Below are 103,738 nucleotides of genomic sequence, written 5' to 3'. Positions count from 1 at the left end.
CGCCCGCCGGCGCGGGATCCGGGTCGCCCGCGGCGGCCGTCTCAGCCTCGTGCGCGTCGGCGAAGGCGCGGTGCTTCGCCTCCTCCGCGATGATGGCGGCGCGATCGCGGTAGCCCTTCGACGTGACGCGGTCGAGCTCGACCTGCTTCGCGATCGCCTCGGCCTTCTCGTAGAGCGACGGATCGCCCCAGCTGGTCAGCACCTTCACGATGACCGGCAGCAGCTCGATCATGAAGAACAGCGCGGCGATCAGCCAGTGTGCGAAGCCCAGCACGGGCTCCTTCGCGGAGAGCCGGTCGAGCGCGGAGATCTGGCTGAGCAGGCCCACCGCGCCGGCATTCGTACCGGCCACGGATGCGGCCCGCGCGTTGTACGCGTCGAGCGCGGTCTTGTACGCCTGCTCGGCCGCGGGGATCTGGTCCTTCGCCTGCTGGCGGTTCTGGGTCTCCGAGGCCGAGGTCGCCGACTTCGACGAGCTGTCCGCCGACTCCAGGTCGGTGTTGGCCTGACGCAGCTGCGCGGCGAGCGCGTCATAGGTCTGCTGCGCCTGGTCGAGCTGCGACTTCGCGGCGGTCGAGCTCGCGCCGTCGCCCTGCACGCCGGTGCAACCGGGCACCGTGCCGGCCCCCTGACCGGTCAGTTCGCACTGGTACAGCGCGCGGGCCTGGTCGATGACCTTCTGCTGGTCCGCCATCTGACCGGTGATCTTTGTGACGGTGTCCTGGGCGGCCTTCTGCGACGCGGAGTCGCTCGAGGTGCCCTTCACGATGCCCGTCGAGGCCTGATTCTGCAGGTCGGCGAGCCGGGCGGAGGCGGCGTCGAGGGCCTTCTTCTCGGGCCCGCTGGTCACGGCCTTCTGATCGGACTGCGCCTGCACCAGGTTGGTCGCGGTGACCTCGCGCGCGATGTCGTTGTGGAACGCCTGCAGCACGATCGGCTCGGCCACGACGAACCCGATGATCGCCGCCATCAGCACGCGCGGGATGGCGAGCCCGAGCAGCCGCCAGACGTTGCGCGTGGACCGCATCGTCGAGGTGAGGAAGCGGTCGAGGTTGAAGATCAGCAGCGCCCAGACGATCGCGAGCGGCACGGCCAGCCAGACCAGCACCTGAACGCCCGTGGTGAGGGCGAACAGCATCGACAGCGCGGAGACCAGCGCCGTCCCGGCCAGCACGAAGAACATCTGCACGAAGCGCGGCTGCTCGCTGGGCACACGATCGAGGATCGCGCCGTCGGCGCCGCCGAGGATCGCGAGGCGACGCCAGAACCAGCCCTGCGGACGCGGCGCGCGGGGTGGCTTGGGCTGCCTCGGAGGCTTGGCGACGATCGGCGCGGGGGCCGCGACGACGGGCTCCATGACGAGAGCCGGTTCGGGCTCCACGACCGGCGCCTCGGCAGCGGGGAACAAGTCCTCGATCCGGGGCGCGGGCGCGGGCTCGGGCAGCGACTCAGGCGCGGCAGGACGAGGAGGGACGACGGGATCGATCGGGGCGGTCACGGCCTCTGCGGCGGCGGGATCGGATCCGGTCGGCGTGTAGTCGCGCACGAAGATGAACGGGTCCTCCGCGGTCGGGTCGGACGGGTTCGCGGGGTCGGGCTGTCCATCGACGTCGAAGGCGATCCGGCCCTGGGAATCCATGCGGCCGGGGCGGTGGGCGGAATAGGACATCCCTCAACCGTACGAAAACCCGCCTGGAAGAGCGGTGGACGAACCCTGGGCGCGGGCCGGGCGGATCCGAGGTGCAGCCTATGCGCCGGCGGATCCGCCGCGGTCAGACGGAGGACGCGGGCAGCATCCGGTCGATCGCGCTCGCGTACCCTGCGAGCGCGACCTCGACCGGGAAATGCCCGGCGGCGCAGAGCGTACCGAGGCCGTGCACGAGACCCCAGAGGCCCACGGCGTCCTCGGGCCGGTCCATCCCGGCGCCGAGCGCGGCCTCCCCCAGCGCCTCTTCGAGCCCGTCGATGAGCGGCGCCATGGTCGCGGTCGGCGAGCCCGGCACGCACACGGTCGGATCGTAGATCGCGTCGAAGGCATTGGGGTGCTCGACCGCGAAACGGATGTACGCGCCGCCGCCGTCGTGCAGCGCCGCCCGAGGGTCGGGGCTCGCAGCGATCGCCTCCCGTACGAGCGCGAGCAGGTCCGCCATGCTGCGCTCGGCGATCGCCTTGAGCAGGCCGTTCCGATCGGCGAAATGGTGGTAGGGCGCGTTGTGGCTCACGTTCGCCGCGCGCGCGACTTCGCGCAGGCTGATCTCCTGCGCGGGCTTCTCCTCGAGCAGCTGCATCGCGGCGGTCTCGAGTGCGTGCGCGAGGTCGCCGTGGTGGTACCCGGATCGTGAACTTGACACGAGCAACATTCTCTCCTATCTTGACACTGTCCAGCTAGTTGACAGTGTCAAGATAGGAGTTCGCATGTCCGCCGCCCTCGTCATCGACGGCCACCCCGACGCCCGTTCCCTCACCGCCGCGCTCGCCCGGAGCTATGCCGAGGCGCACGGCGATGCGCGCGTGCTCGCACTGCGCGACCTCGACTTCGACCCGATCCTGCGCTTCGGCTACCGCGAGCGCATGACGCTCGAGCCCGATCTCGTCGATGCGCGGGAGGCGCTGCACGCCGCGCGGACGATCGTCGTCGCGACTCCGCTCTGGTGGGGATCCGTTCCCGCGCTGCTCAAGGGCTTCTTCGACAGGAGCCTGCTCCCGCAGCAGGAGTACCGATATCGCCCGTCCGGCCTGCCCGAGGGCCTGCTGAGCGCACCGCACGGCCGACTGTTGCTGCTGGCGGACACGCCCTGGTTCTTCACGCCGTTCACCGGCCTGCCGGGGCAGACCCATGTCGCCCGCGGAACCATGCGCTTCTGCGGCATCCGGAATGTCCGGACCACGCGGATGCTCGGCGTGAAGGACGCATCCCCCGCACGCATCGAGGCGTGGCTCGAACGCGCGGCACGACTCGGCACGGCCGACGGCGCGCGCGATGCGAAGGACCGGACCGCGACGCACCCCGCCCCCATCCCCGCCGGCGTCTGATCAGTGCGAGGGATCCGGTCCGCCGGCGATGACCGCTCGAACCGCGTCATCCCTGTCCGCGCCCTCCGGGGTGCGAACAGAGACGATTCCGGCGTGCGAACAGGGACGATTCCGGAGCGCGGCGGGCTCACACCCCGAGGTGCGCGGCGAGCTCGCGATCGAAAGCCTCGGCCTCGTCGAGATGCGGCGCGTGTCCGGCCTCGGGCAGGACGACCTCGCGGTACTCCCCGCCGTTCGCGGCGTAGCGCACGAGCACGGCCCGCGTCTGGGTGACCATCGGCTGCACGGGCGCGATCTCCTCGCCGGGCCAGCCCGGGATCACGCCCAGCGCGCCGAGCTGGTTCAGGTCGAAGAACGAGGCGTCCGAGACGATGGCGTCCTTCTCCCCGCGGATCCAGAGGATCCGCGGCTTCGCGACGAGATCGACGATGCCGGACAGGTCGAGGTGCTGCGGCGCCATCGTGTTGAGCACGCCACGCGTGCCCGCGGCGAAGCCGGGCCAGTTCTCGGATCCGACGGCATCGCCCGGGTAGTTGTCGAGCCCGGTCTTCGTGGTGAGCATCGAGGCGACCCAGAGGTCCTCGTGCGCGGTCTGGGTCTCGGGGTGTGCGACGTACGCAGTGCGGTAGACGGTGCGCGGCGAGGTCTGCGCCTCATCCGTGGTGTCGCCTGACTCCAGCCGCGCCACGAAGTCGGGGTTCGCGCCACCGCCGCCCGTGCCGGCGCCGTCGGCGTCGTTGCGCGCGCCGTCGGGGCCGTGCGTGCCGCCGAAGCCGTACGGCGACACCGGCGACTCCAGAGTGAGCGAGAGCACGCGCTCCGGCGCGTCCAGGGCGACCTGCAGCACCACCCCGCCGCCCATGCTCCAGCCGACGAGGTGCACGGCGTCGAGATCGAGGGCGTCGAGCACCGCACGCACGTCGTCGGCGAAGTCGCGCAGGCCCCGGGTCGCATCGACCGGCCTGGTCTCGCTGTCGCCGAAACCGCGCAGATCGATCGCGAGTGCGCGCACGTCGGCCGGGAGGGCGAGCATCGTCGGCTGGTAGAACAGCGCGGATGACACGTTCCCGTGCACGAGCACCGCCGTGGCGGTGGGCGATGCCGGATCCGCGGCAGGGCGCTCGAGCACGTTCGCGGTGTAGCGCGGGGTCTCGACGCGGCGAGCGGTGATGCCGTCGAACAGGGCGGAGGACATGGTTGCTCCTTCGGGAGAGCGGGCGGTCAGGGGCGGGCGTCCACCTCGGCGGCGACGCGAGCGGCGCCCCGGTCGGCGAACAGGATCGTGTAGTGGTTCACATCGGGGACCTCGACGACCCTCAGCTGCGGCACGAGCGCGCCGAACTGCTCGAGCGCCCCCGGCGGGTAGAGCGGATCCTCGTCGAGCAAGCCGCGCGGCGCGCGCAGCACGGTCACCGACATGCGCAGTCCGCGCAGTGCGTCGAGGTACCAGTCCGGTCCATACAGCTCGCCGCCGTCCTGCAGCATCGCTGCGGCCGCCGTCGAGGAGCGCAGATGCGGGGCGGATCCGTCCAGGTCGTGCCGCGCGTAGGTCTCGACTGCCGCCGACCAGTCCCGTGCGAAGGCCGGATGGGCGCGCCAGAAGGCGAGATAGGCGTCGTCGTCCGGGAACTCCATGGACAGCCGCTGAGCGGCGGGCCCCAGGAGCGCGGCGATGTCGAGGTCGTCGGCGCTCACGCCGTCCGGCAGCGCGAGGGGGAATCCGCCGTCGACGAGCACGAGGCGGGCGACGAGGTCCGGGCGGGCCGCGGCGAGCGCCACCGCGACGAACGCGCCCATCGAGTGCCCGATGATCGTCCGCGCCCCGCCGCCGTCCGCATCCAGCACGGCAGCGAGGTCCTCCGCGTGCCGGCGCAGACCGTACGGCCCGGGCAGCGTGTTGCTGCGCGCTCGCCCGCGCAGGTCGGGAGCGAGGACGCGCCGAGCCGGCAGGAGAGCGGCGACGGTGTCCCACGATCGGCCGTTGGCGGTGATGCCGTGGATCGCCAGGATCGCGGCGGTGTCGGATGCGGGGCCGAAGGACGTGACCGCGAGGGCCGGATCCGCCCCCTGTGCGACGCGGGCGCTCATCGCGCGCTCCATCCGCCGTCCATCGTGTACGAAGCCCCGGTGACCGATCCCGCGGTCGGGCCGCACAGCCACCGGGCCAGATCCGCCACCTCGTCGGGCTCGAGCAGGCGCTTGATCGCCGACTCGACGAGCATGACCTTCTCGATCACGTCCGACTCGGGGATCCCGTGCGTGCGGGCCTGATCCGCGATCTGCTGCTGGACGAGCGGCGTGTTCACGTAGCCGGGGTTGATGCAGTTGCTCGTGACGCCGTGCGGCCCACCCTCGAGCGCGGTGACCTTGGAGAGCCCCTCGAGCGCGTGCTTGGCGGTCACATAGGCCGACTTGTACTCGCTCGCGCGCAGTCCGTGCACGGAGCTGATGTTCACGATCCGCCCCCATCCGCGCGCGTACATGCCGGGGAGCACCGCACGGATGAGCAGGAACGGCGCCGTCACCATGATGTCCAGCATCCGACGGAACATCAGCGGATCGAACTCGACGATGGGCGCGACGGTCTGCAGGCCCGCATTGTTCACGAGGATGTCGGCGTCGAAGACCCGCGCCGACAGTGCGTCGAGGTCGCCGAGATCGACCGCCAGCGCTTCGCCGCCGACCTCTACGGCGACGGCGGCGGCCGCCTCGGCGGCCCGGTCGAGCACCAGCACGTGCGCGCCGTCCCGCGCGAGGGCCCGGGCGCATGCGGCGCCGATGCCGCTCCCGGCACCGGTGACGAGCGCCGTGCGCCCCCGGAGGTCGGTGTCTGGAACCGGGGATCGCTGCGCTGCCATGCCTGCACGGTAGTTCACCGCCGCGCACGGCGGAAGAGGGTACGGCTATGCAAAACTGCACAGATGGACGCGCACTTCCCCGCACCGCCGCTCAGCGCGGACGACCTCCTCGTGCTACTGGCCGTGGCGCGCAGCGGCCGGTTCACCGCCGCCGGGCAGCAGCTCGGGCTGAACCACACCACGGTCGCGCGCCGCATCGCCGCCCTCGAGGCGCAGCTGGGCGGGCGGGTTCTCTCCCGCGAGGGGGCGGGCTGGGAGTTGACCCCGCTGGGTTCGCGCGCCCTGGCCGCGGCCGAGGGCGTGGAGCGGGCGCTCAGCCGCCTGGACGGCGGCGACGCCACGCGGATCGGCGGCCTGATCCGGCTCTCGGCCACGGACGGCTTCAGCGGCTTCGTCGCCGCTCCCGCGATGGCCGCCCTGCGCCGGGTCCACCCCGACGTGCGGCTGGAGCTCATCACCGGCACCCGGCAGGCCTCGCATCAGCGCACCGGCGCCGATCTGGAGGTCGTCGTGGGTCGGCCGCAGGTGCGGCGGGCCCGAGCGATCCACCTGGCCGACTACGCCCTCGGCCTGTACGCGAGCCGCGACTGGCTGCGCACCCACCCCGCACCGCAGGATCCGGCCGACCTCGCCGGACAGCCGCTCGTCTACTTCATCGAGTCGATGCTGCACGTCGACTCCCTCGACGATGCGCGCCGGGCCGTGCCGGGCATGCTCGACGCGGTCGCGAGCACGAACGTGTACGTGCACGTCGACGCCACCCGCGGAGGCGCCGGCTACGGGCTCCTCCCCGCGTTCCTCGCCGACCAGCACGAGGATCTGGTGCGGGTGCTGCCGGAGGAGATCGACGAACGGCTGCCGTACTGGCTGATCGCCCGCCCCGAGGCGTTGAACCAGCCCGCGATCGCCGCGTTCCTGGAGGCGCTGCAGGCCCGGCTCGCCGAGGTGCGCCCGCGACTGCTCGGCGAGTAGCGGTCGCCCCGGATCCGCATGCTCGGCGGCCACACGGGATCCCGCCGATGGGGCGTGCGGCTGAGGCCGCGCGGTGGCACGCTGTGAGCATGAAGACCCTGCTGCTGGCACGCCATGCGAAATCCGACTGGGACATGGCGGGCCTGCGCGATCACGATCGACCGCTGAACGCGCGCGGCCGCCGTGACGCCCCTGCGATGGCACGACGGCTGCGCGACGAGGGGGTGGACCTGCAGCGCATCGTGTCGAGCTCCGCGACCCGCGCGCACAGCACGGCCGACGCGTACGCGGCGGCGTTCGGGCTCGCGGTGATCGAGGATCCGACCCTGTACGCGGCGTCCGCCCGCAGGATCCTGGCGGTCGCGGCGATGCTTCCCGATGATGTCGGCGGCGCGATGCTGGTGGGGCACAACCCCGGGATGGCGGATGCGGTGGAGGAACTCACCGGATCCGTCGTCGAGTTCCCGACCTGCGCGGTCGCCGAGTGCTCGGTCGACGTCGGATCCTGGTCCGAGTTGATCGAAGGATCCGGACGACTGCTCCGGCTGCGCACCCCGCGCGACTGATCCCCGCGCGACTGATCCCGGCACGACAAGGACGGGTCGCGACAACGGACGAGGCACGACGGGCAGGACCGCACCTCGGTCGCCGAGACCCCCACGTACCGCCCACACCCCCATGTACGAACGCCGCTGCACGGGGGTCTGGACGGTCTGCGGGGGTTTCGACGGAGAGAGAAGGCCGCGCGCGAGGGCCGCGGCGGGCGCCGGCGACGTCAGGCCATCGCGGCGGCGGCGGCCTCGTCCTCGGTCGTCGCGACGAGCTGACCGCAGGCTCCGTCGATCTCCTTGCCGCGGGTGTCGCGGAGGGTCGTCGGGATGCCGGCGTCGTTGAGGCGGCGGACGAACTCGTCCTGCACGTCCTTCTCCGAGGCGGTCCAGATGGATCCGGGAGTCGGGTTCAGCGGGATGGGGTTCACGTGCACCCAGCCGCGACCACGGGCGTTGAGCTTCTCCGCGAGCAGGTCGGCGCGCCAGGCATGATCGTTCATGTCCTTGATCAGCGCGTACTCGATCGACACGCGGCGACCGGTCTTCGCGTAATAGTCGTACGCGGCGTCGAGAGCCTCATCGACCTTCCAGCGCGAGTTGACCGGGATCAGTTCGTCGCGCAGCTTGTCGTCCGGCGCGTGCAGTGAGAGCGCGAACGTGACCGGGATGTGCTCGTCGGCGAGCTTCTTGATCGCGGGGACCAGGCCGACCGTCGACACCGTGATGCCGCGCGCGCTCATCCCGAGGCCCTCCGGCTGCGGAGCGACCATGACGCGCACCGCATCCATCACGCGCTTGTAGTTGGCGAGCGGCTCGCCCATCCCCATGAAGACGATGTTCGACACCCGCTCCATGGAGTGGTCGTCGGCCTTCTTGCCGCCGAGGCCGCCCTCGGCGATGAGGCGGTTGGCGCGTACGATCTGCTCGACGATCTCGGCGGTGGACATGTTGCGCGTGAGCCCCGCCTGACCGGTGGCGCAGAACGGGCAGTTCATGCCGCAGCCGGCCTGGCTCGACACGCACAGCGTGATGCGGCCCGGGTAGCGCATGAGCACCGACTCCACGAGCGCACCGTCGTGCAGGCGCCAGAGGAACTTGATCGTGTCGCCGCGGTCGGTCTCGAGCCGCCGCACCTCCGTGAGCAGCGGCGGCAGCATCCCGGCCACGAGCTCGTCGCGCTGACCCGCGGGCAGATCCGTCATGTGGGCGGGATCCGAGGTGTAGTGCGTGAAGTAGTGCGTGGCGAGCTGCTTGGCACGGAATCCGGGCAGCCCCAGCTCCTTCACCTTCTCCACGCGCTCGGTGGGCGTGAGGTCGGCGAGATGCACCGGCGGCTTCCCCCGCTTGGGGCTGGCGAACTGCAGCAGCGGGCGCCCCTCGGCGTCCTTCTTCTGCGTCCAGCCTTCGGTGGCGGGGCGCACCTGGGCGGCGCGCCTCGTGGGCGCGCCGGAGCGGGCGGACGCAGGAGTCTCGGACATGTCTTCCAGGGTAGGGCCTGCAAGGTGCGAAGGCGCTGGGCGCGGCTGCGCACATCCGCCCCGTACGCTGGCGGCATGCCCCTCTGGATCTGGATCCTCCTCGTCGCCGTGATCGTCATCCTGTTCGTGGTGATCGCCGTGACTCTGCGGGCGATCCGGCCGAAGGCGCCGGAGCCTCTCGGGACCGTGATCGCGACGCCGGCCGCATCGGCCGAGACCCCCACCGCGCGCCGTGATCCGCCGGCATCGCCGCGCGACCCGCTGGACGCCTCCGTCATCGCCGAGATCGACGCCCTGGTCGCCGCCGAGCAGAAGATCTCGGCCATCAAGGTGCTGCGCGAGCATTCCGGCCTCTCCCTGCGTGAGGCGAAGGACCAGATCGACGCCTGGGTGCCATCCGCGCCCGGCACGGTGGACGCGACCCCGGTCTCCCTCGCACGTTCCGGCTCGCGGCCCGCCGGAGCACCGCCCTACGCCGGCGGGCTGCCCGTCGCCGAAGCCGTCGCGCAGCTCTCCCCCGACGTGCGGGCGGAGATCGGCCGGCTCGTCGCCGCGGATCAGAAGATCGCGGCGATCAAGCTGCTGCGCGAGGCGACCGGACTCGGCCTCAAGGATTCGAAGGACGCCGTCGAGTCCTGGCACTGACGCGGGAGCGGCGCTCCTGGCGGTCGTTGAGCGAGGACGCCGCAGCCGGAGTTCGCTCAACGCCCCCGAGGGAGGAAGCGGATCAGTGCCGACCGGTGATGACGTCGGCGAGGTGCGCGACGGGCGAGGTGTTCGGACGCCCGGCCAGCTCGGCCCGATCGGCCATGCCGTACGCGGCGTAGAGCCCCTTCGTCGCGATCCAGCGCAGCGGTTCGGGCTCCCAGCGCCGCACCCGGTGGTTCACCCAGGGCAGCCCGGTGATCTCGGTCTCGTTCCCGAGGATGAGGTCGGAGATCGTCCGCCCGGCGAGGTTCGTCGAGGTCACGCCCGTGCCGACATAGCCGCCGCCCCAGGCGATCCCGGTGCGGGGATCCAGCCCCACCGTCGCCGACCAGTCGCGGGGCACGCCCAGCACGCCCGACCACACGTGATCGATCCTCGCCCCGGTGGTCGCGGGGAAGAACCGGTGCAGGATCTCGGTGAGCGTGCGCACGGTCGACATCGGCGTGCGTCCGTCGGTGTCGGTCCTCGAGCCGTACTTGTAGGGCACCCCGCGCCCGCCGATCGCGATCCGGTCGTCCGCCGTGCGCTGGGCGTACATGTACACGTGCGCGAGATCACCCAGCACTTCACCCTCGCTCCAGTGCAGTTCCTCCCACACCTCCGGCGGCAGCGGCTCCGTCGCTATGAGCGAGGAGTTCATCGGCAGCCACAGCCGGTGCAGGCCCTTCAGGTTCGCCGTGAAGCCCTCGGTCGCGCGCACGATGTACTCGGCGGTGACCGTACCGTGATCGGTGCGCAGCCGGCGCGGGGCGATCTCGTCGACCGTGGTGCGCTCGTAGATCTCGACACCGAGCCGTTCGACCGCCGCGGCGAGACCCGCGACGAGCTTGGCGGGCTGGATACGGGCCGCATGCGGATGCCAGACGGCGGCCCTGGTGCCGCGCACATCGATCTTGGCGGCCGCCTCGGCAGCCTCGAGCAGGGCGAGGTCGGTGTGCGCCCAGGTCTGCTCGGCGGCGGCGAAGGCCCTGATGCGCCCCTCCTGCGCGGCCGTGTATGCGACCCCGAACTCGCCGCCCTTCTTGATGTCGGCATCGATGCCCTCGGCCGCGGCGACGTTGATGACCTCGTCGACGGTCTCGTTCATCACCCGCTGGAATCGCGTGGCGGCATCGCGTCCGTGCGTGCGCACGTACTGCTCTCTCCCGCCGGTCACCGAATTGGTGAGCCAGCCTCCGTTGCGGCCGGACGCCCCGTAGCCTGCATGCCGCTGCTCGATGACCGCGATCCGCAGTCCGGGCTGTGCCCTCTTCAGGTAGTAGGCCGTCCACAGCCCGGTGTAGCCGGCGCCGACCACGGCGATGTCGACGCTGAGGTCACCGGGCAGCTCGCGTCGCGGAGTCGGGGCGCCGATCTGCTGCCACCAGTGCGAGACGTTGCCGTTGATCGGCGGGGGCACGGCGGCCATGCTGCTCCTTCACCCATCAGCCCGGGGATGCGCGCCGTCGCGGATCCCGTGCGCGTCGGGTTCGCGCGTGCTGTCGGAATGCATCGAATCACATTTCTCCCGCGCGTGCCGGTCGGCTCGCGCCGGCGCCGCGCCTCGTCCGAGCAGTGCGCGCTGATCGTGCTCGCCGGCCTCGGGCTTCGCCACGCTGCCGGCCGCCTGCACGGTGAGCGCGACGGACGGGGCCCGCGCCCTCACGCCCGCCGACGGATCACGATCTTGTTCTGGTCCGACGGGTCCTGACGGTCGAACCAGACGTCGACCTCCTCGCCGTTCACCAGCGGGTCGCGAACATGGATGGTCGCGGGTTTCGTGACCCAGCGCTGCACACCGGATCCATCGCGGAACGTATAGGTCACGGCGGTGATGACCTGGCTCGCTTCATCGAAGTCCGTGTACCCCTGATTCGTCACTGAGCCCGTGACCGGCGATGTGGTGCGCACCAGCTCCTCCGCGGCATCGAGCCGTCGCGCCCTGGCGGCGCGTGCCACCGTTCCCAACCACAGAAGCACGACGGCGACGACAGCGAGACCGAAGGCGACGACATCGAGCACGGGCTCCCGCAGCCACGCCGGTGGCGGCGCCACGACGGCGTGGCCCGCAGCCGCGCCCAGCACCGCGACGCCGGTCCCAGCCAGCCAGCCGGGGAGGCGCGGATTGCGCCCCGCCGCACCGGTCCACGCTCCGAGCGCGATCAGGAGCACGAAGGACGAGCCGATGGCCGCGATGATCGCGGGGACGTCCTGATCCGCCGCGTCGTCGGAGAAGCCGGTGGCCGCGCCTCGCGTCAGCCCCCACGCCAGGACGCCGCCCGCGCCCAACAGGAACAGCCCCGGCACGATGAGGCTCGCCGCGGTGGTTCGGCGCAGCGGTCGCTGCCGCCGCGCGACATCGGGATCGATCGTGCTCATGCCACGATCCCACCACAACGCGGCTCTCTTCCGCTCACCGTTCTTCATGTTCGATGACGCGCGGATCCCCCGCTCCCCACAGGGATGGCCTCAGGGGGCACCCACCTTCGCGTGGTATACCATTTCCATGCCCTCCATCGCTCGCCGTCCGGACATCGCTCGCCCTCCGGGCGCAGCCTCGCTCCGGAAGCGCGTCGTGGGCGCACTCGCCGGGCTCGGCGTGGCCGCGCTGCTGCTGGCCGGCTGCGCGGCGAGCGCGACGGAAGCGGTCGGCGTCCCGACCGTGACCTCGACCCCGCCGTCGACCGCACCCGCTCCCTCCCCCGCACAGAGAACCGAGGCCGAGATGACCGCTCTGAACTCCCGCCTGTTCGAGGCCGCGTCCACCGGAGACGCCGAAGCCGTACGCGCCGCGATCGCCGAGGGCGCCGACCTCGAAGCCCGTGGATCCGGTGGCATGACGGCCCTGATCGCCGCCACCAAGGGCAACCGCATCGACGCGGCCCTCGCACTGATCGACGCCGGCGCCGACGTGAACGCCAAGGACGACATCGTCGACTCCGCGTACCTCTACGCCGGGGCTCGCGGCCACGATGAGATCCTCCGGGCGACCCTCGAACACGGCGCCGACCTGCGCAGCACGAACCGCTACGGCGGCACGGCCCTGATCCCCGCTTCCGAGCGCGGCCACCTCGGCACCGTGAAGATCCTGCTCGCGGCGGGCGTGGATCCGAATCACGTCAACAACCTGAACTGGACCGCGCTGCACGAGGCGATCGTGCTCGGCGACGGCTCGAAGACCTACGTCGACATCGTGCGCACCCTCATCGCGGGCGGAGCCGACATCACGATCCGCGACGGCGACGGCGTGCTGCCGCGCGACCTCGCGGCTGCTCGCGGGTACCGCGACATCGTGGCCGCGATCGACAAGGCCTGAGCCCGGCGGCGACGGAACCGGAGCCACCCCGGTTCGGGTCGCACTCTGCCGTTCTGGGGCGCGCCTCACCGGCGATCGCCGGCAGGACGCGCCCCGAACGGCAGGAACACGCCCCGGGACCAGGGGCGGACTCGGACCGCGGCTCAGTCCAGGAAGATGTCCGGGAACAGCTGGTCGTCGGGGGTGCCAGGCACGGCCGCGTAGCCGGAGAAGTCGGTGATCCCCGCGGCTTCGAGCACGTCCTCGACGATGAGCGTCTGCCCGGTGTACTCGCGGGCCGGCTGGGCGAGCACGGCGTAGGCGGCGTCGGCGTACACCTCGGGCGTGCGGCTGACCTTCATCATGCGGTCGCCGCCGAGCGCGAACTGCACCGCGGCGGTCGCGATGGTCGTGCGGGGCCAGAGCGTGTTGGCAGCGATGCCGTCCTTCTCGAACTCGGCCGCGAGACCGAGTGTGGCCATCGTCATGCCGTACTTCGCGAGCGTGTACCCGGTGTGCGCGCCGAGCCAGCGCGGGGTGATGTTCAGCGGCGGCGACAGCGACAGGATGTGCGGGTTCGGGGCGTCCTTGAGCACGGGAACGGCGGCGCGCGACAGCATGAACGTGCCGCGCACGTTCACGTCCTGCATGAGGTCGTACTTCTTGGCCGCGAGGTCGAGGGATCCGGACAGGTCGATCACGCTCGCGTTGTTGACGACGATGTCGATGCCGCCGAACTCGCCCTGCGTCTTCAGGACGGCGTCGATCACGCTCTCGTCGTCGCGGACGTCGCCGAGGAGAGGCAGCGCCTGCCCGCCGGCCGCACGGATCTGCTCGGCAGCGGTGTGGATCGTGCCCTCGAGCTTCGGATGCGGGGTGTCGGTCTTCGCGAGCAGCGCGATGTTGGCGCCGTCGGCCGCCGCGCGCAGAGCGATCGCGAGGCCGATGCCACGGCTGCCGCCGGACATCAGGATGGTCTTGCCCGCGAGGGGCTTGTTCTCGGTCATGTCGTCCTCGGTTCGTGATCGATGGGAACGTCGTCGCTCAGGTCGCACTTCGTGGGCGAAAGCCCTCCCGGAGGATCCGAGATCGCGACCTGAGCGTGGGGCGGGATCGGGATCCGGTTACTTCGGCGCCATCCGGATGGAGCCGTCGAGGCGGATCGTCTCGCCGTTCAGGTAGCCGTTCTCGACGATCTGCTGCACCAGCGATGCGTATTCGTCGGGGCGGCCGAGCCGCGCGGGGTACGGCACCTGCTCACCGAGCGAGTCCTGTGCGGCCTGCGGCAGACCCGCGAGCATCGGGGTCTCCATGATCCCGGGCGCGATCGTGCAGACGCGGATGCCGTAGCGCGCGAGCTCGCGGGCGATCGGGAGGGTCATGGCGTGCACGCCGCCCTTCGACGCCGAGTAGGCGGGCTGGCCGATCTGGCCGTCGAACGCCGCGACGCTCGCAGTGCTCACGATGACCCCGCGGTCGCCGTCGGCGCCGGGGTCGTTCTTCGCGATGACGGCGGAGGCCTGGGAGATCACGTTGAAGGTGCCGACCAGGTTGATCCGGATGATCCGCTCGAATCCGGCGAGGTCTGCGGGGTTGCCCTCGCGGTCGAGCACCTTCGCGGGCGGAGCGATGCCTGCGCAGTTCACCACGATGCGCAACGGGGCGGCGGCCTGTGCGGCGGCGACGGCCGCGGCGACCTCGTCGGGGTTCGTCACGTCGGCCGCGGCGAAGACGCCGCCGAGTTCCGCCGCGATCTCGGCGCCCTTCGACGTCGGAAGATCGATGATCGTGACGGTCGCACCGGCCGCGGCGAGGCGGCGCGCGGTGGCGAGGCCGAGCCCCGAGGCGCCGCCCGTGACAAGGGCTCCGGATCCAGCGATCTGCATGGGTGTTCTCCTTCGAACCTGCAACTGAGTGCCAGCTTACGTGAGTCTGAGTCTCACCCGCACGCCGTGGGCGCACACGCGGATCCAGGATCCGGCGGCGTCGACCGGGGGGATCGTCGTCGAAGCGAGCCTACGGCCCGCACGGGCGGTTTCGCAGAAGTGGACCCCGGCGTCGACGAACGGGCCGACAGCCTCGCGACGCTGTTGTCAAGGCCCTCGCGGTGACGTCGGCGATCGCCGACCCTGGGCCGAGACCACAGGATCCACAGAGGAGAGTCCCGATGAACGAGATCGACGACGAAGGACTGCCGCCGCGCGTGCATCGCGCGCGCCCGGAGGCATCGGACGACCCGTATGCGAGGCCCGGGGAGGATCCGTACGGGACGCGCGCCACGACGCCCGGCCGCGACGAGCACGCCGACGACCCGGGGACGGGTCGTCGGCGAGACGAGTGAGGCCGGTGAATCGCCGGGCTGACGGCACCGCGGGTTCACCTCGCCGTCATTGGATCTGACCGCTGTCGTCGATCTGCATCTCATCCACCTGCGTCGGCTCCGGGATGAGGCGGAGGCCGCCCGGTGTGTTCGCCAGCTGGCTGAGCGCCTCGATCCACAGCCGGTTCAGGGGCGGGCGGCGCCCGCCGTGGTAGGTGAAGACCATGTTGCAGGACGGGTGGATCCAGACGGAGGTGCGCCCGTGCCCGATGCTCGGGTCGTCCTTCCAGGTGAAGTAGAACGGCTCGCCGCGGCGGAGCTTGTTGGCGATCACCATCTGCACGTGGGCCAGCGCGCGGTCGTCGAGATCCGCATGCGTCTGGCCCTCGTAGCTGAATCTGCCCATCTGGTTCGCTGCCTCCTCGACGCTTGTCCGCACATCGGACCCACCTCACATCATCGTCCGTGCGGTCGATCGCCGGGACCCCCTCGACACCCACGCGCAGAGGATGATACGTCTCCGCTGTCGCGACCGGAACCCCCGGGCGCCGCCACAGGCCGATGCCTACCGTGGTCGCATGCGGGACCCTCACGGTCCGCGCCGCGGACACGGGGTGGTCTCCGATGCCCGCCGATGAAGGAGGAGCTCATGTTTCCCGAGATCCATCTGCTGCCCGAGGTGCACAAGTGGTGGCCCCACCTGTCGGCCCGGTCGAAGAAGAGGCTGGAGGAGCAGGACGACGGGGTCGTTCCCGATGACGTCCGCGAGGAGATCGAGCGGATCGTCGGGGAGACCGTGGATCCGTCGGCTCGGCTCAGCGACGGCGACCGCACGTTCATCCGCACGCAGCAGGAGATGGTGGACTAGCGTTCGACGTCGCGCCGCTCGTCGACGTCGCGCTGCACGGCCATGGCTTCCTGCCGTGCCGCGTCCCGCGCCTGCGACGAGCGTCGCGGGTAGTCGGGCCGGTCCGGCTGCTCCTGCTGATCGGAGAACTCCCCTCCCTCGCGCCCTCCGAACGGGCGCCCGTGGTCGGCGAACTCTTCGCGCATGAACACGAGTCGCCACGGGCCGAGGGTGAAGCGCGCGCCCGTGCGCAGGACCTCGACGTCCCTGCGCTCTTCCTCGGCCGACTTCTGCACGTTCGCGCTCGTCTCCCCCGGTCCTCGCATGTCGAGTGCGTATTCGTCGTGGGAGTCGTGGCGGATGACGGCGTGGACCGGATCCGTGTCCGGAAGCCGCAGGCCGGCGTCCTGAGCCGAGCCGATCGTGACGCCGTCGTCCGGGATGTCGAACACGAACCTGGTGGTGGCCGATGCGACGAGCAGCCGCGGCCGCCCGGCGCCCCAGCCCGCGTGAGTCGTACTGTCGGGGTGGACTTCCGTCTCGTTCATGACGTCGCTCCTTTCGAATTCGGTCTCGTCGTGGGCTCGGTCCTGCGACTGCTGGAGGTCAGAGGTGGCGTCCGCCCGTGACGGGGATGATGCCGCCGGAGACGTACGACGCATCCTCGGAGGCGAGGAACACATAGGCACCCGCGAGCTCCGCGGGCTGACCCGCGCGCCCGAGGGGGGTGTCCTCTCCGAACGCCGGCAGTTTGTCCGGCCAGCCCGTCGCCGGGATGAGCGGCGTCCAGATGGGTCCCGGTGCGACGCCGTTGACTCTGATCCCGTGCGGACCCTGCTGCTCGGCGAGCATCTGCACGAAGGCCACCAGAGCCGCTTTCGTCAGCGCGTAGTCGAACAGCGCGGGCGACGGATCGTAGCCCTGGATCGACGTGGTCGCGATGATCGAGGACCCCGGGCGAAGATGGGGCAGTGCGGCCTGGGCGAGCCAGAACGGTGCATACAGGTTGGTGTGCATGACCTTGTCGAACTCCTCCGGCGGGATCTCCTCGATCTCCCCTCGACTGCGCTGATATCCGGCATTGAGCACGAGGATGTCGAGGCCGTCGAGACTCTCCGCGGCATCCGCGACCAGATCCGCGCACACCTGCTCGTCCGTCAGATCCCCCGGGAGCAGCGCGACCATCCGGCCGGCCTTGCGGACCCAGTCCGCGGTCTCCTCAGCGTCCGCCTGCTCCTCGGGCAGATAGCTGAGCGCGACATCGGCGCCCTCGCGTGCGAACGCGATCGCCACCGCCCGGCCGATCCCCGAGTCACCGCCGGTGATCAGCGCATACCGGCCCGGCAGACGCGCCGAGCCGCGATAGCTCTCCTCGCCGTGGTCCGGCCGAGGTTCCGTCTCCGCCAGCAGCCCGGGCTGGTCGTTGTGCGGATCCGGCGGATCGCGGGGTGGCGGGTACTTGATGCGGGGGTCGGTCATGCTGTAGCTCATGCCCGGCACGCTAGGCAGCACGGACCGGCGCCACGAGGGGCTTGACGTCCGCAGCCGAGGTGTCTAGAAGGCCGTCGGCCGTCTCCCGCAACCGATCGCGCGGGCCCCTCCTCCGCCCCGCCGTCGATAGCCCTCCACCACCTGGGCTGTCAAGAGCCGTGACGTCGACCGATGCAGCGCTCAACCTCATCCGTGGACGAAAGGAAGCGAGATGTCGATGATGACACCCACGCGCTTCGAGATGCGCCGGCTCACGGAGAACGAATGGCTGATCCTGGACGACAGCTTCGACCGCACGGACGCGCGGCACACCGTCGCCTGCGTGACCCGCGTCTCGGTGGAGCAGGTCGAGGTGGTCTGGCTGCGGCCGGTCACCGAGCGGATCCGCTACGGCTCCGTCGCCGACGTGCTGGAGGCCGTGAGCAATGCCCCGTCAGGTCGACCACTCGCGGACGGGTCGACCTGAGACGCCGCTCCTGCCATCCCGGACCCCTCGGCGTCAAGCCCCTGTGCGACGGCTCCCGTCACCGCCTACGGTGAGTCAGCGGTCGCACCAGCGACACGTGGAAGGAGTCCGTCATGAACATCCTCTTCGTCATCATCATCATCGTGGCCATCATCCTGGCCATCACCGGTGGTCTCGTGCAGTCCCTGAACTTCCTGCTCTGGGTCGGACTGGTGCTGCTCGTGCTCGCTGTGATCGCTTGGCTGCTGCGCTCGGTCACGGGTCGCCGGGCGCCCTGAGTCGCATCGCGCGGACGCAGCCGCTCGGCCTGATCGACGCAGACCAGGACGACAAGGCGTGATCCCGAGGGGAGCCGGCGATGCCGGCTCCCCTCCCCTCTCCCCGGGCAGGATGGATCCATGAGCATCCCCGTCGACGACGTGACCGTTCCCGAGCGCGTGCGGGAGCTGGCTGGATCCGCCGCTCTCACCCCCGTGTGGGAGAACGGGATCGGGGGGCTCACGTTCCGCACCGACGACGGACGGTTCGTCAAGTGGGGCCCGCGGTACCTCGAGGCGTCGATGCGCGCCGAGGCGGAGCGGATGCGCTGGGCGAGCACCTGGACACTCGTGCCGCACGTCCAGGACCAGGGCGAGGACCGCACGCACGAATGGCTCGTGACGTCGGCGATCCCGGGCCGCAGCGCCGTGGATCCGTTCTGGATCGCCCGGCCCGAGGCGGCCGTGCGCGCGGTCGGAGCCGCACTGCGGCAGCTGCACGACGCGCTGCCCGTCGCCGAATGCCCGTGGAGCTGGGGCGTCGAGGATCGGATCGCGAATGCCGCCGAGCGCGGGATCGTCGTGGCGGGGCGGCTGCACGCAGCACCGGCGATCGACCGTCTCGTCGTCTGCCACGGCGATGCGTGCGTGCCGAACACGCTGCTGGACGACGCCGGTCGGGGCATCGCGCACGTCGATCTCGCGGCCCTCGGCGCCGCCGACCGCTGGGCCGACATCGCGGTGGCCTCGATGAGCACGGCGTGGAACTACGGGCCCGGATACGAGGATCTGCTCATCGAGGCGTACGGCGTGGATCCGGATCGTGAACGTCTCGCGTACTACCGCGACCTGTGGGACGCGACCTGAGCCGCTCGCAGCGCAGACCTGGCGGGAATCCCGGACGCCGGGGATCCTGAGAGGGCGCACCGATATCGGAGGTGATCATGCACGCGCCCGCGAGGAGCACGGGAACACGCTCCGGATGCATCGTCGCTGCGCTCGCGCTCGCGATCGCGCTGACCGCCTGCGCCCCGGTGACCGCGCCGACGGTGACGGGCACGCCGGCCGACCACGCGGGCTCTTCGTCGCCGGCGACGTCCGCCCCGACCGCACCCTCCGTCCTGGCCACCGGACTGACAGCGCCGTGGTCGATCGTGCCGATCGGATCCGGGGCGCTCATCTCGCAGCGGGGCGACGGGCGGGTGCGGGAGTGGACCCCCACGGGAGGGCTGCGCGACGTCGGCACGGTTCCCGGCGTGGTCTCCGGCGGGGAGGCGGGACTGAACGGGCTCGCGATCCACGACGACGGTGGCACCAAGTGGCTGTACGCGTATCACGCGACCGCCGACGACAACCGCGTAGTGCGGCTGCGGCTCACCGGCGACGCCGCCGCGCTGCGGTTCGATCCGGCGACCGCGGAGGACGTGTTCACGGGCATCCCCCGCGCCGCGAACCACGACGGCGGCAGGATCGCCTTCGGCCCCGACGGCATGCTCTACGTCGGCACCGGCGACGCCGGGCAGCGCGACCGCGCCAGGGACCGGGACTACCTCGGCGGCAAGATCCTGCGACTCACTCCGGAGGGGCGGCCCGCCCCCGGCAACCCGTTCGGCACCGCGGTCTACAGCCTCGGGCACCGCAACGTGCAGGGGCTGGCCTGGGACAGCGCCGGCACGCTCTGGGCGAGCGAGTTCGGACAGGACACCTGGGACGAGCTGAACCGGATCCAGCCCGGCGGAGACTACGGCTGGCCCGACCACGAGGGCCGCGCGGGCGCCGCCGACGCGATCGATCCCGTCGTGACGTGGCGTCCTTCGGAGGCCAGCCCGAGCGGCATCGCGATCGTCGGGGACGTCGTCTACATCGCTGGCCTGCGCGGCGAGCGGCTGTGGACGCTCGACACGACATCGCCCGATCCGCAGCCGCGGGCCGCCTACGCCGGCGACTTCGGCCGGCTGCGAGACGTGGTGGCGGCCCCGAACGGCGCCCTCTGGGTGCTCACGAACAACACCGACGGGCGCGGCTCGCCGCGCGACGGTGACGACCGCCTGCTGCAGCTGCCGGCGACGCGCTGACCTTCGTTCTCTCCGCCTCCGTTCCTCTCCCGCCGCGCTGTGGAGCGCGCCGAGCATGGCTGAACCGGGCGCCATCCACCGCCGCGGACGACGGGGCGGTGCCTCCCGGGTCAGACCCGGCAGAGGATCTCGCCGTGCAGCACCGAGAGCCAGCCGTCGTCGCTCGCGGCCCACTCGCGCCAGCCGTCGCTGACGCGCTGCAGATCTTCGGGGGTCGCCGCCCCCGCGTCCAGGAGCTGGCGTGCGATCGCGGAATCGAGGATCCGGTCCGCCCACATGCCACCCCACCACGCGCGGTCCTCGGCATTCGCGTAGCACCAGGTGCTCGACGTGGCCGTGACGTCGGCGATCCCCGCCGCGTGCGCCCACGAGAGCAGCCGACGACCGGCGTCCGGCCGGCCCGCGTTCGCGTGGGCCGCGGTGCAGTAGAGATCGAGCCAGGTGTCCAGCGCCGGCACCGCGGGCCACCAGCGGAAGCCGCCGTAGTCGCTGTCACGCACGGCGACGATCCCGCCCGGCCGGGTCACGCGGGCGAGCTCGCGCAGCGCCTGCACCGGGTCGGCGACATGCTGCAGCACCTGGTGGGCATGCGTCACGTCGAAGCTGTCGTCCGGGAAGTCCAGGGCGTGCACGTCGGCGACGCGGAATTCGATGTTGGTCACGCCGCGCTCAGCCGCGGTGGTGCGACTGAGCTGGAGCTCCTCCGCACCGATCTCCGTGGCCACGACCTCGGCGACCCGCCCCGCCAGATCCGCGGTGATCGTGCCGGGTCCGGCCCCGACGTCGAGCAGTCGATCCGTCGGACGCAGGTGCGGCAGCAGGTACGCCGCCGAGTTCTCCGCCGTGCGCCAGCGGTGCGATCGCAGCACCGAATCGTGGTGTCCGTGTGTGTAGACGGGCATCGGGTCTCCTCGGCTCTCAGGTGTTCTGGATCCCCAGCGTTCCGGTTCGGTGCGTCATGGGGAAGACCGTAGTCTTCCTAGGAGCGCCGCACCCTCGCTCGACGGCGCCCGTTCACTCGAGGATCCAGGAGGCTGCGGATGTCGAACGCTCTCGGCGACTTCCTCCGCGCCCGGCGCACCGACGCCCGCCTGCAGACCGAGGCGTCGAGGGCCGGCGGGCGCCGCCGCACCACGGGCCTGCGGCGCGAGGAGGTCGCGACCGCCGCGGGCATCAGCGCCGACTACTACACCCGGCTGGAGCAGGGGCGCGAGAAGAATCCCAGCGACGCCGTGCTCGATGCGCTCGCCCGCGCCCTGCAGCTGGATCCGGACGCAACCGACCACCTCCATCGGCTGCGCGACGCCCACCCCGGCTCTACCCGCCCCGAGCCCGCGGACGCGCCCGCCGTCGACGACGCACTCGTGGCGCGCATGACGATGCTGGTCGACGCCGTGCGCCCGAACCCCGCGTACGTGCTGGACCGGCTCAGCACGGTCGTCGCGGCCAATCCCGAGGGGCTCGCGCTGCACGAGGGGCTCGCCGAACTGCCACCGGCCCAGCGCAACACCTGTCGTTCCCTGCTACTCGACCCGCGCGCCCGCGAGACGTTCGTCGAGTGGGAGGAACTGGCCCGCGGCGCGGTCGCACACCTGCGCGCCGCCAACGTGAGCGACCTGCAGGATCCGCAGCTCGTCGCGCTCGTCGACGAACTGAGCGCCTCCAGCCCCCTGTTCCGGGAATGGTGGAGCGGCCATCTCGTGCAGCGCCGACGCGGCGACATTACCCATGTCCGCGCCGCCGACGGCACGGTCATCGCCCGCCGTTACGAGGTGCTGCACCTGCCCGAAGACGGGGTGCGGATGACACTGTGGCTGCCCGCCGTCTGACGCCGTCCGCCGTGCCCAGCTCACCCTGGGGTCGTTGAGCGAGCGAAGCGAGACGAAACGTGGTGCGCTCGCGGATCACGTCCGTCGGCGCACCGCGTTTCGTCTCAGTCGCCTTCGGCGTCTTCGCTCAACGGCCCCGGAGAACGGGAACCTGATCCGGGTCAGGATCCGAGACGTCCGGATCCGGAGCCCCAGCCGCCGCGGATGACGCCGTATCCGTCGCGCGCCGCAGCCGACCGGGCCACCAGATCCGATCGCCGACGAGCGCGAAGATCGCCGGCACGATCACCGTGCGCACCACGAGCGTGTCGACGATCACGCCGACCCCGACGATCAGGCCGAGCTGGCCGAGCGTCACCAGCGGCAGCACTCCGAGGGCGGCGAACACCGCCGCCAGCACGATGCCCGCGCTCGTGATCACGCCGCCGGTGTGCGCGATCGCCTCGACCATGCCCTGTCTAGTGCCGCGGTCCGCGGCCTCGGCACGGGCGCGGTGCACGAGGAAGATCGTGTAGTCGATGCCCAGCGCGACGAGGAACAGGAACGCCAGCAGCGGCACCTGCAGATCGAGCGCGTGCTGCCCGAACAGCACGCGGCTCAGCCACGCGCCGGCGCCGATCGCGGCGAGCGCGCTGGCGAGGTTCACGACGAGCAGCAGCACCGGGGCGACGACCGAACGCAACAGGATCAGCAGCACGAGGAAGCTCACGAGCAGCACGAGGGGCGCGATGAGCAGCAGATCCTGCTGATTGCCGGTACGGGCGTCGAGGTCGGTCGCGACCGCCCCGCCCACGAGGGCGTGCCCATCCGGAACGGCATGCACGGCATCGCGCAGCTCGGTGATCTGGCTCAGGCTCTTCCCCGTGCTCGGCGCGTACTCGCTCGTCACCATGATCTTCGTCAGGTCGCCGTCCCCCGTGGCGCCGACCGGTTGCACGCGCACGACTCCCTCGACGTCCTTCGCCGCGGCGACCACGTCCTGAGCCTGCGCCGTATCGGTGACGATCAGGATCGGCTGCGCCTCGCCCGCAGGGAAGTGCGCCGAGAACACCTCGAGCCCCGCCGCCGACTCCGACGGCACCCGGAACTTCTCCACCTGGTCGAGCCCGACCGCGGTGCCGAACAGCCCCGCGGCCATCACCGCCAGCAGCGCTCCACCCGCGAGCAGGCTCAGGACCGGACGCTTCACCACGCCGCCGGCGATTCCGCGCCAGACCCGTCCCTGCCGGCGCTCATCGCCCGGACGCGGTACGAACGGCCAGAACACCTTCCGGCCGCACACCGCGAGGACCGGCGGCAACAGGAACAGGACCGAGGCGAGCGCGATCAGCAGCCCGATCGCGGAGGAGATCCCGAGCCCGTGGGTCCCCGGGATCACGGCCAGCACGAGCGTCAGCAGTGCCAGCACCACCGTGACGTTCGAAGCGAGGATCGCGGGCGCCGTCTTCCGCCAGGCGGTGCTGAGCGCCCGCCGGTGATCCGCCTCCTGCTGCAGCTCCTCGCGATAGCGCGAGATCAGCAGCAGCGCGTAGTTCGTGCCGGCGCCGAACACCAGCACGCTGATGATGCCCGCGTCGAACTGCAGGTCCCAGGCGGATCCGGCCGCCGCGGTCATCCGTCCCGCGAGTCCGTCCGCGAGCGCCACGACCACGAGCGGGATCAGCCACAGGATCGGCGAGCGGTAGGTCGCGATGAGCAGGACCGCGACGATGAGGATCGTGACGATCAGCAGGGTGAAGTCGGCACCTTCGAAAGCGGAGGCGACGTCGGCGCCGAACGCGGGACCTCCGGTGACCTGCAGGGTGAGACCGTCCGGTGCGTGCGCCGTGACATCGGAGCGCAGCGCCGCGATCGTCTTCGCATTCTCGGCGTTGGCCTCCGACGCGGTGATCGGGGTGATGATCACGGCCGCCTTCTTGTCATCGCTGACCACGGGTCCCGACAGATCGGCGGCCGCGCGGGCGCCCAGGACCGGGACCAGATCCTTCAGTCCCGCCAGGTCCGCATCGGACAGCGTGGCGCCGTCCATCCGAGAGGCCACGACGAGCACCGACTGCCGATCCGCGTCGGGGAAAGTCTTCAGGAGCTCGGAGACCCGGGTCGACTCGGATCCGGCGGGCGCTTGCGCGTTGCCGCCCGGCGCTTTGGCCGAGCCGAACGCACCGAACAGCAGGACCATGAGAAGGAGGACGAGCCCGAGCGAGATCCACGCGCCGCGGCGCGAGGTCAGAGCATCGGAAAGGCGCGAGCGCGCGACGGAATCTGCCATGCCTCCAGTCCACCGGCGCGGGCGCCGCCTGCCATCGTGCACAAGGTTGAGCGAAAGATCGATCGAAGGGACGAGACCGGATCCGCCCAGCGCTCGTTGAGCGAGGACGGCGGAGCCGACCGAGACGAAAGGCGGCACCCGTCGGACCAGGTCCGCAGGAATGCCGCGTTTCGTCTCGCGCCTCGCGGAGACCCGCACTGAGCGAGCGAAGCGAGTCGAAGTGTCGGTGCTCGCTCAACGACCCCGGAGATGACGAACGCGGCCTCCCGGAGGAGGCCGCGTTCGTGGTGCCGGGCGCCCCGAGTTCTCGGGGCGCCCGGGGCAGGGTGGCGTCAGTACCGCAGGCCGTGGCCGAACCGGAAGGTCGGGTTCTCGGTGTCGAATGCGACGTCCGAGCGGCTCGCGACGACAGCCGCGTCCGATCGGGGCAGGTCGAACGGCAGCGATCCCTGTGGTCCGCGCTCGCCGAACAGCACCCGCAGCACGGCCGCGTCCGAAGCGCCGTAGTCGGCCAGCACCGCGCGCGCCGATTCTTCGAGGCCGCCGAGCACGGCCGGCCGGTCGAGGTAGACGTCGATCACTGTCGGCACGGCCGCGGCGATCGTGGTGAGGCGCGCGTGCTCCTCCGCCGGGAACTCGAGCGATCCCGAGTGGAACATCGCGGAGAACCCGCCGCGATCGCGATCCTCGAACGGAGCCTTGATTCGCAGGATCGCAACGTCGGCCTCCTCCGGGGTGGACACGGCGGTCGCGTACCCGGCGAGCGCCTCGGCGGCGACACCCTCGGCGTAGACCTTCACGCCGCGCGAGAGCGGAAGGATCGCGTCGGTGTTCGTGAGCAGGGTGAGCGAGTCGCTCTGGGCGTCGAGCCCCTCCTGCACGAAGTCGGCACGACCGACCACGGCCGCCGCGTGCTCCTCATCCACGTACGGGGCATCGAACAGCCCGAGACGGAACTTCTCCCGCAGCAGGCGCCGCACGGAGACGTCGAGCCGATCCTCGCCGACGGTGCCCGCGGCCAGCAGACCGAGCAGCTCGTCGGTGCACAGCTCGCCGCCGAACTGGTCGATCCCGGCATCGAGCGCCTTCACCATCCGCTCGGGGCGGGTGAGGTGCTCGACGCCCCAGGCACGGGCCGGCATCGGCGTACCCATGATCTCGGCGTCGGTGAGCAGGCCCCAGTCGGTGCAGACGATGCCCTCGAAGCCGAGCCGATCGCGCAGCAGGGTCGTGAGCACGTCCTTGTTGAAGCCGAAGCCGACCTCCTCCCAGTCCGTGCCGACCGGCTGGCCGTAGTACGGCATCATCTGGGTCGCCCCGGCGCCGATCGCCGCGATGAACGGCTTGAGGTGATACTCCTGCGCTCCGCCCGGGTACACCTGCTCCTTGCCCCACTCGAAGTGCGGGTCCTCCCCGTCGAGCTGCGGACCGCCGCCCGGGAAGTGCTTGACCATCGTCGAGACGGACTCGTAGCCCAGCTGGCCCCCCATGAAGCCGCGGATGTATCCGACCACGAGGTCGCTGGTGAGGTCGGCGCTCTCACCGAAGGTGCCGTTGATGCGGGACCAGCGCGGCTCGGTGGCGAGATCGATCTGCGGGTGCAGGGCGACGCGGAGCCCGACCGCGAGGTACTCCTGGCGGGCGATGTCGCCGAAGCGCTCGAGCCGCTCGGGAGACGCGAGGGCCGCGAAGCCCAGCGTCTCCGGCCACTGGGAGAAGGGCCCGGCGAGGATCGAGGTGAGCGGGTTGTCGCTGAACGCGTGCCGCGGGTCCGTCGACAGGGTGATCGGGATCCCCAGTCCGTCCTCACGGGCGAACCGCTGCAGCGCGTTGCTCCACGCCGCGAACTCGCGCCCGTCGGGCGCGGAGCCCAGCAGGTTGAAGTGGTTCATGCGGCGCTTGCGGATCATCGAGTGCGCCGAGGGGATGCCGAAGGTCGGGTTGGATTCGGCCGGATCCCCGAACGACACCATCGTGTGGAACAGCATGCCGACCTTGTCGGCGGCGTCCATCCGGCTCAGCAGATCGTCCACACGCTGCTCGATGTCGAGCGACGCATCCTGGTACGGGAAGCGCACCTCGTTGTCCGTCATGGATGTCTCCTTACTTGGTGGCCTTGATGAACCAGACGCACACTGCGCCGAGGATCGAGAGGACGATGCCGATGGGGAACAGCGCCCAGTAGCCGAGCGAGAGGGCGATCGCGCCGCCCACGGCCGGGGCGAGGGTCTGCGGGAGGGTCGCGGCGATGTTGACGACGCCGAGGTCCTTCGCGAAGTTCTTGGCGGACGGCAGCACCTGGCTCATGAGCGCGGTGTCGACCGCCTGGAACATGCCGAAGCCGAGGCCGATCACGAAGGTCATGATCATCCAGGAGGTGAGCGTCGGCCAGACCCAGGGCAGGATCAGCGCGAGACCCATCACCACGGACGAGCCGAACACGAACGGCTTGCGACGCCCGACCTTGTCGGAGAGCGGACCCGAGACAGCCGTCGCGATGATCACGCCGACCAGGCTGATGAGCCCGAGGAGCGGGATGACCGTCTCGGGCTGCTTCACCTGCAGATAGTCGGTGAGGATGTACAGCTGGTAGCCGATCACCCCGAAGTAGCCGGTGTACAGCAGCAGCCGGCCGGTGAAGGCCCAGAAGAAGTCGGGGTTCTTGACCGGGTTGACCCAGAACGTCTTCAGGAACTCGACGAAGCTGAACGGCTCCGAGGCGAAGTTCGTGCTGGGGTGGTCGGGGTTCGCCAGGACGAAGCCGAGCAGCACCAGCACCGCGAAGACCGCGAACACGATGTAGCCGACCGCGATGCTGTGGAAGAACAGGGCGCCGAGGACGGATCCGCCCAGCGCGCCGATCATCAGGCCGATCCCCGAGAGCGTCGCGAACGTGCCGCGACGGGCGATCGGCACGCGGTCGGGCAGCACGGCGCTCAGCGGCCCCTGCGCGAAGTTGAACGTGATCTGCACCAGCGACCACGCGATGATGAAGCCGACCAGAGAGTTCGCGAACGCGAGCCCGACCAGCGACAGCGCGCCGGCGAGCGCGCCGAGCACGATCCACGGCGCACGCCGCCCGAAGCGGGAGCGGGTGCGGTCGGAGATCTGGCCGGCGACGGGCTGCGCGATCATCGCCACGAAGGCGCCGATCGTGCTGATGATGACCATGTTCGCGAGCTTGCCCTCGTCTCCCAGCGCCACGCGCACCTGCTCAGGCAGCAGCACTCCGGGCACAGCGCCCCAGATCAGGAAGATCGCGAAGTTCGAGGGCAGGATCCACCAGAGCAGCCGCCGCACGCCCTTGACGGGTGTGGGCGGGTCGTCCTCGCCGGAGGCGGTGGCGACGAAGGTGGTCTCGGTGATGGGGGGACGCAGCTCTTCAGGCGCGTCAGAAGAAGTCGACGACATTGTCAGTCCTTGAGGGGAGGGCGGTGGGATCGGGTCCGCCGGGCGGGGGCGTTGGAGACGTCCTCGGATCCGGCTGATGGCACGCTAGCATGAAAACCGACACAAGTGTAGGTTTTTGTCCGAGCGACCTCCTCGGTCGCGGGCGCGGCGTCGCAGGCGATCCCTTCCGGCGCCCGCAGACGCATACGATGGGACACCGATGACGACCGAACGCGGATACACCACGGGCCGGGCCAGGCGCGAGCGCATCATCGCCGCCGCCACCGCCCTGTTCGGACGCGTCGGCTTCAACAGCGCCACGATGCTCGAGATCGCGCAGGTCTGCGAGATCTCCCGCGCGGGTCTGGCCCACCACTTCCCCACCAAGGAATCCCTCATGGAGGCGGTGCTGGAGACCCGGGACCGCGAGGATCGCGAGCGGTTCCGGCGCAACGGCTCGCAAGGTCAGGACGGCATCGGCATCCTCCGCGGCATGGTCGATCTGGCCCGGCACAACACCGAGGTGGGCGGGATCATCGCCCTGTACGCCGTGCTGTCCGCCGAGGCCGCCGATCCCTCGCACCCCGCCCACGACTACTTCGTGCGGCGCTACGAGCGGATCAGATCCGGCACGGCGAAGGCCCTGCGGGACGCGCGCGCCGCCGGCCATCTCGCACCGCAGGTCGACGAGGACCGCGCGGCCGCAGAGCTCACCGCGCTCATGGATGGCCTGCAGCTGCAGTGGCTGCTCGACCCCGGATCCGTCGACATGGCAGATGCCGTGCGCCGCCGCATCGAGGAGCTGCTCGTGGTTCCCCTCGGGGACGAGGTCGCCCCTCAACCCCGGAACGTCCGCTGACCCTCATCCCGTTTCGAGGCGCGATGCTCGTCCTCTCCGGGGTCCGGGACGGGCGAACATCGCTCCTCGAAATCACGCCAGGCGCTATGACCAGACGAACCGGAACGTGCCGAACAGCACGGCGGCCGCGATCGACAGCGCCATGATCGCCGCACCCCCGACGACGGCGACGGCGTCACGTGCCAACAGTCGGGAAGGCCTCGACCAGGTCCGCGGGATGTCGGATCCGAACCCGCGCGCCTCCATCGCGAGCGCCAGCTTCGTCCCACGGCGCACGGCGAAGACGAGCAGTACGAACGACATGGTGAAGAAGCGCCGCAGCACGCCGCGGTCCCCCACGCCACGCGCCCGGCGGGCGAGCGACATCGTGCGCCAGTCGTCCAGGAACAGGCCGAGCATCCTGGTGCCCGCGAGCACGCCCAGCACGAACCGACTGGGCAGATGAGCGACCTGCGCGAGCGCGTCGGCGAGCTCGGTCGGATCCGTGCGCGCGAACAGCAGGATCGTCGGCAGGCCGAGCGCCACGACACGGATCGACACCGCGATCGCGAGCTGGATCGACGCCTCGCTGATGTGTGCGAAGCCGAAGCTGAAGAACACCTGCCCACCGGGGGCGGCGTAGAGCAGCATGCTCACGCCCGCGACCGGGGCGATGACCAGCAGCAGCGCGAGCCGGCGCAGCACGGTGCCGAACCGGAGCCCCGTGAGTGGAATGCACAGCAGCTGCAGCCCGATCGCGACGAGCCCGCTCGTGACATCGATCGAGGCGAACAACGGGATCGATAGCAGCAGCGCGAGCAGGATCCGGGTGACCGGGTTGACCCCGTCGATCCACGCACGACGGACCGGCTCCGGTTTCGAAGCGCGCACATGGCTGCTTCCGACGGACATATCGAGCGCTTTGCGCTCTTCGAAACCCGTGCTCACGCTGCCACCGCCGCCGTCAGTCCGATGCGATGTCCGCCGAGGTGGCGGATCACATCGGCGTCGTGAGTGACGGCGATCACGGTCGTACCGCGCGCGATCTCCTCCTGCAGCAGGCTCACGATCCCGATCCAGCCGCGACGGTCCTGTCCGAACGTCGGCTCGTCGAGCACCACGACCGCGGGCGCCGCGGCGAGCACCGTCGCGACCGAGAGCCGGCGCTTCTGCCCGCCGGACAGGGTGAACGGGTTCGCCGCCGCCAGCGCGGTGAGTCCGAGTCGCTCCAGCAGAGCGTCGACGACGGCATCGATCCGGTCCTTGGCCCAGCCGAGTGCACGCGGCCCGACCGCGAGCTCCTCGCGCACGGTCTGTGCGAGGAACTGGTGCTCGGGATCCTGGAACACCATCCCGATGCGGGTCAGCAGCTCGCGAGACGTCCAGCGCGACGGGTCCAGTCCGCGCCGCCCGCGCAGTCGTTCGGCGGCCTCGACGGCGCCCTCGAGCGGATCCAGGAGCCCGGCGAGCGTGAGCGCGAGCGTGGATTTGCCCGCCCCGTTGGGACCGACGATCACGGTCGCCGCACCGTCGGGAACCACGAGGTCGAGCCCGTGCTGCACGGCTCGGCGGCGATCTCGTGTGACGGCCAGATCGCGCGTCGTGAGGATCGCACCCTCCGGATCCGCGGCCGGCAGCACCGGCAGGCGCACCGGGTGACCCGGCACCCACACACCGGCATCGGCCAGGGCGTCGCCGTGCGTGCCGAACACCTCGGCCGGGGCGCCGTCGGCCAGGAGCCCGCCGTCCGCCCCGACGACGATGACGCGCGTCATCATGTCCGCCCACACCGCGGTGCGGTGCTCGATGACCACCAGCGTCGCGCCGGTCGCCTCCACCACCCGCTCCACGCTCGCGCGGATCTCGCGCACCCCGTCCGGGTCGAGGTTGGCGGTCGGCTCGTCCAGCAGCAGCAGCCCCGGCCGCATGGCGAGCGCTCCGGCGAGCGCCAGCCGCTGCTTCTGCCCGCCCGAGAGCGCCGCCGTCGGCCGATCCTGGGGCACGTCCAGACCCACCGCGTCGAGGGCCTCGCTGACGCGCGCGGGGATCTCCTCCGCGGGGACGCCGAGGTTCTCGCATCCGAAGGCGACATCGTCGCCGACCCTGCTCAGCACGACACCGGCATCGGGATCCTGCAGCACCAGCCCGATCCTGCCGCGCTGACTCTCCGGATCCGCGCCGTCGACCTGAAGGGATCCACTGCGCTCCCCCTCCTCGGCATCGCCGAGCAGGCCGGCCATGCCTGTCAGGAGCGTCGACTTGCCCGCACCGGAGGCGCCGAGCAGGAGCACCCGCTCCCCCGGCTCGATCGTGAACGTCACGTCGCGGACAGCGGGCAGGCGGCGACCGGCGTAACGCCAGCCCCACCCGTCCGCGACGACGCGAGCAGCACTCGCGGTCATGTCAGACCTCGCGGCGGAGCTCGCGTCCGGCGGCGAAACGGCTCAGCGCACCGGTCGCGGCGAGCGCGCGCACCAGCAGCCAGCCGAGGACGCCGGCCAGCAGCGCACCCGACACGACCAGGGTGCCGAGGTAGATCGCATTGAACTCGACCGACTTCAGGATGTTCGGCGAGCTGCCGTAGAACAGCTCGAACAGCCAGGCGCCCGCGGCGGCGGCGACGCCCGCGAGGGCGGCGACCGGCAGCGAGAACCGGCGGTAGAGGAAGATCGCGAAGATCAGCTCGGCGCCGAGACCCTGCGCGATGCCCTCGAGCACCGTGGACACGCCCCAGATGTTGCCGATCAGCATCGAGACGATCGCCGCCACGACCTCGACGACGAGGGCGGCTCCGGGCTTGCGGATCACGAGCCCGCCGACCACGCCGCCGAGCAGCCAGATCCCGACGGCGACGCCACCGAGGCCCGGCGTGAGGCCGTCGGCCGCCGTGAACCAGGCGTAGCCGATCGTGTTCCAGACCCAGAAGACCAGGCCGATCGCGACGCCGAGCACGGCGGCCACGACGATGTCGACGACGCGCCAGTTCAGGCGGCGTGCGACGGCCCCGCTGTTCACGTTCTGTGCGGTTGCAGATGCATGCATGAGAAATGCTCCTCCCTGCGCCGGCATGATCCGGATCAGGTTCGACGGTCGAAGCGCGATTCGCTCCCTCTCAGCCCGGCTCGCCGGACTCCCGTGGTGATCCGCCCATCTTAGCCCCGCGGACGAGCACGGGCGACCGTCCGGTCGTGATGTGACGAGGCAGTCGACCGGTCGTCCGACCGCGGACACCCTCGGTCCATCCGCCGCTCGCCGGGCGCGACCTGTGGCCACCCGTGATCCGAAACGCTGTGCGAGCGGTGAGCGAGGCGACTCCGCGCTCGCACGCCGATCCCGCGAGTTGACAGGGGCGCCCGATACGGTAGGGGGGTGAACAATGACGACGGTCCGGGGGCCGCCCAGGTCGATCCGGAGATCGTCGACGCCGAGGCACCCGACGCCGAACGTCCCGGCTCGGAGACCGACGAGTCGGCCGTCGAGCCGGCAGGGCTGTTCTCGACGTCCCCGGACGGACGCGGATCCGCGGCGTTGTTCCCCACCCAGGACTCCCCCGCCGCCCGCCCGCTCTTCCCCGCGCCGGGCTCACCCGCCTCCCCGCCGCTGTTCGAAGAAACGGGGACGGCCGTCGACGCCGCGTCTGCCGCCGCCGAGAAGGATCCGGCCGCCGAGGCCGCACGGCCCAACCTCTCGAAGGATCCGATCGCCGAGCCGATTCCCGTCGCCACGGACGGAGACCCGGCGCCCGTCGTCCCGGCTGCGACGCCCGCGACGGAGCCCACCGCGTCGACCGCGTCGCCCTCCGACTCGGTCGCCACACGCGCCACCCGGACTGCCGCTGCTTCCTCCGCGCGCACTGCCGAGCCGATTCCGGGCACCGCCGCCGACGCGACTCCCGCCGCCGCGCGGCCACTGCCCTCGGCGTCACTCGTCCGCGGTCCCGATCGCACGCCGACCGCCGCTCTCGCCTGGGTCGACGTGGCCCGCGTGGGCACCGGTGCGGCGGCGGCGGCCGCCGCCACGCCGTCCCGGGCGCTGCTCGACGACGCGCCTCACCGCAGCCTCGCCCGGCCCGGCGTTCTGGTGCCGCTCGCCGGTGTGCTCGCCGTGATCGTGGCCTATGGCGCCACGACGGCGCTCTGGCCGCTCAACGCCGTGAAGCCCGTCGCCTCACCGGTCCAGTTCCAGCCGGCCGCCGCCCCCGTGGCCGCCGCCGCGTGGCCCGGCTCGGGCAGCGCTGCCGTAGGTGTCGAGGGCATCGGCACGATCGCTTCGGCCGAACAGCCGGTGCCGATGGCCAGCATCACCAAGCTGGTGACGGTGCTCGCGTCGCTCGACAAGCTGCCGCTGAAGGCCGGCGAGCAGGGTCCGTCGTTCGCGTTCACGCAGGCCGACAGCGACGAGTACTGGAGCTACCTCCGCCAGGATCAGTCCGCCCTCGATGTCCCCGTCGGAGGGTCGCTCACGCAGTATCAGCTGTACGAGGGGATCCTGCTCGGTTCGGCGAACAACTACGCCGACCGTCTCGCCCGCGAGGTGTGGGGCTCGGACGAGAACTATGCGGCCGCCGCGAATCAGTGGCTGAGTCAGCACGACCTCGCCGACATCACCGTCGTGACGCCCTCCGGCTTCGACTTCGGCAATGTCTCGACCCCCCGCGCGCTCATCCAGCTCGGGGAGATCGCCGAGAAGAACCCGGTGATCGCCGGGATCGTGAAGCAGAAGAGCGTCGAGCTGCCCGGCGCGGGCGTCGTGGAGAACACCAACGGACTCATCGACGACGCCGGCATCGTCGGAATCAAGACCGGCACGATCGGCGACGGGGACGACACCCGCTACAACCTGCTCTCGGCCAAGGACGTCAAGGACAGCGACACCGTCGTGCGGATCTACGTCGCCGCGCTCGGACAGGGCAGCGATCAGGGCCGGGTCGATGCCTCGCGGGCGCTGTACGCCGGCATCGAGGCCGCTCTGAAGGACCAGCCGCAGACGGTGGACAAGGGTGCCACGCTGGGCACGGTCGACACCGCCTGGGGCGAGACCACCCAGGTCGTCGCCGCCGCGGACGGCCGGGTCGTGCTGTGGAACGGCGCCTCGGCCACGGCGACCACCAAGTTCTCACTCGGCGACGAGTGGAAGGCGGGGGAGAAGGCGGGAACCCTCAGCCTGAAGGGCCCGCTGGATTCCGCCTCGGTGCCGCTGGAGCTGCGCACGGCCCTGCACGGCCCGAGCCTCTGGTGGCGCCTCACCCACCCGCTCGAGCTGTTCGGCCTGACGAAGTAGGCCGCTGGCTCCGGGACGCACGGCGACCGGGATCCGGCCCGACGGGGATCCGGCCCGCCGCCTCCGCCCGGGCGACGCCGCCTCCGCCCGGGCGATCCCGCCTCCGCCCGGGCGATGCCGCCCCCACTGACGCGGAAGCGCCGCCGCCCTGCGAACAGGACGACGGCGCTCACGTCGGTGCGGACGAGGGTCAGACCCTGTCGTCCTCGTTCTCCCACGACGGGGTCTCCGGCGACTCGGCCGACTCGATGACGCGCTCGGCGACCGCGACCGGCGCGGTCCCGGATCCGATCACGGCGGCGGCACCGGCCTCGACCTCGGACGCGACCGAACCCTCCACCGGAACCGTGACGGTCCCGGTGACGAGCGCCTCGTCGGCGTCGGTGTCGCTCGCGGCCTGCTCGAACTGCGACTGGTACAGCCGCCAGTACGCACCCTGGGCCGCGATGAGCTCCTCGTGGTTGCCCTTCTCCACGATGTCGCCGTGCTCCATCACGAGGATGAGGTCGGCGTCGCGGATGGTGGACAGGCGGTGCGCGATCACGAACGACGTGCGCCCGTTCCGCAGGGCCGCCATCGCGTGCTGCAGCAGCAGCTCGGTGCGGGTGTCGACGGCCGACGTGGCCTCATCCAGGATGAGGATCGACGGCTGCGCGACGAACGCACGGGCGATCGTGATCAGCTGGCGCTCACCGGCCGAGACGTTCGAGGCGTCCTCGTCGAGCTTCGTCTCATAGCCCTCGGGGAGCGCGTGCACGAAACGGTCGACGTACGTCGCCTTGGCGGCGTCGATGACCTCGTCATCGGTCGCGGTCGAACGGCCGTAGCGGATGTTCTCCCGGATCGTGCCGGCGAACAGCCACGGATCCTGCAGCACCATGCCGGTGCGCGAACGCAGGTCGGAGCGCTCCATCTGGGCGATGTCCTGCCCGTCGAGGAGGATCCGCCCGCCGCTCAGCTCGTAGAACCGCATGATGAGGTTCACCAGCGTCGTCTTGCCCGCGCCGGTCGGGCCGACGATCGCGACCGTCTGGCCGGGCTCCACGCGGAACGACAGATCCGTGATGAGCGGGCGATCCTCGGTGTAGGAGAACGCGACGTGCTCGAACTCGATGACGCCCTTGCCGTCGGTGACGGTGGGTGCGTCCTCGGCGTCGGGATCCTGCTCCTCCGCGTCCAGCAGCTCGAACACGCGCTCGGCCGAGGCGGTGCCGGACTGCACGACCGCCGCCATGCCGCCCAGCTCGCTGAGCGGCTGGGTGAACTGCTGCGAGTACTGGATGAAGGCCTGCACGTCGCCCAGGCGCAGCTGCCCGCTCGCGACCATGAGTCCGCCGAGCACCGCGAGGCCGACGTAGGTCAGGCTGCCGATGAAGGTCATCGCCGGCATCATCAGACCCGACAGGAACTGGGCCTTGAACGCGGCCTGGTAGAGCTCCTCGTTCTCGACCTGGAACTTGTCCAGCGCGTCCTTCTCACGGCCGAACACCTTGACCAGCGCGTGACCGGAGAAGGCCTCCTCGACGCGAGCGTTCAGGCGTCCGACCTTCTTCCACTGGATCCCGAACGCCTTCTGCGAACGCGGCCCGATGACGCCGAAGATCACGGCCATGAGCGGCAGCGCCACGAGGGCGACGAGGGCCAGCTGCCAGGAGATCGAGAACATCATGATGAGCACGCCGACCACGGTGAGCACCGACGTGATCGCGCCCGACAGCGACTGCTGCATGGTCTGCGTGATGTTGTCGATGTCGTTCGTGACCCGCGAGATCAGCTCGCCGCGCTGCACCTTGTCGAAGTACGACAGCGGCAGGCGGTTGATCTTCGCCTCGACGTCCTCACGCAGGCGCCACATCGTGCGCACCATGATGACGTTGATGACGTAGCCCTGGATCCAGCTCAGCAGCGCGGATCCGACGTAGATCGCGAGGACCGCGGTGATGACCCAGCGCAGTTGCTCGAAGTCGATCCCGTCGCCGACCTTGAACGGACCGAACGCCGCGACCATGTCGGCGAACTGGTTCTGCTTGGCGGCGCGCAGCGCCTCGACGACCTGCGCCTGGTCGGTGCCCTTCGGGAACCCCGGGAAGCCGTTCTGCCCCTTGCCCAGCTGCAGCGAGGTGAACCCCTCGTAGATGATGTTCGTCGCGTTGCCGAGCACCTTGGGCGCGGCCACGGCGAGCACCACACCGAGGGCGCCGAAGATCGAGACGAGCACGAACCACACGGCGCTGGGCTTGAGCAGCCCGATCATCCGCTTGAAGCTCGGGCCGAACTGGTTCGCCTTGCCCGGTGCGGGGCCGTCGAACATGCCGCCGCCCTGCTGGCGCGCCTTCTCGGCCTGCTCGGCCTCTTCCTTCTCGGCGTCGGTCATCTCGACGGTCTCGGTCGATCCGCCGGCGTACTTGGCCCGGCGTGCCGCCATGCGCTCCGCGCGTGCGGCCTTCTTGTCCACGTTGTCGCTCATGCGTCCACCCCCAGCTGCGACTCGACGATCTCTCTATAGGTGTCGCTCGTCTCGAGCAGCTGCTCGTGCGTGCCGACGGCGACCATGGTGCCGCCCTCGAGGACGACGATGCGGTCGGCGTCGGTGATGGTCGAGACGCGCTGCGCGACGACGATCTTGGTGACGTGCGGCAGCTCCCGCCACAGCGCCTGGCGCAGCCGGGCGTCGGTGGTGAGGTCCAGCGCCGAGAACGAGTCGTCGAAGACCAGGATCTCGGGCTGATGGATGATCGCGCGGGCGATCGCGAGCCGCTGGCGCTGGCCGCCCGACACGTTCGTGCCGCCCTGGGCGATGTTCGAGTCCAGACCATCGGGCATCTCCGAGACGAAGTCCCTGGCCTGGGCGATGTCGAGCGCGGCCCACAGCTCCTCGTCCGTCGCGTCCTCACGCCCGTAGCGCAGGTTGGAGGCGATCGTCCCGCTGAACAGGAACGGACGCTGGGGCACGAGACCGATGCTCTTCCACAGCGCATCCACGTCGGCCTCGCGCACGTCCGTGCCGCCGACGAAGGCGGCGCCTCCGGTGACGTCGAACAGACGTGGGATGAGCGAGATCAGCGTGGTCTTGCCCGCGCCCGTGGATCCGACGATCGCGACCGTCTCGCCGGGCTCCGCCGCGAAGCTGATCCCGTGCAGCACCGGCGACTCGGCACCGGGGTACGTGAAGGAGACGTCGTCGAAGGCCACGGATCCCGGGACCGGGAAGGTCTTCACGCCGTTCTCCGGCCGGGTCATGCTCTGCTCGGCGTCCAGCACCTCGCCGACGCGCTCGGCGGAGACCGCGGCGCGCGGGATCATCATGGCCATGAAGCTGGACATGATGATACCCATCATGATCTGGCCGATGTACTGCATGAAGGCGAACAGCGTGCCGACCTCGACCGTGCCGTTGTTGACCTCGATGCCGCCGAACCAGATCACGCCCACGATCGTGACGTTCAGGATCAGCATGAACAGCGGGAACAGCAGGACGAAGAGCGATCCGACGTTGCGGCCGACGACCATGATGTCGGTGTTGGCGCCGCGGAAGCGCTCCTCCTCGATGCGCTCGCGCACGAAGGCGCGCACGACGCGGACGCCGGTCAGCTGCTCGCGCATGATGCGGTTGACGTTGTCGAGCTTGCCCTGGTAGCTGCGGAACAGCGGGACCATGCGGCCGATGATGATGCCGGCCACGATGAGCAGCGCGGGCACCGAGACGGCGATGAGCCAGCTCAGGCCCAGGTTGGTCTGCAGCGCCATGATGATGCCGCCGATCGCGAGCAGCGGGGCGGTGATGAACATCGTCGAGCCCATCATCGCCAGCATCTGCACCTGCTGCACGTCGTTCGTGTTGCGCGTGATCAGCGAGCCGGCGCCGAACTGCGAGACCTCGCGCTCGGAGAAGCCGCTCACGCGGGCGAACACGTCGGCGCGGATGTCGCGGCCGAGGCTCATCGCCGCGCGCGCGGCGAAGAAGGTCGCGATCACCGAGGCGATGATCTGGCCGAGCGAGACCGCGAGCATGAGCCCGCCGTGCGACCAGATGTAGGCGGTGTCGGCGTTGGCGACGCCCTTGTCGATGATGTCGGCGTTCAGGCGCGGCAGGTACAGCGAGGCGAAGGCGCTGCCGAACTGGAACACCAGCACGCCGAGCAGCAACCACTTGTAACGCTTCAGATAGCGGAAGAGGATCTTTCCGAGCACAGGCGGACTTTCCTTGTGGGAGCGGACTTCCCAAGGGGAAGGGGGATGAGCCGATGAACGACCACGAAACACCCTGCCACGAGGCACGGACATTCACATCCCCCTTGAGGAGGATCGACTCAGATCTTCGCTGAGGGCGAAACGAATCCCTGCTCGCGCCGAGATTTCCGGATCCGGTTAAGAAACCTCTGGCACGGGGAACGCATCAGCTCCAGAGCGGAATCGGCGGTACGTAGTCCCGTGCATCGGCGCCCGCATCGGGGGCGAGGTCGGCGAGGGTCTGCGGATCCCAGTGCGGATCGCGGTCCTTGTCGACCAGCTGGGCACGGATCCCCTCGACGAGGTCGGGGTGGTGGTGCACGAACCACAGCACGCGACGGTACTCGCCCGCCAGCGCGTCGCGAACGGACTCCATCGCACGGGCCTCGCGAACGGCGTCGAGCGTCACGACGAGCGCGGTCGGCGCGAGGGACTCGAGCAGGTCCGCCGTGTCTGCAGCTGTGGGTCCGAGCGGTTGCGGCGTTTCCTCTCCCTCGACGGCGCCGGAGGAAGCGACCGCGCGGAGGTCCGCGATGATCTCCGGCACCGTGCCGGCGGAGAACGCCTCGTCGATCCACGCCCGCTGCATGGACAGCGGGGACGGATCCGGCGTCTCGTCGAACAGCATCACGATCTCGCTCGGCCCGGTCGGATCCGCCCGGTGCGCGAGCGCGTCGCGCAGCGCGTCGAGCCGTTCGGACGGCACCCAGAAGTCGGCGAACCCGGCGTAGAGCGCATCGGATCCGTTCATGGTTCCCGCGGTGAGGGCCAGGAACTCGCCGAGGCGCCCCGGGGCGCGGCCGAGCAGCCAGGTACCCCCGACATCGGGCGTGAAACCGATCCTGACCTCGGGCATCGCCAGCTGCGAGCGCTCGGTGACGACGCGGATCGCCGCGTGCCCGGCGACCCCGATGCCGCCGCCCATCGTGATGCCGTCGGCGATCGCGACGATGGGCTTGGGGTACTCCGCGATGGCCGCGTTCATCGCATACTCCTCGCGGAAGAACTCCACGGTGTCCGCGCTGCGTCCCGCCGTGATCTGGCGGTGCAGCTCGCGCACGTCGCCGCCGGCGCACAGTCCGCGTTCCCCCGCCCCGTCGATGTAGACGATCTCGACGTCACTGTCGTCGCGCCACGCGTCGAGCGCCGCGTGCACCACGCGGATCATCCCCACATTCAGGGCGTTGAGCGCGCGCGGACGGTTCAGCGTGATCCAGCCCAGCGCTCCTTCGGTGCGCACGAGCACCTCGGCGTCTGCGGCGGCGGATCCCTGGGCGTCTTCGACGGTGCTCACGGATGCCACGTTACCGCGCACGATCCTCCGTCCGGGGCGCCGGCGACCGGGTGGACGGAGCGCGCATTCTCGCTCGCGCAGCGGGAGGACCGGCCCCCGCATTGGGCGGAATGCCCCGGATCAACCTGCGTTTTCCCTCCCCATCCGGCAGGATAGAGGCGTACTGCTGTATCGATGAGAGGCCGCGGATGACCGACGGACAAGTGCTCGAGTTCTCGCATGCGACGAAGCGCTTCGGCGTTCTCACCGCTGTCGACGACCTCTCCGCCCGCATCGAGCCCGGTGCGGTGACCGCGTTCCTCGGGCCGAACGGCGCCGGCAAGACCACCTCGCTGCGGATGATGCTCGGGCAGATCCGCCCGACCTCCGGCACCGCCACCATCGGCGGTATCGCTCACTCCGAGCTGCGCCACCCCCTGCGCACCATCGGATCCGTGCTCGAGGAGGCGGTCTACCGTCCTCGTCGCACCGCGCCCCGGCAGCTGTCCATCGCCGCGAAGGCGAACGGCATCCCTCTCGCCCGCGTCGACGAGGTGCTCGCCCTGGTGGGCCTTCAGAACGAGACCGAGACGCGCATCGGCGCCTACTCCCTCGGCATGCGCCAGCGACTCAGCGTCGCCGGCGCGCTGCTCGGCGACCCCGGTGCGCTCGTGCTCGACGAGCCGGCGAACGGGCTCGACCCCGAGGGCATCCGCTGGATGCGCCTGCTCATGCGCCGCCTCGCGGACGAGGGCCGGACCGTGCTCGTCTCCTCGCACGTGCTGAGCGAGATCGAGCAGATCGCCGACAACGTGCTGGTGCTGTCCAAGGGTCGTCTGGTCTACGCCGACAGCATCGGCAAGCTCTCGGATCCGACCACGGGATCCGTCGTCGTCGACGCCGATGACCGTGCGGCCCTCGCCGGCGCCCTGCAGAACGCCGGGCTGAGTTTCGACGTGCTGCGCTCCGGTCTGACCGTGCACAACACGGATGCCGCCGCCGTCGGCGCGGTCGCCGCGTCTGCGGGCCTTGCGCTCACGACGCTGCTGCAGCGCGGACCGAGCCTCGAGGAGGTCTTCCTCGACCTCGTGCACGGCCGTCGCGACTCCACGACGGGCGCGGTGCCGATCGTCGGCACGCCCGAGACGGCACCCGAAGAGTCTGTCGCGGCCGATGCCGGCGCCGGCGCGGATGCCGCGGATGAGGGCGCGGAAGCTCCGGGAGCGACCGAGGCCATTCCGACTGCAGGGCTGTTCGGCGCTGCCGCCGCCGTACCGGTGGTGGCAGCCGCGACCGCCGGTGTCGCCGGCCTGTTCGACTCCGCGGGCACCCCGGCGGAGGGCGCGTCCGCCGTTCCGACCACACGTCGCGAGGCCGCCGAGTTCGCCGCTGCGCAGTCGGCGGCCGACCAGGACGAGGACGCTGCCGGATCCGAGGTCGAAGGATCCGAGACCGACGATTCCGAGACGGCGACCGACGGTTCCGAGACCGACGATTCCGAGGCGGCGGCGGACGGCTCCGACGCCCCCGCGGCCGAGGGCGGCGAATCCGAGACCGATGGCGGAGAAGCGGCGCTCGAGGATGCGACTCTCACGGCCGTCGAGGACGGCGCCGAGAGCGACGACGAGACCGCATCTTCCGGCTCCGACGAACACGACGCAGACGAGAGCCCTGCCGACCAGGACGGATCCGAGGGCGATGGAGAGGCCGACGCCTCCGACTCCGACGCCTCCGGTGAGGAGGGCCCCGCTGAGGAGGGATCCGCTGAGCCCGCCGCCGAGAGCGACGAGCACGCGGAAAGCGACGCTCACGCGGAGGACGGCGGGCCCGAGCACGCCGCTGAGGACCAGGCAGAGTCCGCCGCCGAGGAGGACGCATCGTCGGAGGACGCCCCCGACGACACCGCCATCGCTGCAGGCGTCGCGCTGACCGCTCCGATCGTCGCCGACTACACGCCGGGGGACGCGCCTCAGGACGACGCCGACGACGCGCCCGACGGTGAGGGAGCCGACGCGCAGGACGCGCCTCTCACGCGCGCCGCCGACGCCGCCGAGGACGGCTCCGCAGCACTCGGATCCTTCGAGACCGCCGCGCTGACGATCCCGGACGCCGCACCGGTGTCCTTCGACGATCTGATCACCGGTGTGCCGTCGGCTCCGCAGGCCTCCGACGCCGCGGACGAGGACGCCGCCGACGAGGGCCAGGACGGGCCCGCGGACGAGCGCGAGGACGCGGGCGCCGAGACGGACCACGTCGACGACGCTCCCACGGCGGCGACGACCGTGATCACGACGCCGCCCGCTGAGGACGAGTTCGCCTCGCCGGAACCCAGCACCGAGACCACGGAGATCGCCGGGATCGAGATCTTCGCCGCTCTCGCCGAGGGGCGCACGCAGGAGATCCAGGTCATCCTCGACGAGACGTCCGACGAGGACGACGACCTCGAGGACGTGACCCAGGGCGAGATCGACCACGACGAGGATCCGCGCGCCGCCGCCGTCAGCGCGTCGCTCGCCGCAGCCGCTCGCGCGTTCTTCACGGACGAGGCACCCTCCTACACCCCCGGTCCCGCCGGTGACGAGACGGCGGGCGAGCAGCCTGCTGCGCAGGACGAGCCCGCGCCGCAGGACGACCAGCAGCACGGCGACGAGCCGCAGCACGAGCAGGGCCAGGACGGGGAGCGCCGCGACGACGGCGACCACCACGGGCACTGACGCGAACCCTAGCGAAGCGGCGATCGTCTGAGGACGGTCGCCGCTTCGGCGTTCGGGCGGGTTCGCGACGCGAGCCCTCCGCCCGGAGGCGCGACCGGATCCGGGCCTCGGAACGGAAGCACGCCCGGATTCAAGCCTCGATCAGGCCGGGCGGATCGCCGGCTTGCGCTTGCGGCCGGACCTGCCCGCGGGCTCCACGACGGGGATTGCACCGGTCGCGGCGATGTCCGTGACCTCTGCGAGCTCGGAGGTCGCATCGAGCCGCAGCGCCTGTGCGAGCGCCAGTCCGTGTCGAGTGGTGAGGACGAGGCGTTGGAACTCGGCGCCCTCGAGGTCGATCACGACGCTGGGCTTGTGCCGGCGGATGAGCACGAAGTCGTCTCCGTTCGCCGACTTCCAGGTGCCGGCCGCGAGCACGAGCGGCACGTGCGTACCCGGGCTGCCGACACCGCGCAGCCACGTCCAGGCGTCATCGGTGAGCTGCACCTTGACGATCGCCTCGCGGGCGATGTGCAGGTTGTCGCGGCGGAATGACACGGCGCGCTCGAGCGGAGAGAGCTCCACCTCGAGGCGGGTCCGGTCCAGCAGCAGCGTCACCATCACCCCAGTCTGCCAGCGCCGTCCCGGATCCGCCCGAGAGGCACCTCACAGGACGGCAACGATCCCGCTGGCGAGGACCGACAACCGGCTCCCCCGCCGTCGCCTGCGGCCGCCGACGCCAGTGTCCCCCGCTCTCTGGTCGCGAATTGCCGGTTTCCCCTGCTCGCTGGTCGCGAATCGCCCCTTCCCCGCGCTCGAAGGGGCGATTGGCGACCAGCGAGCGATGGTGGAGCTCCGGATCCGGATCCCGCGGTCGGGTAGGCGGCACGTCCCGCCCGGCCGTCGTCTCCGGCCGGCCCGGCTCGGACCGCCACCGAACCGCAGTCAGACCGTCGCCCGAACCGCGGCCACGCCGTCGTCCGAACCGCGATCAGCCCGTCGTCCGAGCCGCGATCAGCCCGTCGCCCGAACCGTGGTCAGCCCATCGCCCGGGCGGCGATCAGGCCGTCGCGCGAGCCGCGGCCTCGGCTGCCGCGGGCAGTGCCGCCTCGATCGCGGCGAGCTCGGCGTCTCCGTGCGCAGCCGTGAGGAACCAGGCCTCGAACACGCTCGGCGGCAGTGCCACGCCCTGCTCCCGCATCGCGTGGAAGAACGGGGCGTACCGGAACACCTGCTGCGCCTGGGCCGCGGTGTAGTCACGCGGAGCCGCAGGCGCGAAGGCCACGCCGAACAGGTTGCCGGCGCGCGGCACCGCGTGCACGACGCCCGCATCGGTCAGGGCGCGGTCGAGGGCGTCCGAGAGCCGGGCGGCCGCGGCATCGATCCGCGCGTACACCTCGGGCGTCGCGAGGCGCAGCGTGGCCAGGCCCGCGGCGACCGAGAGCGGGTTCCCGCTCAGCGTGCCGGCCTGATACACCGGGCCGGTCGGCGCCAGCCGGTCCATGACCTCGGCACGTCCGCCGAGCGCGGCGAGCGGCATACCCCCGCCGACCACCTTGCCGAACGTGATGATGTCGGGGAGGTACTCCTCCCCCCCCGCCTGCTGCAGCCCCCAGAACCCTGCGGGGTGCACGCGGAACCCGGTGAGCACCTCGTCCAGGATCATGAGCGCGCCGTGCGCGTGCGCGGTGTCGGCGATGAGCCGGTTGAACCCGGGCTGCGGTGCGACCACGCCCATGTTCGCCGCGGAGGCCTCCACGATGACGGCCGCGATCCGGTCGCCGTGCTCGGCGAACACGGCGGCGAGCGCCTCCGGCGAGTTGTAGTCGATGACGAGCGTCTGCGCCGCGATCGGGGCGGGGACTCCCGCGGATCCGGGCAGAGCGAGGGTCGCGACACCGGATCCGGCCGCGGCCAGCAGCCCGTCCGAGTGCCCGTGGTAGTGCCCGGCGAACTTCACCAGCAGGTCGCGGCCGGTCGCGCCGCGCGCGAGCCGGATCGCGGTCATGGTCGCCTCGGTGCCCGTGGAGACCAGGCGCACCCGTTCGACCGGCCGTGCGTCGCCGTGCCGCACACGGTCGGCGATGAGGGCGGCGAGCTCGACCTCGCCCTCGGTCGGAGCGCCGAACGACAGCCCCCGCGTCGCGGCCTCCTGCACGGCGGCGACGATCTCGGGGTGCGCGTGCCCGAGCAGGGCGGGGCCCCACGACGCGACGAGGTCGAGGTAGGTCGTGCCGGCCGCGTCGGTGACCGTGGCGCCGGACGCGCTCGCGAGGAACCGCGGCGTACCGCCGACCGACCCGTAGGCGCGCACCGGGGAGTTCACCCCGCCGGGGATCACGGCACGGGCGGCGTCGAACAGGTCGTCATTGCGGTCGGTCATGGATCCATTCTCCCGGAGGATCCTGTGCCCTGGTGTGGGCTGGTTCTCCTCGTTTCAAAGCGCGCAAATGGCTCGATCCGACGCCCGGATGGAGCCATTTGCGCGCTTCGAAACGAGGACGGCTCCATCGGAGAGCCATCTGCACACTTCGCGTGCTTCCGAACAGCCGGAGCGGCTCAGGGCTGACGCCGATCCTTCAGGGTGCACGGCTAGCGTGACGGGATGCAGCAGCATCCGCCGGCGCTCCCGCACCGCACGTCCGCCCTGCAGCGGGCCACCTGGCGGATCTGGCCGTGGCTGACCTGGCTCCTGCCGATCGGCGTGGCCCTGTTCTGCCTGTGGCGTGTGAACACCGTTCATGGCGAGCTGTCCTTCACCATCGTGCTGACCTCGCCGCTGTTCCTCCCTCTGGCAGGTGGCCTGGGGTCGCTGCCTCGCTCCGTTCAGCGTCGAGCGGGCGCGAGTGCGACGCCGGCGCGGCAGGTGCCGGTACTGATCCTGCTGTGGTGGAGCTGGGTGGCGTTCGCGATCGCGATGCCGGATCGCACGATCGCGTCACCCTCCTCCCAATCTGTGCCGGTGCCGTCGCTGCTGCAGCAGCTGGTCGGCGCTCCCGCGGGCGGAGTGTTCACCATCTGGGTCTTCGTCGCGACGATCGTCTGCGGGATCGCGGCCTGGGTGCTGCTGCTCGTGCTGGCATCGGACCGTGTTGCGATCCGGCGTGCCCCGCGGTGGGAGCGCCTCGGCTGGGCCGGGTTCGGACTGGCGCCGTTGCTGCTCGCGACCGCCGGCGGGATCGGTGTCGCGACCGGGCAGATGCAGGGGGATGCCGCCGGCGAAGTGCGCGCCCAGGCGTCGGCCCGCACGGCCGAGAAGCAGATCGCGCTCGCGGAGCAGCGCTACGACGCGGTGCAGCGGGTGGTCTCCGATCTGCGCGCCGCCGCGGCACCGCAGGGGTGGGACGCACAGGAGGCGTGCGCGGAGTCGCTGAACCACGACGGACTCGGGTGGGACGCGTATGGGCTGCGCATCGCATTCCGTCATGCGGCGAGCCTGGAGCTCGACCACGACGCACTGACGAAGGCGCTCACGGATGCCGGGTGGACGGTCACCGGGGATCAGGAGGCGCCGTTGGCGATCTCAGCCAGTGGGCCGCAGGGCGCTGAGCTGAGACTCACGACGAACGGCGACGCGCCGTTCTGGATCACGGCGACGGCCGGTTCCTGGTGGCAGTCGGCGGATCAGCCGGTGTCGGAGGCATCGTGCGGCACGCCTGGCGGAGCCGGAGTCGGCTACGACGGCAGCGCCGGTGCGGGTGCGGACGCGAGCTGGTGGCCGCCGCTGCGATGATGCGTCCGCTGGCCCTCCCGGAGGATCCTGTGACGCCTCCCCCGCAGCCCGGCACCGAGCCACCCCCTTGCACGCGAGCCTCCCCCTTGCGTCCCGCTCGCACAGGGGTGGCTCGCGCCGAAAAAGGTGGCTCGGCGTTCGCCGGAGGGCAGGACGAGGCGACTCAGCCGCGGACGAGCCAGCGGGCGGCCTCGGTCGCCCAGTAGGTGAGCACCACGTCGGCGCCGGCGCGACGGATCGACAGCAGCGACTCGAGGATCGTGCGCTCGCGGTCGAGCCAGCCGTTCTGCGCGGCCGCCTCGATCATCGCGTACTCGCCCGACACCTGGTAGGCCCACACGGGCACCTGCACGGCGTCACGCACCTCGCGCATGACGTCGAGGAACGCCATCGCGGGCTTCACCATCACGATGTCGGCGCCCTCGGCTTCATCCAGGAGCGCCTCGCGGACGCCCTCGCGCCGGTTGCCCGGGTCGAGCTGATAGGTGCGACGGTCGCCCTGCAGCTGCGAGTCGACGGCCTCGCGGAACGGGCCGTAGAACGCGCTCGCGTACTTCGCGGCGTATCCGAGCAGCAGCACGTCGTGGAAGCCCTCGGCGTCCAGCGCGTGGCGCACCGCGGCGACCTGGCCGTCCATCATGCCGCTCAGGCCCAGAAGCTGCGACCCCGCGCGAGCCTGGGCGAGCGCCATCGCGACGTACCGCTCGAGGGTCGCGTCGTTGTCGACGGATCCGTCCGCCGCGAGCACCCCGCAGTGGCCGTGGTCGGTGAACTCGTCCAGGCAGAGGTCGGTCTGCACCACGAGCGCGTCGCCGACCTCGGCGGCCAGCACGGCGGTCGCGACGTTGAGGATCCCGTCCGGATCATCGGCACCGGATCCGACGGCGTCGCGCACGGCCGGCACGCCGAAGAGCATGATCCCGGGCACGCCTGCCTCGGCCGCCTCGACGGCGGCGCGGCGGAGGGAGTCGAGCGAGTGCTGGACGACGCCGGGCATGGAGCCGATCGGGGACGGATCCGTCAGCCCCTCACGCACGAAGGCGGGGAGCACCAGGTGCCGCGGAAGCAGATCCGTCTCACGGGCCAGGGAGCGCACAGCCGCGGACTGACGCAGCCGGCGCGGGCGGACGTCGGGGAAGCCGGCCATCGAGGCGTTGCCGGAGAAGGCGCCGGTCACGGGGCGAACTCGTCGGCCGCGTGCGGAAGGGTGAACTGCGAGACGGCGTCGATGAGCGCGTCCACGGTCTGCTTGTCGGCGACCACGGTGATCGGCAGGCCCGCCTTCTTGGCGTCCTTGGCCGTGCGCGGGCCGATCGCCGCCAGCAGCGTCGAGTCGGGGATGTCCGGGAACTGCTCGCGCACCTGCTCGGCGACGGAGCCGCTGGTGACGAGGATCGCGTTGATCCGGCCGTTCTGCACGTCGCGCATGATGCGCTCGGTGACCGGCACGCCGACGGTGCGGTACGCGACGACGCTGGACACGTCGTGCCCGGCCTTGATCAGCGACTTGGTGAGCAGCGGCTTCGCGATCTCGCTGCGCAGGGTCAGGATCCGCTTCGGCTCGGGCTCGAGCGCGATGAGCTGGCCGGCCATGCCCTCGGCGGAGTTGTCGTCCTCCGGCACGAGGTCGACGTGGTAGCCGACGGCGGCGAGCGCCGCGGCGGTGGTCTCCCCCACGGCGGCGATCTTCGTGGAGGCGGGGATCTCGGCGCGGTGCGCGAAGAGCACGTCGACCGTGGTCGCGCTGGTGATGGTGAGCCAGTCGAACTCGCCCGCCGAGAGCTTCGCGAGGGCCTCGTCGAGGGCTGCCTGGTCGTTCGTCGGCGCGAAGTTGATCAGGGGCGCCACGACGGGGACCGCCCCCTGTGCGCGCAGAGTGGCGGCGACGCCGTCGCCCCACGGTCCTCCGCGCGGCACGAGCACGCGCCAGCCTGTGAGCGGCTTGGCCTCTTGCTTCGATTCAGTCATCATCATCGGATTCAGGGGCGGGGAAGGAGATCAGCCGCCCCACGTTCGAGCAGCCGATGGGCAAGAGACAACCCGATCGCGCGTGATGCGCTGATCGGGTCTGCACCATCGGCAGAGTCCGCACCGTTGCCACTGCCGTTGGGATGAATATACTCCTCGCCCGGTTCCGCCGCCTTCACGGAGGCTGGATGCAGGGGCTCTGTGACGTCGAGCCCGATCCGCCAGCCGTCGTGCGGCGCATAGACGACGGCCCGCACGCGCAGGTCGCCGCCGATGAGCTCCGCGTGCGCGGCCATCGGGGCCTGGCAGCCGGAGTCCAGCCCCTCCAGCACGGCGCGTTCGGCGGTCACGGCGATGCGGGTGGCCTCGTCATCGAGGAGAGCGAGGGCGGCGAGCAGCTCCGCCGGAGCGTCGACGGTGGTCTCCACGGCGAGCGCACCCTGGCCGGGGGCCGTGGGCCACTCCGCGAGGCCGAGGGGCTCCACCTTCAGCTCTCCGAGGGGATCCCCGTCGAGCCTGCTGAGCCCCGCGGCCGCGAGGATCACCGCGTCGAGCTCGCCCTCGGCCACTCGCTGCAGCCGGGAGTCGACGTTGCCGCGCAGGTCCACGGTGCGCAGGCGCGGGTTGCGCACATGCACCTGCGCGATCCGACGCGGGGATCCGGTGCCGATCGCGGATCCACCCTTCAGCTCGTGAAGGGGCGTGCCGTCGCGGGTGACGGCGACATCGCGGGCGTCGGCGCGGGCCGGGATCGCGGCGATGACGAGCCCGTCCGGCACCTGCGTGGGCAGATCCTTCAGGGAGTGCACGAGGATGTCGCATTCACCGCGGAGCAGCGCGTCGCGCAGGGCGGTGGCGAACACGCCCTGCCCGCCGATCTCACTGAGGGACGCCCGGTTGGTGTCGCCCTCGCTCGTGATCGCGACGAGCTCGACCCTTCGTCCCGAGACGGCCTCCAGCGCCTTCGCGACATGGCCCGACTGGGCCTGCGCGAGGGCGCTCCGGCGCGTGCCGAGGCGGATGACGTCCGCGGCAGCGGTCACTGCAGCACCTCGGGGATCTCGTCGAGGCGCAGTCGGCGCCCGGTGTAGAAGGGCACCTCCTCCTTCACGTAGCGGCGCGCGTCGGTGTAGCGCAGGTCGCGCATGAGGTCGACGAGCTCGGTCGGATCGTCCGCTTCGAGCGGCAGCAGCCACTCGTAGTCGCCGAGGGCGAAGGCGGCGACGGTGTTGGCGATGACGCCGCGGAAGGCGGCGCCCTTGCGCCCGTGCTCGGCGAGCATGCGGCGGCGCTCGTCCTCCTCGATCAGGTACCACTCGGGCGTGCGCACGAACGGGTAGAGGCAGAGCCAGTCCTTCGCCTCGACGCCGCGGAGGAAGCCGGGGACGTGCGCGCGGTTGAACTCCGCGTCGCGGTGCACGCCCATCACGTTCCAGGTCGGCAGCAGGGTGCGCAGGAGCTCGGTGCGACGCAGGCGACGAAGGGCCTTCTGCAGCTCCTCGGGGTTGGGGCCGTGCAGCCACACCATGAGGTCGGCATCGGCCTTGAGGCCGGAGACGTCGTAGAAGCCGCGGACGGTGATCCCGCCGTCCTCGACGTGCCGGACGATGTCCTCCAGCTCGGTCGCGTCGGACTCGACGACGGGAGCGGAGGGGTCGCGGCGCCAGACGGCCCACAGGGCGTAGCCCTGAGGGGAACCAGCACCGTGGGTGAAGCCCTGGGGCGAGGCGTCGGAGTCGGCGGCGAGCACGGGCGTTTCTGCAGCTTCAGCCATGGATCCAGTCTGCCCCCTCCGCCTATGAGGTGCGGACGGATGACGCTCCGCCGCCGCCCGGATCAGCTCGGTGGCCGCGCCGGATCCGCTCGGCCGAATGCGACGATCAGCACATGGTGTGACGATTCGCCGTGCAGATCCGGCAGATTCGTGTGCACATCGTCACAACCTGTGCAGATCGTGCGCGACAAGCGCCCCGGCGCGCCGGATCCGACGCGGGGTCAGGCGCGAGTCGGACGCGGGTCAGCGCGAGATGCTGCGGGCGACGGCCCAGACGATGCCGCCGACGACCGCGGCGACGCCGACGGCCGCAGCCACGGCGCCCACAGGGTTGCGCTGCGCGAACGTGCGCAGTCTGACCTTGCCCTCGACGGTCGCCTTCTCGAGACGGCGGGGCACGTTGCCCTTCTCCTCGATCGCGAGCAGCGCCGCCTTCAGCTCGGCACGGGCCGAGGCGACGGGATCGACGATCCCTGCGGGCACGGCCGTGCGCGGGATGTTCACCGGGTCAACGGCCATTGCCGGCCTCCTTCACGATGCGGACGTCGGTGGCGACGGCCTGTGCGGGGTTCTCCCGGCGCAGCACCTTGCGGAACTTCAGGATCCCGAGCAGCGCGAACACGACCACGGCGAGCAGCAGGATTCCGAACGTGATGATCGCGGAGAGCCAGACGGGGAACCAGGAGGAGAGACCGGCGATCGCGAACACCAGGACGACGGGCACCGTCCAGAACAGGAAGAACAGGGCGACCAGAAACCAGACGCTGCCGATGCCTGCGTCCTTCGCGGTGCGGGAGATCCAGGTCTTGGCCGCGTCGATCTCGGCCTTGACGAGGTTGCTGACGAGGTCGGGAAGGTCGCCGAGCAGCGTCAGCAGGCTGTCGTCGGCGCGGTCCCGGAAGTTGCCGGCCATGTCAGGCGCCCGCGGTCGGCTTCTTCGGCGCGCTCTTCGCGCCCGAGGAAGTGCGGGGCTTCGCCTTGCTCTCGCCCGCAGCGGCGCTCTGCTCGGCGGCCGCGACCGTCTCCTCCGCCGCCTGCTTGACCTCCGCCACGACGGTCTTGCCGCTCGCGATGGTGGAGTCCACGCGCTGGCCCGGGGTGCCGTCCGACGTGGCCGCCTTGACGATCTTGACGGCGCCGGTCCACAGCGCCTGCGGCACCGCGGCCGCCTGAGCCTTCGCGAAGTCCTGCACCTTGTGCACCTGCGCCTGCACCGGGTCGAGGTGCCACACCTTGAGCCACTGCTTCTTGATCTGCTCGTAGCGCTCGCGCCCCGCGCGGGTCCCCAGCACGTATCCGACGCCGAGTCCGACGACAAGTCCGATCTTCCCCTTCATGGGGTCTCCTCACGATTGCGGTCTCTGCGGATCTCCAGCGTAACCCTGTATTCCGTTTTCGGCATCTATCGGGAGGAGGGTTGACTTCGCCCGGTCCGCATGAGTCGCGCTGTGCACTCCACCCCGCGGACCACGGCCGTTCCCGCCCGGATCAGCCCCAGAGGAGGGAGTGGCGGATCCGCTCCGCCTCGGCCTTCGCGTGCGGGACGACCTGCGCGAGACCTGTGCCGCTCAGCCATGCCCCGGTCGCGCCGACACCGGCGACCGCGGAGACCGCGGCGGCCGCGGTGGTGCGCCGCTCGGCCGCACCCGACACCGCGGAGGGCTGCGCCTGAATGAAACGCGCCCGGTGACTGCCGCGCAGCTGTGCGGCGGTCAGCTCGACGCCGAGGAGCGCCGATGCCTCGGCGAGCGCGAGGGCTCCGGCGGCCTCGTCGTCCAGGACCGCGGTCGCCGGATCCTCGCCGGCGGAGCCGAACGACACCCGCACGATCTGCCGGGTTCCGGCGCGCTCGCGCAGCCAGCCCCACTTGGCGGTGCTGTGCGTGAGCGCCTTCGCGGTGTGCGTGCCGGGAACAGTGAGGACTCCGGATCCGCGCGGGGCGACGGCGAGCTCGGGGGCGTCGAGGACCAGTGTGACGATCTCGATGCGAGGGGATGCTCCGGCGGCGACCGAGGCGAGCTCCGGAACGTGCGGGCCGAGGAGCCGGCGCGCGGTGGACTCGTCGGCGGCGACGATGACCGCGTCGAAGCGCTCGTCTTCTTCCGGGGTCGTTGAGCGAGCACCGACGGAGTCGGCGCGAGACGAAACGCGGTCTCCGTCGGGTTGCGGCGTTTCGTCTCGGTCGCCTTCGGCGTCCTCGCTCAACGACCCTGAAGCGAGCCGGTCGGTCACCGGAACCTGCACGATCCAGCCGTCGTCGTCGCGCTCGAGCGCCTGGACCGGGGCGCCCGTGCGCACCTCGGATCCGAGCAGTCCGATGCGTGCGACCAGCGCGTCGACGAGGCCCGACATGCCGCCGGCGAGGCCCTGCACCGCGGCGCCGGGAGTGGGCCCCGCGGCGCCGGTGATCTCGGCGACCGCACCGGAGAGCGAGCCGGCGCGGGTGAGGGCCGCGTTCAGCGTCGGCGCAGCGACGTCGACGTCGATGTCGTCGGGGTGCGCGGAGTACACGCCCGTGCTGACCGGGGCCACGAGGCGGTCGAGCACGCGGGCACCCATCCTCTTGCGCACGAGACGACCCAGGCTGTGGTCATGGCCGATCGTGAGGGGCGGCAGCAGCCGGTCGAGCCAGGCCCGCCAGGTGCCGTTCCAGCCGATCACCCGGCGCACGTCCTCGGCGAAGGGGTTCGCCGGGATTCCGAGCAGACCGCCCTTCGGCAGTGGAGCCGCGCCACCGGGGATCCCGGCGACCCAAGCCCCGCCCGGCTCGGGCGACACGACCCGGTCGTCGAGACCGAGGTCGGACAGCAGTTCGCTCACATGCCCGCCGCGCACGGCGAAGCTCTCCGCTCCGGCATCGAAGGCGAGCCCGTCGGCCTCGCCCTGCTGAACGGCGCCCCCGGCGCGGCCCTGCGCCTCGAACACCGTCGCGTGAGCGCCGATCGCGGCGATCGACTCCGCAGCGACGAGGCCCGCCACGCCGCCGCCGATCACCGCGACGCGGAGCTTCGCAGCCTTCGCGGCGAGCTCGGGCTCGTGCGGCTCGACGGCGGGCTCGTGCGGCTCGACGGCGGGCGAGGGCGACTCCGACGCGGGCGAGGACGCCGGATCCGATCCGGTCATTCGCCCGCCCCGGCGGCGGCGATGCCTGACTCCGCACGCACCTCGTGCACGAGCTCGACGATACGGGTGAGCACGGCAGGGTCGGTCTCGGGCGGCACTCCGTGACCGAGGTTCAGGATGTGCGCACGGGCGGTGGTGCCGCGGCGCAGCACGTCGCGGACATGCGCCTCGAGCACGGGCCAGGGCGCGGTGAGCAGCGCCGGGTCGATGTTGCCCTGGACGGTCACGTCGTCGCCGAGCACGGCCACGGCCTCGTCCAGTGGCAGGCGCCAGTCGACGCCGACCGCGTCGGCGCGCCCGTCCAGGCGCATGTCCGCGAGGAACGGGCCCGTGCCGACGCCGAAGTGGATGACCGGGGCGTCGATCCCGTCCACCGCGGCCGCGGAGTGCGGGGCGACGAAGGCGCGGTAGTCGGCGGGGCTGAGCGAGCCCGCCCAGGAGTCGAAGAGCTGCACGGCACTCGCGCCCGCCGCGCGCTGCGCGTCGAGGAAGGTCCGCGAAATACGCGCGAGCCAGCCCGCGAGTCTGTTCCACGAGTCCGGATCCGTGTGCATCATCGCCCGCGCGCGCAGGTGCTCCTTCGACGGCCCGCCCTCGACGAGGTAGGCGGCGAGGGTGAAGGGCGCTCCGGCGAAGCCGATCAGCGGCGTCGCGTCGCCGAGCTCCGCGACCACGAGCCGCACCGCCTCTGCGATCTGCGTCGTGTCCAGCGAGTCCGGGTCGATCGCCGTGATCCGGTCGACGTCGGCGGCGGTGCGCACCGGCGCCGCGAACACAGGCCCGCGGCCGGGCTCGATCTCGACCTCGACGCCGGCGAGGCGCAGCGGCACCACGATGTCGCTGAAGAAGATGCCCGCGTCGACCTTGTGCCGGCGCACCGGCTGCAGCGTGATCTCCGCCGCGAGGTCGGGAGTGAGGCAGGCGTCGAGCATGCGGGTGCCGACCCGCAGGTCGCGGTACTCCGGCAGCGAGCGGCCGGCCTGGCGCATGAACCACACCGGGGTGGTCTCGGGGCGGTCTCCGGCGAGGGCGCGCAACAGGGGGGCGTCGTTGAGGGGCATGAGTCCATTGTCCCCGACCTCTGCTTTGCAGCGAATGGGGATCCGTCGATCGGCCGGATCCGTCGAGCGGCCGGTTCCGGGTTCCCTCTCCCGTTGTGGGGCGCCGTACACCGAGACTCCCGGCCGTGGCGCGCCCCAAGACGACGCGGCACGCCCCGGATCAGCGACACGAACAGACCGAGACCAGCCGGATCCATGTCGCTCCGCGTCGGCATCCAGGATCCGCAAAGGGCGCGGAGCGTAAACTCCCAGGGTGCTGCTCTGCGTCACGGCCAATCACAAGACGGCCCCCTTCGACCTCCTCGAACGACTCAGTCGCACCCCGGATGACCTGGCCGGATCCCTCTCCGAAGGATCCAAGGGTGCCGTCGTGCTCGCGACCTGCAACCGTTTCGAGGCCTATGTCGACGTCGACGGCACGGCCGACGAGAACGACGTCGCGCGGATCCTGAGCACGGTCTCGGAGCGCAGCGGCATCGACGCCGACACCCTCACCGCGTCGTCGTCGGTGCACTCCGGCGCCCGCGTGGTGGAGCATCTCTTCTCCGTCGCCTCCGGACTCGAGTCCGTGGTCTCGGGCGAGGGCGAGATCGCCGGCCAGGTGCGCCGCGCACTGACCTCCGCCCGCAAGCACGGCACCACCTCCCCCGAACTGGAGCGGCTGTTCCAGCGCGCCAGCGAGGCGCAGCGCAAGGTCAAGAACGACACCGCGCTCGGGCGCGCCGGCCGCTCGCTCGTCCGTCTCGCCCTCGAGCTGGCCGACAGCCGCATCGCCGACTGGAGCGCCGCCCGCGTGCTGCTCGTCGGCACCGGCGCGTACGCCGCCGTGACCCTGGCGACGCTGCGCGAACGCGGCGCCCAGGACATCAGCGTGCACTCCCCCTCCGGGCGCGGCGCCGCGTTCGCCGCGAAGCACGGAATCCGCGCCCTGCCCAAGGCCGAGTACGCCCGCGCCGCCGCGCACGCCACGATCGTGATCACATGCACGAGCGCCGAACTGCCTGTGCTGGACGCCGCGATCCTGCGCGCGGGACGAGGTCCGGCGCTGTCGGCGCTGCCTTCGCCCGACGCGGCGGTCGACTGCCCGGTCCCCGGCCACGGCTTCTCGGCCGGCGCCGCACCGTCCCAGCTGATCGTCGACCTGGGCATGCCGCGCAATGTCGCCCCCGACGTCGCCGAGGTCGAGGGCATCGCCCTGCTCGACCTCGAGACCATCCGCCTGCACGCGCCTCTCGAGGAGCTGCAAGCCACCGACGCCGCGCGGTCGATCGTGCGCGCGGCCGCCGCGACGTTCCATGAGGTCGGTGCCCGCGAGAGCGTCACCCCGGCCGTCGTCGCGCTGCGCGGTCACATCTTCGAGCTGCTCGAGGCGGAGATCGAGCGCGCCCGCCGTCGCGGCGATCACGGCGGGCAGGTCGAGCAGGCGATGCGCCACCTCGCCGGCGTGCTGCTGCACACCCCGACGAGCCGCGCCCACGAACTCGCCGCGCAGGGTCGCGGATCCGAGTTCATCGCCGCCCTCGAGACGCTGTACGGGCTGAGCGCCGAAGCGGGCGCCGGGCGGAACGCGCCCCAGGACGACGCGGCCACGGCCTGACCGCTGCGCGGTTAGCCTGAGACGGTGAGCGACGTGACAGACGAAGGCCCCTTCTTCCACGGCACCAAGGCTGATCTGCAGCCCGGCGAGCTGCTCACAGCGGGGTTCCGGTCGAACTACCGGCCCGAGATCGTGATGAACCACATCTACTTCACGGCGCTGCGCGACGGCGCCGGCCTCGCCGCCGAGCTCGCCGCGGGAGACGGCGCGCCGCGGGTGTACCTCGTCGAGCCGACGGGCGCCTTCGAGGACGACCCGAACGTGACCGACAAGAAGTTCCCGGGCAACCCGACCCGTTCCTACCGCAGCGCCGAGCCGCTGCGCGTGGTCGCCGAGGTCGACGACTGGACGCGGCTGAGCCCCGAGGCGCTGCAGGAGTGGCGTGACCGTCTGGCCGCAGTCCTCGCTGACGAGCGCGGCGAGATCATCAACTAGGGCCGGACGACGCCGTCACCGGATCCGTCCGCGAAGAGGCCGGCGAGCGCTGCGAGCAGCTGAGTCCAGCCGGGTTCGAGTCCCGCGATCGCCTCGACCGCGCCCGGCCGCACCCCGGTGGCCTCGATACGCAGCTCGACCGTCGTGGCGGCGTCGTCACCGCTCAACGAGACCGTGTGCACGGCGTCGAACATCGGTGCGCCCGTCGGGTCGACCGGCGCGAGCGCGAAGACGAGGCGGCGGCCCGGATCCGCATCGAGCACGCGTCCTTCCGAGCGATAGGTCGCCCCGCCCGGCTCGCCGAGCGCGAAGCGGATGGGAGCACCGGGCTCCGGGGCGATCGCCAGCTCCCGCACCTCGAAGTGCGGCGGCGCCCACCACCAGCTCGCGATCCGGGCGTCGGTCCACGCACGCCACACCGCGTCGACCGGGCCGGGGATCACGGCGCCCAGGGACATGCTCCGGTCCTGTCCTGGGTCCGCCTGCTCCCGCGCGATCGCCTGCTCGTACGTCTGCAGCGCGTCATCGTCCGCGCCGGTCTGCGCCCACTCTCCGAGGTGCGCGGCGAGCATCGTGAAGGAGCTCCGGTTCAGGCTCGCCACGCGCCGTCGACCGAGCCGGTGAATCGTGATCAGCCCCGCACCCTCGAGCGCCTGGAGGTGCTTCGTGGTCTGCGGTTGCAGGGCGCCGATCGCTTCCGCGACCCCGCCCACGGTGGCCGGGCTCCCTGCGAGGACCTCCAGGATCCGATAGCGGGTCGGCTCCCCCATCGCGGCGAACGCGCGCTGGGGGTCGCGGGATCCGGCTCCCGGAGCCTCGTCCGACGGTGCGCCGGCCCCGGGCGACGATGCAGCCACGGTCATTCCGCGGCGACGAGAGCGGCGAGGTTGTCGAGCTCGTTCGCCCTGCCTGCGAGCAGGCGCTGCGTCCACACCTCGTCGTGCAGGGGTTCCACGCGCATGACGACCCGAGTGCCGCCGTCCTCGGCCGCGTGCAGCTCGATCTCGGTGAGCTGCTCGTACTCGTCGTGGCCGGGCACGAAGTCGATGATGGAGGCGTAGGCGAGCCGCGTCGGCTCTGCGATCTCGGTGAAGCGCTTGCGCGACGCCGTGGACAGCGGCATCCCGTTCTGCTCCATGAAGGCCACCTGCTCCGGCCCGACCGCGGTCATGGTGTACTCGAGTGCGCCGCCGGGGCGCAGATCGAGGGCGGTCACGTCGGTGCGGAAGCCGTCCGGCGCCCACCAGCGGGAGATGCCCTCGGGAGTGGTCCAGAGCTCCCAGACGCGCTGGGGGGTGGCGGAGACGGTGCGTTCGATGATCTCGCTCATGGATTCATGATGCATTCGTCTGGACGAATATGTCAAGAGGTTTCTCCTCGGAGATCGGCAGGCGATGCGAGACTGGATCCATGGCCCTTCACATCACCGGAGACACCGCCGCCGACGCCCTGCTCAGCGACAACCCGCTCGCCCTGCTCGTGGGCATGCTGCTGGATCAGCAGGTCGCGATGGAGACCGCCTTCGCCGGTCCGCTCAAGATCGAGCAGCGCACGGGCGCGACCGAGGCCGCCGCGATCGCCGCCTACGACCCGGAGGAGTTCCTCGCCGCGTTCAAGCAGACGCCGTCCGTGCACCGCTTCCCCGGCTCGATGGCCGCGCGCGTGCAGACGCTGTGCCAGAAACTCGTCGACGACTGGGGCGGCGATGCTGCGAACCTGTGGACCCAGGGGGATCCGGACGGCGCAGAGGTGCTGCGTCGCCTGAAGACCCTGCCCGGCTTCGGCGAGCAGAAGGCGAAGATCTTCCTCGCCCTGCTCGGCAAGCAGTACGGCTTCACCGGCGCCGGCTGGCGTGAGGCCTCCGCTCCCTACGGCGAGGACGGATCGTTCCGCTCGGTCGCCGACATCGTCTCACCCGAGTCGCTGACGAAGGTCCGCGAGCACAAGCGCGCGATGAAGGCTGCCGCCAAGGCGACCGCCTGACATCTCACATCATGATCGTGTCGGCGTCGTCGGCGCGGTAGTCCTCGGTCGACGGCACCGGGACCCGGCCCCCTCCCCCCGCGGGCCGGATCCCGCGCCGTTCTGGCGCCGACGACGGTCAGTCGCCGACGAAACGCACCGCGGTCGGGGCGGACGCTCCCGTGTGCGGCAGCTTCTGCGTGATCGTCGCCGTCTGCGGCTCGGTCAGCTTGCGGTTCAGCACGAGCGTCCAGCTGCCGTCGACCGCTGCGGTCGTCGAGGCCGCGCTCGGGATCCTTCCGGGCCCGGTGACCTTCACGCTCACCGTGGAGCCAGGGGCTCCGACGCCGCGGATCGTGATCCGGTCCGCGGCGAGCGCGGCCGTGGTCGCCTTCGGCGCGACGCCCGCGGCGTCGTCCTGCACGGCGGAGAGGTTCTTCATCCAGGTGAAGGACGTGGGCGTGATGCTGTTGTCGCCCCACACCTTGCCGTCGCGGTCGACCGCATAGGCGAAGAACCCACCCTTGGTGCCGCCCTGCGGCTGCCAGGTCGCGTACTTGGAGGCCGTGGATCCGGGCGCCGTCGCCGGGTCGTAGATCCCCTCGGCGTCGCCCCAGTGCGTGCGGTCCTGCTCCTCGGGGAAGGAGAACCCGGGCAGGAACTGGCAGGGGGCGATCTTGTCGGCGAAGGTGTTCCATGTCGACTGCATGCCGGCGGTGCCACGGCCGTAGGCCTGCAGCAGCACATAGGACACCTTCGAGGAGACAGCCGTGAACAGCGGGGTGCTGCCGTTCTGGTTGGTGTCGAAGATGAGGATCTTGTCCGAGCCGGATTTCGGGCCGATGATGTCGCCGAGAGCGTTGAACACGCCGATCGCCCTGGTCAGGTCGTCCCCGGTCGGATACGACTCCACATCGATGTCGATGCCGTCCAGCCCGTACGGAGTCACATAGGTGTCGACGAGCTTCTGCGCGTAGTCGCGATAGGCCTGGTCCGTGAGCGGGATGTCCGCCTTCGCGAGCTTGTCGATCCACAGCGTGTACGCGACCCTGGTTCCACGCGCGTGCAGTGCGGGCACGTACTCGTCACGCAGGGCGCGCCAGTAGTCGGTGTCGGCCGTCGCGCCGGCGTCGAACACCATCGCCACGTCGACCTCGGGGGGAAGGTCCGTCATGCGCGTGACGTTGGGATCGGGCAGGTTCGAGTTCGCGCTCTGCGGCACCGTGACGTCGCGCCAGGTGCGGTAGTACGCCATGGTGAGCGGCTCGGCCGAGCACTGCGAGGTGTTCCCGACGGGCGCCGATCCCGTCGCGGCGAGGGCGGGCGGTGCTCCGAGGACGGCGATTCCGGCGATGAGCGCGCCGAGTCCGACGGCGGCTGTCGTGCGTTTCATGCGTGTCATACGTGCCTTCTCTCTTCTTCGAGTGGGGTGGCTTCCCCGATCGCGACGTCGAGCGCCGCGAAGTCCTCCAGCGACAGAGCGGATCCCGCGTTCCAGGACCGCTCCGCCATCGCGCGCAGCGGCCCGCGGATCCCCTCCGCGACCTCGGCCGGGGTCTGCGCCTCCGGCCGGTCCGACCACACCGCGAACGACGCCCCGCGCAGCAGCGCGGGATAGGGACGCTCCAGCTCCTGCCGCACGGTGCTCTGTCCCTCCGGCCCCCAGAGGGCCGGGAAGAGTCCCGGATGCCAGTCCGCCTCCCAGATCCGCGCGGCGGTCGGATAGCGGTAGCCGGCGTTCTCGCCGAGCACGTAGTAGAACAGCGCATCGTTGACGTTGACGAGCCGGTGCCCCGCGGCGACCGCCTCGGCCACCGGGCGCATGTGCGCGTTCCAGTTCGTCCACCACGTCAGCACGACCCCGGGATCCAGTCGTTCCGCGGCGCTGCGCAGCAGGCCGTCGTTCCACGCGCGCGCCTCGAGACCGTGCTCGCCCAGATGCGCGGAGACGCGGTTCACGAACGCGGTGAGCAGGTCGAATCCGGTGCCCGCCGTACCGTAGCGCTCAGCCGCCGCCGTCGCGAGCGCCGGGAACTCGGCGATGCGGTCGAAGTCGACGAACTCGTCGCCGCCGAGGTTCCAGCGCGTGCTGTGCGGGAACACCGGAACCATGTCGTCGATCAGCGCGAGGGCGAAACGGACCGGATCCTCCCGCGTGATGTCGAGGGCATGATCGGTGGCGAGGCCCGGCGTGGTCGGGAGCCGGAGCTCGGCATGCGCGGCCAGTGCGTGCCGCAGATGGCCCGGCATGTCGAGCGACGGGATCAGGTCGATGTGCAGATCACGGGCGGTCTCGACGATCTCCGCGGCCTCGGCGCGCGTGATCCGCTCGTCCGAGACGATCTCCGGAAAGGCCTCCGACTCCAGCCGGAACCCCTCGTTCTCGGAGAAGTGCCACTGGAACGCGTTGATGCCCACGTCGGCGGCAGCGCGCAGCTGCGCGATGACCCACGCAGCCGGATAATGCTTGCGCCCCGCGTCGAGGTGCAGCCCGCGCTCCGCGACGGCGGGCACGGATCGCACCCTTCCTCGCGGAACCGCGCCCTGCGCGCGCAGGTTGTGCAGCAGCTGGCGGGTGGCGCGGAACACGCCGGCCGCGGAGGCCGCGGTCACCACGACGTCGTCGTCCACGTCGACCGCGAACGACTCGTCGGCGGCGTCCCGATGCGCCAGCGCGCTCAGCCTCAGCCGGATCACCGGATCCGAGACGTCGACGGCCGTCGCGATCCCGAAGATCCGCAGCTCCGCCTCGAGCCGCTCCGCCTCCCGGCGCAGCCCTCGGCTCGCGGCGATCACCCGCACCCGCTCCGGCTCCCACATCCCACCCGCCGGCTCGAAGGCCGTGGGCTGCGGGATCGCCTGCCAACGGGCCGGCCCTTCGAACCCCACGCCCCTCTCCGGCCGTCGCTTCCCGCCACCCGGAGCCTCCGGGACACGTGGGCCCGGCGCAGGGACCGGGGTCATCCCTTGACGCTCCCCTCCTCGACGCCCTTGAAGAACTGCTTCTGCAGGACGGCGAAGAGGATGATGATCGGCACCAGCGCGATCATCGTGCCCGCGGCGATCACGCGGGGGTTGGATCCGAAGTTCGAGTTCAGGTAGTTCATGCCGACCGTGAGCGTGTAGTTCGCCGGATCCGACAGCACCACCAGCGGCCAGAGGAACTCGTCCCAGGCGCCGATGAACGCGAACAGCGCGACCACGGACACCATGCCACGGATGTTGGGCCAGACGATGTGGCGCAACCGCTGCAGGGTGTTGGCGCCGTCGATCGTGGCAGCGTCCAGGGTGTCGGCGGGGATCATCCGGCAGGCGGCGGCCATGAGCAGCACGTTGATCGCCGCGATCGCGCCGGGCAGGAACACGCCCCACAGGGTGTTCGCGAGCCCGAGCGACTTCACCGTCAGGTACTGGCTCGTCAGGGTGACCTCGCCGGGCAGCAGGAGCGTGGAGAAGAAGATCGCCATGACGATCCCCTTGCCGCGGAACTTCAGGCACCCGAGGGCGTAGCCGCCGAGTGTGGCGAAGATCACATTGGTGATGACGGTGCCGACGCCGACCAGCAGCGAGTTGCGGGCGTAGTCGAGCACCGGGATGGTGCGGAAGACCTCCGCGTAGTGGTCGAGCGTGGGCGCGCTCGGGATGAGGTTCGGCGGGAATCCGTAGATGTCCTCGCCGGATCCCTTGAACGAGGTCGAGAGCTGCCAGAGGAACGGGAACACCATGATCCCGAGGACCACGACGAGCAGCACGTACTTGCCGATCAGCCCGGCCAGCGAGGGCTTCATGATGTCGGCGGATCCGCGGGTGCGGTACGCCTTCTCGCGCGAGCGCGGCGGACGGGCGCCGCGGCCGCCTCGGGCCGACTCCGGAGTCGACCGGAGGGCCGTCGTCGCCTGCTCCTCGATCACGCCGGCGCTGCCGGGGGTCTGGAAGGAAGTCATGCCGTCACCTCCGCACGGTCCTTGGCATCGCGGCGCTCGGCGCGCTGCTGCGCTCGCAAGTCGCGGCGGGTGCGCCGGCCCGCCAGCGCGTCGCGGATCATCTCGCCGTTGTTGGCGATGCCGACCACCGTCAGCGGGATCAGGGTGAGCAGGAACAGCACGATCGAGATCGCCGAGGCGTAGCCGATCTGCCCGTTCAGGCCCTTGCCCATCGACTGGATGAGCATCACCATGCTCATCGACCGCCCTCCGGGCCCGCCGGATCCGGAGGAGAGGATGTAGAGCTCGGTGAACACGCGCATCGCGGCGACGCAGATGAGCACCGAGACGAGCATCATCGGGCCGCGCACTCCGGGCACGGTCACCGACCAGAACCGGCGCCAGGCTCCCGCGCCGTCCATGGCGGCGGCCTCGTGCAGCTCGCGCCCCACGTTCCCGAGGGCGGCGAGGTAGACCACCATGTAGTAGCCGAGGCCCTTCCACACGGTCAGCCCGATGGCGCAGAAGATCAGCAGCCAGCGGTCGGAGAGGAACTCGATCGGCCGATCCGCGAGACCGAAGAACCTCAGCGCCGAGTTGATCGTGCCGGTGCTGGAGAACAGGAACTCCCACACGATCGCGACCACCACGGCCGAGGCGATCACCGGGAAGTAGAACGTCGTGCGGAAGAACCCGATCGCCGGGATCTTCCGGTGCACGAGCAGCGCCAGCAGCAGCGGGATGAACGTGAGCAGCGGCACGCACACGACCACGTACACGAGGGACGTGGTGAGGGCGTAGCCGAACCGCTCATCGCTCGCCAGGCGGGTGAAGTTGTCCAGCCCGACGAACGTGACGGGACGGAGGGGGCGGGCGTCCGTGAAGGCGAGCACCACCGTGTTCAGGAACGGCCACAGGGCGAAGACGACCACCCAGACCACACCCGGCAGCACCAGGAGGTACGGCGTGTACCAGCGCTGTCTTCTCATCTGCTCACCCCCTCCTCACTCATCGGGTCACTTGGACACGTTCTGGTCGGCGTAGTCCTGCGCCTTCTTCAGGGCGTCCTTCGCCGAGATGTCACCCTTGATCGCGAGCGCGATCTGCTGCTTGGCGTAGTTCTCCATGGAGTCCACGTATCCGCTGCCGGGGGCACCGGGAACGCGAGCCTTGTCCATCTGCGCGGCGGCGAACTTGGTGGCCTCGGCCTGCTCGGCGTTCTGCGCAGTGCCGGCGAAGGCCGACGGGTCCTCGTTGGCCTTCTTGGTGCCAGGGAAGAAGCCTGCGGCGAGCTTCATGAACTCGATCTGGTTCGCGTCGTTCGTGACGTACTCGCCGAACGCGATCGCGGCGGCCTTGTTCTTGGCGTTCTTGGAGACGCTGATGCCCTGCACGAACAGCGGCGGCTCGCCGAACCCTCCGGTCACCTTGACCGACGGGAGAAGCGCCGGCGAGTTCACGGCGAGGTTCTTGTCGATGTAGTTCGGCCCGGCGGTCGTCCACGCGACACTGCCCTTGTTGAAGTTGTCGACGTTGGCGTTGGCCGTGCCGGCGTTCTGCAGCGCCTCGGGGCTGACCGCGCCCTCCTTGTAGAGCTCGGCGTAGCGCTCGACGATCGCCTCGGCCTCGGGGGTGTCGAAGACGAACTTGCCGTCCTTGACGAAGTCGTAGGTCTTGCCCTGGTCGCTGATGTCGATCTGCATCGACTTCGGGCTGGGCACGTCGGAGAGCGTCGCGATGCCGAGCTTGCCGAGCTTCGACGCGGCGTCCAGGGTCTCGTCGAAGGTCTTCGGCGGCGCCGTGATGCCGGCCTTGCCGAGCAGGTCCATGTTCCAGTAGTTCAGCTCGGTGCCGAGGTACCACGGGAAGGCGTACGTGCCCTCGAGCCCGTCGTAGGTGTAGGCCGCGACACCGCCGTCGACGTAGTCGCCGATGATCTTCGAGTCCTTCTTCAGGTCGACGAGCTGACCGGCCTTGGCGAGCTCCTGCGCGAACTCCGGCGGCAGGTTCACGACGTCGGGCAGCTCGTTCGATTCGGCCTGCTGGAGGATCTTGTCCTCGTAGCCGTCGGCGGGCTGGTCGATCCACTTGACCGTGACGCCGGGGTGCTCCTTCTCGAAGCTCTTGGCGATGTTCTCGAAGTAGGGCGTGAACTTGTCGTTCTTCAGCGACCAGGTCTGGAACGTGACGGTACCGGTGATCTCGCCGTCGGCGGATCCGCCTCCGGAGGCCGCCCCTGAACCGGTGCAGGAGGTGAGAGCGAGCGCCGCGACCGCGGCGATGCCGACGGCGATAGTCGATCGGATCTTCATGGACGTGTTCTCCTTCGAAGTGTCCCGGGTGCATCGCCGGCCGGCGCTGGCATCCCATCACTAAAACGATATAGTGTGCCTAGCATGCCACAAGGACGCGGTGTTCGTCCAACAGCACCGCAACGCCGACCTGGGGAACCAAATCCCTTCAGCTACTCAAGGAGGAACGCGATGAGCAGCCCCCGTCGCCCGAACATCGTGTTCGTGCTGACCGACGACCACGCCTCGAATGCCATCGGCTGCTACGGATCAGCGGTGAACACCACGCCCGGCATCGATGCGATCGCCGCGGCGGGGATGCGCTTCGATCGCGCCCTGGTCGAGAACGCGCTGTGCACGCCCAGCCGAGCGGCGTTCCTCACCGGCACCTACAGCCACACGAGCGCCGTCACCACGCTCGCCACGCATCTGACCAACGATCACGAGACCTTCATCACCGCGCTGAAGGCGGCGGGCTACCGCACCGCGATGTTCGGCAAGTGGCACCTCGGCCACGGCCCCGACCACGATCCGGCGGGCTTCGACCACTGGGAGGTGCTGCCGGATCAGGGCGAGTACTTCGACCCGGAGTTCGTCACACCCGAAGGCTCGGTGCGCTACGAGGGCTACGTCACCGACATCATCACCGAGCACGCCCTCGCGTGGATGGACGCGCAGGGCGACGAGCCGTACTGCGTGCTGGTCTGGCACAAGGCCCCGCATCGCCCCTGGCTGCCGCACCCCCGGCATGCGGACCTCTTCACGGATCCGATCCCGTTGCCGCCCACCTTCGACGACGACTACGACGGCCGCGGCACGCCCGCGCACCATGCCACGATGCGCATCGCGGACTACCTCACCGACATCGACCTCAAGGAGGATCCGCCCGCCGAACTGGGCTACGCCGAGCGCGCGGTGTGGAAGTACCAGCGCTACATGCAGGACTACCTGCGCTGCGTGGCCGCTGTCGATGAGGGCGTGCAGGCGCTCACCGACTTCCTGCGGGCGAAGGGCCAGTTCGACGACACGGTCACGATCTACGCCTCGGACCAGGGCTTCTACCTCGGCGAGCACGGCTGGTTCGACAAGCGGTTCATGTACGAGGAGTCGCTGCGGATGCCGCTCATGCTCAGCTATCCCGCCCGGGTCGCCGCCGGCGGGAGCACCAAGACACTCGTCTCCAACGTCGACATCGCGCAGACCCTGCTCGAGTTCGCCGGAGTCGCCGCCCCCGAGGGCATGCAGGGGCACAGTCTCGTCGACCTGGTGACCGCGGAGGATCCGGATCCGGTGCGAGACGCGCACTACTACCGGTTCTACGAGCACGACGACCACATGCACCACGTCTGGGCGCACTACGGCGTGCGCACCGACCGCTACAAGCTGATCTACTACTACGCCGACGGAATGGGACTGCCCAACACGGGCGACACGTCCTATCCTCCGGAGTGGGAGCTGTTCGATCTCGAGAGGGATCCGTACGAGCTCACCAGCGTGCATCTCGATCCCGCATACGCCGGCATCCGGCGTGAGCTGACCCTGAAGCTGTGGGATCTCCAGCAGGACCTCGGCGATTCTCCTCACCCGCGCCAGCCCGTCCCGGAAGGACGTACTCGATGACCCTCGGCACCGACGCCGCACTCTCCCCCGCCACGGACGGGGCCGCCCCGCTGCGGTTCGGCGCGAACTACACCCCGTCGAAGGAGTGGATGCACGCCTGGCTCGACCTCGACTTCGACGCGGTGCGCCGCGACTTCGCCGGACTCGCCGCGCTCGGCCTCGACCACGTGCGGATCTTCCCGCTCTGGCCGGTGCTGCAGCCCAACCGCACCCTCATCCGCGACAAGGCGATCGCCGACGTCCGCGCCGTGGTCGACGTCGCCGCGGAGTTCGGCTTGGACGCGTCGGTCGACGTGATCCAGGGGCACCTGTCGAGCTTCGACTTCATCCCGTCGTGGCTGTTCACGTGGCACGACAAGAACATGTTCACGCACCCCCTCGCGCTGAGCGGCCAGGTCGCACTCGTCGAGCGCCTCGGCGCCGCGCTCGTCGACGCGCCGAACTTCCTCGGTTTCACGCTCGGCAACGAGGTGAACCAGTTCTCGGCGGCGGTGCACCCGCACCCCTGGCCCGTCACACCCGACGAGGCCGCGGGCTGGCTCCGTGCGCTGCTGGACGCGGCCGAGCGGTCCGCTCCCGGGCTTCCGCACGTGCACAGCGAGTACGACGCGGCCTGGTACATGGACGGGCACGGCTTCGTGCCGACCCACGCGAGCCGGATCGGCGCCATGACCACGGTGCACTCGTGGATCTTCAACGGCACCGCGCAGCGCTACGGCGGACGCAGCGCTGCCAGCGACCGCCATGCCGAGTACATGATCGAACTCTCCCGCGCCTTCGCGACGGATCCGCAGCGCCCGGTCTGGCTGCAGGAGGTCGGCGCCCCGTCGAACTGCCTGACACCCGAGCAGACCCCCGACTTCCTCGAGGCGACGGTGCGCGCCGCGGTGCGCACGGAGAACCTCTGGGGCGTCACCTGGTGGTGCTCCCACGACGTGGGCCGCGAGCTCGCGGACTACCCCGAGCTCGAGTACTCCCTGGGGCTGATCGACCAGGCCGGCGAGGCCAAGCCCATCGGTCGGCGCTTCGCGGAGATCATCCCCGAGCTGCGCGCGCGACAGCAGACGCCGGCCCGCACGACGGCGATCGTGATCGAGGTCGACGCCGACGAGATCCCGGTCAGCCGTGCCGCGATGAGCCCGGGGGGCGCGATCTTCCAGGCCTGGGTCGACGCCTGCGAAGCCGGCCTCGACGTGACCTTCGTCACCTCGCGCGCCGCGGCGGATCCGGCCGCCCTGGCGGCCCGCGGGATCACCGACCTGATCCATCCCGACCTGCGCACGGGATCCGGGATCTACTCGTCCAACAACACCGTCGTCGATGGCGCGGAGGACTCCGCGGAGGTCACCGCTTGACCCGCCCCAACGTCGTGGTGATCTACGCCGACGACCTCGGCTACGGCGATGTCGGCTGCTTCGGCGGCGACGACGTGCGCACGCCGCATCTGGACCGGCTGGCGGATCGCGGCGTGCGGCTCACGAACTGGTACTCGAACTCGCCCGTGTGCTCGCCGTCGCGCGCGGCGCTGCTGACCGGCCGCCACCCGGTGCATGCCGGGGTGCAGGAGATCCTCGGCGGCAAGCGCGGCACCGCGGGTCTGCCCGCCCAGCCGACGCTCGCCTCGCGCCTGAAGGACGAGGGCTACCGCACGGGCATCTTCGGCAAGTGGCACCTCGGCACCGGATCCGGCTACCGCCCGCTCGACCGCGGCTTCGACCAGCACTTCGGCTTCCTCGCGGGCTGCGTCGACTACTACTCGCACATCTTCTACTGGGGCCAGAACCAGAACCCCGTCCACGACCTGTGGGACGACGAACGCGAGGTCTACGACAACGGGCGCTACCTCACCGAGGTCATCGCGGAGAAGGCGATCTCGTTCATCGCGGACAGCGCCGCCGAGCCGTTCCTCTGCTACGTCCCGTTCAACGCGCCGCACTACCCGATGCATGCGCCGAAGGAGTACGTCGACCGCTTCCCTGACCTGCCCGACGATCGCCGCATCATGGCGGCCATGATCGCCGCCATGGACGACGGCGTGGGCCGCATCCTGGACGCGCTCGACGCGGCGGGGATCACGGACGACACGATCGTGTTCTTCTCCTCCGACAACGGCCCCTCCACGGAGAGCCGCAACTGGCTGAACGGCGAGGAGATCGACTACCAGGGCGGATCCACGGGCGGCCTGCGCGGCAACAAGGGCTCGCTGTTCGATGGCGGCATCCGCGTACCCGCGATCATCGCCTGGCCCGGTGCCCTGCCGCAGGGCGCGGACTGGACCGAGCCCGGCGCGATGATGGACCTGCTTCCGACCGTGCTCGAGGCGACGGGCGCGCCGGCCGCGGGCGAGGCGGACGGCTCGAGCGTGCTCGCGCCGCTGCGTGCGCTCGAGCCGCTGGCCGCCGAGCGCACCCTGTTCTGGGAGTACGGACCGCAGCTCGCCGCACGCCGCGGCCCGTGGAAGCTCACGACCTCCGGCCGGGAGCACCTGGGCGGGCCTTTCGTCCTGGGCAGCAGCATGCTCGCGAACCTGGACGAGGATCCGGCGGAGGCCGTGGACCTGTCCGCGGAGCACCCCGAGATCGCGGCCGCGCTGCGCGCCGAGCTGGAGGAGTGGGCGCGGAGCTTCGACTGGGACCCGTCGCCCTGGCTCTGAGTCACCTCAGCGACGAGAAGCCGACGTCAGTTACGCGCCTCGCGCTCGGCCTCCTTGGCCGCAACGATCTTGCGCAGGCCGGAGCTGGAGAAGCGGTGGTCGCGGCTGTTGAAGTACAGCTCGATCCCGGCCTCCTCGCAGTACGCGCGGCCGGTGAAGTCGCGGTCCTCGTACTCGTCGCCGACGATGCGCACGTCGAGCTTGAACGAGCGGAGGATGTCCTCGAGGTCCTGCTCGGTCGAGTACGGGACGATCTCGTCCACGTACTCGCATCCGCGCAACTGGATGTAGCGCTCGACCACGGTCTGGGTGGGAGCGTTCTTCTCCGGGCGGTCCAGGGTCGGGTCCATCTGCAGGCCGCAGATGAGGTAGTCGCACTGGCGCTTGGCCTCGGCCAGCATCATGATGTGCCCCGCGTGCAGCAGGTCGAAGGTGGAGAAGGTGATCCCCACGCGCGGCCCCGGGTTGTAGTCCTGGTGCTTCTTCACGGTCTCCGGCGTCATCTGCGAATCCTCTCGTCGGCCCAGAGCACTCTATCGAACGCGCCCGGACGCACCCCGTGCAGCCGCACTCGCCGTCGCCCGACGGCCCGCTGTCCCGCGCGGCCCGCCGTCGGACCTCGAGGACCGGGCTCGACGCGATGCGCTCAGCGCGACGGCGCCGCCGTGCTCTCCCGGATCGTGAGCGCGGGGGCAGGGCCACGGCGGGACGGCAGCGGATCCGCGGATCCGATCCGCTCCAGCAGGAACGCCGCCGCCTGCTCGCCGAGCGCGAAGGTGTCACGGGTGAGGCAGGTGATCGAGGGATGCACGAGCCCGGTCACCACGGAGTCGTCGAACGACGCCACCGACAGCGCCTGCGGCACCACCACGCCCATCTCCTGGGCGACGCGGAGCCCCGCGATGGCCATCACGTCATTGTCGTAGACGACCGCCGTGGGGCGGGACGCGCGGCTGAGCAGCGTGCGCGTGGCCGAGGTCGCTGCCGCCGGGGAGAAGTCGGTGACGAGCGTCTCTCCCACCACGCCCCGGGCGGCGAGTGCCGAGAGCACGTCGGCGCGGATGCGGGTGTGCTGGAACTCGGCGGGCCCGGAGACGTACGCGATCTCCCGGTGTCCGAGCGCCGCGAGGTAGTCGAACAGCGCGTGCGCGGCGGCCTCGTCGTCGAGCCAGATGGCGGGGGGATCGCCGGCGCTGTCGCTGCTGCCGATCACGACGGCCTGCAGCGGCAGGCTCGGGAGCAGGGCCAGACGCGGATCGTCGTCGCGCGGGTCGATCACGATCACGCCGTCGACCTGATTCGCGCTGCGCCAGCGCCGGTAGGTCGCCATCTCCTCCTCGATCGAGGAGACCACGACCAGCTGCAGCGCGACGCCGTGCTGGGCCAGCGCCGACTGCACGCCGGCGATGAGGTCGGTGAAGAACGCCTCGGTGCCGAGCGTGCGGGCCGGTCGGTTCACGGCGAAGCCGACCACGCCGGCGCGGGATCCGACCAGAGCACGGGCGGCCGAGCTCGGCTGCCACTGGTGCTCCTCGGCGATGTCGAGGATGCGCTGCCGGGTCTGCTCGCTGACGCCGGGGCGCCCGTTCAGCGCGAAGGAGACCGCACCGGGAGACACTCCGGCGAGCCGGGCGATATCGGCGATGGTGATGCGCTTCGCCTGTGACATAGACTCACCGTACTAGATCGTTTTAGTTGGCCCTGTGGGAGAGGATCTCCCCAGGCGTTCTGACATTCTCGCACCGCGAAGGAGCACCCCGTGCACGAAGAGACCTCGCTCACCGTCGGCCGCGTGACCCGCGTGCTCGGCGAGCGCGTGCGCCCTGCCGTCCACTCCGCCCGAATCCCCCTGGAGATCGCCGCGCACGCGCTGCCGGGCGAGCCGATCCCGGCCGCCGAGGGCGTGGCGCTCGAGTTCGCGCCGTTCAGTGCCGGCCAGCAGTGGGGGCCCGCGTGGGGCACCACCTGGTTCCGGATCCGCGGCACCGTGCCGGCCGAGTGGGCCGGCAAGCGCGTCGAGGCACTCGTCGACCTCGGCTTCGACATCAACATGACCGGCTTCCAGTGCGAGGCCCTCGCGTATCGCGTCGGCGCCGACGGCGAGCCGGTCCCGGTGAAGAGCCTCAACCCGCGCAACCAGTGGCTGCCCGTCACGGAGCGCGCCGAGGGCGAGGAGGCGATCGAGCTGTACCTCGAGGGCGCCTCCAACCCCGTGCTGCTGGACTACCACCCCTTCCTGCCGACGCAGGAAGGGGACATCCTCACCTCCTCGCCGGATCCCCTCTACCGCGTGCGGCACATGGACCTCGCGGTGTTCGAACCCGAGGTGTTCGAGCTGTCCCTCGATCTCGAGGTGCTGCTGGAGCTGCAGGCGGAGCTTCCCGAGACCAGCCCACGCCGCATGCGCATCCTGCAGGCGCTCGACGATGCACTCGACGTGCTCGACCTGCAGCGCATCATCGAGACCGCGGGCGAGGCGAGGGCGCAGCTGGCCGACGTGCTGGCCGCACCCGCCGACGCCAGCGCGCATCGCATCGCCGCCATCGGGCACGCGCACATCGACTCCGCCTGGCTGTGGCCGCTGCGCGAGACCGTGCGCAAGGTGGCCCGCACCACCTCGTCGATGACGACCCTGCTCGAGGAGCAGCCGCAGTTCCGCTACGGCATGTCCAGCGCACAGCAGTACGCGTGGATGAAGGAGCACCGCCCCGAGGTCTACGCGCGGATCAAGGCCGCCGTCGCCGAGGGCCGCTTCCTGCCGCTGGGCGGCATGTGGGTCGAGTCCGACACGGTCATGCCGACCGGCGAGTCGCTCGTGCGGCAGTTCTCGCACGGCCAGCGCTTCTTCGAGCGCGAGTTCGGGATCCGCTCCAAGGGCGTGTGGCTGCCCGACAGCTTCGGCTACTCCCCCGCCCTTCCGCAGCTCATGCGCCGGGCCGGCTTCGAGTGGTTCTTCACGCAGAAGATCTCCTGGAACCAGCGCAACGTGTTCCCGCACCACAGCTTCGACTGGGAGGGCATCGACGGGTCGCGGATCTTCACGCACTTCCCGCCGATGGACACGTACAACTCGCAGTTGAGCGGAATGGAGGTCGCCAAGGCGTCGCGCCAGTTCAAGGAGAACCGCGTCGCGACGCGTTCGATCGCCCCGGTCGGCTGGGGCGACGGCGGCGGCGGCACGACCCGCGAGATGACCGGCAAGGCCTCCCGCCTGGCTTCGCTCGAGGGATCCGCCCAGGTCGAGTGGATCCACCCCGATGAGTTCTTCGACGCTGCCAAGGCGGAGCTGCCGGATCCGGCCGTCTGGGTCGGCGAGCTCTACCTCGAGCTGCACCGCGGCACGCTCACCAGCCAGCACGCCACGAAGGCGCTGCACCGCTGGGCCGAGCAGGCGCTCATCGAGGCCGAGCTGTGGGCCTCGACCGCGGCGGTGCGCCTCGGCGCGGCCTACCCGCACGATGAGCTGGACCGGCTGTGGGAGACCGTGCTGCTGCACGAGTTCCACGACATCCTCCCCGGCACCTCGATCGCATGGGTGCACCGCGAGGCCGTCTCGGTGCTGTCCGGCGTGCTCGACGAGGCCCGCGCCCTGTCCTCCGAGGCGCGCGCCGCGCTCGCAGGTTCGGGAGATCTCGAGCTGGTGTTCACGCCGACGTCGGTCGGCGTCGGATCCGGCGCCCGCGCGCTCGGCGCCGGCTTCACCACCTCTTCGGAGTCGTTGAGCGAGGACGCGCGCAACGCGACCGAAACGAAACGCGGCAACGTCACGGAGCAGGGGGTCTCCCTCACGGAGACCGGATCCGGCTTCCGCATCGAGAACGACCTCGTCACGGTCACGATCTCGGCCGAGGGCCTGATCACCTCCGCGATCGACAAGGCGACGGGTCGCGAGAGCATCCCGGCCGGCAAGCCCGCGAACCTGTTCCAGCTGCACCAGGACTTCCCGAACATGTGGGATGCGTGGGACATCGACAAGTACTACCGCAACCGCGTGGAAGACCTCGTGGCGGTGTCGTCGATCGCGGCGTCCGTGGAGGGCGGCGTGGCGACGATCGCCGTGGAGCGGCCGTTCTCGGAGTCCTCTCTGCGGCAGACGATCACGCTGCGCCCCGGCTCGCGCACGGTGCTGCTGCGCAACGAGATCGACTGGCATGAGACCGAGAAGCTGCTCAAGCTGGCCTTCCCGCTGGACGTGTTCGCCCGCGAGACGGCGGCCGAGACGCAGTTCGGCTTCCAGCGCCGGGTCACGCACGTGAACACGAGCTGGGAGGCCGCCAAGTTCGAGACGTCCATGCACCGCTTCGTGCTCGCGCAGGAGGACGGCGGCTTCGGCGCCGCGCTCGTGAACGACTCGATCTACGGCTTCGACACCACCCGCGACGTGGACGGCGACGACGTCACCACCACCGTGCGCCTGTCGCTGCTGCGCGCCCCACGCTTCCCCGACCCCGACACCGACCACGGCCGGCACGAGATCCAGGTGGGACTGGTGATCGGCGCCGACGCCGCGATCGCGACGGCCGAGGGCATCGCACTGAACGCCCCGTCGACCGTCGTCCGCGGCGCGCACGAGGTCGAGCCGCTGGTCGCCGTGACCGGAGAGGGCGTCGTGGTGTCGAGCGTGAAGCTCGCCGACGATCGCTCCGGCGACGTGATCGTGCGCGTCTACGAGTCGCTGGGCCGGCGTGCGAGCGGATCCCTGTCCGTCGGGTTCGAGCACGGCGGCATCCGGGAGGCCTCGCTCATCGAGGACGAGCTGGACGCACCGCGCACCGGAGAGGCGCTGTCGCTGCGTCCCTTCGAGGTGCGGACGCTGCGCATCGCCCGGGCCTGACCGCCGAGACCCCCGCGCAGCGTCGAAACCCCCATGCGTTCGCGCACGCACGTGGGGGTTTCGGCGGCTCGTGGGGGTTCCGGCGGACGGTAACGCCCGGGGCACCCACGATCCTCGCCCCGGGGTCGTTGAGCGAGGACGGCGAAGCCGACCGAGACGAAACGTGGTGCGCGGATCAGTTCAGCACGCGCGTGAACGCATCGCGGCTGATCCCCTGCTCGAGGATCCGCGCCGACCATTCGCGCGCGCCGTGCAGGCTGTGGTCGCGGTAGTTGCCGCACTCGATCGCGCTGACACCGGGGACGTCGCTCCACTCGGCCTTCTCGGCGATGAAGCGCAGACTGTCGGTGACGGCCTCGACGAGCGCCGGCACCTCGGGGCGGCCCCAGGTGATCAGGTGGAAGCCGGTGCGGCAGCCGAACGGCGAGATGTCGATGACGCCGTCCACGCGGTCGCGCAGCAGCGAGGCCAGCGTGTGCTCGATCGTGTGCAGCGCCGCGGTCGGGATCTCCCCCTCGTTCGGCTGCACGAAACGCACGTCGAAGTTGGAGATCTCGTCGCCGCGCGGTCCCTGCTCGACGCCGATCAGGCGGATGTAGGGCGCCTTGACGGCGGTGTGGTCCAGGGTGAAGCTCTCGACCTCGGCCATGGCGGATCTCCTTCGGGTGAGGGACGGACGACGGACCGGATCGGCCCGGGTCCGAGGCTACCCCGCTCACCTCGGACGAGAGCCGCCGCCCGCAACACGATGACGGATCCGGGCGGCGGCTCGGCCGCTCAGCCCTCACGGGTCCCTGCGAAGAACGCGCGGACGTCGCCGGCGAGCAGGTCGGGACGCTCCAGTGCGGCGAAGTGGCCGCCCTCGTCGAAGCGGCTCCAGTGCACGATGTTGTCGTTGTCGCGCTCGGCGAAGACGCGGATCGTCTGGAAGTCGTCCTTGAAGACGGCGACGCCGGTGCGCGCGTGGTTCACCTGCGGCTCGGTCTGCGCCTGGGCGTTCTCGAAGTAGCTGCGGCTCATGCCCGCGGCGGCGTTCGCGAACCAGTTCACGCTGACCTCGAGCAGGATCTTCTCCAGCGGCACGAGCGAGGTGCCGTTGCCGAAGCTGTTGAACAGCTCGCTGTACGCCAGCAGCCCGATCGGGGAGTCGCTGAGCCCGACCGCGACCGTCTGCGGCCGGGAGGCGTTCATCGTGTTGTAGCCGCCGACCGACTGGAACCACTGCATGTGCTCGAGCCCCGCGTAGTCGGCCGGCTCGAGGCGTTCGAACTCGCTCGGGTCGCCCGAGGGGAACGAGAACAGCTGCAGCACGTGCAGGCCGAGGAAGCCCTCGGGGCTCAGCAGTCCGAGCTCGCGCGCGACCATCGCACCGTTGTCGGATCCGTGCACGCCGTAGCTCTCGTATCCGAGGCCCCGCATGAGCTGGTCGTAGGCCCGGGCGACGCGGGGCATCGTCCATCCGGCGTCGGTCACGGGCTGGGAGAAGCCGTATCCCGGCGCATCGGGGACGACCACGTCGAACGCGTCCTCCGCGCGGCCGCCGTATGCCACGGGGTCGACGAGGCGGTCGATCACGTCGAGGTAGTCGACCGAGGATCCGGGGTACGTGTGCGCCAGCAGCAGCGGCGTCGCCCCTTCATGCGCCGAGCGCACGTGGATGAAGTGGATGTCCTGGCCGTCGATCTCGGCGACGAAGTGCGCGAAGGCGTTGATGCGGGCCTCAGCGGCGCGCCAGTCGAAAGCGCGCCAGGCGGCGAGCGCCTCGCGGAGGTAGTCGTTCGGGGTGCCGGTGGTCCAATCGTCGGCGGGGGCCGGCTGCGGCAGGCGAGTGCGGGCGAGCCGGTCCTGAAGGTCGGCGACCTCGGCGTCGGTGACGGAGACGGTGAAGGGGCGGATGACGAGGGCTGCGGTGGTGTTCATGTGTTCCACGGTAGAAGGCCATTAGGCTGGATTCGTTCCTAATGCGAGAACTTCTTCGAGGATCCGATGACAAGCCCCTCTGCCCGCCTCCTCGCCCTGCTCTCGCTGCTGCAGACGGGATCCGGCCGCACCGGCGCCGAGCTCGCGGCCCGGCTCGATGTGAGTCCGCGAACCGTCCGCGCCGACATCGAGCGACTCCGAGACCTCGGCTATCCGGTGGATGCCGTGCGCGGCTCGGTGGGCGGATACCGCCTCGGTTCGGGCGGGCAGCTGCCCCCGCTGCTGCTGGACGACGAGGAGGCCGTCGCGGTGACCGTGGGCCTGCAGATGGCCGCGGGAGTGACCGGGGTCGAGGAGTCGGGCGCCAGAGCCCTCGCCAAGATCGAACAGGTGCTGCCCTCCCACTTGCGTCCGCTCGTCGACGCCCTCGGCTCGACGATCGACCGCGGCCAGGAGAACGTCGGCACCGACGCCCCGGATCCCGAAGTGGATCCCGCCGTGCTCGCTGCGACCGCCGCGGCGATCCGCGATGTCGAGTGGCTGCGCTTCGACTACCAGGACGCAGCTGTGCTCGTCGAGCCGTACCGTCTGCTCAGCTGGCAGCGGCGCTGGCACCTCGTCGCGCGCGATCCCGCCTCCGGCGCGTGGCACACCTACCGAGTGGACTGGATGTCGCTGCGCATGCCGACCCGTCGCCGGTTCGATCCGCAACCGCTCCCCGGCGGCGACTACACGGCATTCGCGATGCGCACGATCGCGGCGAGCGGATGGGCGGTGCACGCCCGGCTGCGCATCGACGCGCCGGCGCAGGCCGTCCTCGACCGGATCAACCCGACCGTGGGCGTCGTCGAGCCGATCGACGCCGACCACTGCGTGCTGGTCACGGGCGCCGACAGCCTCGACACGGTGGCCGCGTACATCGGGATGCTGATGATGGACTTCACCGTCGAGTCACCGCCCGAGCTGATCCCCCGACTGCAGGTGCTGTCGGAGAGGTACGCACGCGCGGTCGCCGGATCCTGAAGACCGGATCCGGATCAGCGTCCGTAGCGCGTGACGATCTCCTCGGTCAGCGCGGGCCAGATCCGCTTGTGCTCCTCGCCGAACGGGACGCCGGAGAGGAACGCGGCGGCGAGGTCCCGCGAGCGGTCGATGAGCAGGAAGCTGCCGAGCGCGCCGAAGTGGCCGGCCGTCTCGGGCGGCAGGGTGTCGCTCATCCAATGCGGCGACTTGGAGTCCTTGAGCTCGAAGCCGAGTCCCCACTGGTTGTCGGGATACGCCCCGTAACCGGGCACGATCCCGCGCAGGCCGGGGTGCGAGACGGTGAGGGCGAGGTCGCGCAGCGCCGCCGGGATGAGCGTCGGGCGGAGCACCTCGCGTCCGAAGATGAGCAGATCCTCGATCGAGGCCGACGCCCCCGCCGACGGCCGTCCGGTGACATCCGTGCGCCCCATGCCGAGCGGCAGCGTGACCTCCCGCAGCATCCAGTCCGCGAAGTCCATGCCGACGGCGTCGGAGACGTGCGCGGCGAGCGCGTCGAACCCGGCATTCGAGTAGATGCGCCGCTCGCCGGGAGCCTTCAGCGGCCCCTCCCCCTCCATGGGCAATCCGCTGGTGTGGTCGAGCAGGTTCAGCACCGTCGCTCCCGCAGGGCCGGCCGGCTCGTCCAGATCCACCAGCCCGCGCTCGATCGCGACGAACACACCCCATGCGGTGAGCGGCTTGGTCACCGAGGCGAGCGGAAGGACGGCCTGCGGATCCCCCTGCACGGCGAGCGCCTGCTCGGGGCCGGTGACGCCGACCAGCGCGGTGTGCGGGAAGCCGTCGGTCGCTGCGAAGGTCGTCGTGTCCACGGATCCATCGTGGCACGAGGCGAATATCGGATCCGGATGTCACACATCGGGGTCGACCGGTGTCTCCATGTCGAAGGCGCGAGAAACGCGCCACAGGAGGAGCAGATCATGACGAAGACGACCAGGATCCCGGCAGTCGCGGTGACCGGCCCGTTCGGCGCACTGGTGAAGACCATGGCGCGGCGCAAGCTGGGTCTCGTGCCCGACTCGATCGGGGTGATGTGGCAGCACCGGCCCGTGATGATGGACATGATGAGCTTCGGCGGCAAGACCGAGAAGTGGCGCGAGCTCGACAAGGGCCTGTCGACGCTGGCGACCATGGCGGCGGCCGCGACGGTGGGCTGCAGCTTCTGCCTCGACCTGCACTACTTCATGGCGCACGACCACGGGCTCGACGAGGAGAAGGCCCGCGAGGTGCCGATCTGGCGCGACTCGACCCGGTTCACGCCACGGGAGCGCCTGGTGATGGAGTACGCCGAGGCGATGAGCCAGACCCCGCCCACCGTCACCGATGAGCTCTCCGACGCACTGCTCGCCGAGATCGGAGCGCCGGCGCTGCTGGAGCTCGCGGCGAAGGTCGGCTACCTCAACGCGACCGCCAGGGCGAACATCGCGCTCGGCATCCACTCCGACGGCTTCGCAGACGCCTGCGGACTGGCGCCGCTGGCGACCACGGCGGAGACCCGCGTAGCGTCGGCGTCATGAGCGACACGACAGGACCGCGATCCGAGGATCCCTTCGTCGCGCACCGCGGCCTGCTGTTCACCGTCGCATACGAGATCCTCGGATCCGCCGCCGATGCCGAGGATGTGCTGCAGGAGTCCTGGCTGCGCTGGGCGGCGGCCGACCGCGACGACGTGCGCGATCCGCGCGCCTACCTGGTGCGCACCGTGACCCGGCAGTCCCTGAACCTGCTGCGGACGGCATCCCGTCGGCGCGAGGAGTACGTGGGCCCGTGGCTTCCGGAGCCGCTGCTGACGACGCCGGATGTGGCGGACGACGTCGTGCTCGCGGAGAGCGTGTCGGTCGCGATGCTCACAGTGCTCGAGACGCTGGGTCCGACCGAGCGGGCGGTGTTCGTGCTGCGCGAGGTGTTCGACGTGCCGTTCGACGAGATCGCCGACGCGGTGGGCAAGACGCCGGCGGCGGTGCGGCAGATCGCGCACCGCGCCCGTGACCACGTGGCCGCCCGGCGTCCGCGCGTCACGGTCGACGCCTCCGAGCACGACCTCGCCGTGCAGCGCTTCATCGCGGTGATGAACTCCGGCGACGTGCAGGGGCTGATGGACGTGCTGGCCCCCGACGTGGTGTCGGTCACCGACAGCGGCGGGCTCGTGCGGCATGCCGCCCGGCGCCCTCTGCACGGCGCCGATCGCGTCGTGGCGTTCCTGCAGGGCAGCATCGCCAAGCTCGACACGGCCTTCGCGGTGGTCCCGCTGCGCGTGAACGGCATGCTCGCCGCAGGGATCCGGGTGGGCGGCGAGCTGCTCGCGGCGGTGAGCTTCACCGTCGAGGACGGACGGATCACCCAGGTCTTCTCCGTCGCGAACCCGGGCAAGCTCGCCGGGCTCGACACCGAGGCACCGCTCGCCCGGTGACGCATCGCACGGTGCAGAGGGCCCGCCTCGATCAGCGGCTGTACCACTTCCTTGCATAGTGCGAAGGAACCGCGCTTCTTTCGCGTCAGATCGCGCAGCAGCGTGAACGGAGGCCCGCGAAGCTGGATCCAAGCCCCCACTCGTACGCAAAGGAGCACCCCATGGAACGCGACCCCGAACTCTTCGACTCCGACGCACTGCTGCACATCGGCCGTCCCGTCTGGTTCGAGAAGCACCCCTCGCAGGCCGAGGGCGAGGACTTCTGAGCACTCGTCCCGAGACGGCGAAAGGGCCGCGATTCACCTCTGTGAATCACGGCCCTTCGTCTTGCCCGGTCAGGCGCCCTTGAGGCGCTCCGACAGATAGGCGTCGAGCTCCGCGAGCGGCACGCGCTCCTGCGCCATGGTGTCGCGGTCGCGCACGGTCACCGCGTCGTCCTCGAGCGAGTCGAAGTCGATCGTGACGCAGAACGGGGTGCCGATCTCGTCCTGGCGACGGTAGCGGCGCCCGATCGCACCGGCGTCGTCGAAGTCGATGGCCCAGTGGCCGCGCAGTTTGTCGGCGACCTCGCGAGCCAGCGGCGAGAGGCGCTCGTTGCGCGAGAGCGGCAGCACCGCGACCTTGACCGGCGCGAGGCGCGGGTCGAGCTTCAGCACGGTGCGCACATCGGTGCCGCCCTTGGCGTTCGGCACCTCCTCCTCGACGTAGGCGTCGACGAGGAACGCCATCATCGAGCGAGTGAGGCCGAACGACGGCTCGATCACGTAGGGGGTGTACTTCTCGCCCGAAGCCTGGTCGAAGTAGGTGAGTGAGGATCCGGAGGCCTCGCTGTGGTTGGAGAGGTCGAAGTCGGTGCGGTTGGCGACGCCCATGAGCTCGCCCCACTCCTTGCCGGCGAAGCCGAAGCGGTACTCGACGTCGATGGTGCCGGCGGAGTAGTGCGCGCGGTCGTCCTCCGGCACATCGAACTGGCGCATGTTCTCGGGGTTGATCCCGAGGTCGATGAACCAGTCCCAGCACTCCTGCACCCAGTGCTCGAACCATTCCTGTGCTTCCGCGGGCGGCACGAAGTACTCGATCTCCATCTGCTCGAACTCACGCGTGCGGAAGATGAAGTTGCCGGGGGTGATCTCGTTGCGGAACGCCTTGCCGACCTGGCCGATGCCGAACGGCGGCTTCTTGCGGCTGGCGGTCAGCACGTTCGAGAAGTTCACGAAGATGCCCTGCGCGGTCTCCGGGCGCAGGAAGTACACGCCCGACTCGTCATCGACCACGCCGAGGTAGGTCTTCACGAGACCCGAGAACGCCTTGGGCTCGGTGTACTGGCCCTTGGTGCCGCAGTTCGGGCACGGCACGTCGGCCAGGCCGTTCTCGGCGGTGCGACCCTTGCGCGCCTCGAAGTCCTCGATGAGGGTGTCGGCGCGGAACCGCTTGTGACACTGCAGGCACTCGACGAGCGGATCCGTGAACGTGGCGACGTGACCCGACGCCTCCCACACCCGCTTGGGCAGGATGATCGAGGAGTCCAGCCCCACCATGTCGCCGCGGCCGCGCACGAACGTCTGCCACCACTGCCGGCGGATGTTCTCCTTGAGCTCGGTGCCGAGGGGTCCGTAGTCCCAGGCCGAGCGCGAGCCCCCGTAGATCTCACCCGCCTGGAACACGAACCCGCGGTGGCGGGCGAGGGCGATGACCTTGTCAAGACGGGACTGTTCGGCCACGGTGGCTCCAATGGTCGCGATGATGCGGGGAATGCGCACGAAGAGGCGCAGGTCAATCCTATCGGCGCGTCGGATCCCGTGATGGTGCGGATCCTCACTCGCCTGCCAGGATATGAGCCGACTCCTGACAAACCTTCCCCGACGAGCTCCTCCCGAAAGGTCCGCACCGATGCGCATCACCCCTCGCCTCTGGATCGGCGTCCTCGTCTGGCTCGCCTACTCCCTCACCGTCTTCCTGGTGGGCCTTGCCACCGGCATCGGCTACCAGCACATGGGCGAGACCACCGCGACGCTGTGGGGTGGACCGGTGCTGTTCCTCGCTGCAGGAACGGTGCTGCTGCTCGTCGCCGCCGGGGTGCTGGGCTGGTGGCGCCCCGCCCTGATCGAGCGGCCTCGTGCCCGCCACCGCTGGCCGATCGTCGCCCCGGCGATCATGGCGCTGGCCGCGCTGATCATCCTCAGCCTCGGCACCGACTGGTCGAAGATCGATGGCGGCTATCTCGCCGGGCTGCTGGCGCTCGGCGTGCTCGTCGGCTTCAACGAGGAGTTCACCACCCGCGGTCTGCTGCTCGTGGGCGTGCGCGCGCAGACCCGCGAGGTCTGGGTCTGGTTCATCACGAGCGCCCTGTTCGGCCTCATGCACATCACGAACGCGTTCTCCGGGCAGCCGTTGCTGCCGACCCTGCAGCAGGTCGGGCTGGCCTTCCTCGGCGGCACCGCGTTCTACATCGTGCGCCGCGTGACCGGCAGCCTGATCTGGGCCATGCTGCTGCATGGCATCTGGGACATCTCCTCGTTCGCGAGCGCGCACGCCCCTGGCACCTCCGCGATCGGCGGCATCGTCGGCCAGGTCGGACTCGTGCTCGCGCTGGTGTTCGTGTTCTGGACGTTCCGCGATCGCGACGAGAAGGCTGCGCCGGCCGCCACGAAGGCGCCCGCCGCCGCGAACGTCTGAGGCCGGTGGCACACTGACCCGCATGGAACAGCGCGTCAGCTTCATCACCCTCGCCGTCGCCGATGTCGCCCGCAGCAGGGCGTTCTATGTGGACGGCCTGGGGTGGCAGCCGATCTTCGAGGCCGACGAGGTGCTCATGCTCCCGGTGGCGGACCGGCTGATCCTGTCGCTGTGGAGCGTCGCCGGCTTCACCGCGGAGATCGGCGAACCACCGGCGCCGGGCGTCGCCCCGCTCACCCTGGCGCACAACCTGGCGAGTGAGGCCGAGGTCGATGCCGTGCTCGCCGAGGCCGCGGCCCTGGGCGCGCGAGTCGCCCCCGCCGTGCGCCGGGAGTGGGGCGGCTACTCCGGCTACTTCGCCGACCCCGACGGATTCCGCTGGGAGATCGCGATGAACCCGGGCGACACCGGAGCGTTCGTGCTCGGGACGGTGCGCTGACCCCGGACTTTCCGCGGCCTGCGCCGGCGCGGCTTACCCTGGAATGATGAGCACCGCACAGGAGACCGATAAGCACGGCGGCCACGACACCCGCTTCTTCGGGCAGCCATGGGCCCTCGCCCACCTGTTCGGGGTGGAGATGTGGGAGCGGTTCAGCTTCTACGGCATGCAGGGCATCCTGCTCATCTACCTGTACTACTCCGTCACCGACGGAGGGCTCGGGCTCGACAAGGGCATCGCCGGCGGCATCGTCGGCGCCTACGGCGGATCCGTCTATCTGGCCACGATCCTCGGCGCATGGGTCGCCGACCGGATCCTCGGGTCCGAGCGCACGCTGTTCTTCAGCGCGATCGTGATCATGGCGGGACACATCGCCCTCGCGCTGCTGCCGGGCGTCGTCGGCGTCGGCGTGGGCCTGGTCCTCGTCGCGATCGGATCCGGCGGGCTCAAGGCCAACGCCACCTCCGTGGTGGGCACCCTGTACTCGGCCGATGACCCGCGGCGCGACGCCGGCTTCTCGCTGTTCTACCTGGGCATCAACCTCGGCGGCTTCTTCGGGCCGATCCTCACCGGTCTGCTGCAGTCGACCCTCGGCTTCCACTTCGGCTTCGCCCTCGCCGCGGTCGGCATGGCCGCCGGGCTCGCGCAGTACTCGTTCGGACGCCGGGGGCTGCCGGCCGCGGCCAGCCGCGTCGCGAACCCGCTGCCGCGCAACCGCTACACGACGGCGATCGTCATCGCGATCGTCGGGATCCTGATCATCGCCGCGCTCGTGCTGACCGGCGTGATCACGGCGGCCAACCTCGCCACGGTCGTGATCATCGCGGCCACGGTCGCTGCGATCGCCTACTTCGCGGTGATCCTCACGAGCCGCCGCATCGACGCGACGGAGCGCTCCCGCGTGTGGGGCTTCCTGCCGCTGTTCATCACGAGCGTGGCGTTCTGGTCGCTGTACCAGCAGCAGTTCACGGTGCTCACGGTGTACTCCGACGAGCGTCTGAACCGCGACCTGTTCGGCTGGGAGATGCCGGTGTCGTGGGTGCAGTCGATCAACCCCGTCTTCATCATCGTGCTGTCCGGCGTGTTCGCCGCGATCTGGACGAAGCTCGGCGCCCGCCAGCCGTCGACGCCGGTGAAGTTCGCACTCGGCGCGATCATCATGGGCGCGGCGTTCCTGCTGTTCCTGCCGTTCGCCGGCGGGGCCGCGAACTCGACCCCGCTGCTGGCGATCATCGGGATCCTGTTCGTGTTCACGGTCGCCGAGCTGCTGCTCTCGCCGATCGGCCTGTCCGCCGCGACCAAGCTCGCACCGGCCGCGTTCCACACGCAGATGGTGGCGCTGTTCTTCCTTTCCGTGTCGCTGGGCACCGCGATCTCGGGCTGGCTCGTGCAGTTCTACGACCCGCACAACGAGGTGCCGTACTTCTCGATCCTCGGCGGGATCGCGATCGTCGTCGGGATCGGACTGCTGGTGTCGGTCAAGCCCGTGCTCGCGCTGATGAGGGGCGTGCGCTGACCGCGGACTTGCGCTGATCCGGGGCGCGCCCTCCCGTTTCGGGGCGCACCCCGCCAGGATCCCCCGACCTGACGCGCCCCAAAACGGCGAAGTGCGCCCCGAACACGGCGCGAGTGCCCGGGGATCAGCCCTGGGCGACCACGCTCTCACCGAGATACTCCCCGGCGGCGAGCTGCTCCACGAGCGGTCGTGCGGCCGGGGTCCAGCCGAGCTCGGCACGCGCCTTCGCCCCCGAGGCCTGCTCGTCGAGGAGGAGCGCGTCGGCGAACGCCTCGCCGAGCCGCGCGCGCGTCTGCTCGACGCTCTCGGCTCGGACGCCCTCCGCCACGTCGGATCCGGACGCGATCGCCTCGCCGATCTCGCGGATCGTGGGGTTCTGTCCGGAGGCGCCGATGTAGGTCTCCCCCGCGCGGCCGTTCTCCAGTGCGAGCACGTACAGTGCGGCGAGGTCGTCGACGTCGACGCTGGTCCAGTGCTGGCTGCCGTCGCCGATCAGGAGCACTCCCCCGTCGGTCGCATCGGTGAGGATCCGGACCAGGCCGCCGCCGCGCCCGTAGACGGCGGCGGGCGCCACGACCAGGCCACGGACGCCGGAGGCGCCGAGCACCTTCGCCTCCCCCGCGCCGCGCCAGGCGGTGAGGGCCGGCCGGTCGAGGGGAGTCTGCTCCGTGATGTCGTCCGCCGTGCCGTAGCTCCAGATCCCGCCCGTGTGGACGAGCGGCTTGCCCGTGCCCTCGAGCGCGCCGAGCACGGCGTCGATGAATGCGGCGTCGCCCTCCGGGGTCGATGCCGTGTGGATGATGCCGTCCGCCGCGGCCGCCGCCCCGGCGACGAGCACGGCGTCGGTGACGTCGCCGATGAGGGCCGTCGCGCCGGCCTTCTCGACGGCACTCGCCTTCGCCTCATCTCGGACGAGGGCTGTCACGGAATGGCCCTCCGCGACGAGCCGGTCGAGGACGGAAGTGCCGATGTAGCCGGTCGCGCCGGTGAGAAGAACCTTCATGCCTTTCGCGAACGCATCGCGTGCGGGGTCGTATTCCCGCCGCCGAGCGCGCCGGCCGCCGACTGCACGGGTTCTCGCCGACCGCACGGCCTGTCAGCGCAGACCGCCCGTGCATCCGGCGCGTTCCCGTGCGCCGGGTACGACACGGGGTCGGCTGGCCCGTGCAGGTCGCGGGAGCGGTCGCCGAACCCGGCTCCCCCCACGGTCAGCGCGTGATCGTGCGGCCGTCCGGGTCGCCGGGGCCGTGCGGACGCAGGCGTGCGGGGAGGGGCCATGTCAGCGTGTAGCGCTGCGTGGGCGGACGCTGCATGTCGCCGAAGTCATCGACCTTCACCGTGATCCGGCCTTCGCCCTCCGGGACGACCTCCACGATCTGCACCCGCAGCGGCCCCTCGATCTCGCCTTCCAGGACCCACGGATCCGCGAGCCAGCGGATCCCGTGCTCCTCGAGCGCGGCCTCGGCGTCGAGCCAGTCGATCTCGCCGGTGAGTTCGCGTCCGAGCACGTCGACGGCGAGCCAGTCGGCGCCCTCGGGGCGGATCCAGCCCAGGAGTTCGCCGTCCTCACGGCGATGCGGGGTCCAGTCTGCGGGGATCATCCGGCGAGCCTAACCGACGCCGCGCGGACGGCGGCCGAGACCAAACGCCGTGCCCTCGCTGGAGACCGCGTTTCGTCTCGCTCGGCCTCCAGCCGTGCTCGCTCAAAGACCCGAGAAGGGCCCGAAACGACGAGCCCGCCCCGGCACAGGCCGGGGCGGGCATCGCTTCGCAGCAGGAGCGTCACCAGATCGTGACGCGCTCCTCGGGGGCGAGCCACAGCTTGTCCGCCTCGGTCACGTCGAACGCCTCGTAGAAGGCGTCGATGTTGCGCAGGATCTGGTTGCACCGGAACTCGTTGGGCGAGTGCGGGTCGATCGTGAGCAGGCGGATCGTCTCGGCCTCACGGCTCTTCTGCTGCCACACCTGCGCCCACGACAGCAGCAGGCGCTGCACGCCCGTGAACCCGTCGATGACCGGCGCCTCGGCCCCGCCGAGCGCGATCTCGTACGCCTTCAGAGCGATCCCGAGACCGCCGAGGTCGCCGATGTTCTCGCCGATCGTGAGGGCGCCGTTCACGTGGTGCTCGGCGCTCAGCCCCTCCGGAACCAACGCGTCGTACTGCTCGATCAGCGACTTCGTGCGCTCCTCGAACGCGGCGCGGTCCTCGTCGGTCCACCAGTCCTGCAGTTTGCCGTCCCCGTCGTAGCGGCTGCCCTGGTCGTCGAAGCCGTGCCCGATCTCGTGGCCGATGACGGATCCGATCCCGCCGTAGTTGGCCGCCGCATCGCGAGCCGCGTCGAAGAACGGATACTGCAGGATCGCCGCGGGGAACACGATCTCGTTCATGAGCGGGTTGTAGTACGCGTTCACCATCTGCGGCGGCATGAACCACTCGTCGCGATCGATGGGCTTGCCCACCTTGCCGATCGTGCGGTCGTGCTCGAACTGCGCGGCGCAGCCGGCGTTGCCGATCAGATCGCCGGCGTCGACCGTCACGGTCGAGTAGTCGCGCCACACCTTGGGGTGCCCGATCTTCGGCGTGAACGTGTCGAGCTTGGCGAGGGCCTTCTCGCGCGTGGACGGGCTCATCCACTCGAGCGTGGTGATCGACTGCCGGTAGGCCTCGAGCAGATTGCCGATGAGCTCGTTCATCGCCACCTCGGCCGCCGGCGGGTAGTGCCGCTCGACGTAGACCTTGCCGACCGCGTCGCCGAGCGCGCCCTCGACGAGCGAGACGCCGCGCTTCCAGCGCTCGCGGATCGTGGGGACGCCCGTGAGCTCCGTGCCGTAGAACGAGAAGTTCTCCTGCACGATGTCATCGGTGAGGTACGCGGCGAGACCGTGCACGACCTTGGCGCGCAGCCAGGCCTTCCAATCGTCCAGACGATCCGCGGTGAGCAGGGATCCGAGCCCTTCGAAGAAGCTCGGCTGGTACACGACGGCCTCCGCGAAGGCGTCGGATCCGGCCGGGCCGGCGACGGCATCCCGCCACGAGGCGAGGTCGACGCCGACGAGCGTCTGGAACTCCTCCCAGGACTTCAGGTTGTACGTCTTGACCGCGTCTCGGCTCTCCACGTTGTCCCAGTGGTGCCCGGCGATGTCGTGCTCGAGCGCGAAGGCGCGGTCGGCCTGCCCTGCCGCGTCCGCGACGCCGGCGAGGGCCAGGATCCGCTCGAGGTGCGCGCGGTAGGCGGCGCGGGTGCCCTCGAAGCTGTCCAGGCGGTAGTAGCTCTCGTCGGGCAGCGAGATGCCCGCCTGCACCACGAACGGCACGTAGCGCTCGGGGTCGCCCGGGTCCGGCTCCACGAACACGCCGATCAGCGCGGCGATGCCCTGGCGGTCGAAGGATCCGACCGTCGCGAGGAACTCGTCGATCGAGGTGATCGCGTCGACCGCGGCGAGCGGCGCGGCCAGAGGAGCGGTGCCGAGGGCGGCGATGCGCTCGGTGTCCATGAAGCTCGCGTACAGGTCGCCGATCTTGCGCGCCTCGGTGCCGGGCTCGGCGCCCTGCGACTCCTCGATGATCGCGCGCACGTCCTTCTCGGACTGATCGGCGAGGAGGTGGAAGGATCCCCAGCGCGCCTTGTCGGCGGGGATCTCGGTGGTGGACAGGAACGTGTGGTTCACGTGCCGGTAGAGGTCGTCCTGAGGGCGGATCGCGGGGTCGAAGTCGCCGATGGCGAGCCCGGAGGGAAGAACGTCGGTCATGAGGCCCAGCCTATGCGGACGCGTCGACATCGGGCAGGCAGGATGTCGCCCGCGGACGTCAGGACTCGAGGAGCGCCTTCGCCTTGTCGAGGGCGGCCATCTCGCCGTCCATGCTCTTCTGCACGGGCCCGCCCATGAGCAGCTTCTTGAGGCCGCGCAGCTCGACCGACAGCTCGAAGGTGACGAGCGAGCCGCTCGGGACCTCGGCGAACGTGTAGCTGCCGAGGGGGCGCACCGGGCCCGCGATCGTGGCGAACGCGTATCGGCTCGGCACGGTGTACTCGGTGATCCGGATGTCGGCGTCGATGGGCCGGCCGCCGGGGCCCGCGATCACCTGGTGCACCGTCGCACCCACCGCAGGCTGCCCCTCCGCCCGCATCTCGGTGACACCGCCGCGCCAGGTCGGATCCTTGCTCGGATCGGTGAAGAAGGCGAAGACGGTCTCGATGGGTGCGGCGATCTCGATCGTCCGGGATGCGGTGGGCATGAGCCGATTATCGTGCGTCGCGGCGTCCACCGGAAGACTCCGCACACCGCCCGGGGCGACGCCGCGACGGCCGCGCACGGCATCCGCTCGGCGAACCGGAATATCGCTCTGTCGCGGCGAACCGCGCGGCCCTAGGATGAGCATTGGAGCGGCGTCTGGGGCGCCGCGGGATGGGGATCCCATGCGTGGTCTGGGGCAGATGCTCGTGCTGACCGGCGCTGCGCGCGCCGAGGATGTGAACTCCGCGATGTCCGCGGTGGGCGACGGAGACGCCTTGCCCGACTACCTGTTGCGGCACGGCCTGGTGAGCGAGGTGCAGCTGGCCGAGGCCGTCTCGGTCGCGACGAGCACGCCGTACGTCGATCTCGGCTCGTACCCGCTGGATCCCGAGGTCATCGCGCTCGTGCCGGGTGTGATGTGCCGGCGCTACCGGCTGCTGCCGCTGCGGCAGTACCGCGACCAGCTGACCGTGGCGATGCTGGATCCGACCGACATCATCGCGCTCGACGACGTGGCCAGCATCACGGATCTGCGGGTGAGCCCGGTCGTGGTCACCGGCGAGGCGCTGAACCAGGCGTTCGAGCGGTTCCTGCGCTCGGATGAGGAGCTCACCGACCTGTCCGAGCAGATCGGCGAGGCATCCGGATCCTCCTCGCACATCGTCTTCACGGAGCAGCTCGACGATCAGGACGCCGATGCGCCCGTCGTGCGGTTCGTGAACCTGCTCATCACGCAGGCCATCAACGACCGTGCGAGCGACATCCACATCGAACCCGGCGAGCACCGGCTCACGGTGCGGTTCCGCATCGACGGCGTCCTGCACGAGATGCAGCGCGCCGACCGCAGCATCCAGGACGGCGTCATCTCGCGGCTGAAGATCATGTCGTCGATCGACATCGCCGAGAAGCGGGTGCCGCAGGACGGCCGCATCTCGGTGCTGCACGAGGGCCGCAGCGTCGACCTGCGCGTGGCCACGCTGCCGACGGTGTGGGGCGAGAAGATCGTGATGCGCATCCTCGACAATAGCGGCCAGGTGATGCTGATGTCGGATCTGCTGTTCTCGGAGACCAATGCCGAGCGCTTCACGCAGGCGATCTCCCGCCCGCACGGCATGGTGCTGGTGACCGGACCGACCGGATCCGGCAAGTCCACGACGCTGTACACGGCGCTGCGGGCGGTGGCGAATCCGCGCGTGAATGTGATCACGGTCGAGGATCCCGTCGAATACCGGATCCCGGACATCAATCAGATCCAGGTCAACCCGCGGGCCGGGCTCACGTTCGCGACGGCGCTGCGGTCGATCCTGCGCGCCGATCCGGATGTGGTGCTGGTCGGTGAGATCCGCGACCGCGAGACGGCGGCGATCTCGATCGAGGCCGCCCTGACCGGCCACCTCGTGCTGTCGACCCTGCACACCAACGATGCCCCGAGCGCGCTGACCCGGCTGGTCGAGATCGGCACCGAGCCCTTCCTCGTGGCGACGGCGCTGAGCGCGGTGATCGCGCAGCGGCTCGCGCGCCGGCTGTGCACCAAGTGCCGCCAGCCGATCGACGACGACCGGGCGATGCTCGAGGCCGTCGGCATGCCGCTCGACCTCATCGACGACGCCACCGTGTTCCGCGCCGTGGGGTGCACGGCGTGTTCCAGCACCGGCTATCGCGGCCGGGTCGCGCTGCATGAGGCGATGGAGGTCACCGACCGCATCGAGCAGGCGCTCGTGGGCCGCGCGACGGGCGGCGAGCTGCGCGAGATCTCCCTGGAGCAGGGGATGATTCCGCTGCGCGACGACGGCTGGGCCAAGGTCGCCCAGGGCATCACCACGATCGAAGAGGTGCTGCGCGTCTCGGTGTGACGCCCGGAGGCGCGCACCGAGCCCGTTCAGTGCTGCTTGGCCAGGTCGCCGTAGAGGGTGAAGATCGGCAGGTAGAGCGAGATCACCATGCCGCCGATGACGACGCCGAGGCCGACGATCAGCACGGGTTCGATGAGCGACGACAACTGCTCGGTGGCGGTCTCGACCTCGTCCTCGTAGAAGTCGGCGATGCTGGCGAGCATCTCGGCGAGCGTGCCCGACTCCTCACCGACCGCGACCATCTGCGACACCATGGGCGGGAACACCTCGGCCGCGGCCAGCGGCGCCGCGAACGAGCGCCCGCCGCGGATCGACTCCTGGATGTCGCGCACGGTCTGCTCGATCTTCCAGTTGTTCGACGCCTGGCCGACGATCGACAGCGCCTGGATGATCGGCACGCCCGCGTCGAGCATCATGGACAGGTTGCGGGTGAAGCGCGCCACGGCCATCTTGGTCAGCAACTTGCCGAAGATCGGCAGCTTCAGCAGGAACGGATCCACCACCTTGCGGTAGGCATCGGTGTAGCGGTTGCGGGCCCACCAGATCCACACGATGATCGCGACCACCGCGACGGCGGGTGCGATCCATCTCATGTTCTCGGAGACCGTGACCAGGATCTGAGTCGGGAGCGGCAGGCTCGTGCCCAGGCCATCGAACATGTTCTTGAACACCGGCACGACGAAGATCAGCATCGCGGTCACACCGAGGATCGCGATGATCAGCACGACGAGCGGATAAGTCGTCGCAGCTCGGATCTTCGCGTGCAGGTCGGCCTGCTTCTGGTAGGTCTCGGCGATCGAGGTGAGTGCCTTGCCGAGGAAACCGCCGGCCTCGCCGACGCGGATGATCGACACCATGAGCGGCGGGAACACCTGCGGATGCCGGGCCATCGACGCGGACAGCGAGGACCCGGACTCGACGTCGGCCTGCACGATGACCAGCACCTGCTGCAGCTTCTTGTCGTCGGCCTGCTCAGCCAGCACGGTGAGGGTGCGCAGCAGCGGCAGCCCGGCGTTGATGAGCGCCGCCATCTGCCGTGAGAAGATCGCGAGGGTCTTCGCAGAGACGCCTCTGCGCAGCGACGGCAATGAGATCTCCCGGTGCAGACCCGTCTTCGCGACGGGTGCGACATGCAGCGGCGTGAGCCCCTGTGCCCGCAGCTTGGCGGCGACTGCGCTGTCGCTGGACGCGTCCATCGATCCTTTGACGGTGCGAGCCGAGGCGACATCGAGCGCCTGGTACTCGTACTCCTGCACGCCGGCCATCAGGATCCCCATTCCTCGAGTTGCGAACCGCCCGCGTGAGCCGACCACGATTCGGCGTCGATCTCGGCAGGCTTGATGTGGACGCCGTCGAGCGAACGCGGGTCGACCGCGAAGGACCGCGCCACATGTGCGGCGATGAGCCCGTCGGCGACGAGGCGACGCAGATCCTGGTCCAGGGTGTGCATGCCGACCGCCTGGCTCGCCTGCATCGTCGAGTACAGCTGTGACACCTGACCCTCGCGGATCAGGTTCGCGACAGCGGGGGTGTTGATGAGCACCTCGGTCGCGATCGTGCGGCCCGCGGTCTGCGCGCGCGGCAGCAGAGTCTGGCTGATGATGCCCTGCAGCGTGTCGCCGAGCTGAGTACGGATCTGGTGCTGCTGATCGGCGGGGAACACGTCGACGATGCGGTTCACCGACTTCGCCGCGCCCTGGGTGTGCAGGGTGGAGAGCACGAGGTGGCCGGTCTCGGCGGCGGACAGGGCAGTGGAGATCGACTCCGGGTCGCGCAACTCTCCGACCAGGATCACGTCGGGATCCTGCCGCAGCACCCGACGCAGGGCTTCAGCGAACGACTCCGTGTCGGATCCGACTTCGCGCTGGTGGATGAGAGCGCGGTTGCTGGTGTGATGGAACTCGATCGGATCCTCGATGGTGACGACGTGCACGGGCCGGGTGTTGTTGACGATGTCGACCATTGCGGTGAGTGTCGTCGACTTGCCGGATCCGGTCGGGCCTGTGAGAAGCACGAGTCCCCGAGGGCGGAGGGCGAGATCGCGTGCGATCGCCGGGGCGCCGAGTTCTTCCAGACTGAACACCCTGTCGGGGATGTATCGCAGCGCCATGGCGATGTCGCCGAGCTGACGGAAGACGTTCACACGGAATCGGCCGACCCCATCGGAGGCATGTGCCAGGTCGACCTCGTGCCGAGAGGCGAACTCCTCCCGCTGCGCGTTGTTCATCAGGTCGTACGCGGCCTGTTCGACCCAGTCGTGACTGAGTGCATGCTCATGACCGGGCACGGGAACGAGGTCGCCGTCCACCCGCATGAGCGGCGGGAACCCCGCGGTGACGTGCACGTCGCTGGCTCCGGCTCTCGCGCCGATCGTGAGGACCCGAGTGAGCTCCGCGGCGCTCATTTCGACGCTCCCGATGCGCTGTTGTCGGAGGCTACGAATGCGAGCAAGGTGAGAGTGACGGTCAGGTTGCCGTTGCCGCCTTGAACCTCCACCTTGTCGACACCCAGGAGACGGCCCGATCCGCGCAGCCCGTCGAGGAATGTCTGCACGGCACTCATGTCGGCGGCTGTGGCGGTGACGGTGAGCGGGATCTGCTGTCGCGTGTCGACCGCAGGGCTGGCTGAGGCGTTGGCGCTGGCCGAGCCGGTTCCGTTCGCGCCTGCCGCTTGCGACGTCTGATTCGCGGCGTTGCCGGCCTGCGCGGCGGTGTTGTCGGCCTGCGCCACCGGTCCCGACGGCCCCGTGGGCTGCGGTGTCGGCTGAGGTGCCGCCTTCGCCTTGGCCGCCGCCGCGGAGCCCGGGCCTGCGGGAACGGGCGCAGTGCGCGGTGCGTAGGTCGCGAGGTCCTCCCGGACGATGGTGGTGATCACCACACCGGACGCCTGTGCGGATCCAGCGATCACATCGAACGCGCGATCGAGGTCGGGCACTGCCGGAATCTGGGTCCGCAGATCCTGCACCGCAGCGTCGATCTCGCTCTTGCGCGCTTTCTCCTTCTGCAGAGCGGTGATCTGCGACTCGTAGGCCGTGTTGGTGACTCCGGCCTGCGCGGTGTCGCCGAACGCGGAGAACGCCTGGCCGAGGAGCGGCAGGACTCCGAAGACGACCGCGAGCACGACGATCACGGCGGCGACAAGGGCGCCGATGAGGTTGATGAGCGACTTGGTCACTTCGTCACCTCCTTGGCGTAGTCGCCGGAGTAAACGGTCTGGTCGAACGTGACGTCGACCTTGTAGGTGAACCGGCCCGCGGCGGTCGAGCCCGAGGTCGTGGAGTTCGCATCGGCCGTGAGCACGCCCTGGACTGTGCGCAAGCTCCGCACATAGGCGCCGAGGTCGAGCGCAGTGCCACTGTCGAGCGTGAGGGTTCCCGTGAGCCCGACTGCGGACTTCGCGGCCTTCTCCGTGGTTTTCGCATCAGCACCTGCGACCGGGGCGGAACCTGGCGTGAGCTCGAATCCGGTGAGGTTCGTGTCGGGCGGAAGGCTGCTGCGGATCCGATCGAAGATCCCCGCCCACGACAGGTCGGAACCCATCGCGTCAGCACGGAACTGAGTGAGGTCGGCCTCGGTCTTCAGCGCGTTGCTGACGTCGGAAAGGCCGGCGATCTGCCCGATCAGCTGATTCGACCGATCCTGCTCAGCAGCGAGTCTCTGTTGCGCGAACAGATTCACGGCGAACGCTCCGGCGATGAGGGCGACAGCGAGCAGGATCGCGAGAAGGCCCACGCGCACCCAGGTGCGACTGAGCGCGTCGCGTTCGCGGCGCTCGACCTCCGAGCGGGGCAGCAGATCGACCCGGGGAGGGCCGCCCGGGGTCACGGCGGCGATACGAGCCATCAGCGGTCCTTTCCGAGGGCGAGTCCTGCAGTACTCACGAGATTCAGAGCGAGATCTCCCGTCGGGTCAGCGCCTTGGAGCGGCAGCACATCGTGAAGCACGACGGTGCGCACCGCGGCGTCGATCGCACCGGCAAGCGCCTGGGCCAGACCATCGACAGCGATGCCCGCTCCCGTCATGAGAACCTGATCGATCTGCGGGGCGTTCTCCCTGTTCAGGTAGAAGGCCAAGGTGCTTCGGATGCGCCCGATCGCCTCCACGACGGGCCTGTTGCCGGCGTCGGAACGCAGCGCCCCCATGGGGACGATGCCCGCAGCGCCCACCAGCTCCTCGGCGGCGATACGGGTGGGGTCCACTCGTGCCGCGACGAACGTGCCGTCTTCGGGCGCGATCTGCGCGTTTCTGCGGCGCACCGCGAGGGTTTCCAGGTCGACAGGCGTGATCCGTACGAAGTCGGGGATGCCGTTTCGCAGGATCACGATCTGCGTGGTGTGGTCGCCGACGTGTACCGCCGCGACTGTGCCTTCGGGTGCGATGCGCGACGCTGCGCGGGCAAGACCGAACGCGGAGAGGTCGACGCCGTCGATGCGGATCTTGGCGCGCGAGAAGGCCGCGATCATGTCTTCGATCGTCGAGGAGACGGCCGCGACGAGCAGGCCGTGCAGTTGGTCCCCCTGCTGCGACGTCGGGTAGTAGTCGAGCACGGCCTGCGCCACGGGCACCGGCAACAGGTCCTGCACCTGGAACGGGAGTGCCTGGCGCAGCAGGTCCGGAGCCATCACCGGCGTGCTGTGCTCGCGCACGAGAACGCGTCGATTGGCGATGCCCAGCGTGGCGGACTTCGCATGGATCCTCGCCATGCCCCACAACTCGCGGATCGCGGTGGCCACTGCTCCCTGGTCCAGTACCTCGGAGTCGTGCGCAGCGTCGGGGGGCAGCGCTACCTCGCCGTACGCGACCACCTGCGGTTGGCGCTCGACCGACACCTCCACCGCGCGCACGCTCTCTTCGGTGATCTCCACACCGACATGCGATCTCGCCATGTTCTCTCCCCAAGTCCCCAGCGCTGCCCCTGCCCCCAAGGCAGATTCAGCTCAGTCCCAGCATTCCGACATACCAGCGGCCGATCGGCTCGCCCACAGCGATCCCAGCCCAGGCACCCGCGATCATCCACGGCCCGTACGGGATCGCCGTCTTGCGTTTCGCTCGGCGAAGCAGGATCAGCGCAACACCGAACAGCCCACCGAACAGAAACGCTGCGAACGCGCCGACGGCGAGTGTCGCCCAGCCGACCCAGCCGAGGTACAACCCGACGAGAGCGGCGAGCTTGACGTCGCCCCCGCCCATCCCGCGCGGGCTGACCGCCCGCACGATGAAGTAGAACGCGTAGAGGATCGCCCCGCCGCCCAGCGCTCGCAGGAACGCCAGCCATCCACCGCCGACCGCTGCCGCGAGTGCCAACAGAACGATGCCGACGACGACGCTCGGCAGCACGATCGAGTTCGGCAGCCGCTTCGTGTCGAGATCGATGAGGGTCAGCACAATCGAGACCGCCGCGAAGTAGAGGAAGGCCGCGAGGACGATCCAGAAGACCGGATCCGTGACCGCCGCCATCACGGGCCCGCCCGTCTCCGGTCCCCGAGCGAGCGCGGCGACACGAAGGGCCCACCACGCCACCGCAATGAACGCCACACCTGTGAGCGCCTCGACGACCGCATACCGCCCGCTGATCGGAGCCGCGCAGTTCGCGCACCTTCCTCGCAACGCGACCCACGACACGACCGGCACGTTCTGCCACCACCGGATAGGGGCATCGCATTCCGGGCACCGGCTCTCCCGCATGAGGGAGATCCCGGCCGGCACGCGGTAGGCGACGACGTTGAGAAACGATCCGATGGCCAGACCGAAAACGCCGACGACGGTGAACAGGAAGGCGGTCATGGAACCTCCGCCTGCGACACCATGCTGCCGAGCGACAGCGTGTAGGTGGTGCTGCCCGCAGCTCCGCCGGATCCGAGGATCTTGCAATCCATGTTCGGCATCGGCGACGGAGTGGGGTTCCATGACATTGGCGTGCAGGTGAAGTTGCCGTTGTAAGTCATGGATCCGCCGACGTAGAACTGGCCGGTCAATGTGCCGGTCCAGGTGCCGTTCAGTCCGCAGGGCGTGTAAACCATGATGCGCGGGGCAATCGCAACGGAGCCTGTCGTGAAGCTGTCTCCGGACGGTCGCCCGCAGTCCGTGGCGACGTTGCCGGTGTTCAGGCTCTGATGCACGAAGAAGATCTGCGAGGTCGGGCTCGATGGCCCAGTGAGGCTACCGGTGATCTGAACCTTCATGGTCTTGCCCGGGGCGACGAGGATGACGGCGTCCTGCGGGACGCTCCCGCCACTCAGTGTGATCGTCGTCGTGTTTCCTGAGGTTGCTGCGCACCCGGAGCCGGTGTAGTCCAGGATCACCGGGCCAGTGGCGGCACTGAGTGCGACGCTCGCATTGGCCGGGCATGTCAGCTTTGTCGCCACTGCGGGCGCTCCCTGCCAGGTGGTGCCGGTGCCGAATTCGATCCAGTTGGTCATCGCATAGACCGTTCCCGCCGTCAACCCGCCGTTCTGGGACGAATTCAATGGGGGCGAGAACGCCGGTGCAGCGGCCACGCTCCCGGTGAGCGCCGTGCCGTTGGGGTGCTTCCAGTTGGACGCGGAGATCACAGGGGCCGTCGGCCTGCCCGTCACCGTCGTGAGCACGGTGCCGACATTGGGCCCCGTCCCGCTCAGGGTCACCGTGCCACCCGAGGCGATCTGCCCGCAGGTGGCGCCGTCCGCGGCGACGCAGTTCCCGCCGACGGTCACGCCGTTGGAGTCCATCGACACGAGGCCGCCGGCGATGATGCTCTTACCGATGGTGATCGGATTGGCGCTGTTGCCTCCGTTGGATGTCACAGACCCGTTCGCGAAGATGTTGCCCGTGATGTTGCACCCGCCAGTGACCGTGACGTTGCCGCCGTTCGTGCCATCGGATCCGCCGAGCACCCAGAGGTCTCCGTCGATGATGCTCGATCCGCTGCAGGTGTAGTTGCTCGTGCGCACGACCAGATCGCCCTTGAGGGTGTTGCTGGATGCGCCACCGCCGACGCCGTGGAACGATCCGTTCGTTCCCGCCATCGTGCCGCTCTGCGAGGTGTGGGAGACGACCTGCCATTGGTACACCGAGAGCGTCGTCGTCTTCTCGGCAGACACGCTACTGGTGCCGTAGCCGGTCGACTGGATGACGATGTAGTTCGTGTTCTGAGTCGGGCACGCCGGTGCGACGCCGCTGTTCCAGGCTGACGGCGCTGTGCCGGTGATCGACTGTGCTTTCGCAGAGAAATAGGGGCCGCTCGGCTGTCCTACGGTGCTGGCCGACATCGTGGACGCCGAACAGGTCCCCGCGGCGTTGGCCGCGACCAGCGCGGCGACGACCGAATCGCGTCCGGACTCGGCGGCGACGAAAGCCTGTGTGTTGCTGCGGTTGGCAATGTTGCCGTTCGTCACGAAAAAGATCGCCGCGGCGATCGTCGCCGTCGCGATGAGCCCGATCAGCATCACGAACACGACGAGCACAAGCGCGACGCCCTCGTCGCCCTGCTGGCTCTTGCGCCAGCGCTCGGACAGATCGTGAATCAGAAGCATGACTGCGTGCCTCCCCCGGGCAACGTGCCCCAGCTCGGGTTTCGCAGATAGGCCGTGCCTTCGAAGTGCACCGTCGGCCCGTTCGCGCTGGTCACATCGAAGGAGTACGCGACATCGCTGCCGACCTGTACGAAGAAAGGCACGAGCACTCCGCCGGAGTTCTTGTGCTGGCTGATGCCGGACTGCCAGGTAGGCCATGGCGCAGCGGCGACTCGGGCACCCGAGGTCGTTGTCAACTGGGCGGTTCCACCATTGAGGTTGAACGCCATACAGGCGTTCGATCCCGACATCGCCGTCGCCACGACGAGGGTCGGACCTGAGGACAGACTGGAAGTCAGCGTGGGGTCCGTGATCTCGTACGCCACCGCGTTGCGCATGGCCTTCTCAATCTGAGATGACACGAGCTGGCCGCGCTCGGTCGCGTCGACCTGGTCGCTGACGCTGGCCTGCGCCTTCCAAGTGTTGAAGAAGACGACGGCGATCCCCGTTGTGATCAGACCGAGGATCACCACATAGAAGATCAGCTCGACAAGAGAGAGCCCCTCGTCGTCTGCCGCCACATCGCGATTGAGGTTCATGGCACGTACACCAGCGCCGTCACGGATGCCAGCGTTCGGCTGCCGGAGTCCTTGGCCGTGAGGCTGAGACTCGCGATGCCTCCGGCGGTACAGCTATAGGTCCCCGAAGTCGTGAACGCCTGCTTCGCCCCGTCGGTGAAGCTCTGCGTCGCCGCCGCACTCATCACAGCGTTGCAGGTGTGCGTCTGACGAGCCTGCTCGACCAGCGTGTTCAACTGCCGAGTCGCGGTCGCCGTGGTGGACTGCCGTGCGGAGTAGATGAGGCCGTTATAGAGCGCGGGGATGAGAGCGATCGTGATCAGGGCGAGGAGGAACATCGCGATGATCAGTTCGACGAGGCCGAACCCCCCATCGGACGGGTGTTCCTTTACGCGCGGCACGCTGACCACCTCCTCGGTGACGATGCCAAGTCGCCAAGTTGGGGCCAGCGGACCGCGCCGTCGACCCCAACCATGACAAGCCTCAGCGATTAGCAGCCGGGACCGGATGCGAAGGCGGTGGCCGCAGTCTTGTACTGCTGACCGCCCCCGTTGTATCCGGTGATGCAGACGTTCGATGCGTTGGTCGTAGTGCCGGCTTTGATGCCGTACGTCGTGTTGCCCTTGAGTACCGTCAGATCAGGGGCGCCCGCAGTGTTGCCTGCGAACTGCGCAACGATGGTCGTCGACGCGTTCTTGGTGTCGGATTGGGTTGCACCGTCGACTGATGTCGCCTGGATGAATCCGAACAGCGGCAGCGCGATCGCCACCAGGATGCCGATGATCACCACGACGATGATCAATTCGATGAGTGAGAAGCCGGCTTCTTCGCCCTCTTCCCGTGCCTTCTTCTTCGCCTCGAGGGCGCGCTGAATAGCGAGCATTGCTTGTCCCCATTCCAGAGAGTCGTTTCGGGTTAAAACGCACTCTGCGAACCGGCGCGTCCCCTGCGCCAACGAACAAGCTCCGGATGGTTCCGGTCCCCAGATTCGGAGTCGAGCTGTCCCATAGCTCTCGTCCTGGACAAAGGATGGACCCAACCGGGCCCCCGCGCAAGCAAAATGTCGAAACCGCTATTTCGGGATACCGACGGCACCCGAGTACGCGAGGATCGTTCACCACGCGATGACCCCGGCGCTCCTCTGTCGTTCGTCAGATCCGACACATGTATCACCCCCGCCCATCCCTGCCTCCTCACCGTCACACCACCGATCGATGGAGGCTGTCATGCCGGATCTCAGCGATGTCGTCCAGACCCTCGAGCGCCTGCGCGATGTGATCGACGTGCGCTCGCCCCTGTTCACGCAGCGGCCCACCGGCATCGAGGTGACGCAGGCCGTGCAGTACTACCGCGCGTCGGAGCATCTGACGGATCCGGGCGATCGCAAGAAGGACAACGCAGCACTGTTGGTCGCCTACAAGCCCGCCGTGGTGCGCGTGTACGTCGCGCCATCTGCACTGGTGAGAACGGGCGACCCGACCGGCGGATCTCTGCTCCTCGAGCGGCGGCAGGGCCTGTTCGGACCGTGGCGCACGATCGTGACGATCGCGCCCTGGCTGCTGCCGACGGTCACACCCATCGACGACGGCTACGACGACGAACGCAGCCGCTTCGACCGTACGCTGAACTTCCGAATCCCCGCCGAGCAGTTCTTCGGCAGCATGCGGCTGACCGTGACCCTCGACGACGGGCAGACGCTCAGCACCACGGTGTCGGCGCGCCTCGTGCAGACGCTGCGCGTGCGTGCGATCCTCGTCAGCTATCAGGGGCCGAGCACGGCCAACCCGCCGGCCGGCACGATGGCGCCGACGGTCACGCTCGCGGCGCCGACCCTCGCCGATGTACAGACCACCGCAGCGCTCGCTTTCCGGATGATGCCCGTGCAGCAGACCGGGTCGTTCATGACCGCAGGAACCCTCGCCTGGACGCAGCCCCTCGACGACGTGCGCAGCTCCCCCGGCGCCTGCTCGACGAACTGGGGCGCCCTGCTCACGGCGCTGGGCAACATCCGCACGAACGACGGCAACCGCGCCGATGTCGTCTACTACGGGATCCTGCCGTCCGGCATCCCGCTGAACGTTCCCGGCTGCGGGAACGACGGGCTGGGAGCGGGTGCGGCGGGTGACACGGCGACGTTCGTCCACGAGATCGGCCACGGCTACGGCTTCCCCCACGCCCCCGCGGGCAACGCCGGCACCACCGATCCCGACTACCCCGTCTACGAGCCGAACATGTCAGGATCCATCGGAGAGTACGGCACCGACATCCAGACCGGCGCCGTCTTCACCCCGGCGACCTCGACCGACTACATGAGCTACGGGGCCAACCGGTGGATGTCGCTCTACCACCATGCGAAGCTCATCGAGCATGACCGACTCGCGCCCACGTGGATGCCGGAGCCGAACCCGTTCGACCGCACGCCTGTGGAGTTCGATCCGAAGCACCTCTGGTGGCCCAACCCGCCCTGGAGCCGGGAGCAGATCGAGAAGTACGCCACCCACCGGATGATCGTGATGAGCGGCGTCATCGACGAGGCTGGTGTCGTGACCGTCGAATCGGTGGCCCGCGTCGAGGCGAACTCCGCCCTGGTCGGTCCGCCGATCAGCTGGACCGCCCAGCTCGTCGGCGCGACGGGAGAGATCGCGTCCCGCGTGGCCCTGTCGCGCGAGCTGCAGTTCGGCGGCGAGGGCTGCGGCTGCGCACCCTCCCCCGGTGACGGCGATCCCGACCGGCTTCCGCTGCGTTTCCGTGCGCTCATGCCCGACACTGAGCTCGGCTCGGCGCTGCGCATCGTCGACGGGCGCGGCGAGGAGGCATGGGTCAAGACGGCACCCGCGGATCCGGCGCGGTTCACCCGCGTCACCGCCGAAGTCGTCGAAGCGCGCGCGGTGCGACCGCGCTGGGATGTCGCCGGCGAGCCCGCGTCGGACGTGTGGGCGCAGGTCAGCACTGACGGCGGCCAGACCTGGCGCGGGCTGGCGGTGGGCCTCACGGGCGGTCTCGCGGATCTGGACCTCACCGGCCTGCCTGCGGGAGAGGCGCATGTGCGCCTGCTCGCGCACGACGGGTTCAGCACGGCCGTCTCCGACGCCGCGGCGATCCAGGTGCCCGACCTCGCCCCCTCCCCTGCGATCCTCTTCCCCACCGATGGCGGCAGTGTTCCGGCAGGTGTGGATGTGGAGGTGCACGGCAACGCGGTGGATCAGGCCGGGAACCCCGTCGACGACGAGCTGCTGAGCTGGGAGATCGACGGCGAACCCTTCGGGCGCGGCCGCGTCGGCTCGCTGCAGGTCGGACCGGGCGAGCACGTCCTGACGCTGCGCTGCGAGACCGGGCTCGCGGCGAACACCTCGGTGCGGATCACCGCGCTTCCGTTGCCGCGCCAGACCAGGTGACGGCGGGCTCTCGCTGAACTGCTCGGCCCCCTGGAGCGCGTCGGGGATCGACCGGATGCATCCGATGGGTCGACGCCGTCGTCGACTCCTCTCCTCCCGGGCCTCAGGCCCCGGGCTCGCCCACCGGCAGCAGCACCTTCAGGCAGAAGCCGTCGTCGGTGTGCTCGGCGAACACGTCGCCGCCGTGCGCCCGGGCGAGCCCCCGCGCGATCGCGAGGCCGAGACCGGCTCCCGATGCCACCGCGTCCGGGACGGTCCCGCTCGTGCGGGACGGATCCGACCGCCATCCGACCTCGAACATGCGATCCAGGTCCTCCACCGCCACGCCGCTGCCGTGGTCGAGCACGGCCAGCACGAGCCGGTGCGGCGACGGCGACTCGGCGAAGACCAGGATCTCGGATCCTTCGGGCGCATGCCGCACCGCATTCGTCAGCAGGTTCACGATCACGCGCGTGAGCTGATGCGGATCCGCCCACAGCACATGCCCGTCGATGCCCTGCTGCACGATCCGCACGCGGTGCTCCCCCGCGGCGGCGCGGACGTCTGCCACCGCATCCGAGACCACGTCGAGCAGCTCGACCTGCTCAGTGCGCAGCCGGAGCGACCCCGAGGTGATGCGGGACAGCTCGAACAGGTCGTCGACCATCCGGCCCATCGTCTCCACCTGCGCCCGGACCTGACCGGGGAACGCGTCCGGATCCGCGAGGCCCTCCTCCGCCGACTCGGCGAGCGCGCGGATCGCCGTGAGCGGGGTGCGCAGATCGTGCGAGATCCACGCGAGGAAGCGCCGGCGGTCGGAGTCCAGTCGCTCCAACTCCGCCCTCGCATCGCTGAGCTTCGCAGACACCGTGGCGAGCTCGGCGGACAGGTCGTCGAACTCGCGCCAGCCGCTGGATCCGCGGTCGACGACATCACCCTCGCCGACGCGGCGCACCGCGGCCGACAGCCCCCGCACCGAGCTGCGGGCCGCGCGCGCCGTGATCCACGCCGTGGCGAGCGCGCACAGCAGCGCGGCCCCGAGCACCCACACCAGCACCGTGAAGTCGTGCGCCGACAGGTACATCTCGGCCGAGATCGCGAGCACGCCCGTCGCCAGGGCGAGCACCGACGCCGCCCCGACCACGACGAGCCGGAACGTGAGCCCCACCCGCCGCGCGCGGCGCAGCACGAACACGGCGGCGAGCGTCACGACCGCAGCGCATCCCAGCGCGGTCAGCACGATGAGCAGCACATCGAGCGCGCCGAGCGGCATCATGAGCCGGATCCGTCCGCGGAGAACCGGTAGCCGGCGCCCCACTCCGTGAGCAGGTGCAGGGGATGGCGCGGATCCCGTTCGATCTTCTCCCGCAGCCGCCGCACGTGCACAGTCACCGTGCTCGCCTCGCCGAACGACCAGCCCCAGACCTCGCGCAGGATGTCGTCGCGGGAGAGCACCTCGCCGTCGTGCTGCACGAGGTGCGCGAGCAGCTCGTATTCACGGGCGGCGAGCGGCACCTCCTCCCCCCGCACGTGCACGCGGCGCCGGGTCGGATCCAGCCGGAAGTCACCGCGCACGATCTCCCGCGTCGGCGCGGCGGCCGCCAGGGACCGGCGCAGCAGCGCCCCCACCCGCAGCAGCAGCTCGCGCAGCGCGAACGGCTTCACGAGGTAGTCGTCGGCGCCCGTCTCCAGGCCCTCGATGCGCTGCTCGACCTCGCCGAGCGCGGTGAGCATGATGATCGGCACCGCGGAGCGCGCCCTCGCATCGCGCGCCAGCTCGTCTCCGCTGATGCCCGGCAGCATACGGTCGACGATGAGCACGTCGGGCGGATCGGCCTGCACCGCGCGCTGCGCCGAGACGCCGTCGCCGAACCCGTCGACGCGATAGCCGTTCGCCGCGAGATAGCGCTCGACCGCGGCCCGCACGGTGGGGTCGTCCTCGACGACCACCACACGGGGCGGAGCGGATCCGGGCATCTCCATGCTCAGAGGCTAGCCCCGGCGCCCGGGACGGATCCGAGTTCCTTACAGCCCCGAAAGAACTCCCCCGCAGGCCTCACGCCCTGCCTAGCGTCGGATCCGTTCTCGACAGCCGGCACCTGCATCGCCGGCGCACCCACGAATGGAGCAATCATGCGCAAGACCGCACTCATCCCTGCCTCGCTCGGCGTCGCCGTGCTCGCCCTGGGGCTGTCCCTCGCCGGCTGCAGCTCGACTCCGGCCGCATCGCCGACCTCCGCCGACACCATGTCGTCGTCCACGCCGATGCCGTCCTCCTCACCCATGGCGTCGGCCATGGACGACATGCACAAGACCGGCACCTTCATGGGCCTGAACGGCAAGAAGGTGCAGGGCACCGTCACGATCTCCGGATCCGAGCTGACGCTCACCGGCTTCTCCTCGGACGAGGGCCCCGACCTGCACGTCTACCTGACCAACGGCACCGACGAGGCCGCCGTCTCGGCTGGCAAGCAGATCGACCCCGTCGCCTTCGACAAGGACTCGCAGACGTTCATGCTGAACGGCGTCGACGCGTCGATGTACACCGACGTCGTGATCCACTGCGACAAGGCAAGGCGGTCTTCGGGGCCGCTGCCCTGTCATGACCGCGACGGCGGTGCGGACCGGCTCGGGGGCGCCGGCCCGCACCGCGTCCTGGCTGCTCGCCGGCACTCTTGTCGGCGCGGCGGCTCGGATCGTCGCAGGCGTGCTGTGGCTGAACGAGGGGATCCTGAAGTACCGCGCCGGATTCGGATCGGCCGACATCCTGCTCGTGGCGCAGGGTACCGCGGGCAACACGCGAGTGCCGTTCTTCTTCCGCCCGCTGGGGGCGCTCATGCAGTCGGTGCCGGGACTGTTCGGGATCGCGATCCCCGCGCTCGAGGTGGGTCTGGGCGTGCTGCTCGTGCTCGGCCTCGGGCGAGTGGCCACGACGCTCGTGGCGCTCGGATCCGTCGCCACGCTGATGCTGTATTGGTCGTCGGACCAGCTCATCGCGCAGTATCCGGCGATGATGCTGCTGTCGGCGGTCGTGCTGGCGCTGCCGTGGTCGGGGCGCGTCGGCGTCGCGTGGTGGTGGGAGCGGCGGCACGGACGGTCG

96 protein-coding genes, 1 pseudogene and 1 riboswitch are annotated in these 103,738 nt (G+C 70.3%); of the genes and pseudogenes, 33 read left to right on the top strand and 64 right to left on the bottom strand.

Annotated features, from left to right (window positions below):
• The coding region (locus tag LXM50_RS17330; RefSeq protein WP_233312727.1) for a DUF4407 domain-containing protein at positions 1 to 1,669 on the bottom strand (1,669 nt) is incomplete at its 3' end.
• Positions 1,670 to 1,772: 103 nt separating this feature from the next.
• Positions 1,773 to 2,351, bottom strand: a complete 579-nt coding sequence (locus LXM50_RS17325) for a TetR/AcrR family transcriptional regulator (protein WP_233312726.1) — start codon at positions 2,349 to 2,351, stop codon at positions 1,773 to 1,775.
• A 64-nt stretch (positions 2,352 to 2,415) separates the two neighbouring features.
• Between LXM50_RS17325 and LXM50_RS17320 the strand changes: the two genes are divergently transcribed.
• Positions 2,416 to 3,033, top strand: a complete 618-nt coding sequence (locus LXM50_RS17320; protein ID WP_233312725.1) for an NAD(P)H-dependent oxidoreductase — start codon at positions 2,416 to 2,418, stop codon at positions 3,031 to 3,033.
• Between the two features lie 127 nt (positions 3,034 to 3,160).
• Here the strand turns inward: LXM50_RS17320 and LXM50_RS17315 are convergent, their stop codons facing one another.
• Genes LXM50_RS17315 through LXM50_RS17305 form a run of 3 tightly spaced genes read right to left on the bottom strand, consistent with a single transcriptional unit; the run spans position 3,161 to position 5,891 of the window.
• On the bottom strand, positions 3,161 to 4,228 hold the full coding sequence (locus LXM50_RS17315) for an alpha/beta hydrolase (protein WP_233312724.1): 1,068 nt from the start codon (positions 4,226 to 4,228) through the stop codon (positions 3,161 to 3,163).
• A gap of 26 nt (positions 4,229 to 4,254) precedes the next feature.
• Entirely contained in the window at positions 4,255 to 5,121 is an 867-nt protein-coding gene (locus LXM50_RS17310) for an alpha/beta fold hydrolase (RefSeq protein WP_233312723.1), read from the bottom strand.
• The gene (locus tag LXM50_RS17305; RefSeq protein WP_233312722.1) at positions 5,118 to 5,891 is read right to left on the bottom strand and encodes a 3-hydroxybutyrate dehydrogenase; all 774 of its coding nucleotides are present in this window, start codon (positions 5,889 to 5,891) and stop codon (positions 5,118 to 5,120) included. The genes LXM50_RS17310 and LXM50_RS17305 overlap by 4 nt, the downstream gene beginning before the upstream one ends.
• A 63-nt stretch (positions 5,892 to 5,954) precedes the next feature.
• On the opposite strand from LXM50_RS17305, the gene LXM50_RS17300 reads away from it, so the two are divergent.
• Together LXM50_RS17300 and LXM50_RS17295 are read left to right on the top strand one after the other, a co-directional pair.
• A complete protein-coding gene (locus LXM50_RS17300; RefSeq protein WP_233312721.1) occupies positions 5,955 to 6,863 on the top strand; it encodes a LysR family transcriptional regulator in 909 nt (302 codons plus the stop codon).
• 89 nt (positions 6,864 to 6,952) lie between these two features.
• Positions 6,953 to 7,429 carry a histidine phosphatase family protein gene (locus LXM50_RS17295; protein ID WP_233312720.1) on the top strand — a complete coding sequence of 159 codons (477 nt, stop codon included), beginning with the start codon at positions 6,953 to 6,955 and terminating at the stop codon, positions 7,427 to 7,429.
• A gap of 209 nt (positions 7,430 to 7,638) precedes the next feature.
• Here the strand turns inward: LXM50_RS17295 and rlmN are convergent, their stop codons facing one another.
• Positions 7,639 to 8,892 (bottom strand): 23S rRNA (adenine(2503)-C(2))-methyltransferase RlmN, encoded by a 1,254-nt coding sequence (rlmN, locus tag LXM50_RS17290; RefSeq protein ID WP_233312719.1) that lies wholly within the window; start codon positions 8,890 to 8,892, stop codon positions 7,639 to 7,641.
• A 75-nt stretch (positions 8,893 to 8,967) separates the two neighbouring features.
• Between rlmN and LXM50_RS17285 the strand changes: the two genes are divergently transcribed.
• A complete protein-coding gene (locus tag LXM50_RS17285) occupies positions 8,968 to 9,537 on the top strand; it encodes a ribosomal protein L7/L12 (protein ID WP_233312718.1) in 570 nt (189 codons plus the stop codon).
• 82 nt (positions 9,538 to 9,619) lie between these two features.
• Here LXM50_RS17285 and LXM50_RS17280 read toward each other — a convergent pair whose 3' ends face one another.
• Together LXM50_RS17280 and LXM50_RS17275 are read right to left on the bottom strand one after the other, a co-directional pair.
• The gene (locus tag LXM50_RS17280; protein WP_233312717.1) at positions 9,620 to 11,008 is read right to left on the bottom strand and encodes an FAD-binding oxidoreductase; all 1,389 of its coding nucleotides are present in this window, start codon (positions 11,006 to 11,008) and stop codon (positions 9,620 to 9,622) included.
• A gap of 233 nt (positions 11,009 to 11,241) precedes the next feature.
• The gene (locus LXM50_RS17275) at positions 11,242 to 11,958 is read right to left on the bottom strand and encodes a DUF3592 domain-containing protein (RefSeq protein WP_233312716.1); all 717 of its coding nucleotides are present in this window, start codon (positions 11,956 to 11,958) and stop codon (positions 11,242 to 11,244) included.
• Between the two features lie 127 nt (positions 11,959 to 12,085).
• Here LXM50_RS17275 and LXM50_RS17270 point away from each other — a divergent pair, with 127 nt between their 5' ends.
• On the top strand, positions 12,086 to 12,895 hold the full coding sequence (locus LXM50_RS17270) for an ankyrin repeat domain-containing protein (protein WP_233312715.1): 810 nt from the start codon (positions 12,086 to 12,088) through the stop codon (positions 12,893 to 12,895).
• Between the two features lie 143 nt (positions 12,896 to 13,038).
• Here the strand turns inward: LXM50_RS17270 and LXM50_RS17265 are convergent, their stop codons facing one another.
• The gene (locus LXM50_RS17265; RefSeq protein ID WP_233312714.1) at positions 13,039 to 13,881 is read right to left on the bottom strand and encodes an NAD(P)-dependent oxidoreductase; all 843 of its coding nucleotides are present in this window, start codon (positions 13,879 to 13,881) and stop codon (positions 13,039 to 13,041) included.
• 117 nt (positions 13,882 to 13,998) lie between these two features.
• The gene (locus LXM50_RS17260) at positions 13,999 to 14,760 is read right to left on the bottom strand and encodes an SDR family NAD(P)-dependent oxidoreductase (RefSeq protein ID WP_233312713.1); all 762 of its coding nucleotides are present in this window, start codon (positions 14,758 to 14,760) and stop codon (positions 13,999 to 14,001) included.
• Positions 14,761 to 15,041: 281 nt separating this feature from the next.
• Here LXM50_RS17260 and LXM50_RS17255 point away from each other — a divergent pair, with 281 nt between their 5' ends.
• On the top strand, positions 15,042 to 15,215 hold the full coding sequence (locus LXM50_RS17255; protein ID WP_233312712.1) for a hypothetical protein: 174 nt from the start codon (positions 15,042 to 15,044) through the stop codon (positions 15,213 to 15,215).
• Positions 15,216 to 15,261: 46 nt separating this feature from the next.
• Here LXM50_RS17255 and LXM50_RS17250 read toward each other — a convergent pair whose 3' ends face one another.
• Positions 15,262 to 15,600, bottom strand: coding sequence for an ATP-dependent DNA ligase (locus tag LXM50_RS17250; RefSeq protein WP_233312711.1), 339 nt, complete (start codon positions 15,598 to 15,600; stop codon positions 15,262 to 15,264).
• A gap of 243 nt (positions 15,601 to 15,843) precedes the next feature.
• Here LXM50_RS17250 and LXM50_RS17245 point away from each other — a divergent pair, with 243 nt between their 5' ends.
• Positions 15,844 to 16,062: a hypothetical protein gene (locus tag LXM50_RS17245; RefSeq protein ID WP_233312710.1), complete on the top strand. Its 219-nt coding sequence runs from the start codon at positions 15,844 to 15,846 to the stop codon at positions 16,060 to 16,062.
• Here LXM50_RS17245 and LXM50_RS17240 read toward each other — a convergent pair.
• Both LXM50_RS17240 and LXM50_RS17235 read right to left on the bottom strand, forming a co-directional pair.
• The gene (locus tag LXM50_RS17240; RefSeq protein WP_233312709.1) at positions 16,059 to 16,589 is read right to left on the bottom strand and encodes an FHA domain-containing protein; all 531 of its coding nucleotides are present in this window, start codon (positions 16,587 to 16,589) and stop codon (positions 16,059 to 16,061) included. The genes LXM50_RS17245 and LXM50_RS17240 overlap by 4 nt on opposite strands.
• Before the next feature lie 58 nt (positions 16,590 to 16,647).
• Positions 16,648 to 17,532 carry an SDR family oxidoreductase gene (locus LXM50_RS17235; protein WP_233312708.1) on the bottom strand — a complete coding sequence of 295 codons (885 nt, stop codon included), beginning with the start codon at positions 17,530 to 17,532 and terminating at the stop codon, positions 16,648 to 16,650.
• 211 nt (positions 17,533 to 17,743) lie between these two features.
• On the opposite strand from LXM50_RS17235, the gene LXM50_RS17230 reads away from it, so the two are divergent.
• The 4 genes from LXM50_RS17230 to LXM50_RS17215 all read left to right on the top strand — a co-directional run bounded on the left by LXM50_RS17230 (position 17,744) and on the right by LXM50_RS17215 (position 20,330).
• Positions 17,744 to 17,998, top strand: a complete 255-nt coding sequence (locus LXM50_RS17230) for a hypothetical protein (protein WP_233312707.1) — start codon at positions 17,744 to 17,746, stop codon at positions 17,996 to 17,998.
• Positions 17,999 to 18,111: 113 nt separating this feature from the next.
• Positions 18,112 to 18,276, top strand: a complete 165-nt coding sequence (locus LXM50_RS17225) for a hypothetical protein (protein WP_181158297.1) — start codon at positions 18,112 to 18,114, stop codon at positions 18,274 to 18,276.
• A gap of 120 nt (positions 18,277 to 18,396) precedes the next feature.
• Complete coding sequence (locus LXM50_RS17220) at positions 18,397 to 19,122, top strand: aminoglycoside 3'-phosphotransferase (protein WP_233312706.1); 726 nt, start codon at positions 18,397 to 18,399, stop codon at positions 19,120 to 19,122.
• A gap of 77 nt (positions 19,123 to 19,199) precedes the next feature.
• Positions 19,200 to 20,330, top strand: a complete 1,131-nt coding sequence (locus tag LXM50_RS17215) for a sorbosone dehydrogenase family protein (RefSeq protein WP_233312705.1) — start codon at positions 19,200 to 19,202, stop codon at positions 20,328 to 20,330.
• 110 nt (positions 20,331 to 20,440) lie between these two features.
• Here LXM50_RS17215 and LXM50_RS17210 read toward each other — a convergent pair whose 3' ends face one another.
• Entirely contained in the window at positions 20,441 to 21,232 is a 792-nt protein-coding gene (locus LXM50_RS17210; protein ID WP_233312704.1) for a class I SAM-dependent methyltransferase, read from the bottom strand.
• 138 nt (positions 21,233 to 21,370) lie between these two features.
• Between LXM50_RS17210 and LXM50_RS17205 the strand changes: the two genes are divergently transcribed.
• On the top strand, positions 21,371 to 22,159 hold the full coding sequence (locus LXM50_RS17205) for a helix-turn-helix transcriptional regulator (protein ID WP_233312703.1): 789 nt from the start codon (positions 21,371 to 21,373) through the stop codon (positions 22,157 to 22,159).
• Between the two features lie 127 nt (positions 22,160 to 22,286).
• Here the strand turns inward: LXM50_RS17205 and LXM50_RS17200 are convergent, their stop codons facing one another.
• The 3 genes from LXM50_RS17200 to LXM50_RS17190 form a co-directional block, all read right to left on the bottom strand.
• A complete protein-coding gene (locus tag LXM50_RS17200; protein ID WP_233312702.1) occupies positions 22,287 to 24,428 on the bottom strand; it encodes an MMPL family transporter in 2,142 nt (713 codons plus the stop codon).
• A 332-nt stretch (positions 24,429 to 24,760) separates the two neighbouring features.
• Complete coding sequence (locus LXM50_RS17195) at positions 24,761 to 26,521, bottom strand: glycoside hydrolase family 3 protein (RefSeq protein ID WP_233312701.1); 1,761 nt, start codon at positions 26,519 to 26,521, stop codon at positions 24,761 to 24,763.
• A 10-nt stretch (positions 26,522 to 26,531) separates the two neighbouring features.
• Positions 26,532 to 27,839 (bottom strand): MFS transporter, encoded by a 1,308-nt coding sequence (locus LXM50_RS17190; protein ID WP_233312700.1) that lies wholly within the window; start codon positions 27,837 to 27,839, stop codon positions 26,532 to 26,534.
• 199 nt (positions 27,840 to 28,038) lie between these two features.
• Here LXM50_RS17190 and LXM50_RS17185 point away from each other — a divergent pair, with 199 nt between their 5' ends.
• A complete protein-coding gene (locus LXM50_RS17185) occupies positions 28,039 to 28,677 on the top strand; it encodes a TetR/AcrR family transcriptional regulator (protein WP_233312699.1) in 639 nt (212 codons plus the stop codon).
• Positions 28,678 to 28,761: 84 nt separating this feature from the next.
• Here LXM50_RS17185 and LXM50_RS17180 read toward each other — a convergent pair whose 3' ends face one another.
• The 3 genes from LXM50_RS17180 to LXM50_RS17170 all read right to left on the bottom strand — a co-directional run bounded on the left by LXM50_RS17180 (position 28,762) and on the right by LXM50_RS17170 (position 31,698).
• Positions 28,762 to 29,547 (bottom strand): energy-coupling factor transporter transmembrane protein EcfT, encoded by a 786-nt coding sequence (locus LXM50_RS17180; protein ID WP_374107845.1) that lies wholly within the window; start codon positions 29,545 to 29,547, stop codon positions 28,762 to 28,764.
• A 53-nt stretch (positions 29,548 to 29,600) separates the two neighbouring features.
• Positions 29,601 to 31,058, bottom strand: coding sequence for an ABC transporter ATP-binding protein (locus tag LXM50_RS17175; RefSeq protein ID WP_233312697.1), 1,458 nt, complete (start codon positions 31,056 to 31,058; stop codon positions 29,601 to 29,603).
• A gap of 1 nt (position 31,059) precedes the next feature.
• Complete coding sequence (locus LXM50_RS17170; RefSeq protein WP_233312696.1) at positions 31,060 to 31,698, bottom strand: ECF transporter S component; 639 nt, start codon at positions 31,696 to 31,698, stop codon at positions 31,060 to 31,062.
• Positions 31,694 to 31,803: riboswitch (TPP riboswitch) on the bottom strand. (Overlaps the previous gene by 5 nt.)
• Before the next feature lie 222 nt (positions 31,804 to 32,025).
• Here LXM50_RS17170 and LXM50_RS17165 point away from each other — a divergent pair.
• Positions 32,026 to 33,936 carry a D-alanyl-D-alanine carboxypeptidase family protein gene (locus tag LXM50_RS17165; RefSeq protein ID WP_233312695.1) on the top strand — a complete coding sequence of 637 codons (1,911 nt, stop codon included), beginning with the start codon at positions 32,026 to 32,028 and terminating at the stop codon, positions 33,934 to 33,936.
• Between the two features lie 190 nt (positions 33,937 to 34,126).
• Here LXM50_RS17165 and LXM50_RS17160 read toward each other — a convergent pair whose 3' ends face one another.
• From LXM50_RS17160 to LXM50_RS17150, 3 genes are all read right to left on the bottom strand, one after another.
• Positions 34,127 to 36,310, bottom strand: a complete 2,184-nt coding sequence (locus LXM50_RS17160) for an ABC transporter ATP-binding protein (RefSeq protein ID WP_374107847.1) — start codon at positions 36,308 to 36,310, stop codon at positions 34,127 to 34,129.
• Positions 36,311 to 36,399: 89 nt separating this feature from the next.
• Positions 36,400 to 38,127 carry an ABC transporter ATP-binding protein gene (locus LXM50_RS17155; RefSeq protein ID WP_233312694.1) on the bottom strand — a complete coding sequence of 576 codons (1,728 nt, stop codon included), beginning with the start codon at positions 38,125 to 38,127 and terminating at the stop codon, positions 36,400 to 36,402.
• 205 nt (positions 38,128 to 38,332) lie between these two features.
• Complete coding sequence (locus tag LXM50_RS17150) at positions 38,333 to 39,460, bottom strand: enoyl-CoA hydratase/isomerase family protein (protein ID WP_233312693.1); 1,128 nt, start codon at positions 39,458 to 39,460, stop codon at positions 38,333 to 38,335.
• Between the two features lie 188 nt (positions 39,461 to 39,648).
• Between LXM50_RS17150 and LXM50_RS17145 the strand changes: the two genes are divergently transcribed.
• Complete coding sequence (locus LXM50_RS17145) at positions 39,649 to 42,153, top strand: ATP-binding cassette domain-containing protein (RefSeq protein WP_233312692.1); 2,505 nt, start codon at positions 39,649 to 39,651, stop codon at positions 42,151 to 42,153.
• 141 nt (positions 42,154 to 42,294) lie between these two features.
• Here the strand turns inward: LXM50_RS17145 and LXM50_RS17140 are convergent, their stop codons facing one another.
• Both LXM50_RS17140 and LXM50_RS17135 read right to left on the bottom strand, forming a co-directional pair.
• Complete coding sequence (locus tag LXM50_RS17140) at positions 42,295 to 42,753, bottom strand: hypothetical protein (protein ID WP_233312691.1); 459 nt, start codon at positions 42,751 to 42,753, stop codon at positions 42,295 to 42,297.
• Positions 42,754 to 43,192: 439 nt separating this feature from the next.
• The gene (locus LXM50_RS17135; protein WP_233312690.1) at positions 43,193 to 44,515 is read right to left on the bottom strand and encodes a glutamate-1-semialdehyde 2,1-aminomutase; all 1,323 of its coding nucleotides are present in this window, start codon (positions 44,513 to 44,515) and stop codon (positions 43,193 to 43,195) included.
• 222 nt (positions 44,516 to 44,737) lie between these two features.
• On the opposite strand from LXM50_RS17135, the gene LXM50_RS17130 reads away from it, so the two are divergent.
• The gene (locus LXM50_RS17130) at positions 44,738 to 45,865 is read left to right on the top strand and encodes a hypothetical protein (RefSeq protein ID WP_233312689.1); all 1,128 of its coding nucleotides are present in this window, start codon (positions 44,738 to 44,740) and stop codon (positions 45,863 to 45,865) included.
• Between the two features lie 163 nt (positions 45,866 to 46,028).
• Here the strand turns inward: LXM50_RS17130 and hemB are convergent, their stop codons facing one another.
• The 9 genes from hemB to hemE form a co-directional block, all read right to left on the bottom strand.
• On the bottom strand, positions 46,029 to 47,012 hold the full coding sequence (gene hemB / locus LXM50_RS17125; RefSeq protein ID WP_233312728.1) for a porphobilinogen synthase: 984 nt from the start codon (positions 47,010 to 47,012) through the stop codon (positions 46,029 to 46,031).
• Positions 47,013 to 47,038: 26 nt separating this feature from the next.
• The gene (locus tag LXM50_RS17120; RefSeq protein WP_374107846.1) at positions 47,039 to 47,833 is read right to left on the bottom strand and encodes a uroporphyrinogen-III synthase; all 795 of its coding nucleotides are present in this window, start codon (positions 47,831 to 47,833) and stop codon (positions 47,039 to 47,041) included.
• A gap of 11 nt (positions 47,834 to 47,844) precedes the next feature.
• The gene (hemC, locus tag LXM50_RS17115) at positions 47,845 to 48,876 is read right to left on the bottom strand and encodes a hydroxymethylbilane synthase (protein ID WP_233312687.1); all 1,032 of its coding nucleotides are present in this window, start codon (positions 48,874 to 48,876) and stop codon (positions 47,845 to 47,847) included.
• On the bottom strand, positions 48,873 to 49,607 hold the full coding sequence (hemQ, locus tag LXM50_RS17110; RefSeq protein WP_233312686.1) for a hydrogen peroxide-dependent heme synthase: 735 nt from the start codon (positions 49,605 to 49,607) through the stop codon (positions 48,873 to 48,875). The genes hemC and hemQ overlap by 4 nt, the downstream gene beginning before the upstream one ends.
• Positions 49,608 to 49,850: 243 nt before the next feature.
• Complete coding sequence (locus LXM50_RS17105) at positions 49,851 to 50,126, bottom strand: hypothetical protein (protein WP_233312685.1); 276 nt, start codon at positions 50,124 to 50,126, stop codon at positions 49,851 to 49,853.
• Positions 50,116 to 50,520 carry a phage holin family protein gene (locus LXM50_RS17100; protein WP_233312684.1) on the bottom strand — a complete coding sequence of 135 codons (405 nt, stop codon included), beginning with the start codon at positions 50,518 to 50,520 and terminating at the stop codon, positions 50,116 to 50,118. Before LXM50_RS17100 ends, LXM50_RS17105 begins: the two co-directional genes overlap by 11 nt.
• A 1-nt stretch (position 50,521) precedes the next feature.
• Complete coding sequence (locus LXM50_RS17095) at positions 50,522 to 50,944, bottom strand: hypothetical protein (RefSeq protein ID WP_233312683.1); 423 nt, start codon at positions 50,942 to 50,944, stop codon at positions 50,522 to 50,524.
• A 151-nt stretch (positions 50,945 to 51,095) separates the two neighbouring features.
• Entirely contained in the window at positions 51,096 to 52,730 is a 1,635-nt protein-coding gene (locus LXM50_RS17090) for an NAD(P)/FAD-dependent oxidoreductase (protein ID WP_233312682.1), read from the bottom strand.
• Positions 52,727 to 53,791, bottom strand: coding sequence for a uroporphyrinogen decarboxylase (gene hemE / locus LXM50_RS17085; protein WP_233312681.1), 1,065 nt, complete (start codon positions 53,789 to 53,791; stop codon positions 52,727 to 52,729). The genes LXM50_RS17090 and hemE overlap by 4 nt, the downstream gene beginning before the upstream one ends.
• 253 nt (positions 53,792 to 54,044) lie before the next feature.
• On the opposite strand from hemE, the gene LXM50_RS17080 reads away from it, so the two are divergent.
• Positions 54,045 to 55,388 (top strand): glutamyl-tRNA reductase, encoded by a 1,344-nt coding sequence (locus LXM50_RS17080; RefSeq protein ID WP_233312680.1) that lies wholly within the window; start codon positions 54,045 to 54,047, stop codon positions 55,386 to 55,388.
• A gap of 24 nt (positions 55,389 to 55,412) precedes the next feature.
• A complete protein-coding gene (gene arr, locus LXM50_RS17075; protein ID WP_233312679.1) occupies positions 55,413 to 55,823 on the top strand; it encodes an NAD(+)--rifampin ADP-ribosyltransferase in 411 nt (136 codons plus the stop codon).
• Here the strand turns inward: arr and LXM50_RS17070 are convergent.
• Entirely contained in the window at positions 55,820 to 56,680 is an 861-nt protein-coding gene (locus LXM50_RS17070) for an SRPBCC domain-containing protein (RefSeq protein ID WP_233312678.1), read from the bottom strand. The two genes, arr and LXM50_RS17070, sit on opposite strands and share 4 nt — an antisense overlap.
• 2 nt (positions 56,681 to 56,682) lie before the next feature.
• Complete coding sequence (locus LXM50_RS17065; RefSeq protein ID WP_233312677.1) at positions 56,683 to 57,153, bottom strand: SRPBCC domain-containing protein; 471 nt, start codon at positions 57,151 to 57,153, stop codon at positions 56,683 to 56,685.
• Positions 57,154 to 57,233: 80 nt separating this feature from the next.
• Between LXM50_RS17065 and LXM50_RS17060 the strand changes: the two genes are divergently transcribed.
• Positions 57,234 to 57,806: an HhH-GPD-type base excision DNA repair protein gene (locus LXM50_RS17060; protein ID WP_233312676.1), complete on the top strand. Its 573-nt coding sequence runs from the start codon at positions 57,234 to 57,236 to the stop codon at positions 57,804 to 57,806.
• Positions 57,807 to 57,924: 118 nt separating this feature from the next.
• Here LXM50_RS17060 and LXM50_RS17055 read toward each other — a convergent pair whose 3' ends face one another.
• The 5 genes from LXM50_RS17055 to LXM50_RS17035 form a co-directional block, all read right to left on the bottom strand.
• Entirely contained in the window at positions 57,925 to 59,187 is a 1,263-nt protein-coding gene (locus LXM50_RS17055) for a hypothetical protein (RefSeq protein ID WP_233312675.1), read from the bottom strand.
• On the bottom strand, positions 59,184 to 60,674 hold the full coding sequence (locus LXM50_RS17050; RefSeq protein WP_233312674.1) for a family 20 glycosylhydrolase: 1,491 nt from the start codon (positions 60,672 to 60,674) through the stop codon (positions 59,184 to 59,186). Before LXM50_RS17050 ends, LXM50_RS17055 begins: the two co-directional genes overlap by 4 nt.
• A gap of 71 nt (positions 60,675 to 60,745) precedes the next feature.
• Positions 60,746 to 61,729: a carbohydrate ABC transporter permease gene (locus LXM50_RS17045; RefSeq protein ID WP_233312673.1), complete on the bottom strand. Its 984-nt coding sequence runs from the start codon at positions 61,727 to 61,729 to the stop codon at positions 60,746 to 60,748.
• Entirely contained in the window at positions 61,726 to 62,697 is a 972-nt protein-coding gene (locus LXM50_RS17040; RefSeq protein WP_233312672.1) for a carbohydrate ABC transporter permease, read from the bottom strand. Before LXM50_RS17040 ends, LXM50_RS17045 begins: the two co-directional genes overlap by 4 nt.
• 27 nt (positions 62,698 to 62,724) lie before the next feature.
• Complete coding sequence (locus LXM50_RS17035) at positions 62,725 to 64,020, bottom strand: extracellular solute-binding protein (RefSeq protein WP_233312671.1); 1,296 nt, start codon at positions 64,018 to 64,020, stop codon at positions 62,725 to 62,727.
• Between the two features lie 171 nt (positions 64,021 to 64,191).
• Between LXM50_RS17035 and LXM50_RS17030 the strand changes: the two genes are divergently transcribed.
• The 3 genes from LXM50_RS17030 to LXM50_RS17020 are packed head-to-tail and all read left to right on the top strand — an operon-like array spanning position 64,192 to position 68,272.
• Entirely contained in the window at positions 64,192 to 65,619 is a 1,428-nt protein-coding gene (locus LXM50_RS17030) for a sulfatase (RefSeq protein WP_233312670.1), read from the top strand.
• On the top strand, positions 65,616 to 66,974 hold the full coding sequence (locus tag LXM50_RS17025; protein WP_233312669.1) for a glycosyl hydrolase: 1,359 nt from the start codon (positions 65,616 to 65,618) through the stop codon (positions 66,972 to 66,974). The genes LXM50_RS17030 and LXM50_RS17025 overlap by 4 nt, the downstream gene beginning before the upstream one ends.
• Positions 66,971 to 68,272 carry a sulfatase-like hydrolase/transferase gene (locus tag LXM50_RS17020; RefSeq protein ID WP_233312668.1) on the top strand — a complete coding sequence of 434 codons (1,302 nt, stop codon included), beginning with the start codon at positions 66,971 to 66,973 and terminating at the stop codon, positions 68,270 to 68,272. The genes LXM50_RS17025 and LXM50_RS17020 overlap by 4 nt, the downstream gene beginning before the upstream one ends.
• A 26-nt stretch (positions 68,273 to 68,298) precedes the next feature.
• Here LXM50_RS17020 and LXM50_RS17015 read toward each other — a convergent pair whose 3' ends face one another.
• Positions 68,299 to 68,775, bottom strand: coding sequence for an adenylyltransferase/cytidyltransferase family protein (locus tag LXM50_RS17015; RefSeq protein WP_233312667.1), 477 nt, complete (start codon positions 68,773 to 68,775; stop codon positions 68,299 to 68,301).
• 143 nt (positions 68,776 to 68,918) lie between these two features.
• Entirely contained in the window at positions 68,919 to 69,941 is a 1,023-nt protein-coding gene (locus tag LXM50_RS17010) for a LacI family DNA-binding transcriptional regulator (RefSeq protein ID WP_233312666.1), read from the bottom strand.
• Positions 69,942 to 70,031: 90 nt separating this feature from the next.
• On the opposite strand from LXM50_RS17010, the gene LXM50_RS17005 reads away from it, so the two are divergent.
• Complete coding sequence (locus LXM50_RS17005) at positions 70,032 to 73,106, top strand: glycoside hydrolase family 38 C-terminal domain-containing protein (protein WP_233312665.1); 3,075 nt, start codon at positions 70,032 to 70,034, stop codon at positions 73,104 to 73,106.
• Positions 73,107 to 73,281: 175 nt separating this feature from the next.
• Here the strand turns inward: LXM50_RS17005 and LXM50_RS17000 are convergent, their stop codons facing one another.
• Both LXM50_RS17000 and LXM50_RS16995 read right to left on the bottom strand, forming a co-directional pair.
• A complete protein-coding gene (locus LXM50_RS17000) occupies positions 73,282 to 73,755 on the bottom strand; it encodes an S-ribosylhomocysteine lyase (protein WP_233312664.1) in 474 nt (157 codons plus the stop codon).
• Between the two features lie 128 nt (positions 73,756 to 73,883).
• Positions 73,884 to 75,026, bottom strand: a complete 1,143-nt coding sequence (locus LXM50_RS16995) for an epoxide hydrolase family protein (protein ID WP_233312663.1) — start codon at positions 75,024 to 75,026, stop codon at positions 73,884 to 73,886.
• Positions 75,027 to 75,092: 66 nt separating this feature from the next.
• Here LXM50_RS16995 and LXM50_RS16990 point away from each other — a divergent pair, with 66 nt between their 5' ends.
• On the top strand, positions 75,093 to 76,049 hold the full coding sequence (locus tag LXM50_RS16990) for a YafY family protein (protein WP_233312662.1): 957 nt from the start codon (positions 75,093 to 75,095) through the stop codon (positions 76,047 to 76,049).
• A gap of 14 nt (positions 76,050 to 76,063) precedes the next feature.
• Here LXM50_RS16990 and LXM50_RS16985 read toward each other — a convergent pair whose 3' ends face one another.
• A complete protein-coding gene (locus tag LXM50_RS16985) occupies positions 76,064 to 76,879 on the bottom strand; it encodes a serine hydrolase (RefSeq protein WP_233312661.1) in 816 nt (271 codons plus the stop codon).
• Positions 76,880 to 76,987: 108 nt separating this feature from the next.
• On the opposite strand from LXM50_RS16985, the gene LXM50_RS16980 reads away from it, so the two are divergent.
• Positions 76,988 to 77,584, top strand: coding sequence for a carboxymuconolactone decarboxylase family protein (locus tag LXM50_RS16980; protein ID WP_233312660.1), 597 nt, complete (start codon positions 76,988 to 76,990; stop codon positions 77,582 to 77,584).
• Complete coding sequence (locus LXM50_RS16975; protein WP_233312659.1) at positions 77,581 to 78,477, top strand: RNA polymerase sigma-70 factor; 897 nt, start codon at positions 77,581 to 77,583, stop codon at positions 78,475 to 78,477. Before LXM50_RS16980 ends, LXM50_RS16975 begins: the two co-directional genes overlap by 4 nt.
• 335 nt (positions 78,478 to 78,812) lie before the next feature.
• On the opposite strand, the gene LXM50_RS16970 is transcribed toward LXM50_RS16975, so the two are convergent.
• Complete coding sequence (locus tag LXM50_RS16970) at positions 78,813 to 80,198, bottom strand: glycine--tRNA ligase (protein ID WP_233312658.1); 1,386 nt, start codon at positions 80,196 to 80,198, stop codon at positions 78,813 to 78,815.
• A gap of 169 nt (positions 80,199 to 80,367) precedes the next feature.
• On the opposite strand from LXM50_RS16970, the gene LXM50_RS16965 reads away from it, so the two are divergent.
• Genes LXM50_RS16965 through LXM50_RS16955 form a run of 3 tightly spaced genes read left to right on the top strand, consistent with a single transcriptional unit; the run spans position 80,368 to position 83,108 of the window.
• On the top strand, positions 80,368 to 81,153 hold the full coding sequence (locus LXM50_RS16965; protein ID WP_233312657.1) for a CPBP family intramembrane glutamic endopeptidase: 786 nt from the start codon (positions 80,368 to 80,370) through the stop codon (positions 81,151 to 81,153).
• Positions 81,154 to 81,175: 22 nt separating this feature from the next.
• Positions 81,176 to 81,592 (top strand): VOC family protein, encoded by a 417-nt coding sequence (locus LXM50_RS16960; RefSeq protein WP_233312656.1) that lies wholly within the window; start codon positions 81,176 to 81,178, stop codon positions 81,590 to 81,592.
• A gap of 46 nt (positions 81,593 to 81,638) precedes the next feature.
• Positions 81,639 to 83,108 carry a peptide MFS transporter gene (locus LXM50_RS16955; protein WP_233312655.1) on the top strand — a complete coding sequence of 490 codons (1,470 nt, stop codon included), beginning with the start codon at positions 81,639 to 81,641 and terminating at the stop codon, positions 83,106 to 83,108.
• Positions 83,109 to 83,232: 124 nt separating this feature from the next.
• On the opposite strand, the gene LXM50_RS16950 is transcribed toward LXM50_RS16955, so the two are convergent.
• The 4 genes from LXM50_RS16950 to LXM50_RS16935 all read right to left on the bottom strand — a co-directional run bounded on the left by LXM50_RS16950 (position 83,233) and on the right by LXM50_RS16935 (position 87,345).
• Complete coding sequence (locus LXM50_RS16950; protein ID WP_233312654.1) at positions 83,233 to 84,111, bottom strand: NAD-dependent epimerase/dehydratase family protein; 879 nt, start codon at positions 84,109 to 84,111, stop codon at positions 83,233 to 83,235.
• Between the two features lie 205 nt (positions 84,112 to 84,316).
• Positions 84,317 to 84,709, bottom strand: coding sequence for a hypothetical protein (locus LXM50_RS16945; RefSeq protein ID WP_233312653.1), 393 nt, complete (start codon positions 84,707 to 84,709; stop codon positions 84,317 to 84,319).
• 181 nt (positions 84,710 to 84,890) lie between these two features.
• Complete coding sequence (locus LXM50_RS16940; protein ID WP_233312652.1) at positions 84,891 to 86,858, bottom strand: M13 family metallopeptidase; 1,968 nt, start codon at positions 86,856 to 86,858, stop codon at positions 84,891 to 84,893.
• 58 nt (positions 86,859 to 86,916) lie between these two features.
• Complete coding sequence (locus tag LXM50_RS16935; RefSeq protein ID WP_233312651.1) at positions 86,917 to 87,345, bottom strand: SRPBCC family protein; 429 nt, start codon at positions 87,343 to 87,345, stop codon at positions 86,917 to 86,919.
• A gap of 181 nt (positions 87,346 to 87,526) precedes the next feature.
• Here LXM50_RS16935 and LXM50_RS16930 point away from each other — a divergent pair, with 181 nt between their 5' ends.
• The gene (locus LXM50_RS16930) at positions 87,527 to 89,197 is read left to right on the top strand and encodes a GspE/PulE family protein (protein ID WP_233312650.1); all 1,671 of its coding nucleotides are present in this window, start codon (positions 87,527 to 87,529) and stop codon (positions 89,195 to 89,197) included.
• A 26-nt stretch (positions 89,198 to 89,223) separates the two neighbouring features.
• Here LXM50_RS16930 and LXM50_RS16925 read toward each other — a convergent pair whose 3' ends face one another.
• The 10 genes from LXM50_RS16925 to LXM50_RS16880 all read right to left on the bottom strand — a co-directional run bounded on the left by LXM50_RS16925 (position 89,224) and on the right by LXM50_RS16880 (position 98,147).
• Complete coding sequence (locus LXM50_RS16925) at positions 89,224 to 90,474, bottom strand: type II secretion system F family protein (protein ID WP_233312649.1); 1,251 nt, start codon at positions 90,472 to 90,474, stop codon at positions 89,224 to 89,226.
• Positions 90,462 to 91,601, bottom strand: a complete 1,140-nt coding sequence (locus LXM50_RS16920; RefSeq protein ID WP_308192539.1) for a type IV pilus twitching motility protein PilT — start codon at positions 91,599 to 91,601, stop codon at positions 90,462 to 90,464. The genes LXM50_RS16925 and LXM50_RS16920 overlap by 13 nt, the downstream gene beginning before the upstream one ends.
• Positions 91,598 to 92,371: a GspMb/PilO family protein gene (locus LXM50_RS16915; protein ID WP_233312648.1), complete on the bottom strand. Its 774-nt coding sequence runs from the start codon at positions 92,369 to 92,371 to the stop codon at positions 91,598 to 91,600. Before LXM50_RS16915 ends, LXM50_RS16920 begins: the two co-directional genes overlap by 4 nt.
• Positions 92,368 to 93,039, bottom strand: a complete 672-nt coding sequence (locus LXM50_RS16910) for a hypothetical protein (RefSeq protein WP_233312647.1) — start codon at positions 93,037 to 93,039, stop codon at positions 92,368 to 92,370. Before LXM50_RS16910 ends, LXM50_RS16915 begins: the two co-directional genes overlap by 4 nt.
• The gene (pilM, locus tag LXM50_RS16905; RefSeq protein ID WP_233312646.1) at positions 93,039 to 94,082 is read right to left on the bottom strand and encodes a pilus assembly protein PilM; all 1,044 of its coding nucleotides are present in this window, start codon (positions 94,080 to 94,082) and stop codon (positions 93,039 to 93,041) included. Before pilM ends, LXM50_RS16910 begins: the two co-directional genes overlap by 1 nt.
• Positions 94,083 to 94,128: 46 nt before the next feature.
• Positions 94,129 to 94,980, bottom strand: coding sequence for an A24 family peptidase (locus tag LXM50_RS16900; RefSeq protein WP_233312645.1), 852 nt, complete (start codon positions 94,978 to 94,980; stop codon positions 94,129 to 94,131).
• Entirely contained in the window at positions 94,977 to 96,620 is a 1,644-nt protein-coding gene (locus tag LXM50_RS16895; protein ID WP_233312644.1) for a hypothetical protein, read from the bottom strand. The genes LXM50_RS16900 and LXM50_RS16895 overlap by 4 nt, the downstream gene beginning before the upstream one ends.
• A gap of 77 nt (positions 96,621 to 96,697) precedes the next feature.
• Positions 96,698 to 97,285 (bottom strand): PilW family protein, encoded by a 588-nt coding sequence (locus tag LXM50_RS16890; protein ID WP_233312643.1) that lies wholly within the window; start codon positions 97,283 to 97,285, stop codon positions 96,698 to 96,700.
• On the bottom strand, positions 97,282 to 97,665 hold the full coding sequence (locus LXM50_RS16885) for a type II secretion system protein (protein WP_233312642.1): 384 nt from the start codon (positions 97,663 to 97,665) through the stop codon (positions 97,282 to 97,284). The genes LXM50_RS16890 and LXM50_RS16885 overlap by 4 nt, the downstream gene beginning before the upstream one ends.
• 89 nt (positions 97,666 to 97,754) lie before the next feature.
• Positions 97,755 to 98,147 (bottom strand): prepilin-type N-terminal cleavage/methylation domain-containing protein, encoded by a 393-nt coding sequence (locus tag LXM50_RS16880; protein WP_233312641.1) that lies wholly within the window; start codon positions 98,145 to 98,147, stop codon positions 97,755 to 97,757.
• Between the two features lie 343 nt (positions 98,148 to 98,490).
• Between LXM50_RS16880 and LXM50_RS16875 the strand changes: the two genes are divergently transcribed.
• Entirely contained in the window at positions 98,491 to 100,659 is a 2,169-nt protein-coding gene (locus LXM50_RS16875) for a M66 family metalloprotease (RefSeq protein WP_233312640.1), read from the top strand.
• Positions 100,660 to 100,762: 103 nt separating this feature from the next.
• On the opposite strand, the gene LXM50_RS16870 is transcribed toward LXM50_RS16875, so the two are convergent.
• The 3 genes from LXM50_RS16870 to LXM50_RS16860 are packed head-to-tail and all read right to left on the bottom strand — an operon-like array spanning position 100,763 to position 103,028.
• Positions 100,763 to 101,914: a cell wall metabolism sensor histidine kinase WalK gene (locus tag LXM50_RS16870; protein WP_233312639.1), complete on the bottom strand. Its 1,152-nt coding sequence runs from the start codon at positions 101,912 to 101,914 to the stop codon at positions 100,763 to 100,765.
• The gene (locus LXM50_RS16865; RefSeq protein WP_233312638.1) at positions 101,911 to 102,621 is read right to left on the bottom strand and encodes a response regulator transcription factor; all 711 of its coding nucleotides are present in this window, start codon (positions 102,619 to 102,621) and stop codon (positions 101,911 to 101,913) included. The genes LXM50_RS16870 and LXM50_RS16865 overlap by 4 nt, the downstream gene beginning before the upstream one ends.
• 2 nt (positions 102,622 to 102,623) lie before the next feature.
• Positions 102,624 to 103,028, bottom strand: coding sequence for a hypothetical protein (locus tag LXM50_RS16860; RefSeq protein ID WP_233312731.1), 405 nt, complete (start codon positions 103,026 to 103,028; stop codon positions 102,624 to 102,626).
• On the opposite strand from LXM50_RS16860, the pseudogene LXM50_RS16855 reads away from it, so the two are divergent.
• Both LXM50_RS16855 and LXM50_RS16850 read left to right on the top strand, forming a co-directional pair.
• A pseudogene (locus tag LXM50_RS16855) lies at positions 102,922 to 103,161 on the top strand (DM13 domain-containing protein); the annotation flags it as partial. The gene LXM50_RS16860 and the pseudogene LXM50_RS16855 overlap by 107 nt on opposite strands.
• 79 nt (positions 103,162 to 103,240) lie before the next feature.
• Positions 103,241 to 103,738: hypothetical protein (locus tag LXM50_RS16850; protein WP_233312730.1), on the top strand; the 498-nt coding region annotated here is incomplete at its 3' end.

It is taken from the genome of Microbacterium sp. Au-Mic1 (assembly GCF_021341785.1).
Lineage (GTDB): Bacteria > Actinomycetota > Actinomycetes > Actinomycetales > Microbacteriaceae > Microbacterium.
This window is presented reverse-complemented; position numbering and strand designations above follow the sequence as displayed.

Coding starts and splice junctions, on each gene's coding strand:
- rlmN (WP_233312719.1), bottom strand. CDS start 8,892: ATGTCCGAGACTCCTGCGTCCGCCCGCTCCGGCGCGCCCACGAGGCGC.
- LXM50_RS17090 (WP_233312682.1), bottom strand. CDS start 52,730: ATGACCGGATCGGATCCGGCGTCCTCGCCCGCGTCGGAGTCGCCCTCG.
- LXM50_RS16935 (WP_233312651.1), bottom strand. CDS start 87,345: ATGCCCACCGCATCCCGGACGATCGAGATCGCCGCACCCATCGAGACC.
- LXM50_RS17025 (WP_233312669.1), top strand. CDS start 65,616: ATGACCCTCGGCACCGACGCCGCACTCTCCCCCGCCACGGACGGGGCC.
- LXM50_RS17225 (WP_181158297.1), top strand. CDS start 18,112: ATGAACATCCTCTTCGTCATCATCATCATCGTGGCCATCATCCTGGCC.
- LXM50_RS17190 (WP_233312700.1), bottom strand. CDS start 27,839: ATGTCGTCGACTTCTTCTGACGCGCCTGAAGAGCTGCGTCCCCCCATC.
- LXM50_RS16875 (WP_233312640.1), top strand. CDS start 98,491: ATGCCGGATCTCAGCGATGTCGTCCAGACCCTCGAGCGCCTGCGCGAT.
- LXM50_RS17215 (WP_233312705.1), top strand. CDS start 19,200: ATGCACGCGCCCGCGAGGAGCACGGGAACACGCTCCGGATGCATCGTC.
- LXM50_RS17270 (WP_233312715.1), top strand. CDS start 12,086: ATGCCCTCCATCGCTCGCCGTCCGGACATCGCTCGCCCTCCGGGCGCA.
- LXM50_RS17300 (WP_233312721.1), top strand. CDS start 5,955: ATGGACGCGCACTTCCCCGCACCGCCGCTCAGCGCGGACGACCTCCTC.
- LXM50_RS16900 (WP_233312645.1), bottom strand. CDS start 94,980: ATGACCGCCTTCCTGTTCACCGTCGTCGGCGTTTTCGGTCTGGCCATC.
- LXM50_RS17200 (WP_233312702.1), bottom strand. CDS start 24,428: ATGGCAGATTCCGTCGCGCGCTCGCGCCTTTCCGATGCTCTGACCTCG.
- LXM50_RS16950 (WP_233312654.1), bottom strand. CDS start 84,111: ATGAAGGTTCTTCTCACCGGCGCGACCGGCTACATCGGCACTTCCGTC.
- LXM50_RS17280 (WP_233312717.1), bottom strand. CDS start 11,008: ATGGCCGCCGTGCCCCCGCCGATCAACGGCAACGTCTCGCACTGGTGG.
- LXM50_RS17030 (WP_233312670.1), top strand. CDS start 64,192: ATGAGCAGCCCCCGTCGCCCGAACATCGTGTTCGTGCTGACCGACGAC.
- LXM50_RS16945 (WP_233312653.1), bottom strand. CDS start 84,709: ATGATCCCCGCAGACTGGACCCCGCATCGCCGTGAGGACGGCGAACTC.
- LXM50_RS16925 (WP_233312649.1), bottom strand. CDS start 90,474: ATGGGGATCCTGATGGCCGGCGTGCAGGAGTACGAGTACCAGGCGCTC.
- LXM50_RS16890 (WP_233312643.1), bottom strand. CDS start 97,285: ATGAACCTCAATCGCGATGTGGCGGCAGACGACGAGGGGCTCTCTCTT.
- LXM50_RS17105 (WP_233312685.1), bottom strand. CDS start 50,126: ATGGCCGTTGACCCGGTGAACATCCCGCGCACGGCCGTGCCCGCAGGG.
- LXM50_RS16980 (WP_233312660.1), top strand. CDS start 76,988: ATGACGAAGACGACCAGGATCCCGGCAGTCGCGGTGACCGGCCCGTTC.
- LXM50_RS17035 (WP_233312671.1), bottom strand. CDS start 64,020: ATGAAGATCCGATCGACTATCGCCGTCGGCATCGCCGCGGTCGCGGCG.
- LXM50_RS17265 (WP_233312714.1), bottom strand. CDS start 13,881: ATGACCGAGAACAAGCCCCTCGCGGGCAAGACCATCCTGATGTCCGGC.
- LXM50_RS17245 (WP_233312710.1), top strand. CDS start 15,844: ATGTTTCCCGAGATCCATCTGCTGCCCGAGGTGCACAAGTGGTGGCCC.
- LXM50_RS17210 (WP_233312704.1), bottom strand. CDS start 21,232: ATGCCCGTCTACACACACGGACACCACGATTCGGTGCTGCGATCGCAC.
- LXM50_RS17170 (WP_233312696.1), bottom strand. CDS start 31,698: ATGCATGCATCTGCAACCGCACAGAACGTGAACAGCGGGGCCGTCGCA.
- hemE (WP_233312681.1), bottom strand. CDS start 53,791: ATGCCCCTCAACGACGCCCCCCTGTTGCGCGCCCTCGCCGGAGACCGC.
- LXM50_RS17220 (WP_233312706.1), top strand. CDS start 18,397: ATGAGCATCCCCGTCGACGACGTGACCGTTCCCGAGCGCGTGCGGGAG.
- LXM50_RS17130 (WP_233312689.1), top strand. CDS start 44,738: ATGCAGCAGCATCCGCCGGCGCTCCCGCACCGCACGTCCGCCCTGCAG.
- LXM50_RS17235 (WP_233312708.1), bottom strand. CDS start 17,532: ATGAGCTACAGCATGACCGACCCCCGCATCAAGTACCCGCCACCCCGC.
- LXM50_RS16870 (WP_233312639.1), bottom strand. CDS start 101,914: ATGATGCCGCTCGGCGCGCTCGATGTGCTGCTCATCGTGCTGACCGCG.
- LXM50_RS17295 (WP_233312720.1), top strand. CDS start 6,953: ATGAAGACCCTGCTGCTGGCACGCCATGCGAAATCCGACTGGGACATG.
- hemB (WP_233312728.1), bottom strand. CDS start 47,012: ATGGCCGGCTTCCCCGACGTCCGCCCGCGCCGGCTGCGTCAGTCCGCG.
- LXM50_RS17195 (WP_233312701.1), bottom strand. CDS start 26,521: ATGACGGACAACGAGGTGCGCTTCCCGTACCAGGATGCGTCGCTCGAC.
- LXM50_RS17010 (WP_233312666.1), bottom strand. CDS start 69,941: ATGTCACAGGCGAAGCGCATCACCATCGCCGATATCGCCCGGCTCGCC.
- LXM50_RS17250 (WP_233312711.1), bottom strand. CDS start 15,600: ATGGGCAGATTCAGCTACGAGGGCCAGACGCATGCGGATCTCGACGAC.
- LXM50_RS17120 (WP_374107846.1), bottom strand. CDS start 47,833: ATGACTGAATCGAAGCAAGAGGCCAAGCCGCTCACAGGCTGGCGCGTG.
- LXM50_RS17315 (WP_233312724.1), bottom strand. CDS start 4,228: ATGTCCTCCGCCCTGTTCGACGGCATCACCGCTCGCCGCGTCGAGACC.
- LXM50_RS17100 (WP_233312684.1), bottom strand. CDS start 50,520: ATGGCCGGCAACTTCCGGGACCGCGCCGACGACAGCCTGCTGACGCTG.
- LXM50_RS16865 (WP_233312638.1), bottom strand. CDS start 102,621: ATGGAGATGCCCGGATCCGCTCCGCCCCGTGTGGTGGTCGTCGAGGAC.
- LXM50_RS17060 (WP_233312676.1), top strand. CDS start 57,234: ATGGCCCTTCACATCACCGGAGACACCGCCGCCGACGCCCTGCTCAGC.
- LXM50_RS16895 (WP_233312644.1), bottom strand. CDS start 96,620: ATGCTGATCGGGCTCATCGCGACGGCGACGATCGCCGCGGCGATCTTT.
- LXM50_RS16880 (WP_233312641.1), bottom strand. CDS start 98,147: ATGCTCGCTATTCAGCGCGCCCTCGAGGCGAAGAAGAAGGCACGGGAA.
- LXM50_RS16955 (WP_233312655.1), top strand. CDS start 81,639: ATGAGCACCGCACAGGAGACCGATAAGCACGGCGGCCACGACACCCGC.
- LXM50_RS17040 (WP_233312672.1), bottom strand. CDS start 62,697: ATGAGAAGACAGCGCTGGTACACGCCGTACCTCCTGGTGCTGCCGGGT.
- LXM50_RS17140 (WP_233312691.1), bottom strand. CDS start 42,753: ATGGTGACGCTGCTGCTGGACCGGACCCGCCTCGAGGTGGAGCTCTCT.
- LXM50_RS16910 (WP_233312647.1), bottom strand. CDS start 93,039: ATGGCTCGTATCGCCGCCGTGACCCCGGGCGGCCCTCCCCGGGTCGAT.
- LXM50_RS17255 (WP_233312712.1), top strand. CDS start 15,042: ATGAACGAGATCGACGACGAAGGACTGCCGCCGCGCGTGCATCGCGCG.
- LXM50_RS17185 (WP_233312699.1), top strand. CDS start 28,039: ATGACGACCGAACGCGGATACACCACGGGCCGGGCCAGGCGCGAGCGC.
- LXM50_RS16965 (WP_233312657.1), top strand. CDS start 80,368: ATGCGCATCACCCCTCGCCTCTGGATCGGCGTCCTCGTCTGGCTCGCC.
- LXM50_RS17145 (WP_233312692.1), top strand. CDS start 39,649: ATGACCGACGGACAAGTGCTCGAGTTCTCGCATGCGACGAAGCGCTTC.
- pilM (WP_233312646.1), bottom strand. CDS start 94,082: ATGGCGAGATCGCATGTCGGTGTGGAGATCACCGAAGAGAGCGTGCGC.
- LXM50_RS17175 (WP_233312697.1), bottom strand. CDS start 31,058: ATGACCGCGAGTGCTGCTCGCGTCGTCGCGGACGGGTGGGGCTGGCGT.
- LXM50_RS17095 (WP_233312683.1), bottom strand. CDS start 50,944: ATGAAGGGGAAGATCGGACTTGTCGTCGGACTCGGCGTCGGATACGTG.
- LXM50_RS17230 (WP_233312707.1), top strand. CDS start 17,744: ATGTCGATGATGACACCCACGCGCTTCGAGATGCGCCGGCTCACGGAG.
- LXM50_RS17275 (WP_233312716.1), bottom strand. CDS start 11,958: ATGAGCACGATCGATCCCGATGTCGCGCGGCGGCAGCGACCGCTGCGC.
- LXM50_RS17285 (WP_233312718.1), top strand. CDS start 8,968: ATGCCCCTCTGGATCTGGATCCTCCTCGTCGCCGTGATCGTCATCCTG.
- LXM50_RS16940 (WP_233312652.1), bottom strand. CDS start 86,858: ATGACCGACGTTCTTCCCTCCGGGCTCGCCATCGGCGACTTCGACCCC.
- LXM50_RS17240 (WP_233312709.1), bottom strand. CDS start 16,589: ATGAACGAGACGGAAGTCCACCCCGACAGTACGACTCACGCGGGCTGG.
- LXM50_RS17015 (WP_233312667.1), bottom strand. CDS start 68,775: ATGACGCCGGAGACCGTGAAGAAGCACCAGGACTACAACCCGGGGCCG.
- hemQ (WP_233312686.1), bottom strand. CDS start 49,607: ATGGCTGAAGCTGCAGAAACGCCCGTGCTCGCCGCCGACTCCGACGCC.
- LXM50_RS17260 (WP_233312713.1), bottom strand. CDS start 14,760: ATGCAGATCGCTGGATCCGGAGCCCTTGTCACGGGCGGCGCCTCGGGG.
- LXM50_RS17065 (WP_233312677.1), bottom strand. CDS start 57,153: ATGAGCGAGATCATCGAACGCACCGTCTCCGCCACCCCCCAGCGCGTC.
- LXM50_RS16995 (WP_233312663.1), bottom strand. CDS start 75,026: ATGAACACCACCGCAGCCCTCGTCATCCGCCCCTTCACCGTCTCCGTC.
- LXM50_RS17320 (WP_233312725.1), top strand. CDS start 2,416: ATGTCCGCCGCCCTCGTCATCGACGGCCACCCCGACGCCCGTTCCCTC.
- LXM50_RS16930 (WP_233312650.1), top strand. CDS start 87,527: ATGCGTGGTCTGGGGCAGATGCTCGTGCTGACCGGCGCTGCGCGCGCC.
- LXM50_RS16975 (WP_233312659.1), top strand. CDS start 77,581: ATGAGCGACACGACAGGACCGCGATCCGAGGATCCCTTCGTCGCGCAC.
- LXM50_RS17045 (WP_233312673.1), bottom strand. CDS start 61,729: ATGACTTCCTTCCAGACCCCCGGCAGCGCCGGCGTGATCGAGGAGCAG.
- LXM50_RS17305 (WP_233312722.1), bottom strand. CDS start 5,891: ATGGCAGCGCAGCGATCCCCGGTTCCAGACACCGACCTCCGGGGGCGC.
- LXM50_RS17135 (WP_233312690.1), bottom strand. CDS start 44,515: ATGACCGACCGCAATGACGACCTGTTCGACGCCGCCCGTGCCGTGATC.
- LXM50_RS17160 (WP_374107847.1), bottom strand. CDS start 36,310: ATGACCGACGCCGAGAAGGAAGAGGCCGAGCAGGCCGAGAAGGCGCGC.
- LXM50_RS17000 (WP_233312664.1), bottom strand. CDS start 73,755: ATGGCCGAGGTCGAGAGCTTCACCCTGGACCACACCGCCGTCAAGGCG.
- LXM50_RS17205 (WP_233312703.1), top strand. CDS start 21,371: ATGTCGAACGCTCTCGGCGACTTCCTCCGCGCCCGGCGCACCGACGCC.
- LXM50_RS16920 (WP_308192539.1), bottom strand. CDS start 91,601: ATGAGCGCCGCGGAGCTCACTCGGGTCCTCACGATCGGCGCGAGAGCC.
- LXM50_RS17310 (WP_233312723.1), bottom strand. CDS start 5,121: ATGAGCGCCCGCGTCGCACAGGGGGCGGATCCGGCCCTCGCGGTCACG.
- LXM50_RS16990 (WP_233312662.1), top strand. CDS start 75,093: ATGACAAGCCCCTCTGCCCGCCTCCTCGCCCTGCTCTCGCTGCTGCAG.
- LXM50_RS17055 (WP_233312675.1), bottom strand. CDS start 59,187: ATGACACGCATGAAACGCACGACAGCCGCCGTCGGACTCGGCGCGCTC.
- LXM50_RS16960 (WP_233312656.1), top strand. CDS start 81,176: ATGGAACAGCGCGTCAGCTTCATCACCCTCGCCGTCGCCGATGTCGCC.